We start from the raw sequence: 115343 nt of genomic DNA, 5'->3' as shown, positions 1-115343 counted from the left end.
CCAATGACGTTCTGCGCGTGGCATTTCCGCCGTTACCGCCGGGGCGTGCGCCCGAGATCTCGCTGGCCGAGGCGGTGGTGCGCTCGGCCAACGACAGCACCGGCTCGCTGAACAACCGGCTGATCACGGTGACCGGTTTCGCCCTCAACGAACCCGGCGGCATCGACCTGGCCCGCATCGTGATCATCTGTTGCGCCGCCGACGCCCAACTGGCCCGCATCCATCTGCGTGACCACGACGGCGGCAGCACGTTGCACTTTGCCGACAACACCTGGCTGAAGGTGGAGGGCGTGATCACGCCCGCGCAGCGCCAGCCTCACACCCCGCCGATCCCGACGCTGCGGGCCGTTTCCGTCACGCCCGTCCCCGCTCCGGCAAACCCCTACGCGTAGCCCAAACCAGGACAAACCTGCTGGTTAGCCTGTTAGGCTCGCGACCGTCGGCACAGCGATTCACCTCGGAGGGGACTTCGGATGACACGCCCACGAATCCGCGCCCGGGCACCGCTGCGGATCTCGTTCGCCGGCGGCGGCACCGACGTCCCGCCTTTCCCGGAGCTCGAGGGTGGCTGTGTTCTTTCGGCGACGATCGACCGCTTCGCCTACGGATCGCTGACCCCGCGGACCGATCGCAAGGTGAGCATCGAGTCGGTGGACTTCAAGACCACCCACGAGATGACGCTCGACAGCGAAATCCTCTACGACGGCAGCCTGGACCTGATCAAGGCCGCGGTGCGGCGGTTCGGCCGCGACGGGACGGACGGCTACGACCTGGTGCTGCGGTCGAGCGCGCCGCCCGGATCCGGGCTGGGTTCGTCGTCGACGATGATGGTCGCGCTCACCGGCCTGCTCGCCGAGCACTACCGGGCGCCGATGGGCGAATACGAGACCGCCCAGCTGGCCTGCGCCATCGAGCGTGACGACCTCGGCATCGCCGGCGGCCTGCAGGACATGTACGCGGCGACGTTCGGCGGATTCAACTTCATCGAGTTCAGCGACCGGGTGATCGTCAACCCGCTGCGGGTCCGCGACGAGATCGCGTTCGAGCTCGAACTCAGCCTGCTGCTCTGCTACACGGGCATCACCCGCGACTCCGCGCGAGTGATCGAGGACCAAACCCGCCGCGCCACCACGGGTGCCGACGACACGCTCGCCGGGCTGCGCGCGCAGAAGGATCTGGCGGTGGCGATGAAGGCCGCCCTGCTGACCGGCAAGCTCAACGACTTCGGCGCCCTGCTCGGCGAGGCGTGGATCCAGAAGAAGCGGATGTCGCCCTACATCACCAACCCGCGCATCGACGAACTGTACGACCTCGCGTTGCACAACGGCGCCCTCGGCGGCAAGATCACCGGCGCCGGCGGCGGTGGTTACATCCTGCTGTTCTGCGACTTCACCAAGAAGCACCGCCTCATCGAGGCCCTCGAGGGCGCGGGGGCCACGATCACCGAATTCGCTTTTGAGAGCAAGGGATTGACCACATGGCAGGCATGAGCACCTCGGATGTCGTCGCGCCGAGTGTGGAGACGGTCCAGGCCCGGCTGGCGGACACGATCGCCGTCAAGCAGCAGATGCAGTCGGGCGAGTTCGCGGCGCAGACCGTCGAGGTGGCGCGGGTGATCATCGACGCGCTGCGCGCCGACGGCAAGGTGATCTTCTTCGGCAACGGCGGCTCGGCTCAAGACGCCGGGCATCTGGCCGCCGAGCTGATGGGCCGCTTCGCGTTCGACCGACCGGGCCTGGCCGCGCTGAGCCTTCCCGACGCCACCGCGGCGATCACCGCGATCGGCAACGACTACTCCTACGACGAGGTGTTCGCCCGCCAGGTGCTGGCGGCCGGCCGCGCCGGCGACGTGGTGGTCGGCCTGACCACCTCGGGCAACTCACCCAACGTGGTGCGCGCGCTCGAGGCGGCCGGTCAGGCGGGGATGACGACCGTGACGCTGACCGGCGCCCGCGGCGGCAAGGTCGCCGACGTGGCCCAGATCTGCATCCGGGTGCCCAGTGCCGACACCGGCCGGATTCAGGAAGCGTGCCTGCATCTGGGGCACACCATTTGCGAAATGGTCGAAGCCGCGTTGTTCCCCCGTCCGTCCTGACGATGGGTTGGGACAACGTCCGCACCGTGTTTCTGGACCGAGACGGAACCATCAACGTCAAGGCCGACGACGGCGAATACATCCGAACGCCCGAGGAATTGGTTCTCTTACCCGGCGCGGCCCAGGCCATCGCGGCGCTGAATGCGGCCGGCCTGCGCACGATCCTGGTGACCAACCAGCGCTGGCTGTCCGAACCGTCAGCGCAACCAACGCAGTTCCACGCCGTCCAGGACAGGCTGGGGCAACTGCTGGCGGCTCAGGGTGCCCGGCTCGACGCCGAATATCATTGCCCGCACGCGGCGAACAGCTGCGACTGTCGTAAACCGTTGGCCGGCATGCTGATTCGTGCGGCGGCAGAACACGGTTTCGATCTGGCCGAGTCGGTCATGATCGGCGACAGCGCCGCCGACGTGGCGGCCGGCCGAGCGGCCGGTGCGACGACCGTGCTGCTGCGGGCCGGCGGCGGCGAGGATGCCGACTTCGTCGTCGACGACCTCGCTGCGGCCGTGCGGCTCATTCTCGCCTGAACCGCGCAGCGATCGAGCGGATCATCAGGGCGAGCGCGAACGGCAGATCGTCGCGCAGGTATCGGCGGGCCAGCCGGCGCGGCTCGAGCATCAGCCGGTGCACCCATTCGAATCCGAGTCGCTGCAGCAGCGGGGACGCCCGGCGGACCGCACCGGCCGTCATGGCGATGCCGCCGCCGCAGGCCAGGCACCAGACCTCGGGCAGCTCTTGGCGTAGCCGTTCGATCAGGCATTCCTGCCGGGGGAAACCCAGGCCGACGAAGACCAGGTCGGGTTTGGCGGCGACCACGGCCGCGACCGCGCGCCGCGTGCCGTCCTCCGTCTTGTCGAAGCCGAACTCCGGCGACAGGGCGCCGGCAATGCGCAGGGTGGGAAATTGCGTGGCAAGGGCGGCGGCCGCCTGCTCCGGAATGCCCGCGGCGCCGCCGAAGAAATAGATCGACTTGCCGTCGGCGGCCGCAGCCGCACTCAACGGTTGAATCAGCGACGAGCCGGCCACCCGCTCCGGCAGCGGCTCACCGCGCAGCCGCGCCGCCCACACCAGCGGCATTCCGTCGGCGACGACCACCGATCCCCGCGCGATCAGCGCGGCCAGTGCACCGTCTCGGCTGGCCGCGAAGGCCACGTCGACGTTCACCGGAATGATCGAGCCGCCGCGCCCGTCGGCCCAGGCCTTGCGCACGACGTCGACGGCGTCGCGTTGGGTGAGGGAGTCGAACCAAAGATCGCCCACCTGGATCCTGGCTGGCCGCATGACTTGTGATTCTCACCGCAATGGCGCCGAAGTTCCACGGAACTCCTGACATCGGTTCGCCTGGTTGTTGCTGCACCGCCCGCCGACGCCATAGCCTGAGCGAATCGGACCGCAAGATGGGCCGCCGTGGCCGAGCTGATCGGCGCGCGGGCGGAAGAACTCGCCGCGATGGACATCTTCGAGGGATGCGCCATCGAAGACTTGGAGCCGTTGGCGGCCAGCCTGCAGCCACTGCGCGCCGCGGGTGGACAGATTCTGATGCAGCAGGGCGAGCAGGCCGTGTCGTTTCTGCTGATCTCCTCGGGTGCCGCCGAGATCAGACACGTCGGCGTGGACGGCGCCGTGTCGATTGGCGAGACGGCCGCCGGCGCGATCATCGGTGAGATCGCGCTGCTGCGCGACAGCCCCCGCATCGCGACCGTCACCGCGCTCGAGCCGCTGGCCGGCTGGATCGGTGACAACGACGCGTTCACCCGGCTGGTGCACATCCCGGGCATCATGCCGCGGCTGCTGCGGATGGTGCGCCAGCGGCTGGCCGCCTTCGTCACGCCCATCCCGATACGGACGCGCGACGGCAGTCACCTGCTGCTGCGTCCGGTGCTGCCCGGTGACGACGTGCGCACCGTGCACGGCCATATCCAGTTCTCCAGCGAAACGCTGTATCGGCGGTTCATGACGGCCCGGTTACCCTCGCCGGCGTTGATGCACTACCTGTCCGAGGTCGACTACGTCGACCATTTCGTCTGGGTGGTGACCGACGGCGACGACCCGGTGGCCGATGCGCGCTTCGTCCGCGACGAAAAGGATCCGACGGTCGCCGAGATCGCGTTCACCGTCGCCGACGCCTACCAGGGCCGGGGGATCGGGAGCTTCCTGATCGGTGCACTGTCGATCGCCGCCAAGGTTGACGGTGTCGAAAGGTTTTCCGCGCGAATGCTTTCCGATAATCTGCCGATGCGCGCGATCATGGACCGGCACGGCGCGATCTGGCAACGCGAAGACGTCGGCGTCATCACCACGGTCATCGACGTGCCGCGGCGGCGCGACTTGGGCATCAAGCGTGACCTCGCCGACGAGATCAAACGGGTCGCCCGGCAGGTGATCGAGGCGCTCGGCTGAATCAGAACACCGGCTGGTGGACAGTCAGCTTCGCCGTGATGTCACCGACCAGGTCGTCGTCATACGGGTTGATCGCGACCGGATCGGATCCCTCGGTGAAGTCGAGGCCGTCCAGCTCGATCCAGACCGTGTTCGGACTGGTTGTCAGCTCGAAGAAGTAAGTCCGGTTTGTCAGGTCGGTGACCGTGCGGAATTCGGTGTTGTAGATCCCGAAATCCTCGTAGGGTGCGCCGAACGGCACCGAGACGTTGCGCATGATCGCCATCACGCCGGCCACTGCCTGCCGGGTGTCGCGCGGCTCGGGCAGCAGTGCCAAAAAGTACGCCGCACGCTGGAACCGATCGACCGCGTTGACGTTACCGGGCAGCGGCATCTCGCAGCCGGGCTTGGAAAAGTCTTGCTTGGCAAGCAGTTTCAGTTGTTCTTCATAAGTTGGGTCATTGGTCATCAGGGTGTACTCGCGACCGTGATGCACGACCATGCGGCCGTGGTCGAACTCGACGATGGCCGAATCGCCGGACACATCCTCGATCGCGAGGTGGATGGTGGCGTCGTACCCGCGCGCGTTGATCATCACCAGCTGAAAGTCGTCCATCAACGCCAGCGCCTCGGAAACGGTGGCGGCCTGGTCGAGCAGATACTGGGTCCACAGTCCGACGTGCAATCCCGGCTTGGACGGGTCCCGCGGCCCCAGATCCGTGGATTCCAGATACAGCCCGTGCACGGCCAGGCCGCGTTCGTTGACGCCGTCGAAACTACCGACGCCGTAGACGGTGGTGACCAGGCTCCCGTAACGGCTGGTCCACTTCAGCGGATTCTGTTCGACGACGGTGTTTCCGGCCATCACCCCGCCGTCACGTTCGCGTCCGCGCGGAAATGCCACGATCATCGGCTCAGTGGATTCCGGCCAGTCCATGCTGCGGCCGGTCAGAACGGACAGCTTGTTGGTGTTCCAGAGGACGCGTGTGCACACATGCGTCAAGCTACTCGTCGCGTGGTATCAACTTGGCATGCGGCCGTTCTGGTTCGGTGCGGTGCTCACGGTTTTGGTGGCCGCCTGCAGCCACTCGCCGGCCCACCGGCCTTCGGCGACGCCCTCGCCGTCGGCGCACTCCAGCACCGTCAACCCCGCCAACATCAAGCGGGTCGTTCGCGACCTGCCGCCCAATTACGAGGCCACGTCCGGCATTCCGGGCGCGGCCTCGCCACGGGCGATCTGGGGTCTTGGCCCCGACGCGACGTCGCGGCCCGCGTCATGCACCACACTCGCCGAGCCCGGCAAGGGCCGCGACCAGTCCGCGCAGGGCCTGTCCGCCTCGGGTCCGGGCGGCATCATCAACGTGGTGGTGGTGGCTTTGCCAGACATTGACCTGGACCGCGGCGTCGTCGACGACTGCGGCGAGTGGACCATGACCGCCGAGCACACCACCGCCAGCGTCCGGCTCACCGACCCGCCGCGCATCGATGATGCGCAAACCGTCGGCATGATCGTCGACATCAGATCCTCTGTCGAGTCGGGCACCGAAATCGATTCGCGGGCATACACATTCATCGCGTACCTGGGTGGCTACTATGCCTTCACCACAGTGACCACCGATCCGGGCTCGGCGCTGCCGGCGTTGCCGGCGCAATCCGCCGCCGATCTGCTCGTCAAAACGGTGTCCACGTTGCGCAGCTGAATGTCCGGCTTTGGGTAGATTAGCCACGGTGTCCAAGCTGGTAGGCGTGATCGCGGCCGGGTTCGTGCTTGCCGGTTGCTCATCGAATGCGACCTCGACCAACGCCGACATCGCCAAGGTCGTGGGTGTGAAGTCGAGCTTCGGGCCCGAGTTCACGGTCAGCGACATCTCGGAGCGGGCGATCGATCCCAAGCTGCTGTCGGCCCGCAAGCTGCCCGAGGGGCTGAAATTCGACCCCGCCAACTGCGCGAAGCTGGCGGCCGGACCCGACATGCCGCCGGATGTGCAGGGCAACATGGCCGCGGTGTCCGCCGAGGGCGGCGGTAACCGGTACGTCGTCATCGCGGTGGAAACCTCCAAACCGCTACCCGTCAACGACCCGGGCAAGGACTGCACCAAGGTCGCGTTCTCCGGGACGGGGGTGCGCGGCGGCCTCGAGGTCATCGACGCGCCGAACATCGACGGGACGCACACATTCGGCGTGCACCGGGTTCTGCAGGCGCTGGTCGCCGGCGGTCCCCGCACCGGCGAGCTCTACGACTACTCCGCGCAATTCGGCGACTATCAGGTGATCGTGATCGCCAACCCGCTCGTCGTGCCCGACCAGCCCGTCGCCAAGGTCGACACCCAGCGCGCCCGTGACCTGCTCGTCAAAGCGGTCGCCGCGATCCGTGCGTCCTAGCGCACGTCGCGCGGCCGGAATTGGATGCTGACGCGCGGGCCCTTGCGCAGCGCGGTCTTCGGAACGGCGTGCTCCCAGGTGCGCTGGCAGGATCCGCCCATCACCAGCAGATCGCCGTGCGCCTGCGGCAGCCGTAGCGACGGCCCGCCCCCGCGCGGACGCATCGCGAATGTCCGCGTGGCGCCGAGACTGATGATCGCGACCATGGTGTCTTCGCTGCTGCTGCGGCCGATCGTGTCGCCGTGCCAGGCGACGCTGTCGGCGCCGTCGCGGTAGTAGCACAGCCCGATCGTGGTGAAGGGCTCGCCGAGCTCGCCCGCGTAGATGTCGTTGAGCCGGCGGCGCAACCGCCCCAGCAGCGGGTGAGGCGGATCCTCGACGGTCAGGTCGTGAAAGCTCACCAGCCGCGGCACGTCGACCACGCGGTCGTACATCTGGCGGCGTTCGGCCCGCCAGGCGACGGTGTTCAGCAGCGCGTCGAGCAGGTCCTGAGAACCGGACGGATCGTCGCTGAGCCAGCCGGCGCGGATCTCGATGAAGGCACCGTCGCCGAGTTGTCGTCGTTGGGTGTGCTCGAACAGCGAGCCCTGTACCCCTGATATCTGGGTCCCCACACCGCACAGCGTATCGCACACCCGTTCGATTGATCGAGACTCGCCGGGCTACCAGCGCGCCCCGGGTGTGGCGCGACGGTGCCGTTTGGCGCGGCTACGGTTTAGCTGTGGGTGTTATCGAGCTCGGCACGAATTCCGAGGTAGGCGCGCTGCGGGTGGCGATCCTGCATCGTCCCGGCGCGGAGCTGCGGCGACTCAATCCGCGCAACAACGACCAGCTGCTGTTCGACGGGTTGCCGTGGGTCGACCGCGCGCAGGACGAACACGACCAGTTCGCCGAGCTGCTGCGCTCGCGTGGGGTGGAAGTGTTGCTGCTGTCCGACCTGCTGACCGAGGCACTCAACCACAGCGGCGCCGCCCGCATGCAAGGCGTTGCCGCCGCCGTGGATGCGCGCCGACTGGGAGCGCCGCTGGCGCAAGAGCTTTCGGCCTACCTGCGTGGACTGGACCCCGCCAAGCTGGCGCACATCCTGATGGCCGGTATGACGTTCAACGAGTTGCCGCCGGATACCCGAACCGACGTGTCGCTGGTGCTTCGCATGCATCAGGGCGCGGATTTCGTGATCGATCCCTTGCCGAACCTGGTGTTCACCCGGGACTCGTCGATCTGGATCGGCGCGCGGGTGGTGATCCCGTCGCTGGCGCTGCGGGCCCGGATCCGCGAGACGTCGTTGACCGACCTGATCTACGCCCACCACCCGCGGTTTACCGGGGTGCGCAAGGCGTACGAGTCGAGGTCCGCGCCCGTCGAGGGCGGCGACGTGCTGTTGCTATCCCCGGGCGTGGTCGCGGTCGGGGTGGGGGAGCGGACCACCCCGGCCGGGGCGGAAGCATTGGCGCGCAGTCTGTTCGACGACGAACTGGCGCACACCGTGCTGGCCGTGCCGATCGCGCAGCAGCGCGCGCAGATGCACCTGGACACGGTGTGCACGATGGTCGACACCGAGACCGTGGTCATGTATGCCAACGTCATCGACAAGCTGTCGGCATTCACGATCCAGCCGTCGCCGGATGGCGTGAACATCGGCGACGAGACGCCCTTCCTGGAAGCGGCGGCCAGGGCGATGGGCATCGACAAGCTGCGCGTGATCGACACCGGGCTGGACCCCGTCGTCGCCGAACGCGAGCAGTGGGACGACGGCAACAACACGCTGGCGCTGGCGCCGGGCGTCGTCGTCGCCTACGAACGCAACGTGCAGACCAACACCCGGCTGCAGGATGCGGGCATCGAGGTGCTGACGATCGCGGGCTCGGAATTGGGCACCGGCCGCGGCGGGCCGCGGTGCATGTCCTGCCCGGTCGCCCGCGACGCCCTCTAGCGGAATTACGCCGCGAAACTGTAACTACAACGCATTTCGCGGGTAGCGCCGTCGCTAGCTGCAGTCTCGGGGCAACGGCGTCAGCAGCCGATCGGGCCGCCGCCCGCCGGGCAGTTGACGGTGGTGATGGGCAGACAGCTGACCGACGTCGTCGAGACGGCGAACGCCAGCAGCAGCGCAACGAAAACCTTTTTCCCCCTGGTCATGTGCCGAAAGCCTACGCGCGGCCGGGATCTCGCGTGGCGGTTCGGCCAGGAAATCAGCGCCAGCTGGGCAGCCAGATCTCCATGTCCCAGGTCTGTTGCGAGATGGGCATACCGGTGAGCACCGGGAACAACCAGGCGAAGTTGGTCACCACCAGGGCGACGTAGCTGGAGACCACGATCAGGCCCAGCGTCCGGCGTTCCGCGGTCTGGCCGGGGCGATAGAGAATGTCGCCGCAGATCAGCGCGATGCCCATTGCCAGAAACGGCGCCATGGTCGCGGCGTAGAAGAAGTACATCTGCCGGTCGATGTCGGCGAACCACGGCAGCCACCCGGCGCAGTAGCCGACCAGGACGACGGCGTAACGCCAGTCGCGCCGGACGAACGCGCGCCAGCACGCATAGAGCAGCACCGGCACCGCCAGCCACCACATCGCGGGCGTGCCGACCAGCATCTCCGCCTTCACGCACGACTGCGCGCCGCAGCCGCCGACGTTCTGCTGATCGATCGCGTAGAGCACCGGCCGCAACGACATCGGCCAGCTCCACGGCTTGGATTCCCACGGGTGGTAGTTGCCCGCCGAGTTCGTCAGGCCGGCATGGAATTCCAGCGCCTTCGCGCTGTAGTGCCACAACGAACGCAAGGCGTCGGGGAACGGGAAGACGCTGTGCGGGCCGATCGTCTGGCCCACCTCGTGCCGCTCGATCGCGGTCTCGGACGCGAACCACGGCGCATAGCTGGCCAGGTATACCGCGATCGGGATGATGCCGATCGCGTAGGCCGTGGGGACGAGGTCGCGCCGCAGTGTTCCCAGCCAGGGCCGGTTCACCTGATACTGCCGGCGTGCCGCCACGTCGAACCCCAGCGACATCAAACCGAAGAACACCACGAAGTAGAGGCCGGACCACTTTGTCCCGCAAGCCAATCCGAGCATGACGCCCGCCAGGAACCGCCACCAGCGCACGCCCAGGCGCGGGCCCCACTCGGTTGCGGTGTTGCGGCCCTCCAGCAGCGCGACGTGCATCCGCCGTCGCACCTCATCGCGGTCGACGATCAGTGCGCCGAACGCGGCGACCACGAAGAAGACGAGGATGCCGTCGAGCAGCGCGGTGCGGGAGGCGACGAAGGTGACGCCGTCGCAGATGCACAGCACCCCGGCGATCGCGCCCACCAGCGTCGAGCGGCTGATCCGGCGCACGGTCCGCATCACCAGCAGCACCAGCACGACGCCGAGCAGCGCGCCGGTGAATCGCCAGCCCACGCCGTTGTAGCCGAAGATCGCCTCGCCGACCGCGATCAGTTGCTTGCCGACCGGCGGGTGGACCACGAGGCCGAACCCGGGGTTGTCCTCCACGCCGTGGTTGTGCAGCACCTGCCAGGCCTGCGGTGCGTAGTGCTTCTCGTCGAAGATCGGGGTTCCGGCATCGGTCGGCGAGCCCAGGTTCACGAATCGGCTGATGGCCGCCAGCAGGGTGACGATGCCGGTGACCACCCAGCCGCGGATGGTGTCGACCGGCCCGAAATCCGCGACCGGGACCAACGGCCCCGGGCTGACGACGGGCACGGCGCGCTCCCGGACGGCGTTGTCCACCTGAAAGGTGGCGTCGCTGGGCGGGGCGGTCATCAGCTCGATCGTAGGCTGTCCGTCATGTCTCACGGTCGCGTGTTGCTCGGTGCGACCCCGCTGGGCCAGCCGTCGGATGCCTCGCCGCGGCTGATCAAGGCGCTCGGCGAGGCCGATGTGGTGGCCGCCGAGGACACCCGGCGGGTGCGAACGCTGGCCAAAGCGCTCGGTGTCGCGATCACCGGCAAGGTGGTCAGCATGTTCGATCAAGTCGAGGCCACCCGGGTGCCCGCGCTGATCGACGAGATCAAGGCCGGCGCGACGGTGCTGGTGGTCAGCGACGCCGGAATGCCGCTGATCAGCGACCCCGGCTACCGGATAGTCGCGGCGTGTGTGGACGCCGGTGTGCCGGTCACCTGCCTGCCCGGGCCGTCGGCGGTGACGACCGCGCTGGCCGTGTCGGGTCTGCCCGCGGAGAAGTTCTGCTTCGAGGGCTTCGCGCCACGCAAGAGCGGGGCGCGCAAAACCTGGCTGGCGTCGCTGGCCGGCGAGCGGCGCACCTGCGTGTTTTTCGAGTCGCCGCGCCGGCTGGCGGCGTGTCTGAGCGATGCCGTCGAGCAGCTCGGCGGTGCGCGTCCCGCCGCGATCTGCCGGGAGCTGACCAAGGTGCACGAGGAAGTGGTGCGTGGAACGCTGCAGGAGCTGGCGGCCTGGGCGGGTGACGGCGTGCTCGGTGAGATCACCGTCGTGCTGGGTGGTGCGACGCCGCCCGCCGACGTGCCGGCGCTGGTGGCCCGGGTTCAGGAGCTCGTCGCCGACGGAGTTCGCGTCAAGGACGCCTGTAACGAGGTGGCCGCCGCGCATCCGGGTGTGCGCTCGCGACAGCTGTACGACGAGGTGCTCAGAGCGCGCCCCGGCTAACCGACGCCGGCCGCGGCCGCGGCGCACGGCACCCCGACCACCGGTGCCGCCTTGTGCAGGCATTCCGCCCATTCGGCGTCAGGTTTGGAATCGGCGGTGATCCCACCGCCGACGCCCAGCACCGCGGTACCAGCGTCGTCGAACTCCACGGTGCGGATCGCGACGTTGAGCTCACACCCCGCGATAGGCGATGCCAAACCGACTGTGCCGCAATATATCCCGCGACTATGCGATTCCCATTGCGAAATAAGCTGGCGGGCACGATGTTTGGGCGTGCCGGTGACCGAGGCGGGCGGGAAGGCGGCGTCCAGCAGCGCCGACGTGGGCAGCTCGACGGGCACCTGCGCCGACACCGTCGACACCAGGTGCCACACACCGGGCGCGCGCCGCACGACCAGCAGCTCGGGCACCTTGACGGTGCCGGTGACCGCCACCCGGCCCAGGTCGTTGCGAACCAGGTCCACGATCATGATGTTCTCGGCCACCTCTTTCGGTGAGGCGCGCAGCGCCGCCGGCCAGGCGTCCAGCGGCAGGGTGCCCTTGATCGGGCTCGACAGCACGGCGTTGCCGTGGCGGCGCAGAAACAGCTCGGGCGACAGCGACGCCACCGCACCGCGGGGGCCCGCGACGTAGGCCGCGCGGGCCGGCGAGGTGCGCGCGACGCCGTCGACGAAGAAATCCAGCGAGGACCCGGTGACGGTCCCGGTAAACCGCGTGCACACGCACGCCTGATAGACCTCGCCCGCGCGGATCGCCTCCAGGCACGCCAGCACCGCGCCGCGGTGCGCCTCGCGGTCGGCCACGTCCCAGTCGATCCGGCAGTCACGCGCCGGCCCCGGGGTCGCGGCCAGCGCGGCGGTCAGCCACTGCGGCATCGGCGCCCCGGACAGGCTCTCGTACCACCACCACCCGTCCCGGTCGCGGCGCAACACGCAGTCCGTCCAACCGCCGGCGGCCTCGGGAATCCGATGCGGGCGCCCGTCGGCACCGGCGTCCGGATAGGACAGGTAGCCGACCCAGCCACCGCCCACCGCGGGCGACTCGTCGGCCTGCGAGCTCAGCTGAACCGCGAAGGCATCCGCTGGATCCACCGGCCGCACCGCCAGGCTCGGCGCGATCACCGCCAGCGCGCCGAACCACTCGCCAGTCAGCGCCGCGGGCGGGGGCAACCCCAGCCGGCGGGCGGCATCCCCGATCGCGCGCAGCACACCGGGTGCCTCGCCGAGGTTGCCGAGCCGGTCAGTGCGCACTGTCCTAGCTTGACAGAAGGTGAATTTTCCCGCCCCGGACCGCCGTGGCTCAGCCGCGGCTGATGTCGCGGGCGGTCGCCACCGCGGCCAGCTTGTCGGGGTTGCGCATCACGTAGAAGTTGGTGATCACACCGTCGGCGATCTCCAGGGTGATCACGCCCTCGAGGTGGTCGCCGAGATACAGCAGCACCGCCGGGGCGCTGTTGCACGTCACCATTTCCGCGCGCAGCACGGCCGCGGCCTTGCGCATCAGCCCGGCGACAGCGCGGGCCACCCGGTCGGCCCCGACGACCGGCCGTCGGGCCGCGGACACCTTGCCGCCGCTGTCGGCCATCCAGGTGGCGTCCGGCGCCAGCATCGCCATCAGCCCGTCCACGTCGCCACCGGCCGCGGTGGCCAGGAACTGCGCGGTGATCTCGGCGTTGCGTTGCGGGTCAGCGTCGAAGCGCTTGCGCCGGGCCCGCACGTGCTCGCGGGCCCGGTGCGCGACCTGGCGGACCGTCGGCGCCGGTTTGCCCACCGCGTCGGCGATCTCCCCATAGTCGAACCCGAACACCTCGCGCAGCACGAACACCGCTCGCTCGTCCGGGCTCAGCGTTTCCAGCAGCACCAGCATGGCCATCGAAACCGATTCCGCCAGAACGACATCGGTCGACGGATCCTGGTCGTCGAGCAGCAACGGCTCGGGCAGCCACGGCCCGACGTACTCCTCGCGGCGGCGGGCGCCGGCCCGCAACGCGTTGAGCGCCTGGCGAGTCACCAGCGCAGCCAGATACGACCTGGTGTCGTGCACGGTCGACAAGTCGACGTCCGCCCACCGCAGATAACTGTCCTGCAGGACGTCGTCGGACTCGGTGGCCGAGCCGAGGATTTCGTAGGCGATGGTGAACAGCAGCGGGCGCAGCAGCGTGAACCGTTCCGCGTGCTCACCGGTCGCGATCATTTGATCGCGACCTGCTCGCCGGCCGAGTGCCCGGTGGCGTGCGAAGGCCGGTCACCGCCCTTGAGCCAGAAGTACGAGCCCGGTTTGGCGGCCTCGCGCCGGATGGCCCACAGCGTGCCCCGGCAGATTCGTTCCTTGATCGCGGCGGCGGTGCGGCCGCCCAGGGCCAGGTTCACCGGGGTGTCGTCGGTGCGCGCGAACTGCAGCGTGCCGCGGGTGCGGCCGACGCTGATGCACTGGCCGACGAACGCCTGGTTGAGCGCCGTGGGGGTGTCGCCGGCGATCCGGGCGAGCACGGTCTCGGCGGCCTGGGCGCCCAGCGGCTCGGCGGCCTGGCAGCTCATCCGCAGCGGCCGGTCCGAGGGCGCGGCGGCGTCGCCGGCGGCGACAATGCGGGCATCGTCGACGCTGGTCAACGTTTCGTCGGTGAGCAACCGCCCCAGCTCGTCGGTGCGCAGGCCGCTGCGGGCGGCCAGATCCGGCACGGCGAACCCGGCCGTCCACACCGTCGCCGCGCTGGGCAGCACCGCGCCGTCGCTGAGCACCACGCTGTCCCAGCGGACCTCGCTCACGGCGACGGATTCGCAGATGGTGACCTCGAGCCGGCGCAGCTGCTTGGCCACCGACCGCCGGCCCCGCGCGCTCAGCGACGCCCCCAGCGTGCCACCGCAGACCAGGGTCACCGGGCGGCCCTGCTCGGCCAGCTCGGAAGCCGTCTCGATGCCGGTTAACCCGCCGCCGACCACCGTGACCGCGGCATTGCGGGGCAGGTCGGCCAGCGCGTAGCGCAGCCGCTGTGCGCTTTCCAGGTCGCAGACCGAATGGGCGAACTCGGCGGCACCGGGTGTCGCGGGCACCGCGCCCGTGCTGCCGACGGCATAGATCAGGTAGTCGTACTCCAGCGTGGTGCCCGACGTCAGCTCCAGGCGGCGGGCAAGAGCGTCGATCCGCTCGACGGCGTCGACCACCAACTGGATTCCGTCACCCAGCAGCGACCCGTAGTCGGCTGTCGCGGCGCCGGTGTCGGCGACCAGCTGGTGCAAGCGAATTCGCTCGACGAAGACCGGGCGGGGATTCACCAGCGTGATCTCGAGGTCCGGCCGCCGCCGCAGGCGATTGGCGGCCAGGGTGCCGGCGTATCCACCGCCGACGACCACGACACGAGTGATGTTGGTCATTGCTGTCTCCCTATTCTCTTCCGAAAGTTGTGCCCTGGAGACACCGCAGGACCGCGGGGCGTGACAATTCGGCCATCGATTGTGAGCCGTATCACTCGATGCCGGCCGCAGGCGCGGAGCCGCCACTCACACCGAGGCGCGCCTGCCTCTAGCATCGCAACGATGGTCCGGACACTGAGGCGAGGCGTGGCGGCGGTGGGCGCCTGCGCGGTACTCGTGTTGAGCGGCTGCGGTGGTCACAACAGCCCCGGGCCGTTGTCGGCCATGGTCAGCCCGGCCATCCCACCCAGCGTTGCGGATATCCCGAACCCGCTGCGCGGCCAGTACGAAGACTTGATGAATCCGCTTTTCCCGCAAGGCAATCCCGCCCAACAGCGCTACCCGGCGTGGCCGGCCTCCTACGACGCCAGCATGCAGATCTCGTGGCGGCAGTTGCAGCCCACCGATCCGGCCACGCTGCCGCCCGATGCTCCCGATGACCGCAAGTTCGACTTCAGCGCGATCGACGACGCGCTGAACAAGTTGGCCAGCCGCAACATGCGGCTCGCCCTGCGCGTCTACGCCTACAGTCCCGATCCGAACGGCACCGGCATCGCCGTCCCCGAATGGGCGCGGCCGCTGACCACCAGCTACCCGCCGCCGCCGAACAGCCCCGGGGTGCCGCAAGTGGTGCCGAACTGGGACGACCCGCGCTATCTCGACGCATTCGGCCGGCTGGTCGCCGCGCTCGGCCGCCGCTACGACGGCGACGAGCGGCTGGCCGTCTTCGAATTCGCCGGATACAACCAGTTCCGCGACCAGGGCATCGGCGGCGCGGCGCTCCACCGGCTGGTCGCGGCGAATGTCAACGCCTTCGGTCACACGCAATTGGTGGTGGCGCCGCAGAACGCGGAGATCGTGCGCGAACTGCTCTCCGACGACGTCACCAAGAAGCTGTCCGCGCCGGTCGGCATCCGCTCGGATTGCCTCGGCGTCGCATCGCCGTTGCCCGCCTGGGCCGAGTCCGGCGACTCACCGTACGTCCGGAACAACGATGCGGTCGTCAACGCGATCAAGCAGCGACTGCGCTCCGCGCCGGTGATCACGCAATGGTGTTCCCTGCCGGGTGGGGCCGACTCGAAGGGGTACTACGAGAAGGGTTTGCACGACGTCGTCAAATACCACGTGTCGATGACGGCGAGCGCGAACTTCCCGGACCGGGATTCGACATCGGCGATGGACCCCAAGCTGTATGCGTTGTGGGCGCAGGCCAATGCCGCTGCCGGATACCGGTATTCGGTCGAGGCGAAGCCGGGATCGCAATCGATTCAAGGCAAGGTCGCGGCCATCTCGGTGGAGTGGACGAACTACGGCGCGGCGGCCGCCACCGAGCAGTGGGCGCCCAACTACAAGCTGGTCGACTACACCGGTGCGGTGGTTCGCACCCTGCCCGCCACGGTCAACCTGAAGACATTGGTGCACGACGATTCCAGCCCGTCTCGCGAGGAGGCGGTGCCGGCGTCGTCCACCGAGACCGTGCATGTCGACCTGTCCGGGTTGGCGCCCGGGCACTACACGCTGCGTGCCTCGGTGGACTGGCAACAACACAAGCCGGGTGCCTCGCACGTGGTCAACTACGCGCCGATGGCGCTGGCTCGCGACGGACGCGACGGCTCCGGGCTGTACCCGATTGCGACCCTTGACATCCCGCGCGACAACACCAGCGCGACCAACGGTTGACACCGCCCGCGACGCCGTGCGTAAGCCCGGAGCAAATGCGTCGCCCATGATACGGTTATCTAACTAATACGTTCCGTGACCTGCTCAAATCTGGCCGCTCGGCCGGGACATGCGCCCCATATCGGAGGTCTCCATGCCGCGCAGCCTGGACCTGGTCGTAGCCTCCGTGGCCACTGCGCTGATGGAGGCCACGGCGGCCACGGCGACCGAGGTGAGCCAAAAAGTCCTCGCGCGGCTGGTCGAGCAATTCGGCCTGGACGCAAGCTTTCTGCGGCACCGCGACGAGTTGTCGCACGCCTCGGTGTTGGTCGCGGAGTTCCCGCCGCGCGCCGAGATCGTGGATGAGGGTGCGACGGCCCTCGTCCCCTACAGCGACGCCGAGCCCCTGCTCGCCGAGTGCGAGCAGGGCAGGAAGCCGGTGGTGATATCGGGCGGTCGGCGTTCGCGGTGGCGCTGGCTGACGCGGCCCACGCAACCCAGCGCGCCCTCGGTGGCGGCCGCCCCGCTGGTGTCGGGCGAGGTGACCACCGGCGTGCTCGGATTCGTCAGGTTCGGCGACCGCAAGTGGAAGCAAACCGAGATCAACACGCTCGAGGCCGTCGCCGCCTTGTTCGCCCAGCTGCAAGCGCGCCTTGTCGCCGAGAAGCTTCGCTATCTGGCCGAGCACGACGACCTGACCGGCCTGTACAACCGCCGGGCGCTGGTCGCGCACTTGTCCGAACGGCTTGCCGCCGGAAAGCCGGGGCCCGTCGCGGTGCTGTATCTCGATCTCGATCGGCTCAAGCCGATCAACGACTACCTGGGCCACACCGCCGGTGACTGGTTCATCAGAGTGTTCGCGCAACGCATCCAGGTCTGTGCCGGCACCCAGGCCATGATCGCCCGGCTCGGTGGCGACGAGTTCGTCGTCGTGCCCGAGCAGTCGATGTCGCCGGAGACCGCGGAGTCGTTCGCCCGGCGGCTGTCGAAGATGCTCTGCGAGCGGCTTGCCATCGGCGGCCACATGATCAGCCGCACCGTCAGCATCGGGCTGGCCGTCGGCATGCCGGAGCGTGACAACTGCACCGCGCTGCTGCGTCGTGCGGACGAGGCCGTGTTGACCGCCAAGCGCGCCGGCGGCAACCAGATCGCGGTGTTCACCGACGACATGTCGCTCAAAAGCGCCTTCCGTAACGACATCGAGCTGCATCTGCAGGGCGACATCGGCAGCGAAGCGCTACTGCTGCACTACCTTCCCGAGGTCGACTTGTGGACCGGCGCGGTGGTGGCAGCCGAGGCCCTGGTCCGCTGGCGGCACCCGATCTGGGGGATGCTGTTGCCGGACTCGTTCATCGGCGTCGCCGAATCGACCAACCTGGCCGGCGAGCTGGGCCGCTGGGTGATGCGCACCGCGTGCGCCGAATTCGGCCGGTGGCGTGCCAAGGGCGTGGGGCTGGGCGCCACCCTGCGGATCAATGTGTCGCCCGTGCAACTGATCACCCGCGGCTTCGTGCGCAGCGTCGCCGAGACGATCGACGAGTTCGGCATCGACGCCGGATCGTTGTGCCTGGAGATCACCGAGCGCGCCGTCGTGCACGACATCGAAGCGACCTTCAATACCCTCGCCGAGCTCAAAGAGGTGGGGGTGCAGTTGGCGATCGACGACTTCGGCACCGGCTATGCGGTGCTCTCACACCTCAAGCAGCTGCCGGTCGACATGCTCAAGATCGACGCCGGGTTCGTGCGCGACCTGGGGACCAACGCCGGCGACCTGGCCATCGTGCGCGCCATCATCGGGCTCGCCGAGGCATTCGGTTTGCAAGTGGTCGCCGAGGGAGTCGAGACCCCTGCTGCCGCACTGACTTTGATGCAGCACGGGTGTCACCGCGCGCAAGGGTTCCTGTTGTCCAGGCCCGTCCCCGGCGATGCGATGGAGGCATTGTTCTCGGCGCGCTGGATGCCGATGCCATTCCTGGCCGATCGTGAGGCCTTGTCGCAGGGCACAAATTAGCATCGCTACGTGATCCGAAGACTGGGCAACTGCACGGTGGCCGTTGCGGTATGCGCGGCGCTGGTTTTGAGCGCGTGTAGCAAGACGACCGACCCCGAGCCGCTGAGCGTGATCGCCGGCCCGGCCATCCCGCTGGGCGTGCAGGAGGTGCCGAATCCACTGCGCGGCCAGTACGAGGACCTGATGATGCCGCTTTTCCCACAGGCGAATCCCGCGCAGCGCCGGTACGGGTCGTGGCCGGCGTCGTATGACGCGAGCATGCGTTTCACCTGGCGGCAGTTGCAGCCTGTCGATCCGAGCACGCTGCCGCCCGACGCTCCCGACGAGGCCAAGTTCGACTTCAGCGCGATTGACGACGCGTTGACGAAGCTGGCCGGCCGCAACATGCGGCTGACGATCCGGATCGTCGCCTACAGCTCGTGCTGCGACACCGTCTATCCGTCCAACACGAGCATCGCCATTCCCGACTGGATGCGGCCGGTGGCCACCGACTATCCCTCGCCGCCCAAGTACTGGTGGACACCCGGGGTGACGCAGGTGGTGCCGAACTGGAATGACCCGCGCTACCTGGACGCGTTCGGCCAGCTGCTGGCCGCGCTGGGCCGCCGCTACGACCGCGACGAGCGGCTGAGCGTCTTCGAGTTTTCCGGCTACGGCGACTTCAGCGAAAACCACATCGCCTACTTGCGCGACAAGCTGAACGCGCCGGGCCCGTCGCCGGACGAGAGCGTCGCGAAGCTGGGGTATTACAGCCAGTTTCGGGACCAGAACATCACCAGCGCGTCGATCGCAAAGCTGGTGGCGGCGAACGTCAACGCCTTCCCCCACACCCAGTTGGTGGTGACCCCGATGAACGTGGACATCGTGCGACAGCTGTTCGCCGACTGGGTCACCAAAGCGTTGTCGGCGCCGGTGGGTATCCGGTCGGATTGCCTCGGCGTCTACGCACCGCTGCCGGTGTGGGCCGAGTCCGGCGGCTCGCACTACGTGCAGCTCAACGATCCGCTCGTCAAGCAGATCAAGGACCGGCTCGCGTCGGGACTGGTGATCACCGAGTGGTGCCAGCTGCCCGACGGGACCGACCCGAACAGCTACTACGAGAAGGGACTGCGCGACGTCGTCAAGTACCACGTGTCGATGACGTCGAGCTTCAACTTCCCGGCGGTGAACGCGACCTCGCCGATGGACCCGGCGCTGTTCCTGCTGTGGTCGAAAGCCAACGTCGTCGCCGGCTACCGATATTCGGCTGAGGCGCGCAAAGGCTCGCAGGCGTCGCACGACGGGGAAGCCACGATCGGCGTCACCTGGACCAACTACGGCGCGGCCGGCGCTTCCGAGAAATGGGTCCCCGGCTACCGGCTGGTGGATTTCACCGGGGCGGTGGTCCGAGAGATGCAATCGACCGTGAATCTGAAGACCCTGGTGCGCGGGGACAACTCCGGTAGCGAACCCACGCCGGCGTCGGCCGACGAAACCGTGACCGTCGACATCGGCAGCTTGCCGCCCGGCAACTACACCCTGCAGGCGGCGGCCACCTGGCAGCAGCACAAACCCGGCGCCTCGCACGTGGTGAACTATCCGCCGATGCAGCTGGCCCGCGACGGGCGCGACGGCACCGGGTGGTACCCCCTGGCGACGGTCGACATACCGCGCGAGGTGGTCACTTCCCCGCCTCGGCAGTGAAGGGCGCGTAGGGTGCGTCGGCAAACCACGCAAAAGTCCGCCACTGCCTGGGCGGACGATCGGATCTCGATTTGACGATGCTGCATAATGAGCGTTGGGTTTGCGCAGCGGGCGTTTAGGAGACCGAATGGATGCTCTAGCCCCGCTGAGCTACTAGAAGGGTACTGATTCGATGGATTTCCGTACTTTTGTCCGGATTATCGTGGCGCATTGGAAGCTGGCAGCGGGCGCGTTCCTGGCATGTGTGCTCGGCGCGGTGGTCGTTACGGCGTTGCAGACCAAGCACTATCAGTCGTCGGCCACGATCCTGATCTCGTTCTCCGGGGCCACCGACCTCACCGAGCTGTACAACGGCACGCTGACCGCGCAGGAGCGGCTGTCGTCCTACGCCCAGATCGCCGGCGGGCGCACGGTGGCCGAGCGCGCGATCAGCCAGCTGCAGGTCCCGATGAGTCCCGATGCCCTGGTGAGTCAGACGCAGGTGAAATACACCGCGAAGTCGATGCTGTTCACGATCTCTGTCAAGGACACCGATCCGACCCGCGCCGCGGCGCTGGCCGGGGCGATGGCCGACCAGTTCGCGACGATGGTCCCGACGCTCGGCGTGACCGCGCACTCGACCAACGGCGCGCCGCAGAGCAGCACCGCACCCCGACCCGACACCGGTGACACACCCCTGCCGTCGGAGGTGCCCGGCCAGCCGTCGGCCAAGCCGTTGCCGGTAGCCAGGGCGCGCGTGGTGGAGTCGCCCCGAGTGCCCACTCACGCGATCGCCCCGTCGCCGGTACGCAACGTGGCGATGGGCCTCATCGCCGGCCTGCTGCTGGGCGTCGCGGTGGCGCTGACCCGTGAGGCGACCGACCGCACCGTGCGCACCCGCGAGAAGCTGGAAGAGCTGTCCGGCTTGCCGACATTGGGAGAGCTGCCCGGAAAGCGGGGCACCGCACCGAAATTCGGCACCGACATCGCATTCGACGACGCGGTGCGCGGTCTGCGCACCCGGCTGAGCCGGGCAATGGGGCCCGATGCCCGCCGGGTGCTGGTGGCGGCACCGTTCGGCGGCGAGGGCACCACGACGACGGTGCTGAACCTGGCTCGGGCCTTCACCGAACTCGGCCAGGACGTGCTGCTCGTCGAGGGCGACACCCGGCGGCCGGTGATCGCCGGTCTGCTCAGCGTCGAGTCGGGTGAAGGACTCGCGCATGCGCTGGCCGACCCCAGCATCGCCGTGCAGGCCGTACGCGCGACCCCGATTTCGCGGTTGTTCCTTCTCGCGGCCCGGTCCGGCCGGCGCGGCGAGGGCGTGCCCGCCAGCGCGTTCACGCCGAACGTGATCGACAACGTGCTGGCGAACCTGTCATCGCGGTTCGGCCAGACCGTGGTGGACGGCCCGCCGGTGCTGGCCACGGCCGACTCCGGCCTGCTGGCCGGCGCGGTGCAGGCCACGGTGCTGGTGGTGCGTGCGAATCGCACTACCGTCGACGAACTCACCGACGCCCTGGCCGCGCTGCGTACCGCCGGCGCGAACATCGTCGGAACCGTGCTGACCGATGCCCAGCCGTCGGTGCACAGCAGGGCCGCGGCCCGCGCCTATCGGGGAAAGATCAGCGGGTCGGCGTGATTCCCTACCTGCGCAGTCGCGACCGCCTGGTGGTGGCTGCCGCTGCGCTGACGGTGTTCCTGTTGGGATGCTTCCTGTTCGGCGTGTTCTCGGTACGCCGGACCACCGAGGGCGTGCTCCTGATCGCGGCCCTGTTCTGCCTGGTCGTGTACTGGGTGAAGCCAGAAGGGATGGTCGCGGTCACGTTCTTCGGGGCGTTCGCGGCGCTGCCGGAGGGCCTGCACGTCGGAAAGGTCATCGGCCCGGTCGCGATCTACGCCTACCAGATCACGGCCCTGCTCTCCATCTTATATCTGCTTCCCAAAGTCAGACCCCGGTTCTCCGATTACCTCCTGCCGGGGGGGTTCGCGATAACCGTGGTGCTCTATACCTTTTATGGATTCTGGGCCGGGCATGACGACCTGATGGTGGCGCGTGAATCGACGACGCTGCTGGAGATGGTGGCCGGGTTCGTGCTGGGAATGCTCGTCGTCTGGGGCCATCACGCTGAGTGGCTGGTCCGCGTCATGATCGTCATTCTCTGGTTTTCGGCGGCCATGGCGATCGTCAGTTCGTTGCACGCCGTCCGGTTGGCCGGCCGGGCGGAAAGCCTGGAAGAGGCGACGGGCGCCGGCCAGGCACTGCGCATCGTGCTGTCCACTCAGCCACCGGCCACCGCCGTGCTCTCCGCGCTGGTCGCTGCCGCGATCGTCGGCCGGGTGAAGCCGATGATGTTCTATGCGCTGGGTCCGCCCGCGTTGATCATCTCGCTGCTGTCCTTCTCCCGGAACACGCTGATCGCCATGGTGGTCGCCGCGCTGGTCGCCCTGCTTTCCAGCTTCGGATTGCCGGCGTTGCGCCGGCTGGGCACCGTCGTGTTGGTGAGCTTGGCGGCCTTGGCGATCACGGTGCCCGGATCGCTGTTCTTGCTGCAGCATTCGCAGGCCGGGGCGTGGCTGAGCGATCAGTTCACCGCGTTCGGCCAACGGGTGCTGGGCGGTATTTCGACGAGCGCGCTGGCCGTCGACCAGTCGACGCTGGACCGGCTGCAGGAAAACGCCCGGCTCAACACCGCGATCGCCGAGGCGCCGATCTTCGGCCACGGTCTCGGCTACGCCTATCAGCTGCCGACCGGGAACGACCCGGACGCCTTCTCCTGGAAGCTGGGTCCCACCTACTCGCACCTCTTCTATCAGTGGTGGCTGGCCAAGGCCGGGGCGGTTGGTGTGGCGGTGTTCGCGTGGTTCGCGGCGACCCCCATTCTCAAGGCGGCCCGACGCGCGTCGGCGCCGGCCAAGATCAGCGCGGCGGTCAGCACCAGTCTGCTAGCGATTTCCGCGGTCTGGCCGCTGCCCGAGATGCCGATGGACGCGTTGGCGCTGGGTCTGGCCCTCGGAGCGACGATGGGATTTGCTGGGCTGGATCACCGGGACCGCGAGGCGGGCCGCGACACCGTCGACGAGATTCCGGAGCTGGCCGCCGCGCCCAGCTGAATTTTTTCAAAGCGTTACCCAGACCGGCGCTGACCTGGTTTATCTTGACCTGGTGGCCAGTTTGCTGGGAGACCTAGCCGGGTGTTAGCCGTTACCCACGTTGGCCCCGACATGTACAGCTTCGGGGGGACGCAGTCCGTCATCCGGGTCATCCGTGACAACAAGATCGGCGCGGACGACATCCGCGTCCTGTCCACCTGGGACGGCGGCAACCACGCGAAGAGCCTTCTGCTCACGGCCCGCGCGGGCGTGGCGCTGGCCCGCACCGCTTGCCCGGCTATCGTGCATTTCCATATCTCCAACGGCGGAGCGTGGCTGCGCGAGGGACCGCTGATTCGGCTGGCGCGAGCGCGCGGCTTCCGGATCATCGTCACCATCCACGGCTCCGATTTTCACGACTTCGCTGCGACGCGGCCACGCTTCGTGGGAGCCACGTTGAAATGTGCCGACCACGTGATCGTGTTGTCGGAGGAAGCGCGTGTCGCCGTTGCGGCGGTGGCGCCGTCCGTGCGCACCTCCGTGGTCGCCAACCCGATCCCGATCGATCGTGATGCCCCACCGGCCGGCTTGACGCCGCCTGTGGCGCTGTTCGCCGGGACCGTCGGTCGCCGCAAAGGTGTCGACGACCTGGTCGCCGCCTGGCGGTTGCTGCTTGACCAGGGCATCGACGGGCATCTTCGGATCGTCGGGCGCATCGACGACTACACCCCGCCGCCCACCGAGCGGATGTCGGTGGAAGGCCCGGTACACCCCGACGAGATCCGCGATCTGCTCCGGACGGTGCGCGTGGTCGTCCTGCCGTCCTACGCGGAAGGCATGCCGATGATCCTCACCGAGGCCCTCGCCGGCGCGCGGCCATTCGTGGCCACCCCGGTGGGCGGAACAGCGGAGATCGCATCGGACCCGGGTATGCTCGTGCCCGTCGGCGATGTGCCCGCGCTGGCCGCGGCTATAGGCCGCTACCTGCGCGATCCGGGTTTGGCCGAGCGCGATGGGCTGCGCGGCCAAGAGCACATCGCGGCGACGCGCAGCCCCCAAATCATTGACGCCGAACTTCGCCGGATTTACGGGGGCTGTGCGATTGAAGCGAGTTGAACTGCGGGGACCGCACCTCGCCGTGAGTGCGGTCGGTTTCGGCTGCGGCGGATTGATGCAGTCGCCGTCGCGCAGGGAGCGGATGGCCGTCCTCGGCAGCGCGGTGGACAGCGGGATCACCCACTTCGACACCGCGCGGATGTATGGGCTCGGAATGGCCGAGGCGGAACTGGGGGCGTTCGTCCGCACGGTCGGTCGCGACGCCGTCACCATTGCCACCAAGTTCGGCATCGACGTCGGCGGAGCCGCCCGGCGGCTCGCCCGGTATCAAGCCCCGGCGCGGGCCCTGCTGCGCAAGGCGCCGGCGCTGCGCCGCGCCGTCAAGCGACGCCAGGGACCCGACACGACTGCCCGGGACTACGACTCGGCGACCGCGGCGCGCAGCCTCGACGAGAGCCTCGCCGCGTTGGGCGTCGACTACGTCGACATCCTCTTCCTGCATGCGCCCAAGCCCGGCGACACGGTGCGCGACGGCGAACTGCGTGAGTTCTTCGACAACGCCAAGCAGCAGGGCAAGATTCGCGCCTGGGGCGTCTCCCAGGACGAGGGGCTCGAGGTGGATTTCGCGGCGGCGTTCGCGCCCGAGGGCGTCAGCCAATACCGCAGCGATGTGCTCAATCCCGCGCCGCGCCCGGCCGATCTCGCGTTCGGCGTGCTGAACAGGCCGTACACGTCGCTGTCCGCGGCGCTGTCGGCCGACCAGCGGCTGGCCGCGCAGTGGCGCGAGGCCCTGCAACTCGATCCGCTGGCACCCGGCGTGCTGCCGAAGCTGATCATCGGGTCGTCGGCCGCGGCGACCGGATCGCCCGCGATTCTCTACAGCACTACCAAGCCGCACCGAATCGCCGAAGCGGCGAGCGCCATCTCGTCGCCGTTGGACGCGGAGACCCTGACGCGGTTCCTCGGCCTCGTCGCGCAGTTCCGGGAAGGTGCTGTCGCGTGATCCGCGGCCCGGAGGAGTTCGCCGCTTTCACGACGATCGAGACCGACGTCGTGGTCGTCGGGGCCGGCGCGGTAGGCATCGCCACGGCGCTGGAACTCGCCGGGGCCGGCGTGCGGGTGGCGTTGATCGAAAGCGGCCTCGAGCGCACCGACCAAGCGGCGCAGGACCTGGCGACTCTCGATTCGCACCAGGACGACTACTTCCATGCGCGCAGCGAGCTGACGGTCCGGCGACAGGTCGGCGGAACCACGGCGCTGTGGGGCGGGCGTTGCGTCAAGTTCGACCCGATCGATTTCGAGGACCGGCCGATCACCGCGCGGGCGCCCTGGCCGATCGGCGACGACGACATCGCTCCCTACCGGCAACGAGCCTGCGATTGGGCGGGGTGCGGTCAGGCGAAATTCAATGCGCGTGAGATCCCCGAGATCGCGGACAACAGTATGGTGGTCGGGCTTCCGGACGGCGCGGTGCGCACCACCGATCTGGAACGCTGGGCCTTGCCGACACGGTTCGGCCGCGAATACCGCGGCGCGTTGCGCGACGCCCCCACTCTGACGCTGTGGACCGGGCTCACCTGCACCGAGATCGTGACGACCGAGGCCGGCGACGCCGTCGACCATCTCGTGGTCAAGACACTCGCAGGCCGGCAGGGCAGGGTCGTCGCGCGGGACTACATCATCGCGACGGGCGGACTGGAGGCAACCCGGCTGCTGATGGTGTCCGATCGGCACCATCCGGCAGGTCTGGGAAACGCCGGCGGCCACCTCGGGCACTGGTACATGTCGCACGTCGAGGCCCGGGTCGCGCGCGTGCATTTCAACACCGACAAGGTCATCCACGCCTACGAGCGGGACCGCGACGGCGTGTACGTCCGGCGCCGCTTCACCTTCGACCCCCAGCTGCTGCGGGACGCCGGGATGCCGAATGCCGCTGTGTGGCTGGTGAATCCGGCGATCAGCGACCCGAGCCACGGCAGCGGTATTTTGTCGGGCGTCTACCTGACGCTGATCTCGCCGTTCGGTCGTTTCCTGTTGGCGGCGGCGATCCGTGAGGCACACACCAAGCGGGCCGGCTCGCCCCGGGTTCTGGCGCATCTGCGCAACATCGTCCGCGACCTGTTTCCGTCGATCCGCTTCGCGGTCACGTTCCCCTACGCCAGGTTCGTGCGCAGGGGCCGCAAGGCGCCGGGGTTTTTCGTCAAGAGCGCCGACAACACCTATGCGCTGCACTACCACGGTGAGCATCTTCCGCATTGGGAGAGCCGCGTCGAGCTGACCGACGAACGGGATGCCTTGGGAATGCGCAGGATTCGCACTCATATGCACTTCTCCGAAGACGATCTGGTCAGCGTGCGCAAGGCCGTCGGCCTGATCGACGAACACCTGCGCCGGCACGGTGCCGGATCGGTGGAATGGCTCAGTGACGACGTCGAGGGCCTGGTGCGCGAGTACCTGGGCGAGATGGGTGGTTTCCATCAGGTGGGCACCACCCGGATGTCGGTGGCCCCCGAGGACGGCGTGGTGGACGCGAACCTTCAGGTGCACGGGGTGCGCGGGTTGTACATCGCGAGCACGTCGGTACTGCCCACGTCGAGCCAGGCCAACCCGACACTGCTCGGCATCGCGCTGGGTGTGCGGCTCGCCGACCACATCGCGAGGGTCCGGGCCCAGCGTCGGCGCTCGGATTCCCGGACCGCCTGAGACGTCAGCGCCGGCGGGCCAGCACCGCGTCGATGACTTCGAGGAAGCGGTCCGCGACGATGTCGACGGCGCAGTGTTGGGCGTAGTGGCGCGCCGCCGCAGCCCCGAGTTCGGCCGCGACGGACGAGTCGGCCAGCAGGTCGAACGCGGCGGCCAGCCCGGCGACGTCGTCGATACCGATCGGCGGGCAGCCCGGCGGCTGGTACTCAGGCAGCCCGCCGGCGGTGGACACGATCGGCATGACGCCCAGCTGCATCGAGAGCACCTGCACCCCGCTTTGTGACGCGCGCCGGTAGTGCGAGATCGAGCCCTTGGCCGTCGACAACGCGGGGATGACATCGGCGTAGCGGTAACTGCCGTTGCGCCACACCGTGTGTTTGGGCAAGGCGGCGGCGTCGAGTGGGCCGTCGCCGATCAGCACCAGATTGTCCCCGCGCCAGCCGTCGCCGCCGACGTGTCGCTGCCAGGCCTCCAGCACGACGTCGACGTTCTTGTAGGGGTTGAGCCGGCCGAACAGGACGAAGTCACGGCGTCCCTGCGCACCCACGAACGGCGGGATGCGGGACAGGTCGACATCGCTGGCGAGCGGCACGACGTGCACCGGCGTGCCCGCGACGTCGCGGCGCGCGGCCACACCGGCCGCGACGTACCGGCTGTAGGTGATCGTGGCCGCCGATCGGGCACCCCAGCGGTCGAACACCGCACGCTCGTAGGCCGGCGTCAGTTCGTCGGGGTCGTGCGGCCGGTCGTCATGCACCACCTGAATGCGCGGCGCCAGCCCGGCCAGCGCGATCCAGCGTGGGTCGCGGACGATCTCGGCGATCACCACGTCGGGAGCGAACTTGCGGATCTGGCGCCAGGCGTTGAAGGTCGGCACCCAGGTCGACGCGGTCTTGAACCGCGGATCGAGCACCAGCTCGTAGTCGCGGGCCGCGTCGGACTCCGGGTGTTTGTTGGAGGTCACCAGCAGCACGTCGGCGCCATGGCGGATCAGCGCCTCGGACTGCACGCGCACCGCCGGCCGCGTCCACGGCGAAAGCCAAAGCACCCGAGGTGAATTCACTGCTCTCCGTTGGCCTGTAGGAAGATGTCGGCGTCGGTCCACATCTTGGTTTCCAGCGATCGCCTGGGCACGGCCGCAAGCAGGTTCGTCACATGCGGCGAGGCGAGCAGCCGCCAGACAAGCGGATTGATCTTCGCCCGCGTCCAGATGTGCAGACCCATCCCGCCGATCGCCCACCGCCGGGTCTTGGAGGTGTGGAACCGCATGCCGAAGCGCTGCCCGATCAGTTCCAGCGTCCGCTTCTGGTAGAAGGTGATGTGCTGCCCGGTGGCGAACGCGTAGTACATCCACTCCTCGGTATCTGGGGGACCGCCGTCGAAAAGCTCCGTCGTGAAAACGATCGTGTCGGTGCCGGTGGTGTCGAGCAGCTCGCCCACGAATGCGACCGGGTCGGCGAGATGCTCCATCACTTCGAAGGCGGTGACGACGGTATACGGCGCGCCGGGACCCGCCGTTGCCTGGAAGCCCTGCGCGGTCAGGTTGGGGGAGTACTTGTCGGTCCAGTAGTAGTCGAAGCCGATGTCGCGCATCAGGCGGGTGTAAACGCCGTAACCCCCGGCCGCGTCGAGAAACCGGCCACGCGGATCGAAGAGGAAATACAGCAACACGGACATGACCCGCGCCAGGTATTGGTTGCGCCACAGCATCGTGGTGTCCGCCGCCGCCATCGGGCTGGCATAGGCCTCGTCGAGCCAATAGGGCTCTTCGGTGGCCAGCACCCCGCAGTTATCGCAGAAGTAGTACTTGCAAACGTATTTGCAGAGCACTTCGTGATTGAACGCCGGCGTGGCGGCCGAACTGCAGATGCGGCACCGCACGGTCTCACATTCCTCCTGAGCGTCCTCGCGATATCAGCAAACCGGAGAGGACAGTGGAAAACCTACGGCACATTCCGCGCGATGAGCAACCCCGCGCCGGGGAGCTCCGCCACCCGCGGGCCGGCCCGGCGGTACGGGGGAAATCGCCGGGGCTACAAGAACTCCCACGTGCGCAGTTGCCGACCGCGATACGCAAATTCCACGGTCTCGGGATGGTAGCTTTAGTGACCAAATGCCCAAAGAGACGCTCAAGGAAAAGATCCGGCGCATCCTCGGCACCCAAACGCGGGATCAGCTCAAGGATCTGATCCTCTTCGATCATTCTCAGTCGCTGAAGGCGAACCATCCGAATCCGCTGAACCGCGCGGGCAAGAAGTGTTTTTCGTCGACGGACGAGGACGGCATCACGCTGGAGATCCTGCGCCGCGTCGGCCGGCTCGAGGACGGCGTATTCGCCGAATTCGGCGTCGGCGACGGGACGGAAAACAACACGCTGATTCTCGCCGCGCTGGGCTGGAAGGGCTTCTGGGTCGGGGGACAGGAGCTGGCGGTCACCTACCCGGACGGTCCGCACTTCACCTACGAGAAGGCCTGGATCACCGCGGAGAACATCCTGGCGCTGAGCGCGGCCTGCCTGCGGCGCATCGATGCCGGCGCGGTCGACGTCGTCTCGCTGGATTTGGACGGCAACGACATCTACCTGATCGAAAAGCTGCTGGCAGACGGGATGCGACCGACGCTTTTCATCGTCGAGTACAACGCCAAGTTCCCGCCGCCGGTGAAATTTCAGATCAGCTACGACCCCGACCACCAATGGCAGTCCGACGATTACTTCGGGGCGTCGCTGAGTAGCTTCGTCGCCATGTTCGCGCGCTTCGACTACCGGCTGGTGTGCTGCAATTCCCATTCGGGTACCAATGCCTTTTTCGTCGACAGCGCGCTGTCGCAGCACTTTGCGGATGTGCCGACCGACATCGGCGAGCTCTACGTCGAACCCCGGTACTTCCTCTATTCCGGCCGGTACTCGCAGCACCGGACATCGCTGCGCACGATCGAAAAGATCCTGGGCCCGCGCGAGCAGTAAGTCCGAAGCGGCACAACCGGATTCACAGCACCGCGTTGATCGCCTCGATGTAGGCGTCGGTCATCGCCTCCACCGTGTAGTGCTTGTGCATGCGTTCGAAGCCGCGCCGCCCGATCGGCGGCAATTCGTCGGGCTGCGCGAGGATGCCGGCCAAGCGCTCTCGCCATCCCGACACCGACACGGGATCGACGAGGAATCCCGCCTTTCCGAAATCCAGCATCTCCGGCACGGCGCAAATCGCGGACGCCGCAACCGGTATCGACCGGGCCATCGCCTCGAGAATCACCAGCGGGAAGGCCTCGGAGCGGCTGGGAACACACAGCAGATCCGCGTCGGCCAGCGCCGTCTCGGGGCCGGGGACCCAGCCGCGCCAGTGCACCCGGTCGCGCAATTGCGCGGGCGTTCGTGCCTGCAGTCTCTCCCGGTCCGGGCCGTCACCGAAAATCGACAGCTGCCAAGGCATATCGGCCAGCCCGGCGAGTGCCTCGACCAGCAGGTGCGGATTCTTGTGCTCGAGGATGCGCGACAACATCACCAGGTGCAACGGCTCGCCGGCGGTCCTGGTCCGGGCCGGTGGCACGGGATCGCCGGCCCGGGCGACGCCGTTGGGGGCGACGAAACGCCGGCCCCACAGCCGATGCTGTGCGGCCAGCATGTCCCAATGCCGTTGCGCCAGAACGATGAACCCGTCCGCCCGGCGCATGGCGACGGTCAGCGGCCGGGAATAGATGGGCCGGTCCTGCTCGGGAGGAACATGCGGCGCGACCAGCCAGCGCCGGCCCTTGCCGGCCGCGCGCCACAACGTCGCAAAGCCCGCCTCGGTGTTGGTATCGGCGGTGATCAGCACGGCCGGGCCCTCGGGTAGGTCGATCACCGGCGCCCACCAGGGCTGGCGCACCACGCGCACGGTAGCCGGGATCTCGGCGATCAACGGGCCGAACCGCTGCACGCAGACGATGGTGACCGAGTAGCCGCGCCGGTCTAATTCCGTTGCAAGCAAAGCCTTTTGGCGTTCAGCGCCGCCGTAGACCAGGCGGTTGCTGGAGATCACGATCGACGGCAGGTCGGTGCGGCGGGCGACGGGCACCTCGCGCCTGGACCGCTGAACGCGGTGCAGCAGCGTGGTCCCGGCCAGATACAGATCCGCGTGATGAACGCTCTTCTGGTGCTCGAGCAGTAGCGCGGTGTTGGTGCGGGCCAACTCCAGTTCGCGGCGGCGCTGGTCGCCCCGGCCGGCCACCGGGCCGCCCCGATCGACACCGAGCTCGTCGGCCAGCAGCAACCGCCAGCCCGCCGCGCGGGCCCGCGCCTGCCAGTCGGCTGTTTCGCCGTAGCCGAAGAACTCTTCGTCGAAGCCGCCGATGGTGTTCCACGCCGCGCGGTTGATCGCCAGACAGGTGCCGTCCAAATCGCCGTCGAGACTGTCTGATTCGAGCGGCGGTCGGGCATAGTGCGGTGAGATCGGGGTGCCGCGCAGCGAGTCGGAGTAGCCGGCGTCGGCCATCAGCGCGCGGGCGACGGTGTGGCGCCGGGTCGCGACGTCCCAGGGCTTGCGGCGGGCCGCCGTGTCCTGCGCCATCGGCGAGACCGCCGCGACTTTCGGCCGGCGCAGCAACTCCCGGGTGCGCGTCAAGGGCCCCAGCAGCCGGGTGTCGGCACGCAGCAACAGCAGATCGGCGTCGGGTGGCGCATGCTGCACCAGCGCGTTGTATGCCGCCGCGACACCGACATTGGCCGATCCGGGCACCCAGTGCACCGTCGGGTACCGGGTGGCCGGCTCGCCGCAGGCATAGACGTAGACCGGCAGCTCGGGCAGGTGCTCGGCGACGCCGGCCAGGCAACGCGCCAGCGCGTCAGCGGAGCCCTGCGCGACGATCAGCACCGCAAGTGACCGCGTCGACGGCAGCGCGGCCGAGTCGCCGACCGGTTGCTTGAGATAGGACCGATCCAACTCGTGCTTCATGCCGCGAGCTGACTCCGGCGCAGCGAGTTCAGGTCCGACCAGCGCAGCGGACCGACCGCCGCGCTGGTGGCCAGATAGACGGCCGCGGCCACCGCCAGGACGACAACCACGTGATGGCCCGAAAGCAGCAGTGTGACAACGACACTGGCGCCCGTCGGCACCAGCACCCGCAGCAGGAAGGCCATCGGTGTGCGGTAGCCGCAATGCCGGCGCAGCCACCAGCTGCTGATCACCATGTTGAAGAACTCCGTGCACACCAGCGCGACACCGGGCCCGACCGCACCGTAGCGCCCGGCCAGTGAGAGGTTGAGCGTGACGTTGAGTACCAGGGTGGCGATCGTCAACCAGAACAGGATCCGCTGATGATGGCTGGCGACCAGCCCCTGGCCGAGCGTGCCGCTGACGAATCGCAGTGCCGCGGCGATGAATAGCAATGCCAGGGTCGGGGTTCCGCGGGCGACGAACGCCTGGTCGCCGAAGAGCCCGATCAACGGACCGGCGAGCAACGCGCCGATCACCGCGACCGGCACCGCGACGAAGTACATCAGCTCGACGCTGCGGCGCAGAAAGCCGGCGAACGCGACGACGTCACGCGCGAACAGCTCGGTGGCTGTCGACAGCGTCGACTTCAGGAAGATCAGCGACACCACGATCGTGTTGAAGGCGATCGTGAAGGCCAGGCCGTACACACCGACCTCGGAGTGGGTGCTCAACAGCGACAGGATCACGCCGTCGGCGCGGCAGTACAGCAGCCCGACGACGAGGAATCCGATCAGCGGCAGGCTTTCCCGCAACAGGTCGGTGGCCTCGCGCGGCGCGAAGACCGGCCGCACCGAGATGTGCCGCATCGCGGCGGCGCCCTGGATCAGCAGCGCCACGGCGGGCGGAATGAGTTGTGCGACAGCGAACCAGATGACGTCGGCGCGCTGTGCCACCAGGATGGCGACCATCGCCAGCGCGCCGAGGCGGCCGACGACGTCGGAGATCGCCACGGCGGAGAACCGCACGGTGGCAAGAAACACCGGCTCGAACCGCGTCACCATGGTCTGCATCAGCAGCGCCCCGGACAGCACGATGAGCATCACCTGCACATCGGAGTCGTGATAGATCAGCAAGCCCGACCCGGCCGCCAGCAGTGCCAGCGGAACGCAGTAGACCAGGGCCATACCGCTGTTGACGCGGACCAGGCGCTCGAGGTCGCCGCGGCCGGAGGTCACCCGCCGCACGATCACGGTGGCGATGCCGAGGTCGGCCAGGCTGGTCCACATGGCGATGAACAGCATCGCGATGGACAGCAGACCGTACCGCCCGGGACCCAGGTAGCGGGCGGTCATGGCCACCGACACCACCGAGGCCATCATGCCCAGCGCGCGGCAGATCAGCTGGATGGAGAACGCGTGAGCCATCCGCCGCAGCGGCACTGACGGTACGACCGCACCGGGTGCCGTCGGCTCAGTCATGACTCCCTAGTATGCGCCGTGACTTGTCAGGACGGCCTTGACGGTCTTGGCGATGATCATCAGGTCGCCCGCCATCGACCAGTTGTCGACGTAGGACAGATCCAACCGGACGGTTTGCTCCCAGGAAAGTTCTGAGCGACCGCTCACCTGCCACAATCCGCTGACGCCCGGCTTCACCAGCAGCCGGCGCGCGACGTCACCGTCGTAGTTCTCGACTTCCCGGCGCAGCGGCGGGCGCGGCCCGACGACACTCATGTCGCCCCTGATCACATTGATGAACTGCGGCAGCTCGTCGATGCTGAAGCGGCGCAGGATCCGGCCGACCGGCGTGACGCGCGGGTCGCGGCGCATCTTGAACAGCATGCCGCCGGCGCTTTCGTTCTGCGCCAGCAGCTGGTCGAGCTGCTGGTCGGCGCCGTCGGTCATCGTGCGGAACTTCAGCATCGTAAACGGGCGGCCGTCCATGCCGATGCGCTCGGACGGGTAGAAGACGGGTCCCTTACTGGTCAGCTTGACCGCGATCGCCGCGACGATCAGCACCGGCGCGGTCGCGATCAGCGCGGCCAGCGAGAAACAGAAGTCGAAGGCCTGCTTCTGAAAGCGCTGGGTGCCTTCGTATTGCGGCTTCTCGACGTGCAGCAGCGGCAACCCGGAGGTCAGCTGCAGGGTCAGTCGCGCTTCGGCGACGTCCATCACGCCGGGTGAGACGACCAGGTCGACGTCCTTGGTTTCCAGCTGCCACATCAGTTCTCGGATCCCGCGGACCCCGAAGTGCTCGGTCCGCGTCACCGCCACGGTGTCGGCACCGCAGTTGTCGATCGCGTCCACCGCGTGGCTTTCGTCACCCAGGATCGGGACCTCGCGGCCCTCGACCACCAGGGTGTTGCCGCGCGACGGGCCGTATCCGGGAATGCAGACCCCGACCACGACGCACCCCGCCCGGGGGTCGCGGGCCAGCTCGTGCGCGAGGTGCGCGACGGCCTGGCGGTCACCGACCGCGAGGACCTTGGTCTGGCATTGGCCGCGGGCCCGCTTGCTGCCCAGGTGCTGGCGCCACAGGCTGCGGCTGGCCAGCAGTCCGAAGGTGCCGGCGGGCAGCGCGATCGCGAGGTAGCCGCGGGCCAGGTCGACCTTGGCGAGCAGGGTGACCATCGCGATGATGCCGAACGTCCAGAACGACGCGCTGCCGATCCGGCGGTACTCGTCGATGCCCGACCCGATGATGCGCGCAGACCGCGTCTGGAACACGGCGAGCGCCGACAGCCACAGCGCCGCGAAGAGAATCGAGAACAGCGTCATGACCGGTCCCGAGTAGGCCGAGGTCCGGGCCGGCGACTCCCCGAACCGGACGAGTTGGGCGAGCATGACCGAACCGGAGACGATCAGCGTGTCGCTGGCGCGCAGCCGTCCCGCGTACAGGTCTTGCCAGCGGCGAGCGGCCTTGGTGTCGGGCATCGGCGCCGACTGAGTGGCCAGCGCGGAACCAGGAAGTCGACCACCCGGCAACGAGATCATCCCTGTTGCCCTCCGCTTATACGGTCGCTGGTTGGGGCGGAACGCCGTCGCGGACGGTGCCGGAGACATCGGCATGATCATGGCTCGGCGTCCTCAGCTCGCACATGACGGGTAGATCACCTGAGGAGCCGGCGCGGTCGCGGCGCCCCTCAGCATGATGCGGCGCTCACAATCGGCACGGGCCGCGGCGCGTACGCCGGCCAGCTGGCGTCCTCCTCGGAGATGACGGTGACCGGCAGCGGCCACTCGATTCCGAATTCCGCGTCGTTCCAGCGCAATCCCTGCTCGTCGGCTGGCTCACGATGACCGCTGACCTGGTAGTTGACCTCGGTGTTGGCGGTCAGCGTCTGAAAGCCGTAGGCGACGAAGGGCGGCAGGAACAGCGCCCGGTGATTGTCGGCGTTCAGCTCGACCATCATGTGGTCGCCAAAAGTCTGCGAATCGGGCCGGATGTCGACGACAGCAGCGGCAATGGCACCGCGGGTGCAGCGCAACAACCGGGACTCGACGAAGGGCGGCACCTGAAAGTGCAGACCCCGCACCGTGCCGCGGGTGTAGTTGAAGAACACGTCCGTCTCGGTGACTTTGAACGTCAGGCCGTAACGATCGAACTCCTTGGCGGAGAACAAGCGCGACGAAAAGCCGCGGTGGTCCCGCTGCGGTTCGATGTCGACGATGGTCACGCCGGCGACCTTCGTTGGCGTGTACTTCACCTACCGCTCCTTCTGTACAAGGCATTCATCGGAACCCATGTCCTTATCCGGCGGCGAACGGGCGAGCCATCGCGGTGGGGATGAGCCCGTAGCGAGGAACCGGAGGAGTGCGCGGCGCGGTGCCACGCGCCATGGGCAGACCGCCCAGCATGTTCGGCATCGAGCTGCCGTTGAGGGCGATGTTCGGCAGCGCGGCGGCCGCCATCGGGGTTTGCGGGATCACGCTGGTCCAGGCCGTGGGCACCGACATCGGGCCCAGGTGGGCCGCCGTGCCGAGGCTGCCGATTACGCTCGATCCGATGTTCGGCAGCGCCGAGGCCGCACTTGCCGCACCCGACGCCGCACCCTGGGCGGCGGCCGCGGCGCCCTCCGCGGCCGTCCGGGCCATACCCTGCGCGGTCTGGGCCATCGACAGCACGGAGGACATCCCGTACAGCGGGGTGGCGCCCGCGTTGAGGTAGTTCGGCAGCCAGTTGGGCACCTGGGACGCGAGGTTGGTCAGCGTGTCCGAAACTGCGGTGCTGGTGCCCGTCGACACCGTGCTGGTGCCGGGCGTGGTGAGCGACTGCATCGTGGTGGGCACCTGCGAGACCAGGTTCGCCAGATCTGCGTGCTGCAATCCGGTGGAGACCGTGGCCTGGCTGACGGCATTGCTCTGGGCGACCAACCCGGCGTCATCGGTGACCTTCGGCGGAAGGTTGAACTGGGAGACGTCGCAGACGGCCACCGAGTTTCCGGCGTACTGGTACATCGCCGCGGCGTCCTGGGCCCACATCTCGCCGTATTCGGCTTCGTTGGCGGCGATCGCGGCCGAGTTCTGGCCGAAGAAGTTGGTGGACATCAGCGTCGCGAGCTGGACCCGGTTGGCCGTCACCACTGGCGGTGGAATGGTCATCGCGAAGGCGGCTTCATAGATCTCGACGGCGAGCGTGGCGTGGCTGGCCGCCTCCTCCGCCCGCGCGGCCGCGCCCGACATCCACGCGACGTACGGACCGAAGGCCGACGCCATGGTCAGCGAGGTGGGGCCCAGCCACCGTCCGGTGGTCAGTCCACTGATCAGCGTTCGGTATGAGCTCGCAGCCGAATGCAGTTCGGTGGCCAGGTTGGCCCAGGCCACCGCAGCCATCGCCATCGAAGACGGGCCGGGGCCGGCGTACATCCGCGCGGAGTTGATCTCCGGGGGCAAAGCGCCAAAGTCCATTGTCTGAATCCCTGGGTCAGCGAGCCGCGCGGGCCGGTGCGGCCTGGCTGGTCGACTGAGTGACGACGAACGACATGTTTTCCATCCCCGAGAGGTTCGCTATAACAAACTGGCTAGTTGATAATAGCGTAAAAAACATACCAATAGTCAACGTTCTGCGAGTGATGCTGACTACAAGTATCGAGGTTCTGGTGAACACAGCCGCTAATTTTGTGACCGTGCTGCTAATCTCAGAAACAGTTCAAATGTCGTCCCGAGAATCGCGGTGCGGGTTTGCGCCAACCGCTGAAGAGCCGAGGTGTGCGCCCTGCTCGAGGAAGGCATCATCGATATGATGGCGATCACCCCAGGTCAGGGCCTCGCAGCGGGGACACATGCGGGCCTAGCAAGATTCCGCATCGGCAAGGGATTGCCGCCGGCGAGCGATCGGCGATCCCCCTGCCGGAGAGCCGAGTTGTCCGCTTCGATGACGAGCCATTCAACCGACGGACGGGCCGATGCGACCCGCCGACACATCCTGCGCGCCGCATCGCACCAGTTCGCCCGGCGTGCCTATCACGAGGTGGGGCTCGACGACATCCTCGCCGAGGCCGAACTGACCAAGGGTGCGATGTACTTCCACTTCCGGTCGAAGCACGCCTTGGCCGTCGCGATCATCGACCGGCAGACCGAAGCGGGCGCCCTGGCCGTCCAGGACCTGGTGACGCGCGGTCTGTCGGGCCTGGAGACGCTGATCGATTTCTCGTACCTGATCGCGATTCAGGACATCAAGACCGACCAGGTCAGGGCGGGATTGAACCTGATCGAGTCGGTCGGGCGTTCCGAAGGACTACAGGAGAAGCTGCTGGATCAGTGGATCAAAGCCCTGGGTGACGTCGTGCAACAGGCCATCGCCGAGGGCGACGTCGACGAACGGTGCGAACCGTTGGACGTGGGACGCATGATGGTGTCCCTGCACATGGGGCTGCGCAAGACCAGCAATCTGGACGATCCCGAGCGGTTCCTGCTCGACCTGGAAAAGTGCTGGGGCCTGCTGTTGGGCGGGATCCTGCAACCCGACCGCGACGACTACTCCCGTCAATCCCTGCGGCGACGTGCCGCGCTGGCGGTCAACACCAGTTCAACCCCCGCCGAGCCCCCGTCGACCGCCGACGATTCGCCGTAACCAGGGCGAACATCCCGGCCGGATTTGCGACTGCTGTTAATCTTGATTCTGTTGCAGCGCAATGTGAGACGAGATCACCGTTATCTGCGCGCTCGATGACACTCCGGAGGAGCAGGGGTAATGGCGCGCCAGGTCCGGTCTGAGGTCACCCGGCGAAAGATCCTTACCGCCGCCATCGATGTGTTCGGCGAGGTCGGCTATTCGGCCGCCGGCTGGGGCACCATCATCGAGCGCACCGGGATGACCAAAGGCGCCCTCTACCACCACTTCGATTCCAAAGAGTCCCTCGCGTCGGCCATCATCGAGGAGGGTGCCGACACGCTGCTCAACGCGTTCCGGAACGTGTGCGGGAAGGCCTCACCGGGGCTGGAAAACCTGCTGCATGGCACGTTCACGATCGTCGGGATGCTGAGCTCGGACCAGACCGCCCGCGCCGCCGAGCAGCTGACCTGCACGTTGCGCGGTTTCAACCAAGCGGCGGGGCACTTCTGTGCAGGCATGGTTGAGCTGCTGGCCGCCGAGGCCAGGCGGGCGATCTCCGAGGGTGACCTGCGCCCAGACCTCAATCCCGAATGGGTCAGCGAGACCATCGTCGGCGCCATGTTCGGCGCCCGGGCGCTGGCCGACGCGATATCCGGTCTGGATAAAGAGGGTGGCGGCACCGGTGACCTCGAGCGCTTGACCCGGGTGTGGGAACTGCTGCTCCCCGGCATCGTCTCGGAGGCGTCGCTGGCGTACTTCCGTCAGTTCCTTTCCCGCGAGGCCTTGCGCCATGCCCGGCCCGCTGCGATGCGTCGCGACAGCGCCGCGGTCTCGGAAATCGGGTGAGCCTGGGCGAATGCCCACCGCGGGCCTCGGCCCGCCGCCTGGACTGCGCGCCGTTTCGACAACGTACCGAAAGAATGCATACTGTTCCGGTGGTGTACCAGAAGTATGTAGCCAGGCTTGCTGCTCTGGCCGGTGTGATCGGGTTCCTGGTCGTGAGCGCCCCACCCGCGGGCGCCGCGCCCTCGGATGCGGGTACGACGACGGACTCGCTGACCCTGTCGCTGGCCGACCTCGGGTCCGCGCCCAACCTGGAGTTCTGGGGCCTGACCAGCACACAAGTGCTTACCGTGCCGGTGCTGCGCGGGCTGACGCCGACCGCGCTGAACACCACCGTCGAGCTGCCGATCAATCTGCGGACGGGCACGCTCACCGTGAGCCAGGACCAGCGCACCCTGGCGCGGCTGAACCTGCCCGGCACGGACAATTCACCGCTGGTCATCCCGCTGGCCGGTGCGGAAGTGGTCGACAACTGGCTGACGATCACGTTACGGACCTACCTGGTGCCCCAAGACGGGGTCTGCCTGTACCCGGAAAGCCCGCTGCGGCTGTCCAGTCCGTCGATCAGCTACACCGGCGTCGAACAGCCGCCCACCACGGTGGCGCACTTCTTGCCGCCGGTGTTGAAGAAGCTGAGCATCTACCTGCCGCAATCGCCGTCGTCCTCGGAGTCGGACACGGCGATTCAGCTGGCCGCCTCGGCCGCCTCGCGTTATGGCCGGCAGAACCCCGAGATTGCCGTCGTCCCATTGCCCGAAGGACAGGTCGCGCCGCCGGCACCGCCGCAATCGCTGGAACGCCAGATCGTCGTCAAAGAGGGGTCGGACAACGGGCTGGCCCTGCAAGGCTCCGGTGCGGCGACGTACCTGCTGATGTCGGGACCGCTGGGGGAGGCCGACGAATCGGATACGGCCGTGCTGTTCAATGACCTGTCCCAGCTGGCGGTTTCGTCCAAGGCCGTCGTGGAACAACTCAAGCCCAACCCGCAACAGCCCGGCGACAGCACGACCATGCGCGACCTCGGGCAGACCGTCGCCAACGCCACCTCGCTGCAGCCGCGGGTGTCGATCGGGTTGGACCAGACCCGGTTCGGCAGGTCCATCCGCAACGTGCGCGTGCATCTGCAGGGCTCCTACACCCCGACCCCGTCCAATATCGGCGGTCAGGTCACGGTCAACATCGGCCCGGAGACCATCGATCACTTCCCGACCGACGGCCACGGCACCATCGACCGCTGGGTGGATGTGCCCGACCGGCTGCTGCAGCGTTACACCAGCCTCGACGTGGTGCTCGATGTGGCCAGCAACGTGGGACACTGCGGGGACTTCTACACCGCCGGGCCCGGGAACCAGCTACTGACGCTGAACATCAACGGCGACACCACTATTGAGAGCAAGCCCGCCACACCGCCGGTACCCGACGGCTTCCAGTCGCTGCCCCAGGCGCTGATGCCCCGGGTCCAGGTGGGCATCGAGGCTCACTCGCTGCCGGACACCCTGCGCGCCGTCAGCCTGGTGGTGGGTCTGCAGCGAATCAGTTCGACGCCCATCTACACCCATGTGACGAGCGTGCAGCAGGCCATCGATTCGTCGAATCCCGCGATCCTGATTTCGGCCGACGGGTGGAACCATTCCAACGTCGTACTTCCGGTGTCGGCGGGACCCAGCGGGCCGATCACCGTCAACGCCTACACGGCCGACGGCAAACCGACCACGCTCGCGCTGGATCCGGTGATGAAATTCGGTTCTCTCCAAACGGTTTTCAACCATGGCCGGTCACTGCTGGTCGCGACGTCCAACGGCACGTCGGCTCAGGTCGACGAGCTGATCCGGTGGCTGGGCGGTGACAACAACAAGCGCTGGCAGCGGCTCAAGGGTGTCGCGGTGGTCGCCGTGGCCGGACAGGACCCGGTGACCGTCGAACACTCGCCGACGGCCGGTCCGGTCAACGCACCCGAGGACCACTCCGACCTGGGGTGGCTGTGGTGGGTGGGCGGCGCATGGCTCGCGGTGACCGTCGTCGGTGCCGGAGTGATCGTGCTGCGAGCCCGGCGCTGATCGGCGGGCTCAAGGGTTCACGGGACGTCAGCGCTCGTCGTCCCACAGCTGCTCGGTCAGATCCTGGAAGGTCGCCAGGGCGAATCGGTCGTCGGCGCGCATCCCCACTGATTTGCTCATCAGCGCACGCACGACCGACCCGTCCTTGTGTGCCAACTCGACGACCTCGTTCGCCAGGGCATGGACAACAGACAGCAGCGAGGATTCCGAGTCGGGAGCCCGGTGGAAAACCTCGCCGAAGCGCAGCGCCAGCACCTCTTCGGGTTCGTAGCCGACCATCTCCGCAAATGCGGTGTTGGTGAACAGGATCGCCCCGTCGTCGCCGACGGCCAGCACTGGGACCGGAATCCGCTCCAGCACCACCAGGGCAGGCAGCTGCTTCAAGGTGGTCATCGGCGATTGATTGTGCTGGTGCCGATTCTGTCGTCGCTCCACAGAGCGATTATGGTCTATGCCAGAGGTCATGTTGCACATATTTCCTGTCGTGTGCCCTGACGGCGGTTTGCTGCCATTCGTTTTCGCTCACTCGTCTTCGGAAGCTGGCTGGTATCGGGGAAACACCCCGGTAGGCGCCGGCAGCACCGAGCCAGGGGTTAGCCGCGCACCGATCGCGGCAAACGTCCGCCGGCCGTCGGCCTGCCCGAGTAGGTCCAGCAACTTGCCGGCCGACTCCGGCATCACCGGCGCCACCAGCAGTGCCGCGATGCGGACCGCCTCGCAGGTGACGTAGAGCACGGTCCGGAAGCGCACCTGGTCCGCCTCGGATTCGCTCTTGCGCAACACCCACGGCTGCTCGGCCGAAAAGTATCTGTTGGCCTCGCCCAGCATCAGCCAGATCGCCTCGAGTGCCAAGTGCATGGCCTGCTCGTCGAAATTCGCGCGCACCCGCTCCAATAACGCGTCGGCCGTCGCGAGCAGGTCGGAGTCGGCGGCGGTGAACTCACCGGGTTCGGGCATCACGCCGTCGAGGTTCTTGGCGATCATCGACAACGAACGCTGCGCCAAGTTCCCCAACTCGTTGGCCAGATCGGTGTTGATCCGGTTGATGATGGCCTCTTCGCTGTAGCTGCCGTCCTGGCCGAACGGCACCTCGCGCAGCAGGAAGTAGCGCAGCTGGTCCACGCCGAACGCATCCGCCAGCGCCACCGGGTCGATGGTGTTGCCTACCGATTTGCTCATCTTCTCGCCGCGGTGGTGCAAGAACCCGTGCGCGAAAACCCTTCTCGGCAGCTCGATTCCGGCCGACATCAGAAACGCCGGCCAGTAGACCGCGTGGAACCGGATGATGTCCTTGCCGATCATGTGCAAATCGGCGGGCCAGTAGCGGCGGAACAACTCCGAGCCGGTGTCGGGGAATCCGGCACCGGTCAAGTAGTTGGTCAGTGCGTCGACCCAGACGTACATGACGTGGTCGGGGTGCTCGGGCACCTGCACGCCCCAGTCGAAGGTGGTTCGCGAGATCGAGAAATCGGTCAGCCCGCCCGAGACGAAGCTGACGACCTCGTTGCGCCGCACCTCGGGTCCGATGAAGTCGGGATTGGCCTCGTAGTGGGCCAGCAGCTTGTCGGCGTAGGCCGAGAGCCGGAAGAAGAACGTCTGCTCCTTCTCGCTCCAGGTCACCGGCGCGCCGGTCTCGGTGGCGATCCGGGTTCCGTCGACCACCTCGGTTTCCGAGTCGCTGAAGTAGCGCTCGTCGCGCACCGAGTACCACCCGGAATAGGTCGCCAGATAGATGTCTCCGGCCGCCTGCATGCGCCGCCAGATCTCCTTGGACGCCTCGTGGTGGTCGGCGTCGGTGGTGCGGATGAAGCGGTCGAACGAAATGTTCAGCGCTTCCTGCATGCGTTGGAACACATCGGAATTGCGCCGCGCCAGCTCGGCGGTCGGTACCCCCGCGGCGGCCGCGGTCTCGGCGACTTTCTGGCCGTGCTCGTCGGTCCCGGTCAGGAACCGCACGTCGTAACCGTCGAGCCGCTTGAAGCGGGCGATCGTGTCGGTCGCGATGTATTCGTAGGCATGACCCACGTGCGGCGCGCCGTTTGGATACGCGATCGCAGTAGTGACGTAATAGGGCCTCATCGAGATTCACCCTATTGTGTGCGCGTGAGCTCCAGCCGACCTGGTAAACGAGAAGCGCCACCCGCCCCGGCGCCGCTGGCGCCCCTGATCGATGCGCACACCCACCTCGACGCCTGCGGCGCCCACGACGCCGCCGGCGTGGCGGCCATCCTCGACCGTGCCGCCGCGGTGGGGGTGGGGGCCGTCGTGACGATCGCCGACGATCTGGACTCGGCGCGGTGGGCGGCCCGGGCTGCCGGCTGGGACCCGCGCGTGTACGCCGCGGTGGCGTTGCACCCCACGCGCGCGAACGCCCTCGATGACGCGGCGCGCGGTGAGATCGAGCGACTGGTCGCCGATCCCCGCGTGGTGGCCGTGGGGGAGACCGGAATGGACCTGTACTGGCCCGGTCGGCTGGACGGCTGCGCCGCGCCCGATGTGCAGCGGGAGGCCTTCGCGTGGCATATCGACCTGGCCAAGCGGTGCGGCAAGCCGCTGATGATTCACAACCGGGACGCCGACGCCGCGGTGCTCGACGTGCTGGACGCCGAAGGCGCTCCCGAAACCGTGATCTTCCACTGCTTTTCGTCCGACAGCGCGATGGCCCGTCGCTGCGCCGACGCCGGGTGGTATGTCAGCCTGTCCGGAACGGTGAGCTTCCGGAACGCGCGCGCGCTGCGCGAGGCCGTGCCGCAGGTGCCGGCTGAACAGCTGCTGGTGGAAACCGACGCACCGTTTTTGACACCACATCCTTATCGCGGCGCGCCCAACGAGCCGTATTGCCTTCCTTATACTGTTCGTGCGATCGCGGAACTGCTCGATCGTCCGGCGGAGGAACTAGCCCGAATCACCACGAGCAATGCCGGACGGGTCTACGGACTCGTCGAATCGGGCGGGTGATTTCCACAACATATTCGCGCCGGAGTTGCTCCAGCTTGACCGGTTCGTTACCGTCTTGTGATCGAATTGTTGGTTTATTGCACTGTTGTCGAATGCTGCTGGGTAGGTCGTTAAGTGGTTGCTGAGGTCGGGGTAGACGCGCGTTGACTGTACTGAGAAGGCTTCATCAAACCCCATCGCCGATGTTGCGGCTCGTCGTTTCAGGGCTGCTGGTAGCGCTCGCGGTCGCCGGCGGTTTCGCGGTCTCGGTGTCCAAGACGGTGACGTTGACCGTCGACGGCATCGCGATGCGGGTGACGACGATGAAGTCGAAGGTGATCGACATCGTCGAAGAGAACGGCTACGTCGTCGATCAGCGCGACGACCTGTACCCCGCCGCCGACGTGCAGATCCACGATGCGGACAAGATCACGCTGCGCCGCAGCCGGCCGCTGCAGATCTCGCTGGACGGCAGCGACACCAAGCAGGTGTGGACGACCGCCTCCACCGTCGACGAAGCGCTGGCGCAGCTCGCGATGACCGACACCGCTCCGGCAGCCGCCTCGCGCGCCAGCCGGGTTCCGCTGGCCGGCATGGCCCTGCCGGTCGTCAGCGCTAAGAGCGTCCAGATCAACGACGGCGGCAACATCCGCATGGTGCACCTGCCGGCGCCCAACGTCGCGGGATTGCTGAGTGCGGCAGGCGTGCCGCTGCAAGACAGCGATCAGGTGGTGCCCGCCGCGACGGCGCCGATCGTCGACGGCATGCAGATCCAGGTGACGCGTAACCGCATCGAGAAGGTCACCGAGCGGGTCCCGTTGGCGCCCAACGCACGCAAGGTCGAAGACCCCGACATGAACATGAGCCGCCAGGTTGTCGAGGACCCGGGGAGCCCGGGCACCCAAGACGTGACCTACGCGGTCGCCACGGTCAACGGAGTGGAGACCGGCCGGCTGCCGATCGCCAACATCGTGATCGCGCCGGCGCGCGACTCGGTGGTGCGGGTGGGCACCAAGCCCGGCACCGAGGTGCCGCCGGTGACCGATGGATCCATCTGGGATGCCATCGCCGGCTGCGAGGCCGGTGGAAACTGGGCGATCAATACCGGCAACGGCTATTACGGCGGCGTGCAGTTCGATCAAAGTACGTGGGAGCGCAACGGCGGGTTGCGGTTTGCCCCGCGCGCCGACCTCGCCAGCCGCGACGAGCAGATCACGGTCGCCGAGGTGACCAGGGAGCGCCAGGGTTGGGGCGCCTGGCCGGTGTGCAGCGGAAGAGCCGGTGCGCGCTGACAATCCAGCTGCTCGGACGAACCGATATCAGGCGGCTGGCCAAAGAACTTGAATTTCGGCCACGAAAATCGTTGGGCCAGAACTTCGTCCACGACGCCAATACCGTCCGGCGGATAGTTTCGACTTCTGGAATCGGCCGCGCCGACCACGTCCTGGAGGTCGGCCCGGGTCTCGGCTCGCTCACCTTGGCGCTGCTCGACCGCGGTGCCACGGTCACCGCCATCGAAATCGACCCGGTGCTCGCCGAGCGGCTGCCGCAGACCGTCGGTGAGCACTCCCACAGCGAGATCCAACGGCTGACGGTGCTCAACCGCGACGTGCTGAACCTGCGGCGCGACGAGCTGGCCCCCGGGCCGTCCGGCCCAACAGCCTTAGTCGCGAATCTGCCCTACAACGTCGCGGTCCCGGCGTTGCTGCATCTGCTCGCCGAATTCCCGACCCTCGCGACCGTCACCGTGATGGTGCAGGCCGAGGTCGCCGAGCGGCTGGCCGCCGAGCCGGGCGGCAAGGAGTACGGCGTGCCCAGCGTCAAGGTGCGCTTCTTCGGGCGGGTTCGCCGGTGCGGCATGGTGTCGCCGACCGTGTTCTGGCCGGTGCCCCGCGTCTACTCCGGGCTGGTCCGCATCGACCGGTACGACCGCGCGCCATGGCCCACGGACGACGCCTTCCGGCGCCAGGTGTTCGAATTAATTGACATCGCGTTCGCGCAACGGCGCAAGACGTCGCGCAACGCGTTCTCGGAGTGGGCGGGCTCGGGCAACGAATCGGCAAATCGCTTGCTGGCGGCCAGCATCGATCCCGCCCGCCGCGGCGAGACGCTGTCCATCGACGACTTCGTGCGGCTGCTGCGCCGGTCCGGCGACCCCGCGCAGCCGCAGGCATCCGGCGGCTGAGCCCGGCGCCGTTGCGTGTGGTTCGCCTGCCGCAGCGATAGTCTGCTGCCGTGGCGGTGGTTGGCTGGGAGACTGCGCATGTCTGACGGCAGCACCGCCGCGCAGTGGGTGCCCACCGGGTCCGTCACCGTCCGCGTGCCCGGAAAGGTCAACCTGTACCTCGCGGTCGGCGACCGGCGCGACGACGGCTACCACGAGCTGACGACCGTGTTTCAGGCCGTCTCGCTGCTCGACGAGTTGACCGTGCGCAATGCCGACGTCTTGTCGCTTGAGCTGGTCGGCGAGGGTGCCGACACGCTGCCCACCGACGAACGCAACCTGGCCTGGCAGGCCGCGGAGCTGATGGCCGAACACGTCGGCCGCGCGCCCGACGTCTCGATCATGATCGACAAATCCATCCCGGTGGCCGGCGGCATGGCGGGCGGCAGCGCGGACGCCGCGGCGGTGCTGGTCGCGATGAACTCGCTGTGGGAGCTCAACGTGCCGCGCCGCGATCTGCGCATGCTGGCCGCGCGGCTGGGCAGCGACGTGCCGTTTGCCCTGCACGGCGGCACCGCATTGGGCACCGGGCGGGGCGAGGAGCTGGCCACGGTGCTTTCCCGCAACACCTTCCACTGGGTGCTGGCGTTCGCCCACGGCGAGTTGCTCACGCCAAAGGTGTTCGGCGAGCTCGACCGGCTGCGGGAAACCGCGAACACGCCGCGGCTCGCCGAGCCCGGGCCGGTGCTGGCCGCGTTGGCCGCCGGCGATCCCGAACAGCTGGCACCGCTGCTGGGCAATGAACTGCAGGCGGCCGCGGCCAGCCTGAATCCCACGCTGCGGCGCACACTGCGCGCGGGAGAAGAGGCGGGGGCGCTGGCCGGCATCGTGTCCGGCTCGGGCCCGACGTGCGCGTTTCTGTGCAGTTCAGCGTCCTCGGCGGTCGACATCGGCACGCACCTGTCCGGCGCCGGTGTATGCCGCACGGTCCGCGTCGCCACCGGTCCGGTGCCGGGCGCCCGCGTGGTCCCGACGCCGATGACCGACGACTGAACGAGCTGTGAAATCCGACTCAAATTGCCGAAATGGTGGGTTGCTACTTAAGAGGAGTTTAAGATAACTCGCGGTGACCACTATCGATCAGCTCGAGCATTCGGTCTGGCCGTCCGCCGGAAGTTGCGGTGGACGGCCGCTTGGTCGATGCCGACCGGGCTTGGCGGGTCGGGGTCGTCGCGCTGATCGGGCAACCGGAGACGGGGTTGCTGACCAATCACTATTTCGAGATCTAACCGCTTCCCAACTGTGCTCGCGCGCCTGCTGCAAAGTGTTGCCCGGCGAGCGGAACATGAAATTTCGGGTCTTGGGGATAGCGCCGGAACCGAGGAGGTTTGCGTGAGCAGGTTTACCGAGAAGATGTTCCACAATGCCCGGGTCTCCAAGAAGGGCATGGTCACCGGTGAACCCCACGAGCCCGTCCGCCACACCTGGGGCGAGGTCCACGAGCGCGCGCGCTGTATCGCGGGCGGCCTGGCCGCCGCGGGGATCGGCCTCGGTGACGCCGTCGGCGTGCTCGCCGGCTACCCGGTAGAGATCGCCCCCACCGCGCAGGGTCTGTGGATGCGCGGCGCCAGCCTGACCATGCTCCACCAGCCGACTCCGCGCACGGATCTGGCCGTGTGGGCCGAGGACACGATGAACGTCATCGGCATGATCGAGGCGCAGGTCGTGATCGTCTCCGAGCCCTTCCTGGTCGCGATTCCGGTGCTGGAAGAGAAGGGCATCAAGGTTCTCACCGTCACCGACCTGCTGGCGTCGGAGCCGATCGACCCCATCGAGGTGGGCGAGGACGACCTGGCGCTGATGCAGCTGACGTCGGGCTCGACCGGCTCGCCGAAGGCCGTGCAGATCACCCACCGCAACATCTACTCCAACGCCGAGGCCATGTTCATCGGCGCGCAGTACGACATCGACAACGATGTGATGGTCAGCTGGCTGCCCTGCTTCCACGACATGGGCATGGTCGGCTTCCTCACCATTCCGATGTACTTCGGCGCGGAGCTGGTCAAGGTCACGCCGATGGACTTCCTGCGTGACGCGCTGCTGTGGGCCAAGCTGATCGACAAGTACAAGGGCACCATGACCGCGGCGCCCAACTTCGCCTACGCGCTGCTGGCCAAGCGGCTGCGCCGCCAGGCCAAGGCCGGCGACTTCGACCTGTCGACCCTGCGCTTCGCGCTGTCCGGCGCCGAGCCCGTCGAGCCCGCCGACGTCGAGGACCTGCTGGACGCGGGCAAGCCGTTCGGCCTGCGATCCTCGGCGATCCTGCCGGCCTACGGCATGGCCGAGACGACGCTGGCCGTGTCGTTCTCGGAGTGCAACGCCGGTCTCGTCGTCGACGAGGTGGACGCCGACCTGCTGGCCGCCCTGCGCCGGGCCGTACCCGCGACCAAGGGCAACACCCGCCGGCTGGCCACGCTCGGCCCGCTGCTCAAGGATCTCGAGGCCCGCATCATCGACGAGCAGGGCAACGTGATGCCCCCGCGCGGTGTCGGCGTGATCGAGCTGCGCGGCGAGTCGCTGACCCCGGGCTACCTGACCATGGGCGGCTTCATCTCCGCTCAGGACGAGCACGGCTGGTACGACACCGGCGACCTCGGCTACATCAACGAGGACGGCCACATCGTGGTGTGCGGCCGCGTCAAGGACGTCATCATCATGGCCGGGCGCAACATCTACCCGACCGACATCGAGCGGGCGGCCTGCCGCGTCGACGGTGTCCGCCCCGGTTGCGCCGTGGCGGTCCGCCTCGACGCCGGCCACTCACGCGAGACGTTCGCGGTCGCGGTCGAGTCCAACGCGTTCGGCGACCCGGCCGAGGTGCGCCGGATGGAACACGAGGTCGCCCGCGAGGTACTCAAAGAGGTCGACATGCGGCCCCGCAACGTCGTGGTGCTCGGCCCGGGCACCATCCCGAAGACGCCGTCGGGCAAGCTGCGCCGGTCCAACTCCGTAACGCTGGTCACCGGGTAGCGATTTCCCGCGGCGTGCGGTGTGCGCTGAGGGATTTGACTGTGCGCTGGCGGCGGCGACACGCCGGGCGGGGTCGCCCCTGGACGCACACCTGACGTGAATTACCAGGCGTGGACGCGGTTCTGCGCCGGCTCCAGCCCCAGCTCCATCAGCAGCTCGGTGGCGTCGGCGGCCTGCTCGCAGATCGTCGGGACTTCGGGCCGCTCGCCCGCGGTGAAGTTCTCCAGCACGAACGCCGCTGGATCCTTGCGTCCGGGCGGACGCCCGATGCCGATGCGCACCCGCTGAAAGTCCTTGGTGCCCAGCGCCGAGGCCACCGAACGCAGCCCGTTATGGCCGCCCTCGCCGCCGCCGAGCTTGAGCCGGATGCGACCGAAGTCGAGGTCAAGTTCGTCGTGGACGACGATGATGTCGGCCGGCGCCACCGAGTAGAACTTGGCCAGCGGGCCGACCTGGCGGCCGGACTCGTTCATGTAGCAGCGCGGCTTGGCCACCAGCACCGAGTGCCCGGCGAGCCGGCCGTTGACCACTTCGGCGCCGGAACGCTTGTGCACCTTGAACTTTGAGCCCAGTCGCGCGGCGAGCAGGTCGGCAACCATGAACCCGAGGTTGTGCCGGGTTCGGGCGTAGTTGTCTCCGGGATTGCCCAGGCCGACCACCAGAAGAGGATCGGCCACGTCGTCGACTGCCTACTCGGACTCTTCTTCGGAGGCCTCGGCTTCGCCGGCCCCCTCTTCCGCGGCTTCGGCACCCTCGCCGGTCGTGCCCGCGCCCTCTTCCTCGAGGTCGGCGGCGGTCGGAGCGTTCACCACGTTGACCACCAGCATGTCCGCGTCGGAGACCAGGTTGACGCCCGACGGCAGCGGGATCTGACCGGCGGTGAACTGGGTACCGGGTTCGGCGTCCTCGACCGAGACGGTCAACTGCTCGGGAATCGACAAGGCCTCGGCCTCGATCTCGATGGTGTTGGTCTCCTGAGTGACCAGGGTGTCCGGTCCGGCCTCACCCTCGATCACGACCGAGACCTCGACGACGACCTTCTCGCCGCGGCGCACGACCAGCAGGTCGGCGTGCTGGATGTTGCGACGGATCGGGTGGATGTCGAGCGCCTTGGTCAGCGCCAGCTGTTCGGAGCCCTCGATGTCCAGGGTCAGCACCGCGTTGGTGCCCGAGTGCCGCAGCACGGCCGCGAAGTCGTGCCCGGGCAGTTCCAGGTGCCGGGGCTCGCTGCCGTGGCCGTAGAGGACCGCGGGAATCTTGCCCTCGCGCCGGGCCCGCCGGGACGCACCCTTGCCGGTCTCGGCTCGGACCGTGACGCTGAGTTGGTTGACCGCGGATTTCTTAGCCATCGTGTCGCTCCTGTGTGCTTTGTACCTAAGTTTCCAGGCACGGCCAGGGTCGCGACATATGTCGGTCTCCGTCGATAACGGTGCCGGCTAGCAGCCTGCACCCTCGCCGTGACGCCCGGCCAGGGTAGCGCATCGGCACCTCAGAGCGGAAATTTGGTGCTGGTGAGCTGCTCGGAGACCTCCCAGAGCGCGGTTGCCGCGGTCGGATCCTGAGCGTGCCGGCTGCGGCTGACGGGTTGGGTTCGGCCGATCCAGCCGAACTTGGGACCGATGAACGTGTCGCCCGGCAGGTCGTGCGACGCGGCGTACAGCGTTTGCTGCGCGCCGAACTCGGGGCTGGTGGCCACCACCCGGGTCACAGCCGACATCATCGCGTCGCCCAGCCTGCGGCCGGTGGCGCCCTGCAGATTGGTGTGCGAGTAACCGGGGTGGGCCGCCAGGGAGCGCAGCGGTGAACCCGCCAGCTTGAGCCGGCGCTGCAGCTCGTTGGTGAACAGCAGGTTGGCCAGCTTCGACTGGCTGTAGGCCAGCCAGGGCGAGTAGCGCCGGTTCTTCCAGTTGATGTCGTCGAAGTCGATCCGGCCGGCCCAGTGCGCCATCGATGTCAGCGTCACGACCCGGTCGGTCAGCTTGGGGAGCAGCAGGTTGGTCAGCGCGAAGTGACCGAAGTGGTTCGTGCCCATCTGGCTCTCGAAGCCGTCGGCGGTCAGGGCGAACGGGGCGGCCATGATGCCGGCGTTGTTGATCAGCACGTCGACCGTGTCGACCCCCTCGGCGAACAGGTGAATCGACGTCAGAGCGGCCAGATCGAGTTGACGCACCTCGACCCGGCCGCGCATGTCGCGAGCGGCCTTCTCGCCCTTGCGCGGGTCGCGCACGGCCATGATGACCGTCGCGCCGACTCGGGCCAGCTCGCGTGCGGTGATCGCACCCAGCCCACTGTTGGCGCCGGTGACAACCACGGTGCGCCCGGCGAATGACGGCAGATCGGCGGCGGTCCAGTCAGTCATGAGTGACAACCCTAGTGTTCGAGGGCTCGCGGCGAGTCGGCAGTCTCGCGGCCAGGCGTTGTGCTACTGCGGCCGCCAGATGACCTCGAGGTCCTCCTGCGCGACGTGGATGATCACCAAGGGTCTGTCGCCGGAATCCGGGAATTCCACCAGGTATGCCGTCGGCTGGCCGCGAACCTGAAAAGCGTTGACAACAGTGCCTTTTGAACCGGCCGCAAGGCTGTGCTCGGGTAGCGGCCGGCGTAGTCGCACGGCATCGCAGTCTTGGGGTCTCACAAGCTATTTCGCCGCGACGACGAATCCGTGGATGATCGTGTCGATGTCGGTCGACTGCGCGGCGGCCTGCTCGGCCAGGCCGGTGATCGTGAGCTGGACGAAGTAGCGCTGCTTGGCCGGCGGCGACCCGGTCGGCAGCACGATCCGGTTCCAACTGTGCAGCCGGGTGCCGTTGTCGCCGTTGTAGCTGCCCTGGATCATCGCCGACGGAAACCCGTTGTAGGGCTGCATCGAGGAGTCCAATTGCTTGAAGTTGTCGAACAATTGGGCATCGTCGTTGCCGTGCTTGATGACCTGCGCCGGGTCGAAGTCACCGTTCAGGGCGAACACCACCAGACGCGCGGTCGGATACTTCTTGTCCTTGGCCAAGATCACCGTCTCGGGCGTGATATGCGGATCGGTGAACGGTGACCAGCCCGGCGGTGTCGGTATCGACACCAACAGATCGGTCAGGGCGCTCGGCGCTACCTGCTTGCCCGTCACGCCGATGCTGTTCAGATACTGCGACAACGGAACCGGTTTCTCGACCGTGGTGGTCGTCGCCGTCGAACTCGTCGTCCAAACCGTCGAGTAGTCAGGAGCTTTCGGCCCACAAGCGACCACAGAAAGCGCCGCCGTCGTCAGCGCGGTAATCGTGGCAGCGGCCGCGAGCCGTCTCACAGAATCTCGTGGACCGCGTCGATCGGACGGGCCAGCCGGGTGCCCTTGTCCGTCACGACGAATGGGCGCTCGATCAGGATCGGGTGCTCGGCCATCGCATCGAGCAACTCGTCATCGGACGCGTCGGCCAGCCCGAGCTCGGCGTACAGCGATTCACGCTTACGCACCGCGGTGCGCGCGTCGATACCGGCGTCGCGGATCATCTTGACCAACTCGGCGCGCGACGGCGGAGTCTTCAGGTACTGGACGACGGTGGGCTCTAACCCGTTGTCCCGCAACAACTCCAGCGTCTTGCGCGAGGTGCTGCACTTGGGATTGTGGTAGATGACAGCCTCGGCAGCCATCTAAGCGTCTCCGTCGAATAGTCCTGTGACAGAACCGTTTTCGAATACCGCACGAATCGTGCTGGCCAGCAGCGGCGCGATCGACAATACCGTGAGCTGAGGAAAGCGCTTCTCCTCGCCGATCGGCAGCGTGTTCGTGACGATGACCTCCCGGGCACCGCAGGAGGCCAGCCGCTCGGCGGCCGGGTCCGACAGCACGCCGTGGGTCGCCGCGACGATCACGTCGGTGGCGCCGTCTTCAATCAGCAGGTTGACCGCGCCGGCGATCGTGCCACCGGTGTCGATCATGTCGTCGATCAGCACGCAGGTGCGGCCCTCTACCTCACCGACGACGCGGTTGGAGACGACCTGGTTGGGCACCCGCGGGTCGCGGGTCTTGTGAATGAAGGCCAGCGGGACGCCACCCAGCGAGTCGGCCCACTTCTCGGCGATGCGCACCCGGCCGGAGTCGGGGGAGACCACGACCATGTTGCCGTCGGGGTAGTTGTCCTTGATGTAGGTGGTCAGCAGGGTCTGGCCGCGCATGTGGTCGACGGGCCCGTCGAAGAAACCCTGGATCTGGTCGGTGTGCAGGTCGACGGTGACGATCCGGTCGGCGCCGGCGGTCTTGAGCAGGTCGGCGACCAGCCGGGCCGAGATCGGCTCGCGGCCGCGATGCTTCTTGTCCTGGCGGGCGTAGGGATAGAACGGCATGACGGCGGTGATCCGCTTGGCGCTGCCGCGCTTGAGCGCGTCGATCATGATCAGCTGTTCCATCAGCCAGTTGTTCACCGGCGCCGGATTCGACTGCAGGACGAAGGCGTCGCAGCCGCGCACCGACTCGTGGAAGCGCACGAAGATCTCGCCGTTGGCGAACTCCCGCGCCGTCTGCGCGGTGACGTGCACGTCGAGTTCCTTGGCGACCTGCTCGGCCAGCTCGGGGTGCGCCCGGCCGGAGAACAGCATCAGATTTTTGCGGTTATCGGTCCAGTCGTGGCTCACCGTGCTGCCCTCGCCGTTCGGGATCGAAAATTGGAAATGCCCATCGTACGTAGCGAATGGTACGGAAGGACGGCCGGGTTGCCAGGCACCAAATTCATGGTGTCTATTCGGGTTCGGACGGCTCAGCAGCCGTCGTAGCTTGCTGGGCGGCCTTGTCCGCTGCCTGCGCGGCGGCACTGCCTGGACGTTTCCGTTGCACCCAGTTCTCGATGTTGCGTTGCGGGCCGGCGGAAACCGCCAATGCCCCCGGCGGCACGTCGTCACGCAACACGGTGCCCGCCCCGGTGTAGGCGCCGTCGCCGACGGTCACCGGTGCGACGAACATGGTGTCCGAGCCGGTGCGCACGTGTGAGCCGACGGTGGTGCGCCGCTTGGTCTGACCGTCGTAGTTGACGAACACGCTGGACGCCCCGATGTTGCTGTGCTCGCCGATGTCGGCGTCGCCGACGTAGGTCAAGTGCGGCACCTTGGTGCCGGTCCCGATGCTGGAGTTCTTGACCTCGACGAAGGCGCCCAGCTTGCCGTCGGCTCCCAGCACGGTGCCGGGGCGCAGGTAGGTGTACGGGCCGACCGTCGCGCCGCTGCCGATCGACGCCGAGTCGCCATGCGTGCGGATCACCGAGGCGCCGTCGCCGACGGTGACGTCGGTCAGCGTGGTGTCGGGGCCGACGACGCAGCCGCCCCCGATCTGGGTGCGGCCCAGCAGCTGGGTGCCCGGGTGCACGACGGTGTCGCGGCCGATCGTCACGTCGACGTCGATCCAGGTGGTGGCCGGATCGATCACGGTCACGCCGGCCATCTGATGGGCGGCGACGATGCGGCGGTTGAGCTCGGCGCCCAGCGCGGCGAGCTGGACGCGGTTGTTCACCCCGGCGACCAGCGCGCTGTCGTCGACGTGGCGGGCGTGCACCGGCAGGCCGTCGCCGCGCAGGATCGCGATGACGTCGGTCAGGTACAACTCCTGCTGGGCGTTGTCGGAGCTCAGCCGGCCGAGCGCTGAACGCAGCGCCGCGGCGTCGAAGGCGTAGACACCGGCGTTGACCTCGCCGATCTTGCGCTGCGAGTCCGTCGCGTCGGCTTCCTCCACGATCGCCATCACTTGGCCTTGCCGGGGGTCGTCGTGGGTGCGCAGAATGCGGCCGTAGCCGAATGGATCGCGCATCGTGGTGGTCAGCACCGTCGCGGCGGCCGAGACGGCGTGGTGGGTCGCGACCAGATCGGCCAGGGTGTCGGCGTCCAGCAGCGGAGTATCGCCCGAGGTGATCACGACGATGCCGGCGTAGTCCTGCGGCAGCGCGGACAGGCCGCAAAGCGCGGCGTGGCCGGTGCCGCGGGGGCGGTCCTGCAGGGCGACGTCGATCGGACGGCCCAGGGTCTCGGCGAGGTTGGCCACGATGGGTGCGATGCGCTGGTGTTCATGGCCCAGCACCACGACCAGCCGCTGCGGCGCCACCTTGGCGATCGCGTGCAGGGAGTGCGACAACATGCTGCGGCCGCCGATGGTGTGCAGCACCTTGGGGGTATCCGAGCGCATCCGGGTGCCGGGCCCGGCCGCTAGAACGACGACCGCAGTGTCACCGCGAAACGACATCGACTCTCCTCGTGCTGTGTCCCACGCCGGGCGGAACGCGCAAGCACCGCCACGCCGTCAAGACTGTCATTCACCTGCACCGGTGGCAAAAATCTCATCCCGTGCCCCCTGGCAGAACCAGCAACCGAAGCTCCGTCGCCAGGACTCGAACCTGAACTATCTGAACCAAAATCAGAGGTGCTGCCGATTACACCACGACGGACTGCAGATCACGGCCGACGGCGGCTAACCGCCAACCGCGCCACCAAGACTTTAGTCTGACGACGATGCGGACCGCTTGCGGTCCGTTGAGGAGTGGACACTTCAGCGCAGACGGTGTGCGAGACATTGGCGGCCCGCCGTCGAACCCGGGCAATTTCACCAGGTGAAACCGATACCCTGAGTAACGTGGCAGCCCCGGACAAAGAAGTGCGCGCGCCACGCGCCCGGATGACCGGCAGCGAGCGACGACACCAGTTGATCGGCATCGCGCGCTCACTTTTCGCCGAACGTGGCTACGACGGCACCTCGATCGAGGAGATCGCGCAGCGCGCCAACGTGTCCAAGCCCGTCGTCTACGAGCACTTCGGCGGCAAGGAGGGCCTGTACGCCGTCGTCGTCGACCGGGAGATGTCGGCGCTGCTGGACGGGATCACCTCGTCGCTGACCAACAACCGGTCCCGGGTGCGGGTCGAGCGCGTCGCGCTGGCGCTGCTCACCTACGTCGAGGAACGCACCGACGGCTTCCGCATCCTGATTCGCGACTCGCCCGCCGCGATCAGCACAGGCACCTACTCCAGCCTGCTCAACGACGCCGTCGGGCAGGTGTCCTCGATCCTGGCCGGCGACTTCGCCCGCCGCGGCCTGGATCCGGATCTGGCGCCGCTGTACGCGCAGGCGTTGGTGGGTTCGGTGTCGATGACCGCGCAGTGGTGGCTGGACACCCGGGAGCCCAAGAAAGAAGTCGTGGCCGCGCATCTGGTCAACCTGATGTGGAACGGCCTGACCCATCTCGAATCCGACCCCCGGCTGCAAGACGAGTAGCGCGCGAGCCAGCTCTGACCGCTCCGCGCGGCTCAGTCGACGGCAACCGGCCGAGCTGCGGGCCGGAGCAGGCGTGGCAACAGCATGCCGGTGCGGGCCCGGTAGGCGGCGAAGCCGGGAAGCCGCGACATGGAGCGGTCCTTCTTGATCATGTTGCGGATGAAGAACCCGAAGATCCACGCGAAATTGACGACGAACGGGACCCAGTGCCAGGAGATGATCGCGAAACCCATATAGGTCAAGATCTCGCCGAGATAGTTCGGGTTGCGGGTGCGGGCGAACAGGCCGGTGTCGATCAGACCGGAGCGCACCTGCAGGGTGTAGTACTTCTGCGCGTCGGAGACGTAATGCAGAAAGATCCCGAAGGTGAAAATCGAGACGCCGAGGCCGACCGCCCAGGCCGGCACGTCGGGGTGCAGCCAGGCCAGCAGTATCGGCGCGGCGTAGTACCCGGCGAGCGGAAAGAACACGAACACGATGCCGATCCAGATCGGCACCTGCTCGGCGAAACGGCGATCCGGGTAGGTGCGGCCCTTGATGAGCCACAGTATCGAGTAGGTGCCGTGCATCCCCAGGTACAGCCACATCGCGGTGGAGAAGTTGCCGAAGGTCAGCATGGCCGCCACCGTCACCGGAATGACCAGCGCCTTGTGCACATTGATGAACAGGCCGGTAGGCCGCGTTAGCGCCATACGCCGAAGCTAAGCCGGCGAACGCGCCGGTGGCAGGGGCGGAAGGCCTTTGCGCCAGGGCCATCGGTCAGCATCCGAGGGCCCCGGCCCGATTCAACCGCAGTCGCGTGCGAGCAGATCGGCGACCGTCTCGCGGCGAACCAGTTGCCGAACCCGGCCGTCCTTGACGGCCACCAGCGGCGGCCGGCACACCATGTTGTAGTTCGACGCCATGCTGTGGTGATACGACCCGGTGCACGCCACGGCCAGCAGGTCACCGGGATGCAGGTCCACCGGCAACTCGATATCGCGGGCGATCTCGTCGCCGGCCTCGCAGTGCCGGCCGGCCACCGTGACCCGCTGCTTGAGCCCCACCGAATGGCGGTTGGCCAACGTGACCGTGTACTGCGCGCCGTACAACGACACCCGGGGGTTGTCGCTCATGCCGCCGTCGACCGCGACGAAGGTGCGCCCACCCGGCTGCGTCTTGATCGAGCACACGCGATACAGCGTCACGCCGGCCCGGCCGCTGATCGCGCGACCGGGTTCCACCACGAGCCTCGGCCGCGGGAAATGCTGCCCGGCGCAGGCCTCGTCGAGTGCGTCTTCGAGGACGACGGCCAGGTCGTCGAGGTCGAGTTCGCGATCGCCCGGCAGGTAGGGGATCGCGTGGCCGCCGCCGATGTTCAGCTCGGTGAGGATGATTCCGTGCCGGGCCCGGATGTCGGCCATGGCGGCGATTGCCCGGTGGATGGCCTCGCCGTACAGCGCGGGGTCGGTGACCTGTGAGCCGATATGGCAGTGCAGCCCGACCAGGTCGAGGATCGGGTGCGCCAGCACTCGCCGCACCGCGTCGGCGGCATGATCCCCGGCGAGCGTGAAGCCGAATTTCTGGTCGCTGATACCGGTGGTGACCGCGCAGCGCCCATGGATGTCTTGCCAGGTGGGGGGGTCCGGGGTCACCCGGATCAGCACCGGTTGACTCTTGCGGGCGCATCCCGCCAAGTACGCGATCTCGATGCAGGAGTCCAGCACGACGCGCCCCACCCCGGCGTGCACCGCCTGCCGCAACTCCTCGGGCGATTTCGCGTTGCCGTGCATGATGATCCGGGCCGGATCCACCCCACCGGCCAGGGCGACCGCCAGCTCGCCGGCCGAGCAGACGTCGACGCCCAGGCCTTCTTCGCTGGCCCAGCGCGCCACCCCCGTGGTCAGCAGAGACTTTCCGGCGTAGACGATCTCAGCGATATTGGAGTCGCGCAGCACCTTGCGGTAACGGCGGGCGCGGTAGCGGAAATCTGTTTCGTCGATCACATAGGTGGGGGTGTGGAACTCATCGGCGATATCTGTCAGGGGTACGTTGCCGATGCAGAGCCGGCCGTCCTCGTCGGAATGCGTAGTGACAGGCCAGATCGCGGGATCCAGCCGTCGGGGCGCCGCCCGGCCAATCGAGGGCAACATGTCAAGCAATGTCATGACTTCAAAGTGCGCCCGGCCGGGCCCGCATGGCGGAATCCTTACGATCCCTTGACGGCCCCCGGCGCAATATTGACGTTGTTCGGTGCACTTTTCGCCGCACCTAGAATGGGTGCATCATGACCGCACCGGGGCCTGCTCGCCCAGAAACCCCGATCGCGGGGCTCGTTGAATTAGCGCTGACGGCGCCCACTTTCCAGCAGCTGGCCGCGGATGCGGCCGCTGCGCCGGCCCAACTGAACCTGGTCGGCCCGGCCAGCGCGCGCCTGTTCGTCGCCAGCGCCCTGGCGCGTCGCGGGCCGCTGCTCGTGGTCACCGCCACCGGGCGGGAAGCCGACGATCTGGGTGCCGAGCTGCGCGGCGTGTTCGGCGAGGCGGTGGCGGTGTTCCCGTCCTGGGAAACCCTGCCGCACGAACGCCTTTCGCCCGGCGTCGACACCGTCGGCGCCCGCTTGATGGTGCTGCGCCGGCTCGCGCATCCCGACGACACCACCCTGGGTCCGCCCTTACAGGTGGTGGTGACCGCCGCGCGTTCGCTGTTGCAGCCGATGACGCCGCGGCTGGGTCTTGTGGAACCGCTCACATTGCGCGCCGGCGTGGAAGTCGAATTCGAGAGCGTGATCACCCGGCTGGTCGAACTGGCCTACACCCGGGTCGACATGGTCGGCCGGCGCGGTGAATTCGCCGTTCGCGGTGGCATTCTCGACGTCTTCGCGCCCACCGCCGAACACCCGGTGCGCATTGAGTTCTGGGGCGACGAGGTCAGCGAGATGCGGATGTTCGCGGTCGCCGATCAGCGGTCCATCCCGGAGATCGAGGTCGGCACCTTCGTCGCCGTCGCCTGCCGTGAATTGCTGCGGACCGACGACGTGAAGGCCCGGGCCGCCGAGCTGCTGTCCCGCCATCCGGCGGCCGAGGGCGCGATCGCCGGCAGCGTCTCCGACATGCTGGCCAAGCTGTCCGAGGGCATCCCGGTCGACGGGATGGAGGCGCTGCAATCGGTGCTTCATCCCCCGGAAGATTCGGAAAATGGGGCTCATGCACTGCTGACCGATCAGCTGGCCGACGGCACCCCGGTGTTGCTGTGCGACCCGGAAAAGGTGCGCAGCCGCGCCGCCGACCTGATCAAAACCGGCCGCGAATTCCTCGAGGCGTCCTGGTCGGTCGCGGCGATGGGCACCTCAGAAGATCAAGCGCCGGTCGACGTCGAGGAACTGGGTGGGTCGGGCTTCGCCGAGCTGGACGATGTGGCGGCCGCCGCGGCCCAGGCCGGTCACCCGTGGTGGACGCTGAGTCAGCTGTCCGACGAGTCGGCGGTCGAGCTGGAGGTGCGGGCGGCGCCGTCGGCCCGCGGCCACCAGCACGACATCGAAAGCATCTTCGCGATGCTGCGCGCGCACGTGTCCACCGGCGGCTACGCCGTGATCGTCGCCCCCGGAACCGGTACCGCCCATCGTGTGGTGGAGCGGCTGGCCGAGTCCGACACCCCCGCCGCCATGCTGGACTGCGGTGCGGCGCCGCAGCCGGGCGTCGTGGGTGTACTCAAGGGACCGCTGCACGATGGCGTCGTGATTCCCGGCGCCAACCTCGTCGTCATCACCGAGACCGACCTGACCGGCAACCGGGCGACGTCGCCGGAAGGCAAGCGGCTGGCGGCCAAGCGGCGCAACACCGTCGACCCGCTGGCGCTGACCGCCGGCGACCTGGTGGTCCACGACCAGCACGGCATCGGGCGGTTCGTCGAGATGACCGAACGGACCGTCGGCGGGGCCCGCCGCGAATATCTGGTGCTGGAATACGCCTCGAGCAAGAGGGGCGGCGGTTCCGACAAGCTGTATGTCCCGATGGACTCGCTGGACCAGCTCTCCAGGTACGTGGGCGGGCAGGCGCCGGCGCTGAGCAAGCTCGGTGGCAGCGACTGGACCAACACCAAGACCAAGGCCCGTCGCGCGGTGCGCGAGATCGCCGGCGAGCTGGTGTCGCTGTACGCCAAGCGGCAGGCCAGCCCCGGCCACGCGTTCGCTCCGGACACCCCGTGGCAGGCCGAGATGGAGGACGCGTTCGGTTTCACCGAGACCGTCGACCAGCTGACCGCGATCACCGAGGTCAAGTCCGACATGGAGAAGCCGATCCCGATGGACCGGGTGATCTGCGGTGACGTCGGCTACGGCAAGACCGAGATCGCGGTGCGGGCGGCATTCAAGGCCGTCCAGGACGGCAAGCAGGTCGCGGTGCTGGTGCCCACCACGCTGCTCGCCGACCAGCATTTGCAGACGTTCAGCGATCGGATGGCCGGCTTCCCGGTGACCGTCAAGGGGTTGTCCCGCTTCACCGACACAGGCGAGTCCCGCGCCGTGATCGACGGCCTGGCCGACGGGTCGGTGGACGTCGTGATCGGCACGCATCGACTGCTGCAGACCGGGGTGCGCTGGAAGGACCTGGGCCTGGTGGTCGTCGACGAGGAGCAGCGCTTCGGCGTCGAGCACAAGGAACACATCAAGAGCCTGCGCACCCACGTCGACGTGCTGACGATGAGTGCCACCCCGATCCCGCGCACCCTGGAGATGAGCCTGGCCGGGATCCGCGAGATGTCGACGATCCTGACGCCGCCCGAAGAGCGCTACCCGGTGCTGACCTATGTGGGCCCGCACGACGACAAGCAGGTGGCGGCGGCGTTGCGGCGCGAGTTGCTCCGCGACGGCCAGGCCTTCTACGTGCACAACCGGGTCAGTTCGATCGACTCGGCCGCGGCCCGGCTGCGCGACATGGTGCCGGAGGCGCGTGTCGTGGTCGCGCACGGCCAGATGCCCGAGGAGCTGCTGGAACGCACCGTGCAGGGGTTCTGGAACCGCGACTACGACATCCTGGTGTGCACCACGATCATCGAGACCGGCCTGGACATCTCCAACGCGAACACGCTGATCGTCGAGCGCTCCGACACCTTCGGGCTGTCCCAGCTGCACCAGCTGCGGGGCCGGGTCGGCCGCAGCCGGGAACGCGGCTACGCCTACTTCCTCTATCCGCCGCACGTGCCGTTGACCGAGACGGCCTACGACCGGTTGGCGACCATCGCCCAGAACAACGAGCTGGGCGCCGGGATGGCCGTCGCGCTGAAGGACCTCGAGATCCGCGGCGCCGGCAACGTGCTCGGTGTCGAGCAGTCCGGGCACGTCGCCGGGGTCGGCTTCGACCTGTATGTGCGGTTGGTGGGCGAGGCCGTCGAGGCGTACAAGGCGGCCGCCGACGGGGAGACCGTCAGCACCGCCGAAGAGCCCAAAGATGTGCGCATCGACCTGCCGGTGGACGCGCACCTGCCGCCGGACTACATCGCCAGTGACCGGCTGCGGCTGGAGGGTTACCGCCGCCTGGCCGCCGCGCCCGACGACGCGGCCGTCGACGCCGTCGTCGAGGAGCTGACCGACCGCTATGGCGCGCTGCCCGAACCGGCCCTGCGGCTGGTGGCGGTGGCGCGGTTGCGGCTGCTGTGCCGCGCTTCGGGCATCACCGAGGTATCGGCCCCATCTGCGGCGACGGTGCGGCTGTCGCCGATCACGCTGCTAGATTCTGCCCAGGTGCGGCTCAAGCGGATGTATCCGGCCGCCAACTACCGCGCCACGACGTCCACGGTGCAGGTTCCGATTCCGCGAGCCGGCGGCTCCACCAGTTTGGGAGGCGCGCCGCGGCTTCGCGATGTCGAGTTGGTGCAGATGGTGGCCAACTTGGTGACGGCTTTACAGGGGAAACCGCAGCAAGAAATTGGTATAACGAGTTCGTCACCTGCGCCGATGACCAGGGAGGAGCGACAAGCGTGATCGTCGTGTTGTTCGATCCCCGTCGGCCATCTCTGGTACCCGTCGAGGCGATCGAGCACCTGACCGGTGAGATCCAGTACACCGAGGAGATGCCCGTCGCGGTGCCCTGGTCGTTGGCTTCCGCGCGTCCGGTGGACACCGGGGGCCCCGATGATCCCGCGCCGGTGTTGCTGTCGTCGGACCCCGAGCACCCCGCCGTGACCGCGCGGCTGGCCGCCGGCGCCCGGCTGATCTCGGCGCCGGACACGCCGCGCGGTGAACGTCTCGTCGACGCCGTCGCGATGATGGACAAATTGCGGACCGCCGGGCCGTGGGAAAGCGAGCAAACCCACGATTCCCTGCGCCGGTTCCTGCTGGAGGAGACCTACGAGCTGCTGGACGCGGTCCGCAGCGGCAACGCCGAGGCGCTGCGCGAAGAGCTCGGAGATGTGTTGCTGCAGGTGCTGTTCCATGCCCGCATCGCCGAGGAGGCGCGCCAGTTCCCGTTCGACATCGACGACGTCGCCGCCACGCTGATGCGCAAGCTGGGCAACCGTGTGCCGGGAGTGCTTGCAGGACAATCGATTTCGCTCGAAGAACAACTGGCCCAATGGGAAGAGCGCAAAGCCGCTGAGAAACCCCGCAATTCGGTGATGGATGACGTCCATACCGGCCAGCCGGCGTTAGCGCTGGCGCAGAAGGTGATTGCGCGCGCGCATGCGGCCGGCTTGCCCGCCGATCTGATTCCCGCCGAGATCACCTCCATCTCGGTGTCGACGGATGTCGACGCGGAAAGTGTGCTGCGGACCCGCGTTCTGGAATTCGTGGACATGGTCCGCGCGGTCGAGCGCTCGATCGCCGCCACGCGCCGCGGGGACACCGTGCCCGAAGAGTTCGACGTGGCCCCGCTGGGCGAGGTCACCGAGGCGGAGTGGCGCGAGCACTGGCCATCCGAGGTGGCCGCCGAACTCGAGCCCGAGGCAGCGGACGAGGACTTCGAGGACGAGGACGTCGACGCTGATTCGGAACACGACGAGTCCGAAGACGAGTCCGAGGACGACGAGTCCGAAGACGACGATGGGAGCGAGGACGCGCAGACCGACGGCGAGACCGGCAAAGAATCCAAGAAGTCCGGCAAAGGCACCAAGCGGAGCCGAGACCGAGGCTGATGCCGGTTTGAATCGCGTTCGCATCTTTACCGGTCAGCGATCGCCGCGATGTTTGCCGTTTTCCGTGGTCACCACGGGTAATGTGGCTTGTGAGTTGGTGAATCCCGGTAGTCGGCACTGTTCGCGCTTTGCTAGCCAGGGCAAGCGGCAGCTAAGCGACGAACTGACCGAAACCGCGTTCGCCGGCTCAATGCGACCGGATACTCCGAAAGGTCATGGGACGATAATCATTGGGTGACGTTGGTGTAGGGGAAGTTAAGGGGAACGTGGTGTCGCCGAGGCGCTGGTTGCGGGCGGCCGCCGTGATAGGCGCGACCGCGATGCTGATGGCCTCCAGCTGCACCTGGCAACTCAGCCTGTTCATCCCCGCGGGTGTGCCGCCGCCATTCGGGGATCCGGTGCCCGCGGTGAACACTCACGCCAGCGGCCGGCCCGCAGATCAGTTGCGGGACTGGGCGCGGCCTCGCGCCGCGGCCCTGGAAATCCCGCTGATCGCCCTGGAGGCCTACGCGTACGCGGCCCGCGTCGCCGAGGTGGAAAACCCGAAGTGCCACATCGCGTGGACGACGCTGGCCGGCATCGGGCAGGTCGAGAGCCACCACGGCACCTATCGCGGCGCCACGCTGTCGCCCAACGGGGATGTGAATCCACCCATCCGGGGTGTCCAGCTGGACGGCAGCGGTGGCAACCTGCGCATTGTCGAGGCCGCGCAAGACACCACGGACAGCCAGCCCGCGATAGCCCGCGCGATGGGGCCCATGCAGTTCATTCCGGAGACCTGGCGGCTGTACGGGGTCGACGCCCACAACGACGGCCGTCTCAGCCCGGACAACATCGACGACGCCGCCCTGGCGGCGGCAGGGTACTTATGTTGGCGCGGAAAGGATCTCGCGACGGCCCGTGGATGGGTCACCGCGCTGCGCGCCTATAACAACTCCGGGGTCTACGCGCGTGCGGTCCGTGACTGGGCGACCGCCTATGCGGCGGGTCACCCGCTGTAGAAGGATGAACCACTGTCCCAGGCTTTAGGCTGAAGGCCGTCCCGGGGCAGGCATCAGCTACCAGCAAGGAGATCCTAGTGCCGATTATCGAGCAGGTCGGGGCCCGCGAGATCCTCGATTCCCGAGGTAACCCGACCGTCGAGGTCGAGATAGCCCTGATCGACGGAACGTTCGCCCGCGCGGCGGTGCCGTCCGGCGCGTCGACGGGCGAGCACGAGGCCGTCGAGCTACGCGACGGCGGCGAGCGCTACGGCGGCAAGGGCGTGGACAAGGCCGTGCAGGCCGTGCTCGACGAGATCGGCCCGGCCGTGATCGGACTCAATGCCGACGACCAGCGGCTGGTCGACCAGGCGCTGGTGGATCTGGACGGCACCCCGGACAAGTCCCGGCTCGGCGCCAACTCGATCCTGGGTGTGTCGCTGGCCGTCGCCAAGGCCGCCGCCGACTCGGCCGAGCTGCCGCTGTTCCGCTATCTCGGCGGGCCCAACGCGCACATCCTGCCGGTGCCGATGATGAACATCCTCAACGGCGGCGCGCACGCCGACACCGGCGTTGACGTCCAGGAGTTCATGGTCGCGCCGATCGGCGCGCCGAGCTTCAAGGAAGCGCTGCGCTGGGGTGCCGAGGTGTACCACTCGCTGAAGTCGGTGCTCAAGAAGCAGGGCCTGAGCACCGGGCTGGGTGACGAGGGCGGTTTCGCGCCCGACGTCGCGGGCACCAAGGCGGCGCTCGACCTGATCCTGTCGGCGATCGAAGCTACCGGCTTCAAGACGGGATCCGACGTGGCCCTGGCGCTCGACGTGGCGGCCACCGAATTCTTCACTGACGGTGAGGGTTACAGCTTCGAGAAACAGACCCGCAGCGCCGAGCAGATGTCCGAGTTCTACGCGAGCTTGCTCGACGCCTACCCGCTGGTTTCCCTCGAGGATCCGCTGTCCGAGGACGACTGGGACGGATGGGTGGCGTTGACGACGGCCATCGGTGACCGCGTGCAGATCGTCGGCGATGACCTGTTCGTCACCAACCCGGAACGCCTCGAAGAAGGCATCGAACGCGGTGCCGGCAACGCGCTGCTGGTCAAGGTGAACCAAATCGGCACGCTGACCGAGACGCTCGACGCCGTCGCGCTCGCTCACCACAGCGGGTACCGCACGATGATGAGCCACCGCAGCGGCGAGACCGAGGACACCACGATCGCCGATCTGGCGGTCGCCGTCGGCAGCGGGCAGATCAAGACCGGCGCACCGGCCCGCAGCGAGCGGGTCGCCAAATACAACCAGCTGCTGCGCATCGAGGAAGCCCTCGGTGACGCCGCCCGCTACGCCGGCGATCTGGCCTTCCCGCGCTACGCACTGGATGTGAAATAGCTTGACAGTCAACGGAAAACACGGCTAGGCGTCCGATGCCCGACGCGAAACGGCCAGATCCGAAGCGCCGCTCCCCGGCATCGCGCCCGGGGAAGGCCGGCGATTCGGTCCGGCGGGGTCGGGCCGCCAAACCGTCGTCCAAGCCGTCGTCGCGCACGTCGAAACTCACGCAGAACGCCGCCGCTGCCCGCACGACGGCCGAGCACATCGTCGAACCCATCAAGCGCCAGATCGCCGAGTCCGTCGAGCAGCGATCCGAGCAGCGGCTCGGTTTCACCGCGCGGCGCGCGGCGGTGCTGGCCGCAGTGGTGTGCGTGCTGACGTTGACGATCGCGGGACCCGTGCGCACCTATTTCGCGCAGCGCACCGAGATGGCGCAGCTGAACGCCAGTGAAGCGGCGCTGCGCCGGCAGATCGCCGACCTCGAGCAAAAGAAGGTCAAGCTCGGCGATCCGGCGTATATCGCGGCGCAGGCCCGCGAGCGCCTGGGCTTCGTGATGCCGGGGGACACGCCGTTCCAGGTCCAGCTTCCCCCCGGCGCGGCGGCGTCCCCCCAGCCGGGCGCCGAGACGGCGAAGCCGTCGAGCAGTGCGCCGTGGTACTCCTCGCTGTGGCACACCATCGCCGACGCGCCGCACCTGCCACCGGCCAGTACTCCGGGGCCGCCGGCCGGACCCGGGCAGTCCGCGCCGCCGCCGGAATCACCGAAGCCCACGAGTCCCGGTGGTTGATCGTGCCGACTCCGAAGCGGTGGCACGCCAACTCGGTCGCGAGCCGCGCGGTGTGCTGGAGATCGCCTACCGGTGCCCCAACGGCGAGCCCGGCGTGGTTAAGACCGCGCCGAAACTTCCTGACGGAACACCGTTTCCGACGTTGTATTACCTGACGCATCCCGCGCTCACCGCGGCCGCGAGCAGGCTGGAGACCACGGGGCTGATGCGGGATATGACCGAGCGGCTGGGGACGAACCCCGAACTGGCCGCCGCGTATCGACGGGCACACGAGTCGTATCTGGCCGAGCGGGACGCGATCGAACCGCTCGGGACGACGTTCTCCGGCGGCGGGATGCCGGATCGGGTCAAATGCCTGCACGTGCTGATCGCGCATGCGCTGGCCAAGGGGCCCGGGGTCAATCCGCTGGGCGACGAGGCGGTGGCGTTGCTGGCCGCCGAGCCGGCCATGGCCACGATCCTGGACGGTGAGTTGTGGCGCTGAGAGCAGCCGGTGTCGACTGCGGCACCAACTCGATCCGGTTGCTGATCGCCGACGTCTCCGACGGGCGGCTGACCGACGTGCACCGCGAGACCCGGATCGTGCGCCTGGGTCAGGGTGTCGACGCCACGGGTCAGTTCGCCCCCGAGGCGATCGAGCGAGCCAGGGTCGCGCTCGCCGACTATGCGGAGCAGATGAAAGCCCATGGCGTGCAACGGGTTCGGATGGTTGCTACCTCGGCCGCCCGCGATGTAAGCAACCGCGACGACTTCTTCGCGATGACCGCCGGCGTGCTGGGCACGGTGCTGCCCGGCACCCTCGCCGAGGTGATCACCGGAGCCGAAGAGGCCGAGCTGTCGTTCCGCGGCGCGGTCGGTGAATTAGACAGCGCCCGTGGGCCTTTCGTTGTCGTCGACTTGGGCGGTGGCTCGACAGAGATTGTGCTGGGCGCCGACCGGGTGATCGCGAGCTACTCGGCCGACATCGGCTGCGTCCGGCTGACCGAACGTTGCCTGCACTCCGATCCGCCGACGCCCGCGGAAGTGGACGCCGCGCGTGCGTTCGTGCGCGAGCGGCTCGAGCCCGCGCTGCGGTCCGTACCGGTCGAGGGAGCCCGGACCTGGGTCGGACTGGCCGGCACGATGACCACGCTGTCGGCGCTCGCGCACAACATGGCGACCTATGATGCTGCGGCCATTCATCTTTCGCGGGTCACCGGCGATGACTTGGTGGCGGTGTGCGAGAAGCTGATCGGCATGACACGAGCGCAGCGCGTCGCACTGGCGCCGATGCACGAGGGTCGCGCTGATGTGATCGGCGGCGGCGCGATCGTGGTGCAGGAGCTGGCCCGTGAATTGCGCGCCCGGGCCGGTATCGACGAGTTGACGGTCAGCGAGCATGACATCCTCGACGGCATCGTGCTCTCGATCGCCGGGTAAGTTCACACCAGTCACCCCCGCCCCTGGAATTCGGCACACTTTTTGCCCGCCTCACAGCGACAACTGTGGCGGGTGTGAGACCGGTGTGGCACTGTTCCGCTTCAAGGAATCAAACTCCGCTATGTGCTCACGTGGCAGCTGGCGCTTGCGTGGCGGGCAGCGGCGAAGTTGTCGCTATGAGGCGGGCAAAACGCTTATTCCTCGGGCGGCGTGTGACAGATTCGGCTTAGGCCTCGAAGCGGTAGCCCATGCCCGATTCGGTCAGCAGGTGTTTGGGATGCGACGGGTCGTCTTCGAGTTTGCGCCGCAACTGAGCGAGATATACACGCAGGTAATGGGTTTCGGTGGCGTACGCCGGGCCCCACACCTCTTTGAGTAATTCCTCGCGGCCGACCAGCTTCCCGCGATTGCGCACCAGCACCTCGAGCATGCCCCATTCGGTCGGGGTGAGGTGCACCTCGGCGCCGTTCTTGGTCACCTTCTTAGCGGCCAGGTCGACGGTGAACGTGTCGGTTTCGACCACCGGCTCGTCCAACTCGGAGGCTGCGGCGTTGCGGCGCACCGCGGCCCGCAGCCGAGCCAGAAATTCGTCCATCCCAAAGGGTTTCGTGACGTAGTCGTCAGCACCGGCGTCCAGCGCCTCGACCTTGTCGGAAGAGTCGGTGCGCGCGGACAACACGATCACCGGCGCCGTCAGCCACCCGCGCAGACCGGCGAGCACTTCGATACCCGAGACGTCGGGCAGGCCGAGATCGAGGATCACCACGTCGGGTTTGTGTTCGGCCGCGGCGCGCAGGGCGCCGGCACCGGTCGCCGCGGTGACGACCTCGTAACCACGCACCGACAAGTTGATGCGCAGCGCACGCAGAATGTGCGGCTCGTCGTCGATCACCAGGACCCGGGTCATCAGCGCCGCTCCTCCTCATCGCTGCGCTCTGCATCGTCGCCGGCGCGGGTCATCAGCGCCGCTCCTCCTCATCGCTGCGCTCTGCATCGTCGCCGGCGCGGGTCATCAGCGCCGCTCCTCCTCATCGCTGCGCTCTGCATCGTCGCCGGCGCGGGTCATCGGACACCAATCGGTTGTGGCGGTGCAGCCAATTCTACGACGACGGTGAGTCCACCCCCAGGAGTGTCGCCCGCCGCGATGCTGCCTCCCATGGCTTCCACGAAGCCGCGTGCCACCGACATCCCCAGTCCCACACCGGTGGTGTTGTCGTGATCGCCCAGCCGCTGGAACGCCTCGAAGATCTGATCCTCGGCTCCGTGCGGGATTCCGGGGCCCTCGTCGATCACGTTGATCAGCACCCGATCTGCGACCCGCCCGGCGTTGACCCGGACCACGCAGTTGGGCGCGTAGCGCAGCGCGTTGTCGATCAGGTTGGCGAGCACCCGTTCCAATAGTCCGGGATCCGCCATCGCCACCGCGTCGCCCACGTCGACCTTGACCCGGTCGATCGCGGATCGGTAGAAGCCGGTGGCGCCCTTGCCGATACTGACCAGCGCACGTTGCACGGTTTCCTCGAGATAGACCATCCGCAGGTCCGGGCGGACCACACCCGCTGCCAGACGCGAAGAATCAAGCAGGTTTCCGACCAAGGCGGTCAGCTGGTCGATGGATTCCTCGATGGTGGCCAGCAATTCGGCGGTGTCCTGGGCGGAGAACGCGACATCTTCGGCGCGCAGACTGGACACCGCGACCTTGGCCGCCGCCAGCGGGGTACGCAGGTCGTGGCTGACCGCCGAGAGCAGCGAGCGCCGCAGCTCGTCGGCCCGCACGATGGCCTCGGCTCGGCTGGCCTCCTCGGCCAGCTCGCCCTGACGGATCAGGCCGGCGGCCTGCTTGGCCACCGCGGTCAGCACCCTGCGGTCGCGGGCGGACAGCTTGCGTCCCGCCATCAGCATCCAGAACTCGTCGTCACCGACCTCGATCGCGGTATCCGCGGAATCGACGGTCACACAAGGATCTTTGCCCACGCAGGCGACGATGTAACTCTTCTTGCCGGCGGCGCGGTCTTCCTCACCGGGCTCGCGCAGCATGCTCACCGCGCGCTGCGAGTAGGTCTCGCGCACCCGTTCCAGCAAGGTCTCGAGGTCCGCGCCGCGCAGCACCGAACCCGCGAACAGCGTCAGCAGCTCGGCTTCCTGAGCCGCCAGCCGGGCTTCGCGGGTGCGCTTGTTGGCGAAGTCGACGAGCACCGCGACCGCGACGGCGATCAGCAACAGCACCAATTCGGTGATGGCACTGTTGGGTTCGGCGATCGTGAAGCTGTGCCGGGGAGCAATGAGGAAGTAATTCAGCAGCAGCCCGGACAGCACCGCCGAAAGGGCCGCCGGCGCAACGCCTCCCAGCAGACCCACCAGCAGCACCCCGACGAAGAACAACGCACTTTCCCCGCCGGTGTCCAGATAGGGGTCCAGCATCGTCACCGTGACGGCACAAATGAGCGAGGGCACGATGATCGCGGCCAGCCAAGAGGCGATGCGTCGCTCACGAGGGGCAAACGACGCGAAATGAAAGCCCCGCTTGGATTCCTCGTGGGTGACGATGTGCACGTCGATCTTGCCCGACTGCTGGACGACGGTCGTGCCGATACCCTCCTCGAAGATGCGGGCCCATCGGGACCGTCGTGAGGTGCCGATCACCAACTGGGTGGCGTTCATCTCGCGGGCGAAATCCAATAGCGCGGTGGGGACGTCGTCACCGATCACGGTGTGCACCGACGCGTCCAGACTGTTGGCAAGTTCGCGGATCTTGTGCATCCGGGTTTCCGACAGACCGGCCAGCCCGTCGCCCCGGATGACATGCACGACCATCAACTCGGCACTGGATTTCGATGCGATGCGCGAGGCCCGCCGAACCAAAGTTTCCGATTCCGGACCACCGGTGACCGCCACGACGACGCGCTCGCGTGCCTCCCACATGTCGGTGATCTTGTTCTCCGCGCGGTACTTCGCCAGGGCGGTATCCACCTGATCGGCCAGCCACAACAGCGCTAATTCCCTTAGGGCCGTGAGATTTCCGCGACGGAAGTAGTTAGAAAGCGCCGCGTCGATCCTGGCTGGGGCGTAGACATTGCCGTGAGATAACCTGCGCCGCAGTGCTTCCGGCGTGATATCGATGAGCTCGACCTGCGAGGCTTCTCGGACGATGGAGTCCGGAATCGTTTCTTGTTGTTCGATGCCCGTGATTTGGGCGACGACGTCGTTGAGGCTTTCCAAGTGCTGGACGTTGACGGTAGAGATCACCGCGATACCGGCATCGAGAAGTTCTTCGACGTCCTGCCAGCGTTTGTGATTCTTGCTGCCCGGCGTATTGGTATGGGCGAGCTCGTCGACCAGCACGACCTGCGGATGTCGCGCCAGAACGGCGGGCACGTCGAGCTCCGGGAACCTGCTACCGCGGTAATCGATATAACGCGGTGGAATCGTCTCGATGCCCTCAAGCATCGCAGCGGTTTTCGCGCGCCCATGAGTCTCCACCACGGCCGCGACCAGGTCGGTGCCGCGTTCCAGCCGCCGGTGTGCCTCACCCAGCATCGCGTACGTCTTACCTACCCCCGGCGCCGCACCGAGGTAGATGCGGAGCTCGCCCCGCTTGGGACGGTGGTCGTGGAGGGAGACGTCGCTCACGTCAACCATCATCCCCCTGTGCGGTCAGCTCGATACCGGATATTTGCGGTCGAGTTCCAGGTTGAGCTGCAACACGTTTACCGTCGGCTCCCCGAAGAATCCAAGGTCACGGCCGCTGCGGTACTGGGCTAGCACCGCCTTGATCTGATCCGGGCTGACATGGCGAGCTTTGGCCACCCGGGCGACCTGGATGCCGGCGTAGGCCGGCGAGATGTCGGGGTCCAGGCCACTGCCGCTGGCGGTGACCGCATCGGCGGGTACCGCAGGGTTGGCGGGCGCGCTGCCGCGAACGGGCACGACCTGGCCCATCGAGTAGTCGTCGCCGTATTTCGCGCACTCGACGCGCACTCCCTCGTAAAGGGTCAGAAACGGCGTCTGTGTCGTCTGGCATGGCTCGTTGACGCTGACCACGCGGGAGGGGTGCACGACGTTTCCGCGGGTGTCGCGGGATCCGATCACGGAGAGCACCGCGCCCACCCCGCCACCGGTGCAGAACGGACGCGAACCGTCGACACCCTCCAGTCGGCCGACGATTGCGCTGCGTGTGCATACCTGCGTCAGCAGGCTCGGCTTGAAGCCTGCGTCGGAAGCGGACTTGCCGACGGCCAATTGCGCCGGATCGGCCGGTGTGTCGACGATGCTTTCCGGCCCGAGGTTGCTCGCGCCGGAGGACGTCGGGTCGTAACCGGTGCCTGCCGCCGAGGGCCGGCTCTGGAAGTACTGCGGCAGAGCGTTGCCGTCCTTGTCGGTGAACAGCTGACCGATCAGCCGGCTGCCGATCGGCTTGCCGTTCACCGTCAGAATCGATCCTTCGGCCTTGTCGTGCAATCCGGGGATCTGCGCGACCAGCCAAACGAACACGGGATAGGCCAAGCCGGTGATCACGGTCAGCACCAGCAGCGCACGGAAGGCCGCCCAGTGCACGCGTACGAAATTCGAAAACTTCATGTCAGGACATCCCTGGGACGAATTGGATAATCAGGTCGATCAGCTTGATCCCGATGAACGGGGCGATGATTCCGCCGAGCCCGTAAATATAGAGGTTGCGGCTCAACAGTTTTGACGCGCTGCTCGGCGTGTAGCGCACACCCCGCAGCGACAGCGGGATCAGCGCCACGATGACGACCGCGTTGAAAATCACCGCGGACAGGATCGCCGACTGCGGGCTGTGCAGCCGCATGATGTTGATCAGATCCAGCCCGGGAAACAGTGCGACGAACATGGCCGGGATGATCGCGAAGTACTTCGCGATGTCGTTTGCGATCGAGAAGGTGGTCAGTGCTCCACGGGTGATGAGCAGCTGCTTGCCGATTTCCACGATCTCGATGAGTTTGGTCGGGTCGGAGTCCAGATCGACCATGTTGCCGGCCTCTTTTGCGGCCGAGGTGCCGGTGTTCATTGCCACACCCACATCGGCCTGAGCAAGAGCCGGTGCGTCATTGGTGCCGTCACCGGTCATCGCGACCAGTTTGCCGCCGGCTTGCTCGCGTTTGATCAGCGCGAGCTTGTCTTCCGGCGTGGCTTCAGCGAGGAAGTCGTCAACACCGGCCTCATCGGCAATCGCCTTGGCGGTCAACGGGTTGTCGCCGGTGATCATCACCGTGCGAATGCCCATCTTGCGCATCTCGTCGAATCGATCCCGCATGCCTTGTTTGACAACGTCTTTGAGATGGATGACTCCCAGCACCGCGGCCTCGCCGTCGCGGGTCTCACCGACGACCAGGGGGGTGCCGCCGCCAGCGGAGATGCCGTCGACGATCTCGCCAAGCTGATGCGGTACGTCGCCGCCTTGGCCGCTTACCCATTCGGCGACCGAGCTCGCCGCGCCCTTGCGGAGCAGATGGCCGTCAAGGTCGACGCCGGACATCCTTGTGGTAGCCGAGAATTCGACCCACTGAGCATGTGCAAGCTCGCCCGGTGTGCGTGCCCGCAGCCCGAAGTGTTGTTTGGCGAACACGACGACCGAGCGGCCTTCCGGCGTTTCGTCGGCCAGGCTGGACAGCTGCGCGGCGTCGGCCAGTTGCTCATCGGTGACGCCGTCGAGCGGGATGAAGGCAGCGGCCTGCCGGTTACCCAGGGTGATGGTGCCGGTCTTGTCGAGCAGCAGGGTGTTCACGTCGCCGGCGGCTTCCACCGCCCGGCCCGACATCGCCAGCACATTGCGTTGCACCAGCCGGTCCATGCCCGCGATGCCGATCGCGGACAGCAGCGCACCGATAGTCGTCGGGATCAGGCAGACCAGCAGCGCCACCATCACGATCCCGGTAACGCCGCTCGCGTTGAGCGCCTCGCTGTTTGGGACGCCCGGGTTGTTCATCTTGGAGTAGATCGCGAGCGGCTGCAGTGTGGCGACAGCGAAGACGAAGATGATCGTCAACGCGGCCAGCAGGATGTTCAGCGCGATCTCGTTGGGGGTTTTCTGCCGGTTGGCACCCTCGACCAGCGCGATCATCCGGTCGATGAAGCTTTCCCCGGGCTTTTGCGTGATCTGCACGACGATGCGGTCGCTTAGCACGGTGGTACCGCCGGTGACCGCCGAGCGGTCGCCGCCGGACTCTCGGATCACTGGTGCCGACTCTCCGGTGATCGCCGATTCGTCCACCGACGCAATGCCTTCCACGACATCGCCGTCACCCGGTATCACCTGCCCGGCTTCGACCACGACGACATCGCCTTGTTGCAGTAGCGGCGCGGCGACTTCCTCTTCCCCGGCGGAGGCGCCCGGCGCCCAGTCCTTGAGGCGCCGCGCCATGGTGGAGGTCTTCGCTTTGCGCAGGGTTTCGGCCTGGGCCTTGCCGCGACCCTCGGCCACCGCCTCAGCGACATTGGCGAACACTACGGTCAGCCAGAGCCAGACCACGGTCAGCCACGCGAACCAGGTCGGGTCGATGATCGCCAACACGGTGCTCCATGCGGCGCCGATCTCGACGATGAACATGACGGGGTTGCGCCACAGCGTGCGGGGATCGAGTTTGCGCAACGCATCCGGCGTCGACTTCCACAACATCTTCGGGTCGAGCAGACCGCCCTGTACCCGTTTCGTGGTGTCGGGGGTCGCGGACTGCGACTGCGCAGTCGAATCGACGGTCGCGGTCATCAGTGAATTCCTTCAGCGAGAGGCCCAAGCGCGAGCATAGGCAGGAAAGTAAGGGCAACGAGAATCAGCGTGACGCCGGCGACCATTCCTACGAATTGCGGCCTATGGGTGGGCAAGGTTCCCGCCGATTCGGGTGTGGCACCCTGCTTGGCCAGCGACCCGGCCAAGGCCAGCACCAGCACGATAGGCAGGAATCTGCCGAAGACCATCGCCAGTCCGAGGGCGGTGTTGTACCAGTCGGTGTTGACGCTGATTCCGGCGAATGCCGATCCATTGTTGTTGGCGGCGGAGGTGAACGCGTACAACACTTCCGAGAGTCCATGCGGGCCGGTATTCAGCATGCCGGCGCGTTCGCCGGGCAGCGCCATCGCGATCGCGGTTCCGGTCAGCACGATCAGCGGTGTGACAAGGAAATAGCTTGCCGCCAACTTGATTTCGCGCGGGTTGATCTTCTTGCCGAGGTATTCCGGGGTGCGTCCGACCATCAGGCCTGCGATGAATACGGTGATCACGGCCAGAATCAACATGCCATAAAGGCCAGAGCCGGTCCCCCCGGGAGCGACCTCACCGAGCTGCATGTTGAACATCGCCATCATGCCGCCGAGGCTGGTGTAGGAGTCGTGGAACGAGTCAACGGCACCGGTAGAGGTCAGTGTGGTCGAGTCGGCGAATACCGCCGAGTCGGCGATGCCGAACCGTTGCTCCACACCTTCGGCCGCCGCGCCCGTCGCGGTCGGTACCGTGCCGTGATGCTGCAACTGGAACCAGAGCATCAACGACACGCTGATGAGATACAGCGTCCCCATGACCGCGGCGATCGCATAGCCCTGCTTGGTGCTGCCGACCATCCGCCCGAATGTGCGCGGGAGCGAAAAGCTGATCACCAGTAGCAGGAAGATCTCCAGCCAGTTCGTCCACGCGTTCGGGTTCTCGAACGGGTGCGCGGAGTTGGCGTTGTAGAAGCCACCGCCATTGGTGCCAAGCTCTTTGATTACTTCCTGGCTGGCCACCGGGCCGCCGGTGATGGTCTGTTGGGTGCCGGCAAGCGTGTTGACCACCTGGTCGTTGAGGTGGAAGTTCTGGATCGCCCCGCCCGCGATCAACACGATCGCCCCGATGACCGCGATCGGCAGCAGGATGCGCAGCGTGCCGCGGACCAGGTCGACCCAGAAGTTCCCCAGATCACCGGTGCGCCTGCGGGCGAAGCCGCGCACCAGCGCAACCGCCACTGCCATGCCGACGGCGGCCGAGACGAAGTTCTGCACCGCCAGCCCGGCCATCTGTACCAGGTGGCCCTGCGTCGATTCGCCGGAGTAGGCCTGCCAGTTGGTGTTGGTGACGAAGCTGACCGCGGTGTTCCACGCCAGCGCCGGCGTCATCTTGGTGGCCGGATCATGCAGGTGCAACGGCAATTTGCCCTGCACGAGCTGGAACACGAACAGGAAGAGGACGCTGATCGAGGAGAACGCCAACACACTGCGGGCGTAGGCGCCCCAGGTCTGCTCGGAGCGTGAGTCGACACCGATCAGCCGGTAGATCACGCGCTCGACCGACGAGCTCTTCTCCGATGTGTAAACCCGATACATGTAGTCGCCCAACGGCACATGCACCGCAACCAGAGCCGCGACGAGAAGTACGAGGAAAATGATTCCCGCGGACGTTGTGCTCACTAGAACCTCTCCGGGAACAGCAGGGCGCACCCGAGAAACAGGGCGAGAACGATGGAAAGTACTAGACCGACGACGTTTTCGTAGTTCACAGCCGTTCGACCAACTTCTGCACGAGGCCTAGCACGGCGAACACCGCCACCGTGAGCACGACGAAAGCCAACACGCCCATCTTGTCTCCGTTCCGCGCCGAACGCGTGCATACGAAAGGACCTCATCGAGTCAGCCACACCGCAGTCCTCGGAGGCAAGGTCAGCTTGAAATTAATCGGGGCCAATGCGATAGGGCCTTTGGTTGATGCTTTCCTAACGGCGCCGCAGTGCACCTTTGCGGTTTCTTTACGCCACTGTGTTCGAACCGGACGGTTCTGTTCAAGCGTGTGATCGCGTTTCCCGACGAGCCCGGTAAACCGCTCCCCGGTCGACCGTCGGCAGATCAAACCGAGTGATCGGTTCGGCGTAGCCAATCACGAGTTGCGACAGAGCTTTTCGTGAAGGGTGCGCTGGGGGTCGGTCGAAAGTGTTCCGTAAATGTTTGGGCAGCGCGCGTATGGATGCTGTTCGGACCCAAGCCCGCTTGGTGCCGAGGGCGTCAATCTGGCTTCATGAACGACACGCGCGACCGAGTTACTCAACCCGCCGTGGTCCCGACGACACGCGCGGCACTTTCCGCGCGGGGAGGGTGGTCGCGACTGCTCGACGGCGCCCACCCGTGGGGATCATTTGTTGCCACGGTCGGACGCTACGGGGTTCAACGCTTCCAGTTGGTCGTCTATCCGCCCGGAAGCAGCGTCGCCGATCGGCAACTGGCGCGGCTATGGCGCGGATGGCCGATGAGTGGCGCCGCGCTCGGGTTGATCGCGATGGTGGTGCTCGGCGAGGTGGCGGCCTCACCCGACACCGTGCTGGCCTTCGCCGTTGTCTGCTATGTAATCATCGGCGCTCTGCTCTTCCTGACGGCCGGGCCCACCCGCGTGCAAGTGAGGTCTGTGTCGATCGCCCTGATGCCCCAGGGCGCCGACTCTCGCGAATTAACTAGGTACGTAGAAGGTCTCAGCTTGGCCACCATGCTGACCCGCGCCGACCGGTTGCTCAAGGCGGGTGCGCTCTCATCTGGCGAGCATGAGGCGATTTGGCGAGAAGCCTACGATCGTCTCGCCGCGATTCAAGTCTGATGTGGGGTCGCGGTCCCGGGCTACCCGCTCGGGCCGTCGATCATCGGCAGCCGCACCCGGAAGACCGTTCGGCCGTGGGCGGATTCGGCACTGACCGAGCCGTGATGGGCTTTGACGATCGAACTGACGATGGCCAGGCCCAGCCCGATGCCCGACCCGTCGGAGCGGGAGGTGTTCGCGCGGACGAATCGCTCGAACAGCCGGGGGAGCAGATCCACGTCGATGCCGGGACCGTTATCGGCCACGGTCAGCTCGGCGTACGGAGCGCCGGAATCGCCGCGTTGGCAGGTGATTGCGGTGGTGACCGTGACGCCGGGCGGTGTGTGCAGGCGGGCGTTGCTGTGCAGATTGCTGACGGCTTGATGCAGCCGGGCATGGTCGCCCCGCACCCAGACCGCGCCTTCGGGCAGGTCCTTGAGCCAAATGTGCGTCGGTGCCGCGGCGGCCGCGTCGTTCACCGCGTTGACGACCAGTTCGGCCAGGTCCACGTCTTCGTTCTGCAGGTCCTCGCCCTCGCCCAGGCGTGAGAGCAACAGCAGCTCCTCGACGAGCAAGGACATCCGCTGCGCCTCCGACTCGATGCGCGCCAGCGCGTACTCGGTGGTCGGTGGTAGCGCCGAACTGTCCTGACGGGTCAGCTCCGCGTAGCCCTGAATCGCCGCCAGCGGTGTTCTCAGCTCGTGGCTGGCGTCGGTGAGGAATTGCCGCATCCGCATGTCGGAGTCGACGCGATGCGCCAGCGCACTATCCACGTTGTCCAGCAACCGGTTCAGCGTGTGTCCGACGATGCCGACCTCGTTGTCGGGATCGGTGTCTTCCTGCCGGACCCGGACGCTGATCCGGTGGTCGTCGCCGGTAAGGGGCATGCCGGCGACTTCCGCGGCGGTCGCCGCGACCCGGCGCAGCGGGCGGAGTGTGTAGCCGACCACCCAGACGGTGAGCCCGGCGGTGATCACCAGGGCGGCCGCGATCAGCAGGCTGGTGGTGATGTACTTGCGGGCCATGATCTGGTCGGCCAGCTTCACCGACATCCCGACGATCAGCAGATCGGATCCCTCGCGCCGGCTGTCGACGCGGTAGGCGCCCAGGCTGCCCAGCCGCACGGTCCTGGGTGGCGCGTCGGCCCAGGACAGTGACTCGATCGCGCGAATCACGTCGGGCGGGGCGGGTTTTGGTTCGTCCTCGGAAAACACCGCGGAGCCGATCACGGTGCCGTCGTGCACCACGGCGATCAGGTTGCCCGGTGTTTGTCCGGTGAATTCCAGCATCGCCTGGTCCACCGGCGGGGTGCGGCGGTGCGCCGAGGTGTGCTCGCCGTTTCGGTACCGGGTGTAGGAGTTGCTCAGCGCATCGAGCGATTCGGCGACATCGGCGTCGCTGATCGCGGTGACGTAGCCGCGAAGGCTGAGCACCGAGACCACCCCGACAGACACCAAAACCACTGTGACAACGGCTAATACGCCTATCAGCAATTGGCGGCGCAGCGACCGGGGCAACCAGAAAGGGGTATTGCGCCGGCCCGTCATTCCAGGGGTCGCAGCATGTATCCGACACCTCGCACGGTGTGGATCATCGGCTCGCGGCCAGAGTCGATTTTCTTTCGCAGATACGAGATGTAGAGGTCGACGATGCTGGTGCGCCCGGCGAAGTCGTAGTTCCAGACGCGGTCCAGAATTTCGGTACGGCTCAGCGCGCGGCGCGGGTTGCGCATCAGGAAACGCAGCAATTCGAACTCGGTAGACGACAGCGATATCGGTGTGCCGTCGCGGGTGACTTCGCGGCTGGCGGTGTCCAGCCGAAGATCGCCGACCTTGAGCGCTTCGGCGGCCGGCGGGGGCAGCTGGCTGGACCGGCGCAGCAACCCGCGCAGACGTGCGACCAGTTCCTCGAGGCTGAACGGCTTGGTCATATAGTCGTCGGCGCCCGCGGTGAGGCCGGTGACCCGGTCCATGACCGAATCGCGTGCGGTCAAGAACAGTGTGGGGGTGTAAACGTCGGATTCGCGGATCCGCTGCAGAATGCGCAGGCCATCCATGTCCGGAAGCATGATGTCGAGAACGAGGACATCCGGCGTCACCCGGTCGAACTTGGCCAGTGCTTCACGTCCGTTGTGGGCGATCTCCACCACCCAGCCCTCGTAGTGCAGGGCCATTTTGACGAGGTTGGTGAGCGCCGGCTCGTCGTCCACCAGCAAAACCCGGATCGGTGAACCGTCGGCACGATAGATCCTCGGCAGCTGTCCAAGGATGGCTTGACGTGGGCGCTGGCTACCCGCGTATCCGGACGTTACGGCGGTCATGTCCTTGAATTCTCGCAAAGCGCATAAGCGCTTGTCACGGAGTTCATAGACTTCTCAAATCTTACGAAGCCCCGGATCGAGTGCGGTGCGAACATCGTGGCAAACGACGCTGTGCTGCAACGAGTTTCGCTGACGGCTCACCCGGGCCGTCCAACACAGCGCCGGCGCACATGAAACGGGGCCGCACACCGATTGGTGTGCGGCCCCGGGTGAAGCGAAGGGTGTCAGGCCCAGCTGGACCCGACGGCGCTGTCGGTGCTGGCCATGTTGTTGCCCGCGGTCTGCACCTTCTGCCCGTGCTGGTTGGCCTGCTCGTAGATGACCTGGAAGTTGCGACCCAACTGGGTGATGAACTCCTGGCACGCCACCGAACCGGCGCCACCCCAGAAGTCGCCGGCAGCCAGCACATCGCGAACGATGGCCTGGTGCTCGGCCTCCAACGAAGCGGCCTGCGCGCGGATGAGGGCGCCGTGCGCGTCCACATCTCCGAACTGGTAGTTGATCGACATTGTCTATCCTCCTGAGTGAAAAGTGTTGGGTTGATCCGCTTTTCGCGGCTACTGGCTGAGGATCTGCTGCGAGTGCTGCTCTTGCGTCTCGTAGTTGTTGGCGTCACGGATCAGTCCGTCACGCACGCCGTGGAGCATGTTGACAATGTTGTTGAACGCCTGGTTCATCTGACCCATCGTGTCGTACGACGTGGCCTGGGCCTGACCGCTCCAGCCCGCACCGGCGATGTTCATCGACGACGCCCACATCTTGCGAGCCTCATCCGACACCGTCTGCGCGTGCATCTCAAAACGGCCCGCCATCGCACGCATCGCGTGCGGGTCGGTCATAAAACGTGTTGCCATGTTGCCTTTCTCCTTTTTTCGGGTGATGCCTTCGATAGGTGGAAGTCTTGGCGCGGTGGTAGCCGCGCAGCGGATAGATTACGGCGCAGCGGTTAACTGCCGGCCTCGAGCGAGTTACATGTGACCCTTGATTTCGGCGATCACACCACAACCTGCTTGGGCATGACGATCGGCTTGAAGCCGTACCGCGGACCCGAGCCGAAGGCGCCGGCGCCCTTGGCTCCGGCCACCATGCCGGGCATGCCGGGCGCACCCATGACCGAGGCTTCTTCGGTGGCCGCGGTCCAGCCCGAACCCTCGATCGGCGCGGTCGCTGCCGCCAACTCCGTCTGCGGGGCAGCGTTGGCCGCCCAACTGGCCGGCACCGACAGACGGCTCACCGTCTGCGCCCCGCCCAGGCTCGCCGTCGCCGCGCTGCCCAAGCCGCTCGCCGGTGTCACCGAGCTGACCACGGAGCCCTCGATGATGCCGCCGGCACCGGCCGGCACCACGTCGCTGACCGCGGCCGCCGGCACCGCGGCACCGGCCAAGACGTGGCCCAGCGATACCGCGGTCGGGATGGTGATCATGCTGAACCAGGCCGCGGTGTTGACCGCACCGTTGATGGCGTTCAGCACCGACGGCGTACCGAGGAAGCCGTCGATCGATTGCAGCAGGTTGTTGCTCGTGAAGGGGATTTGCAGCGCGTCGCTCAACGAGCTCAAATCGAACGCCTGCGCGGCCAGGGGCTGCACGTCGTTCGCCGTCACCGCCGCGTCATTGGCAGCATTCGCGGCCGCTCCGGCGGCCGGGTCGGTGGTCGAGGCCAGCGGCGTCACCGGCTGCAGCATCCCGGCCGCCGCATCGCTGGCGGCCTGGTATGCGCTCATCGCGGTGGCGTCTTGGACCCACATCTCCGAGTACTCCATCTCCAATTCCGTCACCTGCGGAAGGGTGAAGGGGAGCCCGGCGAGTGCGGCGGTGAACTCCGCGCGGTTGGTGAAGACCAGCGCCGGGTTGACCACCCCCGCGTGAGCGGCCTCGAAGGCGGCCGCCGACGATGCGGCAGCCGAGCTCGCCTGCTCGAGTGCGGTCGCCGTGTCGGTCAGGTAGGTCACGATCGGCTGTGCCGCGGTCGCGGCCGCGGCCGACCCACCACCCGTCCACGCCTCGGTGGTCAGCAACGAGATGATCGACTCCCACGAGGTCGCCGTGGTGCTCACCTCGGCGGCCAGGTTGGCGTACGCGGTGGCGGCGGCCATCAGCGGTGCGGAGCCCGGTCCGCTCCACACCAGCGTCGAGGTGATCTCCGGGGGTAGTGCTGCAAAGTCCATAACCATTTTGTGTATCCGCTCCTGTTCGAAGAATTCGCTTGGTGGTTAACCGTGAAAGTTGTTAGACGGCTGTCAGTTTCGGCATGACGATCGGCTTGACGCCATAGCGTGGCGCACCGAAGCCGCTGGAGGCGCGTCCAGCGCCCGTGACCATGCCGGGCATGCCGGCCATCGGCGCGCCGGCGCTGGCCTGCGGTGCCGCTCCGGTCCAGCCCACGGTGTGCAGCGGAGTGGCGGTGGTACCGACCACCGGAGTGACTTGACCGCCAACCCAACTCGGCGGCACCGCCAGGTTGCCGACCAGGGTGCCCTGGCCGATGCCGGCGACCACCGGCGTCACGGCACCACCCATGCCCGCCGGCATCGGGGAAGTCGAGGCGGCCAGGTCCGCGGCGCCCGCTGCCGCGGCGGCATCACCGATCGTGTCGCTACCGGCGGGGAGCAGACCACCACCGGCCATACCGACGAGGTTCGATGCGGCCGAAGCCCAGTTGCCCGCACCGATGTTGAGGATGTTGGCCCCGTTGCTGGACAGACCGAACATGCCGCCGAGCATCGACGAGTTGGTGAAGTTACCGGTGCCACCGAGGAGGTACTGCAGCCAGTCCAGGCCGGTGCTGCCGGGGCCCTGAGCCTGAACCTGCGACACCGGATCCGACAGGAGGCTCATCTGCGAGGGGTCGGCCGACTGAAGCAGGGCCGACGCCGCGTTGTTCGCCTCGGTGTCGCTGTAGCTGTTGGAGCTGGTTCCCAGGTTGGTCGTATACGTTTCCAGCTGGGTCTGAGCTTCCCCGGCGGTCGTCTGGTAGGTGGTGCCGAACGCTGAGAAAAGCGCCGCCTGCTGCAGCGACACCGCGTCGGCGCCGGCCGGAGCGACAACCGTGGTCGCCGCCGCGGCGCCGGCATTCTGCGCCGCCAGATTGGCATTGATCGCTTCCAGCTGCCCCTGCGCGGCAAGCAACTCTTCAGTCACTGTTGTCAGGAATGACATCCATTGCTCCTCTAATGTTCGAACCATGTCGACCCAAAGAACTGGGTCAACCCTGAGTGGTGGTGTACAAGCCCCTGTGTACTGGCGTAAGGCTATTTCCCCCAGTCACCAACTTCCCGATCGAAAGGGCGCGGGTGACGGGCGTTTACGGCGTCTTAACGCTGGTGCCCGCAGTTTTAACAGGGTCCTGTCGGCCGACATGGCGGTGTCATCTGTTACTCAGCGCTGAGTAGCTGGGAGTCGCGCGGCGCGGGGATCTTACGCGAACCGCGACTCACGCGCACGCCCTGAATTCGGCCACATTCGGGGGGACGCGGTGTCCCGCAATCGCGCCGCGCGCGCTAGATTCGCCGCCGGGGCCCCCATAGCCCAATTGGCAGAGGCAGCGGACTTAAAATCCGCCCAGTGTCGGTTCGAGTCCGACTGGGGGCACGTCAAAAGGGGTGCCCATCACGAGCAACCACCCATTGCGAATGACATCGGTGAGCGACGGCCGGCAAACTCCCCGTGCTCGATCCCGAGGTCAGCTCTACATTTTGCTGCGGTTCTGCGGGCAGTAGGCCGCAACCGCCGCGCCGACAATGCTGCCGGCGCCCATGTTGCTCACTCCCAGCGCCTTCTTCACGTCGTCGACGGTCTGGGCCATCGTGTCCCCGGCGTCGAAGTCCTGACACACCGCGTGACCGGCGTTGATCATCATCTGGTCCTGACCACCGGGCCAGGAGAGGCCACGCTGCTGCAGCGTGCGCAGGAAGGTGTCATCCGCCCCGTCGGCACCGGCGATCGGGGCAGCGGCGATGGCGAGAAGGCCGGTCGCGACGGCGGCGATCGGGCCCGCCAACCATGTCGTGTTCTTCATTTATGTCGACCCCCTTGACGTGAACCATGCAGGACCAGAATCCTAACTTCGTCTTGACATTATGTCTCGACAACGGATTTCGCGGCTGTGCGCGCCCGCCCTAGGCGCGAGATACCGCCGCGCACAACTTATTACGCGTCGTGCTCACCCGCATCGATGGCCATCGACAGGAAGTCCAGCCGCCAGAGCTCCTGAAAAAGCTTGCGCGCGAAGTGCTCCGCCTCGCCGAGGCTGGCGCCACCGCGCTGCGCAACCCCGGCGGCGATCGCCCGGATGCTGCGGCGGCCGTCGACGAGTTGCGCGAAGGGCAGGTGAGCCGGGCCGAGGCGCAGCCGATAGCCGGGTCCCAGCAGGTCGGCTTCCGACAGCACGCACGCGGTACGCGACATCGGTATGTAGTCCAGAGCCGCGTCCGCCGTGAAATCGATCGTGTACTGCTCTTCGGGACGGTCCGGGCGGCAGGCCATGAAGAAATGTGTCGCGTTCGCGGTCTGCAGCCGCTCCATCACCGACCACAGTTCGGTCTCGGGCAATTTCGCCAGGCGATCCACGAATTTGATTGCCGGAGTGAACATTTCGTGTGGATAATACGGCGACTTGTGGAACCACCCCTGGAAGGTGAGCCCGGCCGCGGCGACCAGTTCACGACACTCGTCGACGGTGTAGCTGCGCTGGCGACCGTGCAGGAACGTATCGACGAGCGCACCGTCGGTTTGCAGATCGCGCGCCACCGCCAGGTAACTCCGGACGGGATGGTCCGCGGGCAGCGTCGCGATGACGTCCTTGACCGCCTGAACCGACGCGTCGTCCTGGGAAAGGCCCATGTCGCGGAAGACCGACTCGAGCAGTTCGACCCCGATCCGTCCGTATTTGGCGTAGAGCATGATCCCCATCGCGCCGTCGCGTCGCAGGCAACCCGCCAGCGCCGCCATTCCGGTCAGCGGATCGGCCAGGTGATGCAGAACGCCGGTGGACACGATCAGGTCGAAGTCGCGGCCCAGCGCCGACACCTCTTCGATCGGCAGCAGGCGCAATTCCAGGTTGTCCAGGCCGTGCTTGTCCTTGAGGTACCGCTGATGGTCCAGCGCCGATTGGCTGACGTCGATCGCCACGACCTTGGCGGCACGGTTGGTGAAGGCGAAAACCGACGCCTGGTTAGCTCCGCACCCCGCGATCAGAATGTCGAGGTCGGGTCGATAGTCGCGGTCCGGCCACAACACCCGGTGCGCCCGCAGCGGGTCGAACCACTCCCAGTTGTTCTTCGAGTAGGCCTCGAGGTCGTCAATGGGGGGCGGGTACTGCCACCGATCGTATTGCCGGGAGACCACGTCGTTGCGCGGATCGTCGTTCACTACAGACGCATCGTCGTTCACTACAGACGCAATGTAGTGGGTTTGCCCGGTCGCCGCAGGATGCCCGCGGCACCGATGCGGCGGTGCTCGCCGGTGTAGGAGGAGCCAACTCCTACACTGGCCCACCGTGGGCATGCTCTTCGGATTTGCGCCGTGGCTTATCTACTGGGTGTTGGTCGGCAACGTCCCGTTCAAGACCGCGGTGGTGGTCGCCTTCGTAATCGCGGCCGCCGCATTTGCGATCGGGCGCGCCCTGGGGAAGTCGAGCGGCATCCTGGAGATCGGCGCGGTGGCCACGTTCGCCGTGCTGGCGGTTCTCACGTTCACGCTCAGCGAGACGTTCATGCATCGATGGATACAGCCGCTCAGTAGCGCCGGGATCTTCCTGGTGGCCCTGATCGGGCAGCTGGTCGGCAGGTCGTTCGTGCGCGAGTTCGCCGCCGCCGAGCAGCCCCCTGACGTGGTCAAGACCGAGCTGTTCGGCCGCATCACCGACGTCTTGTCCTGGATCTGGATCGCCGCGTTCGCCGGTATGACGGTGTCATCCGCGATTCCGCCGGTGCTGGAGCAATTCGGCGGGCAAGCGGCCACGATCCTCGATACCCAGACCCCGCTGCTGTTCATCTGCTACTGGGTGATCCCGTATTCGTTGCTGGGGGCGGCGGCGCTCGCGTCACGGTACGTCCCGGAGCGGATGCTGGTCGGGGTCGACGACCTCGCGCGGGAAACGTCGTTCGTCGCGTACGACGAAGCGACGATCGATGAGCTGTATTACCTTGCCCAGGAACACGCGAATCGCGAGGTAGGCCCGGGCAAGGAGGCGTACAACGTGAAGGTCGGGGGGATGGGAACTCCGCTGACCGGCGACGAGTCGCGCAAGTCGTGGCCGTCGTCCTACAAGGTGCGCGATAAGAAGGGGTAGGCGCGCGACGTCTGCTCGCGTGGCATTCATCAGCGAGACAACTTCCACTTGTTAGGTCGACTGCATGGCATCCAAGAGGATCTGGCCCGTCGCTGCCGTCACCGTGCTCCTCACGGCGGCGGCCTGCTCGTCAGGCCATTCCGGGTCGGGCGCAAAGCCGGACTTGAGCACGCCCGCCGGCAAGGCGCTGACCATCACCCCGGAGCAGATGCTGGCCGCGACGGAGGGGGATACGCCGGTCGCGTACGCCAAGCCCGAACACGGCACCATCTCCTACGGCCCCAACGGCGCGATGATCTACACCCCGGACGCCGGGTTCACCGGCACCGACCAGCTCCACCTCACCTCCACGCCCAGCGTCAAGCTCTATGCCGAGAATCTGCCGCCACTGGCCACCATCGGCGGCGTCGCCGTCCAGGCCAATGCGCATGGTTCGGCAATCGCCCCGGTGCCGGGTAGCTCCAACGAGATCTACGGCCTGACCGACCGCGGCCCCAATGTTCCCGGGCGTACGCCGAACGAAATCGTCTTTCCCATACCCGATTTCCACCCGCAGATCGCCAAGCTCAAGCTCGCCGACGGGGTGGCCTCGGTCGAGAAGATCATCACGCTGTCGGGCAAGGACGGGGCGCCCCTGGTCGGGCTGCCCTACCCGCAGGCCACCGCCGCCGGCGAGTCGGTGGTCGACCTCAATGGCGCGCCGTTGCCGCCCTCGGATCACGGTCTGGACGGCGAAGGTTTGGTCGCGTTGTCCGACGGCACCTTCTGGGTTTCCGACGAATACGGCCCGTTCATCGTCCATTTCGACGCCAATGGCAAAGAGCTGGAACGTCTTTCGCCGATCGACGGAACGCTGCCCAAGGAGCTGTCGCTGCGCAGCCCGAACCAGGGCCTGGAGGGCCTGACGCTGACCCCCGACGGCACGACGCTGGTCGGCATCATGCAGTCGGGCCTGCAGACCCCGGGACTGGTCGGACCGGCGGCGTCGGTCCCGATGACGCGCATCGTGACGGTCAGACTCTCCAACCACAGCGACGTGCACGAGTATCTCTACCCGCTGGCCAACCCACAGCAGACCAAGGTCGCGGTCTCCGAAATCACCGCGGTCAGCAACACCACGTTCCTCGTCGACGAGCTCGACGGCGAGCCACAGCCCAACGGCAACAAGAAGATCTATCTGGCCGACATCTCCGGAGCCACCGATGTCGGGCCCCGGGAGACGGTGCCCGGTGCGGCCTATCAGGCCGACCGTGGCGGGCTGCTGATCAACAACGTTCCGATCGAAACCTTTGTCGGGATCGGCGGGGTCGAGGCGGCCACCGACAAACTCGCCGCCGCCGGAATCTCGGTGGCTGGCAAGAAGCTCAAGCTCGATCTCACCGATCTGCTGCGCTCGTTGTCGGCCGCCGGAAACTTCTTCGGGCACGCCAAGATCGAAGGCATCATCACCCCCGATGGCGGAAAGACGTTGATGATTGCCAACGACAGTGACTTCGGGTTGGACGGCGTGATTTCCACCAACCCACCGTTTGCGCTCAAGCCTAAGATCCAGCCCAACGGCGCGCAGGACAGCGGCGAGATTCTGACCGTCGACATGAGGAAGCTGCCGCCCACGATGGAGGCGGAGACGGTGCCCATCAAGGTGGGCTGAGCCCCCCCTCGCCGAAGTTCGGATACGTTGGTTCCCGGCGGGCGCACCCCCACCAGGACCCGGACGAGCCGCCCGCGCTCCGCACTCGATGGCGGCCCCTGCAAGGAGCATCTCGATGAACTCGGTCAGCCCGGATGCCATTCGCGCGGAGACGATCACCATCACCGGCCACGGTGGCGATCAGATCGAGGCCTATCGCGCTTCTCCGGTTTCCGAGCCGCTCGCCGAAGGATCGCGCGGCGGTGTCGTCTGGATCCATCACATGCCCGGATACGACCGGGAAACCAAGGAGTTCGTTCGCCGGCTGGCCGTCGCCGGCTACCACACCGTGGCGCCGAATCTGTACTCCCGCGAGGCGCCGGGCGCCGCTCCCGACGACGCGGCCGCGGCGGCACGCGCGGCCGGCGGCGTGCCCGACGAGCGGCTGATCGGGGATGTGGCGGGCGCGATCGAGCACCTGCGGTCGCTGCCCGGCGCGAACGGGAAGTTCGGGGTGATCGGGCACTGCTCGGGCGGGCGGCACGCATACCTGGCGGCCTGCTCGCTGCAGCTGGACGCGGCCGTCGACTGCTACGGCGCCTTCGTCGTCGAGGATCTGCCCGAGGGCATGCCCAAGGCCATGCAACCGATCCTGCATCTGGCGCCGAACCTGGGCTGCCCGCTGCTGGGCCTGTTCGGAATCGACGACAAGTTCCCGGCCCCGGCCGCGGTGGCCACGCTGGACGCCGAGCTGACCAAGCTGGACAAGGCACACGAGTTCCACTCGTACGAAGGTGCGGGCCACTCGTTCTTCTCCGTCGACCGCCCGGCGTACCGGCCCGAGGCGGCCGTCGACGGCTGGCGCCGCATCGACGAGTTCTTCGCCACGCATCTGAAAGGTTAGGTCCGCCAGGCTATGTGCACATATCTGACCGAACACGTCGAGATCGACGGCAGTGGCAAGGGCGCGCAGGGATGGTTCGGCGCGGACCGCGCGACGGTCTACGTCGACCATCCCGTCCACGCCCCGTTCGGACACACGGTCAACATCGACGTGATCAACCCACAGCTCGGTCCGTCGGCGCGGGTCGCGCTGGAACTCACCGAGGAAAGTGCGCTGGCGCTGGCCGACGCCATCCGCAAAGCGATAACGAATGCCCCGGTCGGCCTCGCATCCAAGGACCAGTAGGTGACCCATGACGACAGAGCCTGACTACCCGCAGACGGCCGCCGCCCGGGGACGCATCGAGCCGGTGCCGCGACGGATCCGGGGTTTCCTGGGCGACGAGCTGGTGTTCGACACGACCGCTGCCCGCTACGTGTGGGAAATCCCTTACTACCCGGCCTATTACGTGCCGCTGGCCGATGTGCGCGCCGAATTCCTGCGCGACGAGAACCATGCGCAGAAGGTCCAGTTCGGACCGTCGCGGCTGCACTCGGTGGTCGGGGCCGGCCAGACGCATCCGTCGGCGGCGCGGGTGTTCGACGCCGAGGCCGACAGCCCCGTCGCCGGCACGGTGCGCTTCGAATGGGATGCGTTGCGCTGGTTCGAAGAAGACGAACCCATCTATGTCCACCCGCGCAATCCGTACTCGCGGGTCGACGCGCTGCGCTCCCACCGTCACATCCGGGTCGAGCTGGACGGCGTCGTGCTGGCCGACACCCGATCGCCGGTGCTACTCTTCGAAACCGGTTTGCCGACAAGGTATTACATCGATCCCACCGACGTTGACTTCGCACATCTGGAACCCAGCACGACCCAGACGCAGTGCCCTTACAAGGGGGTGACGTCGGGCTACTGGTCGGTGCGTGTCGGTGACACCGTGCATGACGACCTCGCCTGGACGTATCACTTCCCGCTGCCGGCGGTCAGCCAGATCGCGGGGCTGGTGGCGTTCTACAACGAGAAGCTGGACATCGCAGTCGACGGCGTCAGCTTGGATCGGCCGAACACGCACTTCAGCTAGCCCGCATTCGGCTCGCGCCGATGGGTGTCGGCTCGCGGCCACATCGCAGCCGACCATCCTCGGTTGTCAATGATGTTGGGGCACAGCAGCAGCGCTGCCCGTCCGGGACGCAATGTGCATGGGGTCATGCGCGGACGACGTTGGTCATCAGATCTGCGGTATTTGTGCCCTACAGACGCCCCGCATAGGCGGCAAGTATTAGCAAGGACCTGACGGCCTTCGCCGCCGCGTCCGACAGCCGTATTGGCACGCCCAGACAGGAAAGCGCCGATGTCGACCAGCGCACTCACGCTCGTGCTGATCCCGTGCTTCTCCGGAGCGCCGTGGGAGGGTCGACAGTTGGCCCCGTTCGCGGGGCGCGACATCATGACGATGCGACTTCCCGAGGGCCTGACCGACGTCGAGTCCTACGCCGACTTCGTCGCCGAGCAGGTGCGGGGACTCGAGTCATACGTTCTGGTCGGGGATTCTTTCGGTGCGGTGATTTCACTCACGCTGGCCACCCGCCAACCCCCGGGCCTCGTCGGTCTTCTGCTGTCGGGCGGCTTTGCCGCCAACCCGCTGCCTCGTTGGAAAGGAATCGCCTCTCGCGCATCGCGCTTGGCCGTGGGCTTTCTTTACCGGCAGGGAACCCTGCGATTCCACGCGTTTCAGTTGGCTTCGAAGTTTGATGCCACCGCACCAGTTCCGCACACCCAGGACGACTACCGACAGCTGTTCATCGATAACACCCCCCGGCGCAGCTACACCGCGCGGGTTACCTCCGTCATCGACTTCGACATCCGTGACCGGCTGGCGCGGGTGCGGGCCCCGACCCTTCTGATCACGCCGGAGGACGACAAGCTGGTCGGCGCTCAGGCTGCCCAGCAATTGCTGGCCGGTATCCCTGACGCTCGCGAGGTGATTCTTCCGGCCACCGGCCACATGTTCCGCTTCACCCACCCCGACCTTTACGGACACACCATCGTCGATTTCATCGACCGCGTGATCACCCCCGCAGGCGTCGAGGTATCCGAGCGACCGGGTGTCCGGCAAACGTGACTGCCGACGCACTGGCGCACCTCAACGAAGGGATTGAATGATTCGCCACCAAAGCGGAATTTGGGTATTGTGATATTTCCCTCTATTCGCCTGGAAAAGATAAGAAATTCTTACTTTTTTACTGCTCGCAACCCGGACAAGTTAGTTAGCTAAATGTAAATATAGCCAGTTCAAACGCTATGAAGAAGTTTGCTCAACTACCGCTCCGCAACTGTACTGCAGACAAATTTAAGTTGCTGCAAAGTGAGGTGGGTAACAGTCCTGAATTCATGCTTAACGGCCACGATTCAGGCGGTAAAATTTGTTCGAACAGTCCGCAATTTCTGCGGCTGTATGTGGTTTTAGTTCGCGGCCACGCGCGTCGCCGGGCGGGTGCCGGGCGACGCGCGTGGCCGCGAACTAAAACCAGAAGGCGGTGCGAACGTGAGTGAGATCAACGGCCGGGAGGCCGCCCGCGAGATCGTCGAGATGGACGCGACGCCGATGGCTTCGGTGGCCATCGAGATTGCGGTCGGCAACGGCCCGATCAGTGGCATCGCAGTCAGCCGCGACGGCAGCCGGTTGGTGGCGACCCACTATGCATCCGACAGCGTCTCGGTCATCGACACCGAGACTTTTCGCGTCGTCGACATGATCGACGGCGTCGGCGAACCGTTCACCGTCGCCGTGGGCGGCTCGGGAACGGGTCGGGCGTACCTCAGCACGGTGTCGACGGCCTTTGACGCGATCCAAGTCGTCGACGTGTCCACCAACGAGGTGGTTGCGACGCATCCGCTGGCGCTCAGCGTCATCGATCTGGCGGTCGATGCCGCCGGACGCTGGGTGTACGCCTGCCGCAACGCCAACGGCGTTGCCAACCTGGCCGCCCTGGACACCGAGACCGGTAAGGTCCGCTCGATCACGGCCGCGGACTCGGCCACTAGTGAATGCGTGCGGGTCAGTGCCGACGGATCACGGGCGTACGTGGGCGTCAACGGACCCGCCGGCGGCCGGCTTGTTGTGATCGGCACCAAAGCGCAGCCCGAGCAGGCCCGCACCAGCTGGCGCGAGACGCGCAGCACCGGCGACCGGACCCGGTTGCAGATGATCGGCACCGTCGAGATCGGTCTGCCCGTCCGCGACGTCGCGCTGAGCCCCAATGGATCGCTCGCCTACGTGGCGAGTTGTGCGCCCGAGGTGGGCGTCGTCGTCGACGTCGTCGACACGCGGACCAACAAGATCACCAACACCCGCAAGGTCGGCGAGATCGGCGGCATTCTCACCGGGATGACGCTGTCCGCCGACGGAGACCGCATCTACCTGGTCAGCGACGACAACGTGACCGTGCTGTGCACGCTGACCCACGACGTGATCGCCACACTCGGAGCGGGGATGCAGCCGTCGGCTGCGGTGGAAAGCCCGGACGGCAAGCGTCTCTACATCGCCGGCTACTCCGGCGCGGTGAGCGTTACGCCCATCGCGTCGGCCACGCCGATGGCCATCGAGAGTGCCGCGGTGATGGGCGAGCTGTCGACGACCGGTTGGCTGGTGCCCGACCTCCTGTCGCACGAAATACCGCACGAACCCGTGCTCGCCTGAGTTTGCGCCCGGGCCGCCGCGGTGCAACGCGTTTTGTCAGGGGAATGTGGTTTCCGATGGCGTAGCGCGGCGATACCATTCGCCCCACCGACCATGAGGCGGTGCAGCGCCGAGACGGTAAGGCGGTAGCTCGATGGACAGCACGATGCAGGACTTTCCGCTGACAATCACCGCGATCATGCGGCACGGCTGCGGTGTCCATGGGTCCCGGACGGTCACCACGGCCACGGGTGACGGGGGCTACCGGCACACCACGTACCGCGAACTGGGTCGCCAGGCCGCCCAACTGGCACACGGGTTGCGCGGCCTGGGCGTGACCGGAGACCAGCGCGTTGCGACGTTCATGTGGAACAACGCCGAGCACCTCACCGCCTACCTCGCGGCCCCGTCGATGGGCGCCGTGCTGCACACCCTCAACATCCGGCTGTTCCCCGAGCAGATTTCCTACGTCGCCAACGAGGCCGAAGACCGGGTCGTGCTGGTGGACATGTCACTGGTCAAACTGCTCGCGCCGATACTGCCCGAGCTCGAGACCGTGCACACCGTGATCGCGGTCGGCGACGGCGACATCGCGGAGCTGCAGGAGTCGGGCAAGACGGTGCTGCGGTATGCCGAGTTGATCGAGGGCGAGCCGACCGAATTCGACTGGCCGGACATCGACGAGAAGTCGGCGGCCGCGATGTGCTACACCAGTGGCACCACCGGCAACCCCAAAGGTGTTGTCTATAGCCATCGTTCGAGCTTTCTTCACACGATGGGCGCGTGTAGCACCAACGGTATCGGGGTGGGGGCCTGCGACCGGGTGTTGCCCATCGTGCCGATGTTCCACGCCAACGCGTGGGGGCTGCCGTACGCGGCCCTGATGGCCGGGGCCGACTTGGTGCTTCCCGATCGTCATCTGCACGCCCCGTCGGTGATCGACATGATCGAGAAGCTGCGGCCCACCCTGGCCGGGGCGGTGCCGACCATCTGGAACGACGTGATGCATCACCTCGAGAAGTATCCCGACCACGACATCTCGTCGCTGCGGCTGGTGGCCTGCGGCGGCTCGGCCGTTCCGCTGTCGATGATGCGCACCTTCGAAGACAAGTACAACGTCCAGATCCGGCAGTTGTGGGGCATGACCGAAACCTCGCCGCTGGCCACGCTGGCCTGGCCGCCGGTCGGCACCCCGCAAGAGCGGCACTGGGCCATCCGCGCGACCCAGGGCCGACCGATCTGCGGCGTGGAGATGCGCATCGTTTCCGACGACGGCACGGTGCTGCCCAACGACGGCCAGGCCGTGGGCGAGGTCGAGGTCCGTGGCCCGTGGATCACCGGCTCCTACTACCTCGGGCGCGACGCGTCCAAATTCGACTCCGGGTGGTTGCGCACCGGCGACGTCGGCCGCATCGACGAGGAAGGCTTCGTCACCCTCACCGACCGCGCCAAGGATGTGATCAAGTCCGGCGGCGAGTGGATCTCCTCGGTCGAGTTGGAGAACTGCCTGATCGGTCACCCGGACGTGCACGAGGCCGCCGTCGTCGGAGTTCCCGACGAACGCTGGCAGGAACGCCCGCTTGCCGTCGTCGTCCGCAACCCGGGCGCATCGGTCAGCGCGGCCGAATTGCGAACGTTCCTCTCGGACAAGGTCGTTCGTTGGTGGCTGCCCGAGCGCTGGGCGTTCGCCGAGGAGATCCCGCGCACCAGCGTGGGTAAGTACGACAAGAAGGCCATCCGGGCCCGGCACGCCGACAGCGGATATGAGGTCACCGAGGCGCACGACTGAACTGCGGCGCCGTGCTCGCGAGCGACAGCTGAAAGAGGTTGATTTCATGGCACATTCGCGCGTCTTCCCCGAATCGCTGGTCATCCCGGTCTCGGTCGGGCAAGCCTTTCCCCGCACGCTGCCGGTGCCACTCCCCGAAATCTTCAGCCGCCGGCACGGGCTCTCCCCGCCGATCAAACAGGTGCGCGACCAGACCGGTGCGTGGGATGCCGCGGGCCAGACCCGCACCGTGGTGATGGCCGGCGGGGGCAGCACGCGCGAGGAGCTCACCAGCGTCGACCCGCCGCGATCGTTCGCTTACCGGCTCGGCGACGTCACCGGCCCGATGGCCCTGCTGGTCGACCATGTGCTGGGCGAGTGGACCTTCACCCCGACCGCCGGCGGTACCGAAGTCACCTGGCGCTGGGATATTCATCCGCGCTCGGCGCTGAGCGCGTTGGCGCTGCCGGTGTTCGGCAGGATGTGGCAGGGCTACGCGCGACAAGCCCTGAGCGACCTGTCGGGGATGCTGACGCGCTGAGGCCGCAACCGTATTCGGTACGGTCGAGCCATGTGTCGACTCTTTGGCCTGCACGCCGGGACGCACGCTTGCACCGCAACCTTCTGGCTGCTCGACGCGCCGGACAGTCTGTCCGAGCAGAGCAGGCGGAATCCGGACGGGACCGGCCTGGGTGTCTTCGAAGCCGACGGCGAACCGCGGCTGTACAAGGAACCGATAGCGGCGTGGCAGGACCGCGACTTCGCCACCGAAGCTCACAGCTTGACCGGTACGACGTTCATCGCCCACGTGCGTTACGCGACCACCGGATCACTCGATGTCCGCAACACCCACCCGTTTTTGCAGGACGGCCGGATCTTCGCGCACAACGGCGTGCTCGAGGGACTGGAGATCCTCGACGCGCGGCTGCGCGCGGTCGGCGCGCAAGACTTGGTGCTGGGGCAAACCGATTCGGAGCGGGTGTTCGCCTTGATGACCGCCTCGATCCGCGCGGCGGGCGGCGACGTCGCCGCCGGCATCACCGAGGCGATGACCCGGCTTGCGGGCAACGTGCCGATTTATGCGGTCAACGTGCTGCTGTGCACCGCCACCGACATGTGGGCAATGCGCTACCCGGCGACTCACCAGCTCTGTCTGCTGGACCGGCGCGACGAGCTCGCCGCCAACCCCGACTCGGAGTTTGACTTGCGTACCGTGCGAATTCACGCGCGGTCCGACCTGCTGTGCAGGCGGCCGTCGGTGGTGCTGGCCACCGAGCCGATGGACAACGACCCGCGCTGGCGTCTGCTGCACCCCGGAGAGCTGGTGCACGTCGACGGCTCCCTGCAGATCCACCGGACGATGATCCTGCCCGACCCGCCAAAGCACCTGCTGCGCCGGGAGGATCTGAGTGTGCCGGTCGAAGTTGCGCAGCACGCCCTGCCCAACACCAGGAAGTTGTGACATGACGACCAGACGCGCGCTGGTATTGGCCGGCGGGGGAATAGCCGGAATCGCCTGGGAGACAGGTATTTTGCAAGGAATTGCCGACGAATCACCGGCTGCGGCGCGGCTGCTGCTGGATTCGGATGTGCTGGTAGGAACGTCGGCGGGCTCGACGGTCGCCGCCCAGATCGGCAGCGGCGACCCGCTGGAGACACTGTACGAACGGCAAGTCGCCGAGACGTCAAGCGAAATCGATTCCGGCGTCGACGTCGAGACCATCACCGAGCTTTTCCTGGCCGCCCTGGGTGAGCCGTATGACGACTCGCTGGGCAGGACGCGTCAGCAGATGCAGCGGATCGGGGCCGTGGCCTTGCGCACCAAGACCGTCCCGGAGCCGGTGCGCCGCCAGGTGATTGCGCACCGGCTGCCGTCGCACGACTGGCCGAACCGCGCGCTGCGCATCACCGCGATCGACACCGCCACCGGCGAATTGGCGGTCTTCGACGCCGAATCGCAGGTGGAGCTCGTCGATGCGGTCGCGGCCAGTTGCGCCGTACCGGGGGCGTGGCCGCCGGTGACGGTCGACGGCCGGCGATACATGGACGGCGGGGTGGCCCGCTCGGTGAACCTCGACGTAGCCCACGACTGCGACACGGCCGTGGTGCTGGTGCCCGCCGCGGCCGATGCGCCATCGCCCTTCGGCGGCGGGCCGGCCGCCGAGATCGCGGCGTTCGGCGGCAACGCGTTCGGAGTATTCGCCGATGCCGCATCGCTGAAAGCGTTCGGCCCCAACGTGTTAGACCCGCGCTGCCGCGTCAGCTCAGCGGTGGCCGGACGGGAACAGGGCCGCCGCGAAGCCCAAGCCGTCGCCCGGTTCTTGGGCGTGTGATCTAGAAGCCCTCGAGCATCGAGACGGCGTCGAGTTCCTCCAGCTCGCGGCAGGCGATCCGGTAACCGTCGGCGATCTTGTCGACCGCGCCGGCGATATCGCTTTCGCTGTGGTTGGCCATCACCTGCATCCGGAAACGCGCCTGGCCTTTGGCCACCGCTGGGAATTCAACGAGGTTGGCTACCAACCCGTTTCGGTGCAACTGCCGACTGACCAGTCGGGCTATCCGCTCGCTTCCCATTTTGACGCAGACGATCGGCGACGGCTCACCGTAGACCTCGAAGCCCACGTCGGCCAGCCGCGTCCGCAATTGCAGGACATTGGTCATGCACTGGCGCCGCAGCTGCGCGCCTTCCGGGCTGTCGACGATGTCGAACGCCTTGAGCACGATGGCCGCCTGGATCGGCGACAGGGCGTTGGAGAAGGTATTCGGTGAGGCATAGAAGCGCAGGTACTCGGTCACCCGGCGATGCTTGGTCGCGACGAACCCACCGTTGGAGGCGAAGGTTTTGGAGAACGATCCCATCACGAGGTCGACCTTGCCCATCATACCTTGCAAGCCGATGTGGCCGCGGCCGTCGGGGCCGACGGAGCCCAGATCATGTGCGACATCGACCATCAGCGTCGCACCGAATTGGCGTGCCAGATCTTGCAATTCGGCGATGTCAGGCGTGTCCGAGTTCATCGAGAAGAGTGCCTCGGTGACGATCATGATGCCGTGGTCTCGGTCGTGCGCCCGGATCGCTTCCAGCTTCGCGCGGGCGTCGGCGGTGTCGTTGTGCTTGAACAGATGCACATTGCGCGTCGCGGCGGCCGCACCCTCCTGCAGGCAGGCGTGGGCGAGCCGGTCCATGACGATGTGATCGTCGGACCGCACCAGTCCCTTGACCACGCCGTAACCGGCGGCCCAGCCGGTGGAGAACAGGCTGACGTATTCGGCGTCGACGAAATCCGCGATCCTGCGCTCCAGGGCGAGCGACGCCGACGTGTTGCCTACCAGGGCGGGGGAGCCGGCGCTGTGAACGCCGTAGTCGTCGATCGCGGCCCACGCCGCGGCCTTGATCTCGGGGTGACCGGAGAGCGAAAGGTAGTCCTGCGAAGCGAAGTTCACGCCCGACATGGTTCTGCCGCCGTCGTCGTGCACGGTGGCGTGGCGCCGGGGACCGGCTTCGGTGGCCCGGCCGAACGGCCAGAGGCCGTGTTCGCGCCGGCAGTTCTGCCATTGATAGAAGCCGTCGACGCGTGCGACGAGATCGTCGCCGCGCGGTTCACGGAAGTCCTGCATGCTGCCGTCCAGCGTCGCGGGGTCTGTTGCCTCGGCGACCGTTGCGGCCTCGGGCAAGCCGGCTGTGAGAGTCACTGTGCTCCTTGGGATTTGATCTTGACATAGGTCAGGTTGCCCGCGCGCTCAGGTTACTGGTCTCGTGTTGAATAACCTGTGAATCGCGTTGTAATTGACTTTTAACAGTGCCGGTCGCAGACCTGAAAGCTCTAGGAGTCGTTCAAAAGCCCGGCGTCGCGGCGGCGGGACGCTAGGATGCTACGGGCCCGCGCCGGGGTAGGGGAGATCCCAACCGCCCCAACGGCTCTCGGGATGATCAGTCCTCGACGGGATCCTCGGAAGCGCGTTCGAGTGAATCCAGCGCCTGGTCAGCCAGTAGCCGCCCGACGTCGATCACTTCGTCGGCCCGGTGGAAATCCAGGCTGCGGCACGTCGAACGCGGCACCTCGATCAACAGATCGGGCGGGTAGGCCGACAGCATGTGCCGGGTGAGCGCGGACTGGGCGATGTCGAAGGCCCGGTACATCACCTCGAAGCTGCCCAGCTTCGGAACGCCGGGCGCTCCCACGATTTCGGCGGCGTCGTCCTCGCCCGAGTCCTCCGTCCAGGTGTCCGCACCGAACCGGCTCAGCACCGCTCGCGCGGTGGGCCGGTCGAGCAGCGAGCGCACCGCCGAGGTGTCCAGCAGCGCAGTTGTGCTGCGCACCATGCGATTCAGTAACTCGACGGTGGCGCCGGGCTCGGGTTCTCGTTTCGCGATCGCCTCGCTGCCGCTGACACTCACGGCGATCGTCAGGTCGGCATTGACCACCGCGAGCGGGGCCATCGGCAGCGGATCCAGGATGCCGCCGTCGGCGAGCAGGCGGCCGCCGACTTCGTGCGGAGGGATCACCCCCGGAATCGCGATGGATGCCCGGATCGCCTCGTCGAGCGGACCGCGCTGAAACCACACCGACTTGCCGGCCAGCAGGTCGGTCGCCACCGCCGTGTAGGGGATCGGCAGTTCCTCGATCCGGACGGGGCCCAGGATGTCGCGCACCGCCTCCAAAATCTTCTCCGCCCGCATCACTCCCGCCGCGCTGATCGACGGGTCGAGCAGTCGCAAGATGGTGCGTTGCGTCAGCGACTTCGCCCAGTCGGCGAAATCGTCGAGCCGCCCGGCGGCCTGCAGACCGCCGATCATCGCACCCATCGACGAGCCGGTGATCCCCACGATCTCGAAGCCGCGGTCCTGCAGCGCCTCGATGACCCCGATGTGGGCATACCCCCGGGCACCACCGCTGCCGAGTGCCACGGCGACCCGGGTAGGTGAGGATCGACGCGCAACGGCTTCGCCAGACACCCCTACATTTTGCGTGCCGGAACCGGCCCTCGCCGGGTCGGGGCGGCACTTTTTTCATCCGTGATCGCAATTGCGCAGGAGATCGCAATTGCGCAGGAGTTCGAGCCCCCGTCGGTGGCCGCTAGCCGCATTCGTCGTCGGCAGCCGCCCGCGCGGCGGTGATCACCGCGGCCTGCCGGGCCGGCGTCAAGTCCACCCACCTGGTGTTCCAGCTGCCCGCGGTGGCTGCCGGGGCGGTCTGCAGCATCGCCAAATAGGGCTCGAACTGGGATTCCCCGGTCTTGGGCCGCGTGTCCATCCACACTTTTGCGGCATGACAGGCCTGGTAGTACTCCTCTTCGGTCGACTCCGCGGGGACATCGACCTTGGTTGTCACCCCGGCGGGGGACAGGCCGACTACCCCCGGTGGCGCTGAGGCCCTGCCCGGTGGGCCGGCCGACGACGGCGGAGCCGACGACGTGACCCTGCCGGCGGGGGTACCGCCCGATGAGCACCCGGTGACCGAAAGCGCGGCGATCAAACCGGTCGCCACGACGAGAGTTCCCCAGCGCCGGGGGCGGTGACTGCACGACCACACCGCCCCAATCTATGCAACACTGGCGGCCGTGATGGAGCGCTTCGGATTTTGCGAGTGTTGTCGGCCTTAACGCGCCGCCCTTGCCCAATCCGATCCCTTGTGGAGTGCTCCAATGTCTGTGTCTGTCGCCAGTTCTGTTGCGTTGCGTCCGCCGGCCGTCGCGTCGCCCTCCGCCGGGCCGACGCGGCTGCGGGTTCCCGACCTGCTGCATGCCACCGATCGAGCCGCCGACGATGTGCTCAGCGGCCGTTGCGACCACCTGCTGCCCGACGGCGGCGTACCGGACTCGCGGCGCTGGTTCACCCGCATCCACGGCGACGACGAACTGGACGTCTGGCTGATCAGCTGGGTTCCCGGTCACCCCACCGAACTGCACGACCACGGCGGGTCATTGGGGGCGCTTACCGTGGTGTCCGGATCGCTCAACGAATTCCGTTGGGATGGAACGAATTTACGGCGACGCCGGCTCGATGCCGGTGATCAGGCCGGCTTTCCACTGGGCTGGGTGCACGACGTGGTGTGGGCGCCCAGGCCGGTCGCGCGCCCGCTGTCGGCGGCCGGCACCGGAATCCAGCGCCCGGTGGCACCGACGCTGAGCGTGCACGCGTACTCGCCGCCGCTGAGCGCGATGTCGTACTACGAGGTCACCAAGAACAGCAGGTTGCGCCGCCAGCGCACCGAACTGACCGACCAACCGGAGGGGACGCAATGAGCCGTATCGACGTGGTCTTGAGATCCGCCCGCCGCCGTTTTCGGCGGCTGGGGGCCGCTGAGGTGCCCGATGCACTGCGGCGCGGGGCGGTGCTCGTCGACATCCGGCCGCAAGCGCAGCGATTCCGCGAGGGCGAGGTTCCCGGCGCGCTGGTGATCGAACGCAATGTCCTGGAATGGCGTTGCGACCCGACCAGTGACGCCCGCCTGCCCGAAGCCGTCGGCGACGACGTCGAGTGGGTGATCCTGTGTTCGGAGGGCTACACCTCCAGCCTGGCGGCGGCCGCGCTGCTCGACATCGGCCTGCACCGGGCCACCGACGTCGTCGGTGGCTATCACGCGCTGGCCGGCGCCGGTGTGCTCGCCGAATTGGCCGGCGATCCGGTCAGTCCGGAAGTGCTGGCGAACGCCGGGGCGCCCGCTCGCCGCTGGCTCTAATCGTTGGCGTGCAACAGCGGTCGCAGCCGCTCGGTCTTCTCCGGCGTCCACCCGGGCGGTGACAACACCGCTGCCCAGCCGTTGGCGACGTCGGCGACGTAGCGGTGGCCGTGGCCGTCGGGGACGTCCACGGCGACGGCCATATCCGCCGACACTTGCAGGAAAGTCACCACGGGGATCCACCGTGTTTGGGGCAGCACGTCATAGCCGCGCCCTTCGCGTAGCCAATCCGGTTCGCTGAACAACAGATCCGGCGTCCACCACGCGATCGGGTCGGACGCGTGCTGCAAATACACCACCCGCGGTGCATCCCACGGATCCTTCGGCCGGTCCAGATTGCTTGGGCGAGCGACGAATCGGACGTTGTGGCCGTCGTTGTAAATGGGCAGCCACTCCGGCGAGCCGGCGTCGCGGGTGGCGGTCAGGTCCGTCCAGATGGTGTTGTTGAACGTCGGGCCGCTGAACAGCGCGCCGTCGGTGCGGGCTAGGACGTTGTTGAGGCTCATGAACGGCGCCTCACCGCCGAACGAGCCCAGGCTCTCACCGAAGACCACGAGCTTGGGGCGGTGTCCCTCCGGCAGCTGCCGGATCAGTCTGTCTACGGCCTCGAACAATGCCTGGCCGGCGTGCCGGGCATTCTCCTTGTCCACCAAAAACGACAGCCAGCTCGGCAAGAACGAGTACTGCATGCTGACGATCGCGGAGTTGCCGTTGTACATGTACTCCAGTGCCGAGGCTTCGGCTTCGTTGATCCAGCCGGTGCCGGTAGTCGTTGCGACCGCGACGATCTCGCGCTGTAAGCCGCCTTCACGTTGCAGTTCGCGTGCCGCCAGCTCAGCAGTCGCGGTGATGCCATCGGCGGAATTCAGGCCGGCATAGGCGCGGATGGGCTCGGTGGCCGGGGCGCCGTTGAAGCTGGTCAGTTCGTCGAGTTTGGGACCGCCCTCGACGAAGATGCGGCCCTCGCGGCCCAACGACTCCCACGACACCAGCGATTGCGGCCCGCCCGACCGCAGCGGACTTTTCGGCGCCGCGGTCTCGGGATTCATCTCGTTGTTGGTCGCGGCGAACGTGTTGTTCATGGTGCGCATCGCGGACTTGAGCACGACGCCGTTAAGCAGGGTGATCGTCAACGTCACGAGCAGGGCCACCACAATGGTCACCGAGAGGCGAAACGGTGCGATCCGATCCAGTTGTCCCACAAGGAAACTGACCAGCACGCGGATGGCCTGGCCAATTTCGACGACGGTGAACAGCACGATGATGGACAGGACCGCGGCGATCGGGTAGTCGTACCAGTGCAGGTGCGCGACACCCATCAGGTCGCGCACGTCGTCCTGCCATACGTGGAACCGGATCGCCATCAGCACCTGGCCCACCACCGCGACCGGGATCAACACCTTCCATGCCCACCGCGGTGCCGGCGGGCTGTAGTTCTTGGTGCGCATGTAGCGCACCAGCCAGACCGAAAAGACGCCCAGCCCATAACCGATGGCGCCGGAGAAGCCGCTGACCAACGCCTGGAAAATCGCGCCGCGGGGCAGCAGTGACGGTGTCAGCGAGAACCAGATGAAGATAAGACCGACCGCGGTGCCGGTAAAGGTGTAGTGGCGCACCCAAAACGGCTTGGTCGCGATCTCGGCCAGCTCGTCGGTGCTGTCCGGCCCGGCTGCCGGTTCGGGTTCCGGTTCGGTGGCGACGCTCGTCGCTGCGGCGTCTCGGGGGTCCGAGAGTTTGTCTGCGCCGGCCGTCGATCCGTCGTCGGCCGCGGTCGCAGCACCTGACTCGCTCACGAGAGCATCTTAGCGATGCGTGAAGTTGGGATCCCGCTTCTCGACGAATGCCGCCATGCCCTCGGACTGGTCGTGGGTCGCGAAGGTGGAATGGAACAGCCTGCGTTCGTAGAGAAGTCCCTCGGCCAGGGTGGACTCGAAGGCACGGTTGACGGCTTCCTTGGCCATCCGCGACGCCGACAGCGACATCCGCGAAATCGTGGTGGCGACGGCCTTGGCCTCGCTCATCAGGTCGTCGGCCGGCACCACCCGCGACACCAGACCGCTGCGTTCGGCTTCTTCGGCGCCGATGGTGCGACCGGTCAGGATCAGGTCCATCGCCTTGGCCTTGCCGATTGCGCGGGTGAGACGCTGCGAACCGCCCATGCCCGGCAGCACACCCAGTTTGATCTCGGGCTGGCCGAATTTCGCGTTATCGGCCGCGATCAGCAGATCGCACATCATCGCCAGCTCGCAGCCGCCGCCGAGCGCGTATCCGGCCACCGCGGCGATCGTCGGCGTGCGCACGGCGGACAGCTTGCCCCAGGTGGCGAAGAAGTCCGAACCGAACGCGTCGGCGAAGCTCAGCCCGGCCATCTCCTTGATGTCGGCGCCCGCGGCGAAGGCCTTGCCGCCCGCGCCGGTGATGATGATCGCGCCGATGCCCGGATCGTTGTCGAATTCTGTTGCCGCGCCGGTGACTTCGATCATCACCTGGCTGTTGAGCGCGTTGAGCGCCTTCGGCCGGTTCAGCGTGATGGTCCCGACCCGCTCGTCGCGCTCGACCAAGATGGTTTCGTAGTTTGTTGGGGTTGTCCCGCTCATCCAAATCGCCTTTCTAGAAAGTCAAGTCGTCATCGACCGGCGCGAAATACGCCTCGATGTCGGCCGCGGAGACCGCGGCGAAGTCCGGCGGCGACCACTTCGGATTACGATCCTTGTCGATGATCTGTGCCCGAATGCCTTCCACCAGATCGTGTGAGTGTGCCGAGGCCGACGACACTCGATAGTCCTGCACCAGAACATCTTCCAGCGTTTCCATTTTCGCCGCCCTCCGCACCGCCTCCAGCGTCACCGACACCGCGATGGGGGATCGGGTGCCGATCAGATTCGCGGCGTCTTGCGCCGGCTCGGCGTCATGACGGCGCAGCGCCGCGAGAATGTCCTCGACGGTATCGCCGGCAAAACATTCGTCGATCCAATGGCGTTGCGCGACAAGCTCACTCGGTGGCGGCGCGGTGGCGTGGGCGGCCAGTGCACTCTCGATGCTTTCGTCGACGATCGCTTGGCGAAACGCCTCGAGTTGGCCGTGCGGGACGTAGTGATCGGCGAAGCCCAGCGCGATCGCGTCGGCCCCGGAGAACGGTGCGCCGGTCAGCGCGGCGTACAGACCGAGGGCGCCGGGCGCCCGGGACAGCAGAAACGCTCCGCCGACGTCGGGGATGAACCCGATGCCTACCTCCGGCATTGCCACCTTTGATGTTTCGGTGACCACGCGAACGCTGCCGTGGGCGCTGACGCCGACCCCGCCGCCCATCACGATGCCGTCCATCAACGACACGTACGGCTTGGCGAATCGCCCGATCTGACCGTTCAGCAGATACTCGTCGCGCCAGAATTTCCGCACCTCGACGCCGTCCTTGCGGGCGCTGTGATAGACCGCGACCACGTCGCCGCCGGCGCACAACCCGCGTTCGCCGGCACCGGACAGCACCACCGCGCGCACCGCGTCGTCGTTTTCCCAGCGCGTCAGCAGGGGGCTCAACACGTCGACCATCGTCTGATTGAGCGAATTGATTGCCTTGGGGCGGTTGAGCGTGATCAGGCCGACGCCATTGTCGACACGGGCCAGAATCTCGTCGGATTGCTCGGTCGCGCCTTCGGTCACTGGGCAGCCTCTCAGTCCGTTTCCGGGTCGCAATCTGTGCCCAGGGTGTCGCCGCGATGACTACCGGGCCTTGACCAGCAATCTAGATCGTGACAAGCGACGCGATGCCCGCGGGTAAGGATTATGTTTGAGCTTGGCGACAGGCGCCGGGCCCGGATATACCCTGAAAACACCAGTTCCGCTGGGAACCTGGGACGGCGACTGATCGTTGAGCAAGTGTTCGCACGACGCGAAGCCACAGTCTTAAGAGAGGATCCGACGGTGCGGGAGACCAGCAACCCGGTATTTCGTTCGCTGCCCAAGCAGAGCGGCGGATATGCGCAATTCGGCACTGGCGCGGCCCAGATGCAGCAGGGGTACTACCAAGCCGACCCTTACACGGCTCCCTACCAGGAGGCCAAGGCCACCCGCCCGGTGACCATCGACGACGTCGTCACCAAGACCGGCATCACGCTCGGCGTGCTGACCGTGTCGGCGATCGTCTCCTACTTCCTGGTGAGCAACAACCTCGCCCTGGCGATGCCGCTGACCCTGATCGGTGCGCTGGGCGGTTTCGTGCTCGTGATGATCGCGACGTTCGGCCGCAAGCAGGACAACCCGGGAATCGTGCTCAGCTACGCCGTCCTCGAGGGCCTGTTCCTCGGTGCGGTCTCGTTTGTCTTCGCCAACTTCCAGGTGTCGCACGTCAACGCGGGCGCGCTGATCGGTGAGGCGGTCCTGGGCACCTTCGGGGTGTTCTTCGGCATGCTCGTCGTCTACAAGACCGGCGCTATCCGGGTGACTCCGAAATTCACCCGCTGGGTGGTCGGCGCGATGTTCGGTGCGCTGGCCCTGATGATCGGCAACCTGGTGCTCGGCATGTTCGGTGTCGGTGGCGGAGCGGGCCTGGGCCTGCGCAGCGGTGGACCGCTGGCGATCCTGTTCTCGCTGGTCGTGATCGGCATCGCGGCGTTCAGCTTCCTGATCGACTTCGACGCGGCCGACCAGATGATCCGCGCCGGAGCTCCCGAGAAGGCGGCCTGGGGCATTGCGCTCGGCCTGACCGTGACGCTGGTCTGGCTGTACCTGGAGATCCTGCGTCTGCTCAGTTATCTGCAGAACGATTAGCTTCTCGTACGCAGAAAAGCCGGCTTGCCTTCGGGCGGGCCGGCTTTTTGCTGCGCTGGACCGCTCCTCGCCTAAACCGCTCCTGGCCGCATTGAGTGTGCGGCCACGTCGCCCTGGGCGCACATTCGCCGCCCAGGACGCACACTCGTCGCGGCAGACGAGCTCAGCAACGAGCTCGGAAAAGAGCTAGCTGAGTCGCTCGATCACCATCGCCATGCCCTGGCCACCGCCAACGCACATGGTCTCCAGGCCAAGCGTCTTGTCGTAGGTCTGCAGGTTGTTGATCAGCGTGGCGGCGATCCGGGCGCCGGTCATGCCGAACGGGTGGCCCAGCGCGATCGCGCCGCCGGAGACGTTCAGCTTGTCCTCGTCCATGCCCAGCTCCCGGGCCGAGCCCAGCACCTGCACCGCGAAGGCCTCGTTGATCTCGTAGAGGTCGATGTCGTTGATCGACATGCCCGCCCGAGCCAGCGCCTTCTTGGACGCCTCGATCGGGCCCAGCCCCATGATCTCCGGCGAGAGGCCGCTGACGCCGGTGGCGACGATGCGGGCCAGCGGCGTCAGGCCCAGCTCCTTGGCCTTGGTGTCGCTCATGATCACCAGCGCCGCCGCGCCGTCGTTCAGCGGACAAGCGTTGCCCGCCGTCACCGTGCCGTTGGGCCGGAACACCGGCTTGAGCTCGCTGATCTTCTCGTAGGTGGTGCCCGGTCGCGGACCGTCGTCGGTGCTCACCGTGGTGCCGTCGGGCAGGGTCACCGGCGAGATCTCCCGCTCGAAGAACCCGCTCTTGATCGCCTCCTCGGCGCGGTTCTGGCTGCGCACGCCCCAGTGGTCCTGGTCTTCGCGGCTCACGCCGGTCAGCAGTGCGACGTTCTCCGCCGTCTGCCCCATCGCGATGTAGACGTCGGGCAGGTTGTCGTCGGCGCGTGGGTCGTGCCACTCGTCGGCGCCGTTGGCGGCGGCCGCGGAGCGCTCCTGCGCCTCGTCGAACAGCGCGTTCTTGGTGTCCGGCCACGAGTCGGCGCTGCCCTTGGCGAAGCGGGACACCGTCTCCACGCCCGCGGAGATGAACACGTCGCCCTCACCGGCCTTGATCGCGTGGAACGCCATCCGGCTGGTCTGCAGGGACGACGAGCAATACCGGTTGACGGTGGTGCCGGGCAGGAAGTCGTAGCCCAGTTCGACGGCGACCACGCGCGCCAGGTTGAATCCCGCCTCACCGCCGGGCTGGCCGCAGCCCAGGATCAGGTCGTCGATCTGATGCGGGTTGAGCGCGGGGACCTTGTCGAGTGCGGCGCGCACCATCTGGGCGGCCAGGTCGTCGGGCCGCATGTTGACCAGCGACCCCTTCATGGCCCGCCCGATCGGCGAGCGGGCGGCGGAGACGATGACGGCTTCGGGCATGACGGTTCCCTTCAAGATGCTTCGCTCGCGTGAAAACGGGTGGCACACCCAACCCGGCGGGCTAAGGCAAATCTAGTCGGTGCCGATTCGTCAGTTCGACGACGGGGCGGCCTCGCTGGGCGACGGGCGTCGCCACAGCCGCGACATGGCGCTCAGCGGGGTGTGGCCGCCGCTGACCATGGGTGTCTCGGCGCGCGCGGCCAGGTTGAGCACTGGGCCCTCGATCTCTTGGCCCAGCGCATCGCAGAGCGCGACCAGCAGCTGCGCGGCGGCCAGGGCGTACGCGGTCGGCGAGGGATGGAAGCCGTCGGCGGAGAACATCAGTTCGGGAGTGGCCCGGAATTGGGGAGCCAGCAGGTGGGCCAGCGGCACCGGCACCCCGCCGGCGGATCGCACCGACGCGGTCTGTGCACGGGCGAGCTGTCGGGTCCGCGCGTGCGCCAGCGATCGCAGCGGCTGGGGGATCGCGGAGATCACGCCAAGATCCGGGCAGGTGCCGACGATCACCACCGCGCCACGCGAACGCAGCTTGCGCACGGTCCGGCCCAGCCGTCGGGCGGACTGGCTGATCCCGTTCAGGGCGGTGACGTCGTTGGCGCCGATCATCATCACGGCCGCGTCCGGCGGTGACCCGGCGACGAACATCGCATCGACCTGCCCGCTGACGCCCTTTGAGGTCGCGCCGACAATGGCCTTGGTGCTCAACCGAATACGCTTGCCGGTCTGTTCGGCGAGGCCACGCGCGATCAGCACACCCGGCACTTCCTCGGCGCTCGCGCAGCCGTACCCGGTGGCGGTCGAGTCGCCGAAGATCATCAGGTGCATGTCCGCGGACATGCCACGTTGCCACCGCTGCACCGGCCCGCCGCCCGGGCTGTACACGCCGTCGGCGCGCGGTGGGATGTCCCAGGCCCGGGGGATCACCGTGCGCGCGTGCGTCGCCTGGCCGACCAGGAGGTTTCGTGCGCCCAGATAGGCCGTACCTGTCGAGGCGACTGCGCCTGCCGTGGCCAGGGCGATTGTCGAAAGACGCGGCACCCGCACGGTCACGGGATCATTTTAGATCGGCTGTCGGGTTTGCGCGGACGGCCGACCAACAAAGCGGTCACGTTGTGAATCAGATGTGGTATCAAATCAGACTCTTCAAACGTTCCTTTAAGAAATGCCTGCGAAGCTAAGTTTAACGGGTTGGCTGAACGACTCGGCGCACCATTTGAACCGGGCGCTCGGTTTGCTCGTCACATGCTGTATCGCACTACAACGGCGTAGGAGTGTCGAGCATGACCGCACCCAGCAAGGTTTCCGGTGCACCCCGGAATGCCGCCCATCTTCGTGACCTGCTGAAGTCGCGCAGGGCCGAGGCGCGCAAATTCGCTATCAGCGACGGCGCACCGGTAGAAGTCCTCGAATCCGGCCCCAGCGTCCAGGGGCGGGTAGCCACGCTGGCCTCACGCGTGACGATTCGACCAATTCTGGCGGCCGGCAGCTACGCCCCCACGTTGCCGTGGCCGTGGGGTCTGATCGACCTCGCGGCCAGGGCGTTGCTGCCGGTGTCGGCCACCGTGCGTAACACCGTGAAGTTGCCCAACGCGTCGGCACAATTGGTCCGCGCTCCAGGAGTGCTGCCTGCGGACGGCACCCGGCGGGTCGTGCTCTACTTCCACGGCGGCGCGTTCTTGACCTGCGGAGCAAACTCTCACGGCCGCGTGGTCGAATCGATCTCCAAGTTTGCTGACTCGCCCGTTCTGGTGGTCAACTACCGCCTGTTGCCCAAGCATTCGATCGGTATGGCGGTGCGGGACTGTCACGACGGCTACCGCTGGTTGCGGCGGCGCGGCTTCCAGCCCGACCAGATCGTTCTCGCCGGCGACTCCGCCGGCGGCTACCTCGCGCTGACGCTGGCGCAGCGGCTGCAGGAGGAGGGCGAGGAGCCTGCGGCGCTGGTGGCGATCTCGCCACTGCTGCAACTGGCAAAGGAATACAAGCAAACGCATCCCAATATCAAGACCGATGCGATGTTCGGAGCAAAGGCATTCGACGCACTCGTCGAATTGGTTGCTAGCGCGGCGAGGAAGTACATCGTCGACGGCAAGCCCGAGGAGATCTACGAACCCCTCGACCACATCAAGCCCGGCCTTCCGCGCACGCTGATCCACGTGTCGGGGTCCGAGGTGCTGCTGCACGACGCGCGGTTAGCGGCGAGCCGGCTGGCGGCCGCCGGGGTACCGGCCGAGGTACGGGTCTGGCCCGGCCAGGTTCACGATTTCCAGCTGGCGGCGCCGCTGGTGCCCGAGGCCGTTCGTTCGCTGCGCCAAATCGGCGAGTACATCCGCGAAGCCACCGGCTAGTCGTTCGGTTCCGCACGGCCGGCCCGGAGACCTATTGCACCGAGAGCGGGTGTGCGCGGCCAGAAATCGCCTGAGACGATAAGCGCATGCGAATTGCGCAGCACATCAGTGACATCATCGGCGGCACGCCACTGGTTCGCCTGAACTCCGTCATCCCCGCCGGTGCTGGCACGGTTGCGGCAAAGGTCGAGTACCTCAACCCCGGCGGTAGCTCCAAGGACCGCATCGCGGTGAAGATGATCGACGCCGCCGAGTCCGCCGGTCTGCTCCAGCCGGGCGGCACGATCGTCGAACCCACCTCGGGCAACACCGGTGTCGGGCTGGCGCTGGTGGCCCAGCACCGCGGCTACAAGTGCGTGTTCGTCTGCCCCGACAAGGTCAGCGAGGACAAGCGCAACGTGCTGATCGCGTACGGCGCGGAGGTCGTGGTGTGCCCGACGGCGGTGCCGCCGGAGCACCCGGACAGCTACTACAGCGTCTCCGACCGGCTGGTTCGCGAGATCGACGGCGCCTGGAAGCCCGACCAGTACGCCAACCCGCAGGGCCCGGCCAGCCACTACGCGACCACCGGTCCCGAGGTGTGGGCCGACACCGACGGCAAGGTCACCCACTTCGTCGCCGGCATCGGCACCGGCGGGACGATCACCGGCGCGGGCCGCTACCTCAAAGAGGTGTCCGCCGGCCGGCCAGAAGGACCGGTGCGCATCATCGGCGCGGACCCCGAAGGGTCGGTGTATTCGGGCGGCACCGGCCGGCCCTATCTGGTGGAAGGCGTCGGAGAGGATTTCTGGCCCGCCGCGTATGACCCGACGGTGCCCGACCAGATCATCGCCGTATCCGACTCCGACTCGTTCGACATGACCCGGCGGCTGGCCCGGGAAGAAGCCATGCTGGTCGGCGGCTCGTGCGGGATGGCCGTGGTGGCCGCGGCGAAGGTGGCCGAGGAAGCCGGGCCCGACGCACTCGTCGTCGTGTTGCTTCCGGACGGCGGCCGAGGCTACATGTCGAAGATCTTCAACGACGCGTGGATGTCGTCGTACGGCTTCCTGCGCACCCGCCTCGACGGCTCGACGGAACAGCCCACCGTCGGCGACGTGCTGCGCGGAAAGTCGGGTGCGCTGCCGGACCTGGTCCACACCCACCCAACCGAGACGGTGCGCGACGCCATCGGCATTCTGCGCGAGTACGGGGTGTCCCAGATGCCCGTGGTCGGCGCCGAGCCCCCGGTGATGGCCGGTGAGGTCGCCGGCAGTGTCTCGGAGCGCGAACTGCTTTCGGCCGTCTTCGAGGGCCGCGCCAAATTGGCCGACGCCGTCTCCCAGCACATGAGCCCGCCGTTGCCGATCATCGGTGCCGGCGAGCTGGTCAGCGCGGCCGGAAAGGCGCTGCGCGACTGGGATGCGCTGATGGTCGTCGAGGAGGGCAAACCCGTCGGGGTCATCACCCGATACGACCTGTTGGGCTTTCTGTCGGATGGCCCCCGGGTACAGGCAGGGCGACGTTAACGGCGCGTGTCCGCGGCCTCCGCGACAGGTGGCTTCTCAGGTACTGTAATGCGGCTAGTTCAGCTAACCCGCCGTGGAAGGTTGCACCATGACCGATCAGCCGCCGCCCTCTTCGCCGCCTGAACCACCCGGTGGCTACGAACCGGCCTCTGGCGGGTATGAACCCGCTCCTTCCGCTCAGGGTGGTTCTTGGCAGCGCCCGGACCGGTGATCCGGGCGCTGCCGACGGACTCCTACACGCCGTGGATCACCCGGGTGCTGGCGCTGCTGATCGACTACCTGCCGTACGCGATCGTGCAGGGCATCGGCACCGGGATCATGTACGCCACCCAGCAGTCGTCCTGCGTCACCGACATCACCCAGTACGACGTCAGCCAATACTGCGTAAGCCAGCCCTCGACGATCGGCCAGCTGGCGCAATGGTTGGCGACGCTCGCGGGCTTGGCGTACTGGCTCTGGAACCGGGGCTACCGCCAGGGCACCACCGGCTCGAGCCTGGGCAAGTCCGTCATGAAGATCAAAGTGGTCAGCGAGACGACCGGAGCGCCGATCGGCTTCGGGATGTCCGTCGTGCGTGACCTCGCCCACTTCGTCGACGCCGTCATCTGCTTCATCGGATTCCTGTTTCCGCTCTGGGACGCCAAGCGGCAGACCATCGCTGACAAGATCCTGACGACCGTGGTGCTGCCGATCTGACGGGTCAGACCGAGCCCATTTGCATAACCGCACTCGGCGCAATCCGTGGCGCTCACTAGGCTGAACGGCGATGAGCGAAAACCCGAACGGACACCACGCAATCAAGGGACTGGCCACCAAAGCCATCCACGCCGGCTACCGCCCGGATCCCGCGACGGGGGCAGTGAACGCTCCGATCTACGCCAGCAGCACGTTCGCCCAGGACGGCGTCGGCGGTTTGCGCGGCGGGTTCGAATACGCGCGCACCGGCAACCCGACCCGGGCCGCGCTGGAAGCCTCGCTGGCGGCCCTGGAAGGCGATGAAGGCGGTGCCTTCGGACGGGCGTTCAGCTCCGGCATGGCCGCCACCGACTGTGCCCTGCGCGCCATGCTGCGGCCCGGCGATCATCTGGTCATCCCGAATGACGCCTACGGCGGCACATTCCGCTTGATCGACAAGGTCTTCACGCAGTGGAACGTCGGGTACACGCCGGCAGCGCTGTCCGACCTCGACGCCGTGGCGGCCGCGATCACGCCGCAGACCCGGCTGATCTGGGTGGAAACACCGACGAACCCGCTGCTGTCCATCGCCGACATCGCGGCCATCGCCGACATCGGCAAGCGGCATTCGGCAAAAGTTTTGGTGGACAGCACCTTTGCTTCGCCAGCGCTGCAGCAGGCGTTGACGCTGGGCGCCGACGTCGTGCTGCACTCGACGACCAAGTACATCGGTGGCCACTCCGATGTGGTGGGTGGCGCATTGGTCACCAACGACAAGGCGCTCGACGACGCCTTCGGCTTTCTGCAAAACGGGGCCGGCGCGGTGCCGGGCCCGTTCGACGCCTACCTGACGATGCGCGGCCTCAAGACGCTAGTGCTGCGGATGCAGCGGCATAGCGAAAACGCTTTGGCCGTAGCGGAATTCCTCGCCGGCCACCCGTCGGTGAGTGCGGTCCTCTACCCGGGCCTGCCCACCCATCCCGGGCACGACGTCGCCGCGCGGCAGATGTCAGGTTTCGGCGGCATGGTGTCGGTGCGCATGCGCGGCGGCCGGGCGGCGGCCGAAAAGCTCTGTGCCGCCACCGAAGTGTTCATCCTGGCGGAATCACTGGGTGGGGTCGAGTCGCTGATCGAGCACCCGAGCGCGATGACGCACGCCTCAACGGCCGGGTCGCAATTGGAAGTTCCCGATGACCTGGTTCGGCTGTCGGTGGGTATCGAAGATGTCAACGACCTGCTGGCCGACCTGGAACAAGCCCTCGGCTAGTTCGCCGCGCAATCAGTCGTGGTACGGCTCGGCGCTCACCAGCGTGACCTTGACGGTGTTGCCGTTGGGCACGGTGTAGCTGCGCGTCTCGCCGACCTTGGCGTCGATCAGGGCCTCACCCAGGGGCGACTTGGGTGAGTACACCTCGAGCTTGCCGTCCTTGACGCCCTCCTGGCGGGTGGCGATCAGGAAGGTCTCGGTGTCGGACTTGTCGCCGTCGTAGTAGACCTTGACCACCGAACCGGGCAGCGCGATACCGGACTGCTTGGGCGCCTCGCCGACTTTGGCGTTGTTGAGCAGGTCCTGGAGCTGGCGAATTCGCGCCTCCTGCTGACCCTGCTCTTCGCGGGCGGCGTGGTAGCCGCCGTTCTCCCGCAGATCGCCTTCCTCGCGGCGGTCGTTGATTTCCGCGGCGATGACGGGACGATTCGCGATCAGCTGATCAAGCTCAGCCTTCAGCCGGTCATGTGATTCCTGGGTCAGCCAGGTCACCTGAGTGTCCGTCATCGTGTCGTGCTCCTCGTCGTATTTCTCCGCGTAACCGCGTGAGCTTCTGAACTCCGGTAAAGGGAGTGTCTGTGTCCCGCCCCGTGCTGCCGTGCCGTTGTGCTCACGGCCGCTAATGCAGCAATACACGGTCCCGGGAGGAACCGTGCATTCATCCATGTTACCACCGTGGAAACAGCCGATGACGTCATTTGAGCTTCGCCTTTGTGTCCGGTCAGGCTGCGCGCAGGTAGCCGGGCACGTCGGTGCCGCATCCGTAAATGTCCGCCATCGCCGGTGGTTGTGAGGACTTGACCGTCGTCGTGACTTGCACCGTGGCCTGCGCGGACGGCCCGACCAGTAGCTCGCGTCGGCCCGTCTCGCTGCCGTCCTTCGCGCGGACCCGCACGATGCAGTCCACCGGCCGCGACGGATCAGATCGCGTCACGCTGATCGTGACCGACGCCGTTTCCTGGTCGACCACCTGGTAACCGGCCAGCGAACCCGAGACATCGCTGGTTCCCAGCCGTTGGTAGCCGACGACCGCGATGCCGATACCGGCCGCGAGAACCAGCACACCCAGCGCGATCGCGACCCGGCGCCGCGAGACCGCAGACAGGCGCGCGCGCCCGTAGCGAGCCTCGGGGCGGGGAATGGAAGTCTGGGTCATGGCTGTTTCACGGGTGGGCTTATGTGCTGCCGGAGGACGGCCGACAGCATGCAACATCGGGAAACTGGAATTATAGGGTCCTTATAGGCTCGAGGGGAGACCAGCGGACCGACAAGGGGACACGTGAGCGAACTGCGGTTGATGGCGGTGCACGCACACCCCGACGACGAATCCAGCAAGGGTGCGGCCACACTCGCCCGGTATGCCGACCAGGGTCACCGCGTGCTGGTCGTGACGTTGACCGGTGGCGAGCGCGGCGAGATCCTCAACCCGGCGATGGACCTGCCCGACGTGCAGGAGCACATCGCCGAGATTCGCCGCGACGAGATGGCCAAGGCCGCCGAGATCCTCGGCGTCGAGCACACCTGGCTCGGCTTCGTCGATTCCGGTCTGCCCAAGGGTGATCCGCCGCCGCCGCTGCCCGACGGCTGCTTCGCGCTGGTGCCGTTGGAGGAGTCCGTCGAGGCGCTGGTGCGCGTCGTCCGCGAGTTCCGTCCGCATGTGATCACCACCTACGACGAAAACGGCGGCTACCCGCATCCGGATCACATTGCCTGCCATCAGGTTTCGGTCGGCGCCTACGAGGCGGCCGGCGATCATGCCCGATTCCCGGACGCCGGTGAGCCCTGGGCGGTGTCCAAGCTGTACTACGTCCACGGCTTCGTGCGACAGCGGATGCAGCTGCTGCACGACGAGGCGATCAAGCACGGTCACGAACCCCCGTTCCAGAAGTGGCTCGAGTACTGGAAACCCGAGCACGATCCGTTCGAGTCCCGGGTGACCACGCGGGTCGAGTGCTCGGAATACTTCAGCCAGCGCGACGACGCGCTGCGCGCGCATGCCACCCAGATCGACCCGAAGGCAGACTTCTTCGCCGCCCCGATCGCCTGGCAGCAGCGGCTGTGGCCGACTGAGGAATTCGAGTTGGCGCGCTCGCGGGTGCCCATCCGTTTGCCCGAGGACGATCTGTTCAGCGGAATCGAGAATCACTCGTGAGACACCTTTTGCTCACGGTGATCGCTGACGGGACACCCCAGCACACCGGGCCCGACTTCGGCAAGGCCAGTCCGATCGGGTTGCTGGTCGTCGTGCTGCTGTTGATCGCCACCTTATTTCTGCTGCGATCGATGAACAAGCAGCTCAAGAAGGTGCCCGAGTCGTTCGACCCCAAGCATCCCGAGCCCGATCAGGCGGCCGACGAGGGCACCGACACCGTCGGGCCACCCCGCGACGAGGCGACGGGGCCGGCGAACGGGTCGGTGTCAGGACCCGGCGATGAGCCCGGCTGAATCGTCGTCGGTCAATACTCTCGGGCTGGCTACCAGCCCTTATTTGCGTCAACACGCCGACAACCCGGTGCACTGGCAGCAGTGGACTCCCGAAGCGATGGAAGACGCCGCGCAACGCGATGTGCCGATCCTGCTGTCGATCGGCTACGCCGCGTGTCACTGGTGTCATGTGATGGCCCACGAATCGTTCTCCGACGACGAG

General features: G+C 67.1%; 105 protein-coding genes, 2 tRNA genes and 2 pseudogenes (2 of these 109 only partly in view). 57 read left to right on the top strand and 52 right to left on the bottom strand.

Annotation, left to right across the window (positions count from 1 at the left end; translation table 11 throughout):
• From MAAFP003_RS22335 to MAAFP003_RS22320, 4 genes are all read left to right on the top strand, one after another.
• A protein-coding gene (locus MAAFP003_RS22335) for a TIGR03943 family putative permease subunit (RefSeq protein ID WP_096289880.1) crosses the window boundary here: on the top strand, window positions 1–392 show its 3' portion. It extends 310 nt beyond the left edge of the window; only the last 392 of its 702 coding nucleotides appear in the window; the start codon falls outside the window, past its left edge; the stop codon is at window positions 390–392.
• 81 nt (window positions 393–473) lie between these two features.
• Entirely contained in the window at window positions 474–1490 is a 1017-nt protein-coding gene (locus tag MAAFP003_RS22330) for a GHMP family kinase ATP-binding protein (RefSeq protein WP_096289879.1), read from the top strand.
• Window positions 1478–2095, top strand: coding sequence for a D-sedoheptulose-7-phosphate isomerase (locus MAAFP003_RS22325; RefSeq protein WP_207768593.1), 618 nt, complete (start codon window positions 1478–1480; stop codon window positions 2093–2095). The genes MAAFP003_RS22330 and MAAFP003_RS22325 overlap by 13 nt, the downstream gene beginning before the upstream one ends.
• A gap of 2 nt (window positions 2096–2097) precedes the next feature.
• On the top strand, window positions 2098–2622 hold the full coding sequence (locus tag MAAFP003_RS22320; RefSeq protein ID WP_096289877.1) for a D-glycero-alpha-D-manno-heptose-1,7-bisphosphate 7-phosphatase: 525 nt from the start codon (window positions 2098–2100) through the stop codon (window positions 2620–2622).
• Here the strand turns inward: MAAFP003_RS22320 and MAAFP003_RS22315 are convergent.
• Window positions 2609–3376, bottom strand: a complete 768-nt coding sequence (locus MAAFP003_RS22315; protein ID WP_096289876.1) for a WecB/TagA/CpsF family glycosyltransferase — start codon at window positions 3374–3376, stop codon at window positions 2609–2611. The two genes, MAAFP003_RS22320 and MAAFP003_RS22315, sit on opposite strands and share 14 nt — an antisense overlap.
• Before the next feature lie 126 nt (window positions 3377–3502).
• Here MAAFP003_RS22315 and MAAFP003_RS22310 point away from each other — a divergent pair, with 126 nt between their 5' ends.
• Window positions 3503–4495, top strand: a complete 993-nt coding sequence (locus MAAFP003_RS22310) for a GNAT family N-acetyltransferase (RefSeq protein ID WP_096289875.1) — start codon at window positions 3503–3505, stop codon at window positions 4493–4495.
• Window position 4496: 1 nt separating this feature from the next.
• On the opposite strand, the gene MAAFP003_RS22305 is transcribed toward MAAFP003_RS22310, so the two are convergent.
• Window positions 4497–5468 carry a linear amide C-N hydrolase gene (locus MAAFP003_RS22305; protein WP_096289874.1) on the bottom strand — a complete coding sequence of 324 codons (972 nt, stop codon included), beginning with the start codon at window positions 5466–5468 and terminating at the stop codon, window positions 4497–4499.
• A 37-nt stretch (window positions 5469–5505) separates the two neighbouring features.
• On the opposite strand from MAAFP003_RS22305, the gene MAAFP003_RS22300 reads away from it, so the two are divergent.
• A complete protein-coding gene (locus MAAFP003_RS22300; protein WP_096289873.1) occupies window positions 5506–6174 on the top strand; it encodes a DUF5642 family protein in 669 nt (222 codons plus the stop codon).
• A 28-nt stretch (window positions 6175–6202) separates the two neighbouring features.
• A complete protein-coding gene (locus MAAFP003_RS22295; protein ID WP_096289872.1) occupies window positions 6203–6856 on the top strand; it encodes a DUF5642 family protein in 654 nt (217 codons plus the stop codon).
• On the opposite strand, the gene MAAFP003_RS22290 is transcribed toward MAAFP003_RS22295, so the two are convergent.
• On the bottom strand, window positions 6853–7470 hold the full coding sequence (locus tag MAAFP003_RS22290) for an alpha-ketoglutarate-dependent dioxygenase AlkB (RefSeq protein ID WP_243394173.1): 618 nt from the start codon (window positions 7468–7470) through the stop codon (window positions 6853–6855). The two genes, MAAFP003_RS22295 and MAAFP003_RS22290, sit on opposite strands and share 4 nt — an antisense overlap.
• Window positions 7471–7577: 107 nt before the next feature.
• On the opposite strand from MAAFP003_RS22290, the gene arcA reads away from it, so the two are divergent.
• Entirely contained in the window at window positions 7578–8789 is a 1212-nt protein-coding gene (gene arcA / locus MAAFP003_RS22285; protein ID WP_096291342.1) for an arginine deiminase, read from the top strand.
• An 80-nt stretch (window positions 8790–8869) separates the two neighbouring features.
• Here the strand turns inward: arcA and MAAFP003_RS29975 are convergent, their stop codons facing one another.
• Window positions 8870–8995, bottom strand: coding sequence for a hypothetical protein (locus MAAFP003_RS29975; protein ID WP_279304541.1), 126 nt, complete (start codon window positions 8993–8995; stop codon window positions 8870–8872).
• A 53-nt stretch (window positions 8996–9048) separates the two neighbouring features.
• Window positions 9049–10617, bottom strand: a complete 1569-nt coding sequence (locus tag MAAFP003_RS22280) for a dolichyl-phosphate-mannose--protein mannosyltransferase (protein WP_096289871.1) — start codon at window positions 10615–10617, stop codon at window positions 9049–9051.
• A 24-nt stretch (window positions 10618–10641) separates the two neighbouring features.
• Here MAAFP003_RS22280 and rsmI point away from each other — a divergent pair, with 24 nt between their 5' ends.
• Complete coding sequence (gene rsmI, locus MAAFP003_RS22275; RefSeq protein ID WP_096289870.1) at window positions 10642–11478, top strand: 16S rRNA (cytidine(1402)-2'-O)-methyltransferase; 837 nt, start codon at window positions 10642–10644, stop codon at window positions 11476–11478.
• Here rsmI and MAAFP003_RS22270 read toward each other — a convergent pair.
• The 3 genes from MAAFP003_RS22270 to MAAFP003_RS22260 are packed head-to-tail and all read right to left on the bottom strand — an operon-like array spanning window position 11475 to window position 14849.
• On the bottom strand, window positions 11475–12728 hold the full coding sequence (locus MAAFP003_RS22270; protein WP_096289869.1) for an aminodeoxychorismate synthase component I: 1254 nt from the start codon (window positions 12726–12728) through the stop codon (window positions 11475–11477). The genes rsmI and MAAFP003_RS22270 overlap by 4 nt on opposite strands.
• 49 nt (window positions 12729–12777) lie before the next feature.
• On the bottom strand, window positions 12778–13671 hold the full coding sequence (locus MAAFP003_RS22265) for an RNA polymerase sigma-70 factor (protein WP_096289868.1): 894 nt from the start codon (window positions 13669–13671) through the stop codon (window positions 12778–12780).
• The gene (locus MAAFP003_RS22260; protein ID WP_096289867.1) at window positions 13668–14849 is read right to left on the bottom strand and encodes an NAD(P)/FAD-dependent oxidoreductase; all 1182 of its coding nucleotides are present in this window, start codon (window positions 14847–14849) and stop codon (window positions 13668–13670) included. The genes MAAFP003_RS22265 and MAAFP003_RS22260 overlap by 4 nt, the downstream gene beginning before the upstream one ends.
• Before the next feature lie 162 nt (window positions 14850–15011).
• Here MAAFP003_RS22260 and MAAFP003_RS22255 point away from each other — a divergent pair, with 162 nt between their 5' ends.
• The 8 genes from MAAFP003_RS22255 (at window position 15012) to MAAFP003_RS22220 (ending at window position 27072) form a co-directional block, all read left to right on the top strand.
• Window positions 15012–16568: a hypothetical protein gene (locus MAAFP003_RS22255; RefSeq protein ID WP_096289866.1), complete on the top strand. Its 1557-nt coding sequence runs from the start codon at window positions 15012–15014 to the stop codon at window positions 16566–16568.
• Between the two features lie 133 nt (window positions 16569–16701).
• Window positions 16702–18558, top strand: a complete 1857-nt coding sequence (locus MAAFP003_RS22250) for a putative bifunctional diguanylate cyclase/phosphodiesterase (protein ID WP_096289865.1) — start codon at window positions 16702–16704, stop codon at window positions 18556–18558.
• A gap of 9 nt (window positions 18559–18567) precedes the next feature.
• A complete protein-coding gene (locus MAAFP003_RS22245) occupies window positions 18568–20241 on the top strand; it encodes a hypothetical protein (RefSeq protein ID WP_423790934.1) in 1674 nt (557 codons plus the stop codon).
• Between the two features lie 172 nt (window positions 20242–20413).
• A complete protein-coding gene (locus MAAFP003_RS22240; RefSeq protein ID WP_096289864.1) occupies window positions 20414–21862 on the top strand; it encodes a tyrosine-protein kinase domain-containing protein in 1449 nt (482 codons plus the stop codon).
• Window positions 21859–23334 (top strand): O-antigen ligase family protein, encoded by a 1476-nt coding sequence (locus tag MAAFP003_RS22235; RefSeq protein ID WP_096289863.1) that lies wholly within the window; start codon window positions 21859–21861, stop codon window positions 23332–23334. The genes MAAFP003_RS22240 and MAAFP003_RS22235 overlap by 4 nt, the downstream gene beginning before the upstream one ends.
• Window positions 23335–23415: 81 nt before the next feature.
• A complete protein-coding gene (locus tag MAAFP003_RS22230) occupies window positions 23416–24429 on the top strand; it encodes a glycosyltransferase family 4 protein (protein WP_165796470.1) in 1014 nt (337 codons plus the stop codon).
• A gap of 22 nt (window positions 24430–24451) precedes the next feature.
• Entirely contained in the window at window positions 24452–25372 is a 921-nt protein-coding gene (locus tag MAAFP003_RS22225; RefSeq protein WP_279304540.1) for an aldo/keto reductase, read from the top strand.
• The gene (locus MAAFP003_RS22220; RefSeq protein WP_096289860.1) at window positions 25369–27072 is read left to right on the top strand and encodes a GMC oxidoreductase; all 1704 of its coding nucleotides are present in this window, start codon (window positions 25369–25371) and stop codon (window positions 27070–27072) included. Before MAAFP003_RS22225 ends, MAAFP003_RS22220 begins: the two co-directional genes overlap by 4 nt.
• 4 nt (window positions 27073–27076) lie before the next feature.
• Here the strand turns inward: MAAFP003_RS22220 and MAAFP003_RS22215 are convergent, their stop codons facing one another.
• Window positions 27077–28120 carry a glycosyltransferase gene (locus tag MAAFP003_RS22215; RefSeq protein ID WP_096291340.1) on the bottom strand — a complete coding sequence of 348 codons (1044 nt, stop codon included), beginning with the start codon at window positions 28118–28120 and terminating at the stop codon, window positions 27077–27079.
• 11 nt (window positions 28121–28131) lie between these two features.
• Entirely contained in the window at window positions 28132–28953 is an 822-nt protein-coding gene (locus MAAFP003_RS22210) for a class I SAM-dependent methyltransferase (RefSeq protein ID WP_096289859.1), read from the bottom strand.
• A gap of 232 nt (window positions 28954–29185) precedes the next feature.
• On the opposite strand from MAAFP003_RS22210, the gene MAAFP003_RS22205 reads away from it, so the two are divergent.
• Complete coding sequence (locus MAAFP003_RS22205) at window positions 29186–30037, top strand: hypothetical protein (protein WP_096289858.1); 852 nt, start codon at window positions 29186–29188, stop codon at window positions 30035–30037.
• 22 nt (window positions 30038–30059) lie between these two features.
• Here MAAFP003_RS22205 and MAAFP003_RS22200 read toward each other — a convergent pair whose 3' ends face one another.
• From MAAFP003_RS22200 to MAAFP003_RS22180, 5 genes are all read right to left on the bottom strand, one after another.
• A complete protein-coding gene (locus tag MAAFP003_RS22200; protein WP_096289857.1) occupies window positions 30060–32000 on the bottom strand; it encodes a glycosyltransferase in 1941 nt (646 codons plus the stop codon).
• The gene (locus MAAFP003_RS22195; RefSeq protein WP_096289856.1) at window positions 31997–33460 is read right to left on the bottom strand and encodes a flippase; all 1464 of its coding nucleotides are present in this window, start codon (window positions 33458–33460) and stop codon (window positions 31997–31999) included. Before MAAFP003_RS22195 ends, MAAFP003_RS22200 begins: the two co-directional genes overlap by 4 nt.
• 6 nt (window positions 33461–33466) lie before the next feature.
• Window positions 33467–34915 carry a sugar transferase gene (locus MAAFP003_RS22190; RefSeq protein WP_243394217.1) on the bottom strand — a complete coding sequence of 483 codons (1449 nt, stop codon included), beginning with the start codon at window positions 34913–34915 and terminating at the stop codon, window positions 33467–33469.
• Window positions 34916–35124: 209 nt separating this feature from the next.
• The gene (locus MAAFP003_RS22185; protein ID WP_096289854.1) at window positions 35125–35688 is read right to left on the bottom strand and encodes a dTDP-4-dehydrorhamnose 3,5-epimerase family protein; all 564 of its coding nucleotides are present in this window, start codon (window positions 35686–35688) and stop codon (window positions 35125–35127) included.
• Between the two features lie 43 nt (window positions 35689–35731).
• On the bottom strand, window positions 35732–36889 hold the full coding sequence (locus MAAFP003_RS22180) for a PPE family protein (RefSeq protein WP_096289853.1): 1158 nt from the start codon (window positions 36887–36889) through the stop codon (window positions 35732–35734).
• Window positions 36890–37355: 466 nt separating this feature from the next.
• Between MAAFP003_RS22180 and MAAFP003_RS22175 the strand changes: the two genes are divergently transcribed.
• From MAAFP003_RS22175 to MAAFP003_RS22165, 3 genes are all read left to right on the top strand, one after another.
• Entirely contained in the window at window positions 37356–38054 is a 699-nt protein-coding gene (locus tag MAAFP003_RS22175; RefSeq protein ID WP_096289852.1) for a TetR/AcrR family transcriptional regulator, read from the top strand.
• 120 nt (window positions 38055–38174) lie between these two features.
• Complete coding sequence (locus MAAFP003_RS22170) at window positions 38175–38882, top strand: TetR/AcrR family transcriptional regulator (RefSeq protein WP_096289851.1); 708 nt, start codon at window positions 38175–38177, stop codon at window positions 38880–38882.
• Between the two features lie 74 nt (window positions 38883–38956).
• Window positions 38957–40936 (top strand): hypothetical protein, encoded by a 1980-nt coding sequence (locus tag MAAFP003_RS22165; RefSeq protein WP_096289850.1) that lies wholly within the window; start codon window positions 38957–38959, stop codon window positions 40934–40936.
• A gap of 27 nt (window positions 40937–40963) precedes the next feature.
• On the opposite strand, the gene MAAFP003_RS22160 is transcribed toward MAAFP003_RS22165, so the two are convergent.
• Together MAAFP003_RS22160 and metG are read right to left on the bottom strand one after the other, a co-directional pair.
• Complete coding sequence (locus tag MAAFP003_RS22160) at window positions 40964–41329, bottom strand: PAS domain S-box protein (protein ID WP_096289849.1); 366 nt, start codon at window positions 41327–41329, stop codon at window positions 40964–40966.
• Window positions 41330–41458: 129 nt separating this feature from the next.
• Window positions 41459–43015 (bottom strand): methionine--tRNA ligase, encoded by a 1557-nt coding sequence (metG, locus tag MAAFP003_RS22155; RefSeq protein WP_096289848.1) that lies wholly within the window; start codon window positions 43013–43015, stop codon window positions 41459–41461.
• Window positions 43016–43033: 18 nt separating this feature from the next.
• Between metG and MAAFP003_RS22150 the strand changes: the two genes are divergently transcribed.
• The 5 genes from MAAFP003_RS22150 (at window position 43034) to MAAFP003_RS22125 (ending at window position 49067) form a co-directional block, all read left to right on the top strand.
• A complete protein-coding gene (locus MAAFP003_RS22150) occupies window positions 43034–43894 on the top strand; it encodes a TatD family hydrolase (protein WP_096289847.1) in 861 nt (286 codons plus the stop codon).
• A 143-nt stretch (window positions 43895–44037) separates the two neighbouring features.
• Window positions 44038–45165, top strand: coding sequence for a resuscitation-promoting factor (locus MAAFP003_RS22145; RefSeq protein WP_207768592.1), 1128 nt, complete (start codon window positions 44038–44040; stop codon window positions 45163–45165).
• On the top strand, window positions 45129–46058 hold the full coding sequence (rsmA, locus tag MAAFP003_RS22140; RefSeq protein ID WP_096291339.1) for a 16S rRNA (adenine(1518)-N(6)/adenine(1519)-N(6))-dimethyltransferase RsmA: 930 nt from the start codon (window positions 45129–45131) through the stop codon (window positions 46056–46058). Before MAAFP003_RS22145 ends, rsmA begins: the two co-directional genes overlap by 37 nt.
• Before the next feature lie 78 nt (window positions 46059–46136).
• Window positions 46137–47090: a 4-(cytidine 5'-diphospho)-2-C-methyl-D-erythritol kinase gene (locus MAAFP003_RS22135; protein WP_423790933.1), complete on the top strand. Its 954-nt coding sequence runs from the start codon at window positions 46137–46139 to the stop codon at window positions 47088–47090.
• Between the two features lie 339 nt (window positions 47091–47429).
• Entirely contained in the window at window positions 47430–49067 is a 1638-nt protein-coding gene (locus MAAFP003_RS22125; RefSeq protein WP_096289845.1) for a fatty acyl-AMP ligase, read from the top strand.
• A 101-nt stretch (window positions 49068–49168) separates the two neighbouring features.
• Here MAAFP003_RS22125 and pth read toward each other — a convergent pair whose 3' ends face one another.
• The 9 genes from pth to MAAFP003_RS22080 form a co-directional block, all read right to left on the bottom strand.
• A complete protein-coding gene (gene pth / locus MAAFP003_RS22120) occupies window positions 49169–49744 on the bottom strand; it encodes an aminoacyl-tRNA hydrolase (RefSeq protein ID WP_096289844.1) in 576 nt (191 codons plus the stop codon).
• A 12-nt stretch (window positions 49745–49756) separates the two neighbouring features.
• Window positions 49757–50416 carry a 50S ribosomal protein L25/general stress protein Ctc gene (locus MAAFP003_RS22115; RefSeq protein WP_096289843.1) on the bottom strand — a complete coding sequence of 220 codons (660 nt, stop codon included), beginning with the start codon at window positions 50414–50416 and terminating at the stop codon, window positions 49757–49759.
• Window positions 50417–50556: 140 nt separating this feature from the next.
• On the bottom strand, window positions 50557–51426 hold the full coding sequence (locus MAAFP003_RS22110) for an oxidoreductase (RefSeq protein WP_096289842.1): 870 nt from the start codon (window positions 51424–51426) through the stop codon (window positions 50557–50559).
• A gap of 63 nt (window positions 51427–51489) precedes the next feature.
• Window positions 51490–51678 carry a DUF4926 domain-containing protein gene (locus tag MAAFP003_RS22105; protein ID WP_165796469.1) on the bottom strand — a complete coding sequence of 63 codons (189 nt, stop codon included), beginning with the start codon at window positions 51676–51678 and terminating at the stop codon, window positions 51490–51492.
• A gap of 27 nt (window positions 51679–51705) precedes the next feature.
• Complete coding sequence (locus MAAFP003_RS22100; protein ID WP_423790950.1) at window positions 51706–52335, bottom strand: LpqN/LpqT family lipoprotein; 630 nt, start codon at window positions 52333–52335, stop codon at window positions 51706–51708.
• A gap of 23 nt (window positions 52336–52358) precedes the next feature.
• Window positions 52359–52706 (bottom strand): arsenate reductase (glutaredoxin), encoded by a 348-nt coding sequence (arsC, locus tag MAAFP003_RS22095; protein ID WP_096289839.1) that lies wholly within the window; start codon window positions 52704–52706, stop codon window positions 52359–52361.
• Complete coding sequence (locus MAAFP003_RS22090; RefSeq protein ID WP_096289838.1) at window positions 52707–53687, bottom strand: ribose-phosphate diphosphokinase; 981 nt, start codon at window positions 53685–53687, stop codon at window positions 52707–52709. It lies immediately after the preceding gene.
• Window positions 53688–53790: 103 nt separating this feature from the next.
• Entirely contained in the window at window positions 53791–55278 is a 1488-nt protein-coding gene (glmU, locus tag MAAFP003_RS22085; RefSeq protein WP_096289837.1) for a bifunctional UDP-N-acetylglucosamine diphosphorylase/glucosamine-1-phosphate N-acetyltransferase GlmU, read from the bottom strand.
• Between the two features lie 130 nt (window positions 55279–55408).
• Window positions 55409–55480: transfer RNA gene (locus MAAFP003_RS22080), tRNA-Gln, on the bottom strand.
• Between the two features lie 227 nt (window positions 55481–55707).
• Between MAAFP003_RS22080 and MAAFP003_RS22075 the strand changes: the two genes are divergently transcribed.
• Window positions 55708–56301 carry a TetR/AcrR family transcriptional regulator gene (locus MAAFP003_RS22075; RefSeq protein ID WP_036472997.1) on the top strand — a complete coding sequence of 198 codons (594 nt, stop codon included), beginning with the start codon at window positions 55708–55710 and terminating at the stop codon, window positions 56299–56301.
• A gap of 32 nt (window positions 56302–56333) precedes the next feature.
• Here the strand turns inward: MAAFP003_RS22075 and MAAFP003_RS22070 are convergent, their stop codons facing one another.
• A complete protein-coding gene (locus MAAFP003_RS22070; protein ID WP_096289836.1) occupies window positions 56334–56993 on the bottom strand; it encodes a DUF1295 domain-containing protein in 660 nt (219 codons plus the stop codon).
• Window positions 56994–57086: 93 nt separating this feature from the next.
• Entirely contained in the window at window positions 57087–58448 is a 1362-nt protein-coding gene (lysA, locus tag MAAFP003_RS22065) for a diaminopimelate decarboxylase (protein ID WP_096289835.1), read from the bottom strand.
• Window positions 58449–58567: 119 nt separating this feature from the next.
• Between lysA and mfd the strand changes: the two genes are divergently transcribed.
• The 7 genes from mfd (at window position 58568) to MAAFP003_RS22030 (ending at window position 67926) form a co-directional block, all read left to right on the top strand.
• Window positions 58568–62260: a transcription-repair coupling factor gene (gene mfd, locus MAAFP003_RS22060; RefSeq protein ID WP_096289834.1), complete on the top strand. Its 3693-nt coding sequence runs from the start codon at window positions 58568–58570 to the stop codon at window positions 62258–62260.
• Entirely contained in the window at window positions 62257–63408 is a 1152-nt protein-coding gene (locus MAAFP003_RS22055) for a nucleoside triphosphate pyrophosphohydrolase (protein WP_096289833.1), read from the top strand. The genes mfd and MAAFP003_RS22055 overlap by 4 nt, the downstream gene beginning before the upstream one ends.
• A 269-nt stretch (window positions 63409–63677) precedes the next feature.
• Window positions 63678–64409, top strand: coding sequence for a lytic transglycosylase domain-containing protein (locus tag MAAFP003_RS22050; protein ID WP_096291337.1), 732 nt, complete (start codon window positions 63678–63680; stop codon window positions 64407–64409).
• A 77-nt stretch (window positions 64410–64486) separates the two neighbouring features.
• A complete protein-coding gene (gene eno / locus MAAFP003_RS22045; protein ID WP_096289832.1) occupies window positions 64487–65776 on the top strand; it encodes a phosphopyruvate hydratase in 1290 nt (429 codons plus the stop codon).
• A 35-nt stretch (window positions 65777–65811) separates the two neighbouring features.
• Window positions 65812–66507 (top strand): FtsB family cell division protein, encoded by a 696-nt coding sequence (locus MAAFP003_RS22040; protein ID WP_096289831.1) that lies wholly within the window; start codon window positions 65812–65814, stop codon window positions 66505–66507.
• Entirely contained in the window at window positions 66500–66991 is a 492-nt protein-coding gene (locus MAAFP003_RS22035) for a DUF501 domain-containing protein (RefSeq protein WP_096289830.1), read from the top strand. Before MAAFP003_RS22040 ends, MAAFP003_RS22035 begins: the two co-directional genes overlap by 8 nt.
• Window positions 66982–67926, top strand: coding sequence for a Ppx/GppA phosphatase family protein (locus MAAFP003_RS22030; RefSeq protein ID WP_096289829.1), 945 nt, complete (start codon window positions 66982–66984; stop codon window positions 67924–67926). Before MAAFP003_RS22035 ends, MAAFP003_RS22030 begins: the two co-directional genes overlap by 10 nt.
• A 226-nt stretch (window positions 67927–68152) precedes the next feature.
• On the opposite strand, the gene MAAFP003_RS22025 is transcribed toward MAAFP003_RS22030, so the two are convergent.
• The 6 genes and pseudogenes from MAAFP003_RS22025 to kdpA all read right to left on the bottom strand — a co-directional run bounded on the left by MAAFP003_RS22025 (window position 68153) and on the right by kdpA (window position 76323).
• A complete protein-coding gene (locus MAAFP003_RS22025; RefSeq protein ID WP_096289828.1) occupies window positions 68153–68833 on the bottom strand; it encodes a response regulator in 681 nt (226 codons plus the stop codon).
• Between the two features lie 66 nt (window positions 68834–68899).
• Window positions 68900–68973, bottom strand: a pseudogene (locus tag MAAFP003_RS30155) (hypothetical protein); the annotation flags it as partial.
• 15 nt (window positions 68974–68988) lie between these two features.
• Window positions 68989–71568, bottom strand: a complete 2580-nt coding sequence (locus MAAFP003_RS22015) for a sensor histidine kinase (RefSeq protein WP_096289827.1) — start codon at window positions 71566–71568, stop codon at window positions 68989–68991.
• A 12-nt stretch (window positions 71569–71580) separates the two neighbouring features.
• Complete coding sequence (locus tag MAAFP003_RS22010; protein ID WP_096289826.1) at window positions 71581–72504, bottom strand: potassium-transporting ATPase subunit C; 924 nt, start codon at window positions 72502–72504, stop codon at window positions 71581–71583.
• Window position 72505: 1 nt separating this feature from the next.
• Window positions 72506–74653 carry a potassium-transporting ATPase subunit KdpB gene (gene kdpB, locus MAAFP003_RS22005; protein WP_096289825.1) on the bottom strand — a complete coding sequence of 716 codons (2148 nt, stop codon included), beginning with the start codon at window positions 74651–74653 and terminating at the stop codon, window positions 72506–72508.
• Window positions 74653–76323, bottom strand: a complete 1671-nt coding sequence (gene kdpA / locus MAAFP003_RS22000) for a potassium-transporting ATPase subunit KdpA (protein ID WP_096289824.1) — start codon at window positions 76321–76323, stop codon at window positions 74653–74655. The genes kdpB and kdpA overlap by 1 nt, the downstream gene beginning before the upstream one ends.
• A 601-nt stretch (window positions 76324–76924) precedes the next feature.
• On the opposite strand from kdpA, the gene MAAFP003_RS28980 reads away from it, so the two are divergent.
• A complete protein-coding gene (locus tag MAAFP003_RS28980; protein ID WP_133160880.1) occupies window positions 76925–77494 on the top strand; it encodes a DUF6611 family protein in 570 nt (189 codons plus the stop codon).
• Window positions 77495–77514: 20 nt separating this feature from the next.
• Here MAAFP003_RS28980 and MAAFP003_RS21985 read toward each other — a convergent pair whose 3' ends face one another.
• From MAAFP003_RS21985 to MAAFP003_RS21960, 6 genes are all read right to left on the bottom strand, one after another.
• Window positions 77515–79020, bottom strand: coding sequence for a sensor histidine kinase (locus MAAFP003_RS21985; RefSeq protein ID WP_096289822.1), 1506 nt, complete (start codon window positions 79018–79020; stop codon window positions 77515–77517).
• Window positions 79017–79793 (bottom strand): response regulator transcription factor, encoded by a 777-nt coding sequence (locus MAAFP003_RS21980; protein WP_096289821.1) that lies wholly within the window; start codon window positions 79791–79793, stop codon window positions 79017–79019. Before MAAFP003_RS21980 ends, MAAFP003_RS21985 begins: the two co-directional genes overlap by 4 nt.
• Window positions 79794–80017: 224 nt before the next feature.
• Complete coding sequence (locus MAAFP003_RS21975) at window positions 80018–80302, bottom strand: WXG100 family type VII secretion target (RefSeq protein WP_036469090.1); 285 nt, start codon at window positions 80300–80302, stop codon at window positions 80018–80020.
• Window positions 80303–80350: 48 nt separating this feature from the next.
• Entirely contained in the window at window positions 80351–80647 is a 297-nt protein-coding gene (locus tag MAAFP003_RS21970) for a WXG100 family type VII secretion target (protein ID WP_096289820.1), read from the bottom strand.
• Window positions 80648–80787: 140 nt separating this feature from the next.
• Window positions 80788–81966: a PPE family protein, SVP subgroup gene (locus MAAFP003_RS21965; protein ID WP_096289819.1), complete on the bottom strand. Its 1179-nt coding sequence runs from the start codon at window positions 81964–81966 to the stop codon at window positions 80788–80790.
• A 55-nt stretch (window positions 81967–82021) separates the two neighbouring features.
• A complete protein-coding gene (locus MAAFP003_RS21960; protein WP_096289818.1) occupies window positions 82022–82951 on the bottom strand; it encodes a PE family protein in 930 nt (309 codons plus the stop codon).
• A 358-nt stretch (window positions 82952–83309) separates the two neighbouring features.
• Between MAAFP003_RS21960 and MAAFP003_RS21955 the strand changes: the two genes are divergently transcribed.
• A tRNA-Leu gene (locus tag MAAFP003_RS21955) sits at window positions 83310–83383 on the top strand.
• A 97-nt stretch (window positions 83384–83480) separates the two neighbouring features.
• Here the strand turns inward: MAAFP003_RS21955 and MAAFP003_RS21950 are convergent.
• A complete protein-coding gene (locus MAAFP003_RS21950; protein WP_096289817.1) occupies window positions 83481–83810 on the bottom strand; it encodes a DUF732 domain-containing protein in 330 nt (109 codons plus the stop codon).
• Between the two features lie 131 nt (window positions 83811–83941).
• Window positions 83942–85162, bottom strand: a complete 1221-nt coding sequence (locus tag MAAFP003_RS21945) for a class I SAM-dependent methyltransferase (protein WP_096289816.1) — start codon at window positions 85160–85162, stop codon at window positions 83942–83944.
• Between the two features lie 127 nt (window positions 85163–85289).
• Between MAAFP003_RS21945 and MAAFP003_RS21940 the strand changes: the two genes are divergently transcribed.
• The 11 genes from MAAFP003_RS21940 to MAAFP003_RS21890 all read left to right on the top strand — a co-directional run bounded on the left by MAAFP003_RS21940 (window position 85290) and on the right by MAAFP003_RS21890 (window position 96380).
• A complete protein-coding gene (locus MAAFP003_RS21940; protein ID WP_165796468.1) occupies window positions 85290–86084 on the top strand; it encodes a hypothetical protein in 795 nt (264 codons plus the stop codon).
• Between the two features lie 64 nt (window positions 86085–86148).
• The gene (locus MAAFP003_RS21935) at window positions 86149–87735 is read left to right on the top strand and encodes an esterase-like activity of phytase family protein (protein ID WP_096289815.1); all 1587 of its coding nucleotides are present in this window, start codon (window positions 86149–86151) and stop codon (window positions 87733–87735) included.
• A gap of 115 nt (window positions 87736–87850) precedes the next feature.
• Entirely contained in the window at window positions 87851–88618 is a 768-nt protein-coding gene (locus tag MAAFP003_RS21930; RefSeq protein WP_096289814.1) for a dienelactone hydrolase family protein, read from the top strand.
• Between the two features lie 12 nt (window positions 88619–88630).
• Complete coding sequence (locus MAAFP003_RS21925; protein WP_096289813.1) at window positions 88631–88903, top strand: DUF6295 family protein; 273 nt, start codon at window positions 88631–88633, stop codon at window positions 88901–88903.
• A 7-nt stretch (window positions 88904–88910) separates the two neighbouring features.
• Window positions 88911–89681, top strand: a complete 771-nt coding sequence (locus MAAFP003_RS21920; RefSeq protein ID WP_096289812.1) for a DUF427 domain-containing protein — start codon at window positions 88911–88913, stop codon at window positions 89679–89681.
• A gap of 270 nt (window positions 89682–89951) precedes the next feature.
• Window positions 89952–90722 (top strand): alpha/beta fold hydrolase, encoded by a 771-nt coding sequence (locus tag MAAFP003_RS21915; protein WP_096289811.1) that lies wholly within the window; start codon window positions 89952–89954, stop codon window positions 90720–90722.
• Between the two features lie 423 nt (window positions 90723–91145).
• Window positions 91146–92300 (top strand): YncE family protein, encoded by a 1155-nt coding sequence (locus tag MAAFP003_RS21910; RefSeq protein WP_243394172.1) that lies wholly within the window; start codon window positions 91146–91148, stop codon window positions 92298–92300.
• Between the two features lie 133 nt (window positions 92301–92433).
• Complete coding sequence (locus MAAFP003_RS21905) at window positions 92434–94068, top strand: long-chain fatty acid--CoA ligase (protein ID WP_096289810.1); 1635 nt, start codon at window positions 92434–92436, stop codon at window positions 94066–94068.
• A 46-nt stretch (window positions 94069–94114) separates the two neighbouring features.
• Window positions 94115–94588 (top strand): SRPBCC family protein, encoded by a 474-nt coding sequence (locus tag MAAFP003_RS21900; protein ID WP_096289809.1) that lies wholly within the window; start codon window positions 94115–94117, stop codon window positions 94586–94588.
• Between the two features lie 30 nt (window positions 94589–94618).
• Window positions 94619–95509: a class II glutamine amidotransferase gene (locus tag MAAFP003_RS21895; RefSeq protein ID WP_096289808.1), complete on the top strand. Its 891-nt coding sequence runs from the start codon at window positions 94619–94621 to the stop codon at window positions 95507–95509.
• Window position 95510: 1 nt separating this feature from the next.
• Window positions 95511–96380: a patatin-like phospholipase family protein gene (locus MAAFP003_RS21890; protein WP_096289807.1), complete on the top strand. Its 870-nt coding sequence runs from the start codon at window positions 95511–95513 to the stop codon at window positions 96378–96380.
• Window position 96381: 1 nt separating this feature from the next.
• On the opposite strand, the gene MAAFP003_RS21885 is transcribed toward MAAFP003_RS21890, so the two are convergent.
• The 3 genes from MAAFP003_RS21885 to MAAFP003_RS21875 form a co-directional block, all read right to left on the bottom strand.
• On the bottom strand, window positions 96382–97740 hold the full coding sequence (locus MAAFP003_RS21885; protein ID WP_207768591.1) for an aminotransferase class I/II-fold pyridoxal phosphate-dependent enzyme: 1359 nt from the start codon (window positions 97738–97740) through the stop codon (window positions 96382–96384).
• 238 nt (window positions 97741–97978) lie between these two features.
• A complete protein-coding gene (locus tag MAAFP003_RS21880; RefSeq protein WP_096289806.1) occupies window positions 97979–99004 on the bottom strand; it encodes a patatin-like phospholipase family protein in 1026 nt (341 codons plus the stop codon).
• 121 nt (window positions 99005–99125) lie between these two features.
• Window positions 99126–99581: a lipoprotein LpqV gene (locus tag MAAFP003_RS21875; RefSeq protein ID WP_207768590.1), complete on the bottom strand. Its 456-nt coding sequence runs from the start codon at window positions 99579–99581 to the stop codon at window positions 99126–99128.
• A gap of 112 nt (window positions 99582–99693) precedes the next feature.
• Between MAAFP003_RS21875 and MAAFP003_RS21870 the strand changes: the two genes are divergently transcribed.
• Window positions 99694–100293, top strand: a complete 600-nt coding sequence (locus MAAFP003_RS21870; RefSeq protein ID WP_096289804.1) for a cysteine dioxygenase — start codon at window positions 99694–99696, stop codon at window positions 100291–100293.
• On the top strand, window positions 100290–100730 hold the full coding sequence (locus MAAFP003_RS21865; RefSeq protein WP_096289803.1) for a rhodanese-like domain-containing protein: 441 nt from the start codon (window positions 100290–100292) through the stop codon (window positions 100728–100730). Before MAAFP003_RS21870 ends, MAAFP003_RS21865 begins: the two co-directional genes overlap by 4 nt.
• On the opposite strand, the gene MAAFP003_RS21860 is transcribed toward MAAFP003_RS21865, so the two are convergent.
• The 3 genes from MAAFP003_RS21860 to MAAFP003_RS21850 all read right to left on the bottom strand — a co-directional run bounded on the left by MAAFP003_RS21860 (window position 100727) and on the right by MAAFP003_RS21850 (window position 104390).
• Window positions 100727–102376, bottom strand: a complete 1650-nt coding sequence (locus MAAFP003_RS21860) for an alpha/beta hydrolase (protein WP_243394216.1) — start codon at window positions 102374–102376, stop codon at window positions 100727–100729. The genes MAAFP003_RS21865 and MAAFP003_RS21860 overlap by 4 nt on opposite strands.
• Window positions 102377–102532: 156 nt before the next feature.
• On the bottom strand, window positions 102533–103327 hold the full coding sequence (locus MAAFP003_RS21855; RefSeq protein WP_096289801.1) for an enoyl-CoA hydratase: 795 nt from the start codon (window positions 103325–103327) through the stop codon (window positions 102533–102535).
• A 13-nt stretch (window positions 103328–103340) separates the two neighbouring features.
• Window positions 103341–104390: an enoyl-CoA hydratase/isomerase family protein gene (locus MAAFP003_RS21850; RefSeq protein ID WP_096289800.1), complete on the bottom strand. Its 1050-nt coding sequence runs from the start codon at window positions 104388–104390 to the stop codon at window positions 103341–103343.
• 261 nt (window positions 104391–104651) lie between these two features.
• Here MAAFP003_RS21850 and MAAFP003_RS21845 point away from each other — a divergent pair, with 261 nt between their 5' ends.
• The gene (locus tag MAAFP003_RS21845) at window positions 104652–105497 is read left to right on the top strand and encodes a Bax inhibitor-1/YccA family protein (RefSeq protein ID WP_096289799.1); all 846 of its coding nucleotides are present in this window, start codon (window positions 104652–104654) and stop codon (window positions 105495–105497) included.
• A gap of 186 nt (window positions 105498–105683) precedes the next feature.
• Here MAAFP003_RS21845 and MAAFP003_RS21840 read toward each other — a convergent pair whose 3' ends face one another.
• A complete protein-coding gene (locus MAAFP003_RS21840) occupies window positions 105684–106901 on the bottom strand; it encodes an acetyl-CoA C-acetyltransferase (protein WP_096291332.1) in 1218 nt (405 codons plus the stop codon).
• Between the two features lie 90 nt (window positions 106902–106991).
• A complete protein-coding gene (locus MAAFP003_RS21835; protein ID WP_096291331.1) occupies window positions 106992–107939 on the bottom strand; it encodes an SGNH/GDSL hydrolase family protein in 948 nt (315 codons plus the stop codon).
• Window positions 107940–108181: 242 nt separating this feature from the next.
• On the opposite strand from MAAFP003_RS21835, the gene MAAFP003_RS21830 reads away from it, so the two are divergent.
• The 4 genes and pseudogenes from MAAFP003_RS21830 (at window position 108182) to MAAFP003_RS21815 (ending at window position 112696) form a co-directional block, all read left to right on the top strand.
• A complete protein-coding gene (locus tag MAAFP003_RS21830; protein WP_096289798.1) occupies window positions 108182–109249 on the top strand; it encodes an alpha/beta hydrolase in 1068 nt (355 codons plus the stop codon).
• 86 nt (window positions 109250–109335) lie between these two features.
• A complete protein-coding gene (locus MAAFP003_RS21825) occupies window positions 109336–110754 on the top strand; it encodes a cystathionine beta-synthase (RefSeq protein WP_096289797.1) in 1419 nt (472 codons plus the stop codon).
• An 88-nt stretch (window positions 110755–110842) separates the two neighbouring features.
• Window positions 110843–111450: pseudogene (locus MAAFP003_RS21820) on the top strand (RDD family protein).
• Window positions 111451–111520: 70 nt separating this feature from the next.
• Window positions 111521–112696, top strand: a complete 1176-nt coding sequence (locus MAAFP003_RS21815) for a cystathionine gamma-synthase (RefSeq protein ID WP_096289795.1) — start codon at window positions 111521–111523, stop codon at window positions 112694–112696.
• A gap of 12 nt (window positions 112697–112708) precedes the next feature.
• Here MAAFP003_RS21815 and greA read toward each other — a convergent pair whose 3' ends face one another.
• Window positions 112709–113203 (bottom strand): transcription elongation factor GreA, encoded by a 495-nt coding sequence (greA, locus tag MAAFP003_RS21810; RefSeq protein ID WP_096289794.1) that lies wholly within the window; start codon window positions 113201–113203, stop codon window positions 112709–112711.
• Between the two features lie 214 nt (window positions 113204–113417).
• Window positions 113418–113852, bottom strand: a complete 435-nt coding sequence (locus MAAFP003_RS21805; protein WP_096289793.1) for a DUF4307 domain-containing protein — start codon at window positions 113850–113852, stop codon at window positions 113418–113420.
• Between the two features lie 123 nt (window positions 113853–113975).
• Here MAAFP003_RS21805 and mca point away from each other — a divergent pair, with 123 nt between their 5' ends.
• The 3 genes in view from mca to MAAFP003_RS21790 are tightly spaced (each overlapping or abutting the next) and all read left to right on the top strand, a layout consistent with a single transcriptional unit that may run on beyond the window.
• The gene (gene mca, locus MAAFP003_RS21800) at window positions 113976–114848 is read left to right on the top strand and encodes a mycothiol conjugate amidase Mca (RefSeq protein ID WP_096289792.1); all 873 of its coding nucleotides are present in this window, start codon (window positions 113976–113978) and stop codon (window positions 114846–114848) included.
• A complete protein-coding gene (locus tag MAAFP003_RS21795; protein ID WP_096289791.1) occupies window positions 114845–115141 on the top strand; it encodes a hypothetical protein in 297 nt (98 codons plus the stop codon). Before mca ends, MAAFP003_RS21795 begins: the two co-directional genes overlap by 4 nt.
• On the top strand, window positions 115128–115343 hold the 5' portion of the coding sequence (locus MAAFP003_RS21790; protein WP_096289790.1) for a thioredoxin domain-containing protein. It continues 1809 nt past the right edge of the window; 216 of the gene's 2025 nt are visible here — the first part of the coding sequence; the start codon lies at window positions 115128–115130; its stop codon lies beyond the right edge, outside the window. The genes MAAFP003_RS21795 and MAAFP003_RS21790 overlap by 14 nt, the downstream gene beginning before the upstream one ends.

It is taken from the genome of Mycobacterium ahvazicum (assembly GCF_900176255.2).
GTDB lineage: Bacteria > Actinomycetota > Actinomycetes > Mycobacteriales > Mycobacteriaceae > Mycobacterium > Mycobacterium ahvazicum.
This window is presented reverse-complemented; position numbering and strand designations above follow the sequence as displayed.

Bases quoted from the DNA above. Each gene is read 5' to 3' on its own strand.
- MAAFP003_RS22330 (WP_096289879.1), top strand. From the start codon at position 474: ATGACACGCCCACGAATCCGCGCCCGGGCACCGCTGCGGATCTCGTTC.
- MAAFP003_RS22325 (WP_207768593.1), top strand. From the start codon at position 1,478: ATGGCAGGCATGAGCACCTCGGATGTCGTCGCGCCGAGTGTGGAGACG.
- MAAFP003_RS22320 (WP_096289877.1), top strand. From the start codon at position 2,098: ATGGGTTGGGACAACGTCCGCACCGTGTTTCTGGACCGAGACGGAACC.
- MAAFP003_RS22315 (WP_096289876.1), bottom strand. From the start codon at position 3,376: ATGCGGCCAGCCAGGATCCAGGTGGGCGATCTTTGGTTCGACTCCCTC.
- MAAFP003_RS22300 (WP_096289873.1), top strand. From the start codon at position 5,506: ATGCGGCCGTTCTGGTTCGGTGCGGTGCTCACGGTTTTGGTGGCCGCC.
- MAAFP003_RS29975 (WP_279304541.1), bottom strand. From the start codon at position 8,995: ATGACCAGGGGGAAAAAGGTTTTCGTTGCGCTGCTGCTGGCGTTCGCC.
- MAAFP003_RS22280 (WP_096289871.1), bottom strand. From the start codon at position 10,617: ATGACCGCCCCGCCCAGCGACGCCACCTTTCAGGTGGACAACGCCGTC.
- rsmI (WP_096289870.1), top strand. From the start codon at position 10,642: ATGTCTCACGGTCGCGTGTTGCTCGGTGCGACCCCGCTGGGCCAGCCG.
- MAAFP003_RS22265 (WP_096289868.1), bottom strand. From the start codon at position 13,671: ATGATCGCGACCGGTGAGCACGCGGAACGGTTCACGCTGCTGCGCCCG.
- MAAFP003_RS22260 (WP_096289867.1), bottom strand. From the start codon at position 14,849: ATGACCAACATCACTCGTGTCGTGGTCGTCGGCGGTGGATACGCCGGC.
- MAAFP003_RS22255 (WP_096289866.1), top strand. From the start codon at position 15,012: ATGGTCCGGACACTGAGGCGAGGCGTGGCGGCGGTGGGCGCCTGCGCG.
- MAAFP003_RS22250 (WP_096289865.1), top strand. From the start codon at position 16,702: ATGCCGCGCAGCCTGGACCTGGTCGTAGCCTCCGTGGCCACTGCGCTG.
- MAAFP003_RS22240 (WP_096289864.1), top strand. From the start codon at position 20,414: ATGGATTTCCGTACTTTTGTCCGGATTATCGTGGCGCATTGGAAGCTG.
- MAAFP003_RS22205 (WP_096289858.1), top strand. From the start codon at position 29,186: ATGCCCAAAGAGACGCTCAAGGAAAAGATCCGGCGCATCCTCGGCACC.
- MAAFP003_RS22200 (WP_096289857.1), bottom strand. From the start codon at position 32,000: ATGAAGCACGAGTTGGATCGGTCCTATCTCAAGCAACCGGTCGGCGAC.
- MAAFP003_RS22195 (WP_096289856.1), bottom strand. From the start codon at position 33,460: ATGACTGAGCCGACGGCACCCGGTGCGGTCGTACCGTCAGTGCCGCTG.
- MAAFP003_RS22190 (WP_243394217.1), bottom strand. From the start codon at position 34,915: ATGCCCGACACCAAGGCCGCTCGCCGCTGGCAAGACCTGTACGCGGGA.
- MAAFP003_RS22180 (WP_096289853.1), bottom strand. From the start codon at position 36,889: ATGGACTTTGGCGCTTTGCCCCCGGAGATCAACTCCGCGCGGATGTAC.
- MAAFP003_RS22175 (WP_096289852.1), top strand. From the start codon at position 37,356: ATGACGAGCCATTCAACCGACGGACGGGCCGATGCGACCCGCCGACAC.
- MAAFP003_RS22170 (WP_096289851.1), top strand. From the start codon at position 38,175: ATGGCGCGCCAGGTCCGGTCTGAGGTCACCCGGCGAAAGATCCTTACC.
- MAAFP003_RS22165 (WP_096289850.1), top strand. From the start codon at position 38,957: ATGCATACTGTTCCGGTGGTGTACCAGAAGTATGTAGCCAGGCTTGCT.
- MAAFP003_RS22160 (WP_096289849.1), bottom strand. From the start codon at position 41,329: ATGACCACCTTGAAGCAGCTGCCTGCCCTGGTGGTGCTGGAGCGGATT.
- metG (WP_096289848.1), bottom strand. From the start codon at position 43,015: ATGAGGCCCTATTACGTCACTACTGCGATCGCGTATCCAAACGGCGCG.
- MAAFP003_RS22135 (WP_423790933.1), top strand. From the start codon at position 46,137: ATGTCTGACGGCAGCACCGCCGCGCAGTGGGTGCCCACCGGGTCCGTC.
- MAAFP003_RS22115 (WP_096289843.1), bottom strand. From the start codon at position 50,416: ATGGCTAAGAAATCCGCGGTCAACCAACTCAGCGTCACGGTCCGAGCC.
- MAAFP003_RS22110 (WP_096289842.1), bottom strand. From the start codon at position 51,426: ATGACTGACTGGACCGCCGCCGATCTGCCGTCATTCGCCGGGCGCACC.
- arsC (WP_096289839.1), bottom strand. From the start codon at position 52,706: ATGGCTGCCGAGGCTGTCATCTACCACAATCCCAAGTGCAGCACCTCG.
- glmU (WP_096289837.1), bottom strand. From the start codon at position 55,278: ATGTCGTTTCGCGGTGACACTGCGGTCGTCGTTCTAGCGGCCGGGCCC.
- MAAFP003_RS22075 (WP_036472997.1), top strand. From the start codon at position 55,708: ATGACCGGCAGCGAGCGACGACACCAGTTGATCGGCATCGCGCGCTCA.
- MAAFP003_RS22070 (WP_096289836.1), bottom strand. From the start codon at position 56,993: ATGGCGCTAACGCGGCCTACCGGCCTGTTCATCAATGTGCACAAGGCG.
- lysA (WP_096289835.1), bottom strand. From the start codon at position 58,448: ATGACATTGCTTGACATGTTGCCCTCGATTGGCCGGGCGGCGCCCCGA.
- mfd (WP_096289834.1), top strand. From the start codon at position 58,568: ATGACCGCACCGGGGCCTGCTCGCCCAGAAACCCCGATCGCGGGGCTC.
- MAAFP003_RS22040 (WP_096289831.1), top strand. From the start codon at position 65,812: ATGCCCGACGCGAAACGGCCAGATCCGAAGCGCCGCTCCCCGGCATCG.
- MAAFP003_RS22025 (WP_096289828.1), bottom strand. From the start codon at position 68,833: ATGACCCGGGTCCTGGTGATCGACGACGAGCCGCACATTCTGCGTGCG.
- MAAFP003_RS22015 (WP_096289827.1), bottom strand. From the start codon at position 71,568: ATGATGGTTGACGTGAGCGACGTCTCCCTCCACGACCACCGTCCCAAG.
- MAAFP003_RS22010 (WP_096289826.1), bottom strand. From the start codon at position 72,504: ATGAAGTTTTCGAATTTCGTACGCGTGCACTGGGCGGCCTTCCGTGCG.
- kdpB (WP_096289825.1), bottom strand. From the start codon at position 74,653: ATGACCGCGACCGTCGATTCGACTGCGCAGTCGCAGTCCGCGACCCCC.
- MAAFP003_RS28980 (WP_133160880.1), top strand. From the start codon at position 76,925: ATGAACGACACGCGCGACCGAGTTACTCAACCCGCCGTGGTCCCGACG.
- MAAFP003_RS21985 (WP_096289822.1), bottom strand. From the start codon at position 79,020: ATGACGGGCCGGCGCAATACCCCTTTCTGGTTGCCCCGGTCGCTGCGC.
- MAAFP003_RS21980 (WP_096289821.1), bottom strand. From the start codon at position 79,793: ATGACCGCCGTAACGTCCGGATACGCGGGTAGCCAGCGCCCACGTCAA.
- MAAFP003_RS21975 (WP_036469090.1), bottom strand. From the start codon at position 80,302: ATGTCGATCAACTACCAGTTCGGAGATGTGGACGCGCACGGCGCCCTC.
- MAAFP003_RS21970 (WP_096289820.1), bottom strand. From the start codon at position 80,647: ATGGCAACACGTTTTATGACCGACCCGCACGCGATGCGTGCGATGGCG.
- MAAFP003_RS21965 (WP_096289819.1), bottom strand. From the start codon at position 81,966: ATGGTTATGGACTTTGCAGCACTACCCCCGGAGATCACCTCGACGCTG.
- MAAFP003_RS21960 (WP_096289818.1), bottom strand. From the start codon at position 82,951: ATGTCATTCCTGACAACAGTGACTGAAGAGTTGCTTGCCGCGCAGGGG.
- MAAFP003_RS21950 (WP_096289817.1), bottom strand. From the start codon at position 83,810: ATGAAGAACACGACATGGTTGGCGGGCCCGATCGCCGCCGTCGCGACC.
- MAAFP003_RS21935 (WP_096289815.1), top strand. From the start codon at position 86,149: ATGGCATCCAAGAGGATCTGGCCCGTCGCTGCCGTCACCGTGCTCCTC.
- MAAFP003_RS21930 (WP_096289814.1), top strand. From the start codon at position 87,851: ATGAACTCGGTCAGCCCGGATGCCATTCGCGCGGAGACGATCACCATC.
- MAAFP003_RS21925 (WP_096289813.1), top strand. From the start codon at position 88,631: ATGTGCACATATCTGACCGAACACGTCGAGATCGACGGCAGTGGCAAG.
- MAAFP003_RS21920 (WP_096289812.1), top strand. From the start codon at position 88,911: ATGACGACAGAGCCTGACTACCCGCAGACGGCCGCCGCCCGGGGACGC.
- MAAFP003_RS21915 (WP_096289811.1), top strand. From the start codon at position 89,952: ATGTCGACCAGCGCACTCACGCTCGTGCTGATCCCGTGCTTCTCCGGA.
- MAAFP003_RS21905 (WP_096289810.1), top strand. From the start codon at position 92,434: ATGGACAGCACGATGCAGGACTTTCCGCTGACAATCACCGCGATCATG.
- MAAFP003_RS21900 (WP_096289809.1), top strand. From the start codon at position 94,115: ATGGCACATTCGCGCGTCTTCCCCGAATCGCTGGTCATCCCGGTCTCG.
- MAAFP003_RS21895 (WP_096289808.1), top strand. From the start codon at position 94,619: ATGTGTCGACTCTTTGGCCTGCACGCCGGGACGCACGCTTGCACCGCA.
- MAAFP003_RS21890 (WP_096289807.1), top strand. From the start codon at position 95,511: ATGACGACCAGACGCGCGCTGGTATTGGCCGGCGGGGGAATAGCCGGA.
- MAAFP003_RS21870 (WP_096289804.1), top strand. From the start codon at position 99,694: ATGTCTGTGTCTGTCGCCAGTTCTGTTGCGTTGCGTCCGCCGGCCGTC.
- MAAFP003_RS21865 (WP_096289803.1), top strand. From the start codon at position 100,290: ATGAGCCGTATCGACGTGGTCTTGAGATCCGCCCGCCGCCGTTTTCGG.
- MAAFP003_RS21855 (WP_096289801.1), bottom strand. From the start codon at position 103,327: ATGAGCGGGACAACCCCAACAAACTACGAAACCATCTTGGTCGAGCGC.
- MAAFP003_RS21840 (WP_096291332.1), bottom strand. From the start codon at position 106,901: ATGCCCGAAGCCGTCATCGTCTCCGCCGCCCGCTCGCCGATCGGGCGG.
- MAAFP003_RS21830 (WP_096289798.1), top strand. From the start codon at position 108,182: ATGACCGCACCCAGCAAGGTTTCCGGTGCACCCCGGAATGCCGCCCAT.
- MAAFP003_RS21825 (WP_096289797.1), top strand. From the start codon at position 109,336: ATGCGAATTGCGCAGCACATCAGTGACATCATCGGCGGCACGCCACTG.
- MAAFP003_RS21815 (WP_096289795.1), top strand. From the start codon at position 111,521: ATGAGCGAAAACCCGAACGGACACCACGCAATCAAGGGACTGGCCACC.
- greA (WP_096289794.1), bottom strand. From the start codon at position 113,203: ATGACGGACACTCAGGTGACCTGGCTGACCCAGGAATCACATGACCGG.
- MAAFP003_RS21805 (WP_096289793.1), bottom strand. From the start codon at position 113,852: ATGACCCAGACTTCCATTCCCCGCCCCGAGGCTCGCTACGGGCGCGCG.